Below are 115,343 nucleotides of genomic sequence, written 5' to 3'. Positions count from 1 at the left end.
GGAGTGATGGCGACTGGAAGGGAATCGCCAAACGAAACTTGGTGATCTACGAACTGCATGTTGGTGCGTTTACTGAGGAAGGGACCTTTCTCGCCGCCGGAGAGCGACTCGCCGAGCTCAAGGAGTTGGGCGTTAACGCGATCGAGATTATGCCGGTCGCGCAAGCGCCGGGTCGCTGGAACTGGGGGTATGATGGGGTTGATCTCTTTGCCGTTTGCAATACCTACGGCGGCGTCGACCAGTTCAAGGGCTTTGTCGACGCGTGTCATCGCGAGGGGTTCGCCGTCATTCTCGACGTGGTCTACAACCATGTCGGTCCCGAAGGAAACTACCTGTCTGAGTTCGGTCCCTACATCTCCGAGCGACATCACTCGCCATGGGGAGGTGCTCCCAACTTCGACGGTCCCCATTGCGAGACGGTGCGAGCGTTCGTGCTCGAGAACGTGCTCTATTGGCTCGACGCGTTTCACCTCGATGGGTTGCGACTTGACGCGGTTCACTACATCGAGGACGAACGGCAGCCCTCGATCCTCGACGAGATTAGCCGTGTCGTCGCCGACTACGCCGACACGGTCCCACGTCAGTTGCACCTGATTGCCGAGACCAACGTCTACGATCCCCACTTGGTGTCGTCGACGGAGCGGCGCCGCGCCTACGACGCTCTTTGGGGTGACTGCATGTTGCACGCGATCTACTCGTTGGCGCGTCCCGAAGTCCAGTTGACAAATCGCCGCTACCGTGGAGCTTCGGACGTGGTGGAGGCGCTTCGCTACGGCTACGTGTTTCGGGGAATCGACACCGTCCATCGCCCGTGGAGACACGATGATCCCTCTTTGGGCGTGGAGAAGGAAGTCGGTGACGTCAGCTCGCTGGTGATCTCGCTCCAAACTCACGACTCGGTCGGAAATCATCCGAGCGGCAGCCGACTCCATCAGTTGACCTCGACCGACTTTCAACGCGCCGCGGCGACGTTGACGCTACTCTATCCCAGCATTCCCATGCTCTTCATGGGGGAAGAGACCTCGGCCGAAGCGCCCTTCCCGTTCTTCGCCGACTTTGGCGACAAGTCGATTCGCGACGCTGTCGACGAGGGCCGCGCGAGGGAGTACCCGCCCCCACAGCGCGACGACTTTCTCGCTCCCTCCTCTCCGGAGGCGTTCGAGCGGGCCAAGTTGAGTCAGGCGGTCGACCGAGACGACACGACCAGGCGATGGTATCAGTCGCTGTTGACGCTTCGTCGTCTGGGAGTCGCTCAAGGTTGGTTGGCGGCGGACCGACTTGAGGTCCGGGGTGATCACTCGGACGGCCTCTTCGGCTTCGCGTATACCTGCGCGGAAGGTGGTTCCGTCGTGGTCGTGTCTCGGTTGACGGCTCCGTCGCAGTCGAGCGCGCCGGTGATCACCATCGATCGCGAGGGGGAGATCGTGCTGGCGACCGCCGGCGTCGATGCGGCCGGTGATGCTCGATTGTCACTAGGGCCCAACCAGGCGGTGGTGATGTCAACCTCTTCCGCGTTGGAACTCTGACGCCGAGACTCTCCAACGATGAGATCAACGGGCTGTTAAGCGAGGATGTCGCGAACGACCCGTCCGTGAACGTCGGTCAGCCGATAGTCGCGCCCGCTGTAGCGATAGGTCAACTGCTCGTGGTCGAGGCCCAAGAGGTGAAGCACGGTCGCGTGCAGGTCGTGAACGTGCACGCGTTTCTCGACGGCGCTCAGGCCGAACTCGTCGGTCGCCCCATAGCTGAAGCCTCCCTTGACGGCCCCGCCGGCGAGCCAGACCGTAAAGCCGTAGTGGTCGTGGTCGCGTCCGTTCTTTTGTTCGGAGGTGGGCGCTCGACCGAACTCGCCACCCCACATGACGAGCGTTTCGTCCCAGAGGCCGCGAGCCTTGAGGTCGACCAGCAACGCCGCGATGCCTTGGTCGCATGCCTGGGCGAGCTTGGTGTGCCCACCCTTGATGTCGTGGTGCCCCGTGTCCCAGGCGATGTCGTAACCATCGATCGAATGCGAAAGCTGGACCATTCGCACGCCTCGCTCAATCAAGCGCCTCGCGAGCAGGCACCCCTTGGCGTACTCGGTGTCGCCGTAGAGTTCGCGCGTCGCCTGCGACTCACGCGAGACGTCGAAGGCGTCCGGCACGGCGAACTGCATGCGAAACGCCATCTCCATCGTTTGAATGCTCGCTTCGAGCTGTTGGTCCTGTTCGAGTCGTTCGAGCTGCATCCGATTGAGCTTCGTGAGTAGATCGACCTGCCGTCGCTGCTCCGTCCGGCCGAGGTCCCGGTTGACGAGATTGGATAGGACGGCGTCGGGCTTCATCTCGTGGACGTTGACGTAGGTGCCGGCAAAGGCGCCGGGAAGGAACGAATTGCTCCAATTGGCGAGTTTCCCACGCGGCTGGGCTCGGGGGCTCATCGCGACGAAGCCCGGCAGGTTGTCGTTCTCCGTGCCCAGTCCATAGACGAGCCACGAACCGAGGCTCGGTCGCGTCGGCTGTAGATGCCCGGCGTTCATCATCAAGATGGCCCCGGCATGTTCGGGAATGTCCGTATGCATCGAGTGAATGAAGCAGATGTCGTCGACGCACTTGGCAACGTTGGGGAAGATCTCGCTGACCCACTTGCCACACTCGCCGTGGCGAATGAAGGCGAAGGGGGACGGCATCAAGCCGTTCTTCGTGTTTCGCAGCGACCGGCGATCGACAATCTTCGGCCGTTCACCGGCATGTTTGGCGATCATGGGCTTGTGGTCAAAGGTGTCGACGTGTGATGGGCCGCCCGGCATGAAGAGTTGAATAACGTGCTTCACCTTCGAGGGAAAGTGTGGCTTCTTCGGCGCCAGTGGCGATGCCGTCTCGGCTTGAGCGTGGCTGAGGAGTCCGGCATTCGCCAAGACGTTCGCGAGGCCGAGCGAGCCGAAGCCGGCGCCGAGCTGGTGCAGCATCTGCCGTCTGGTCGGACGCATGGTGGGTCGCCGGTGATTCATGACATTGGACCTTCACTTCATGGCGATCGTGTTACGTGAGAGTCGGATGGAGTGAGTCCGCCGCGAACCCACTCACGACGGCTCAGCGAACATGGAGAAACTCGTTCGCGCTCAACAGTACCTGTGCGTAGCGAACCCACCGCTGGTGTGTCGCGTCGTGGTCGGAAGAAGCAGCGTTATCCAAATAGCGTCGCGCCACCTCGATCTCCGTTGTCGTTGGCGGCCGTCCGTAGAGCAACGAGTAAGCACGCGCGATGCGTTCGTCGTCGCCGGAGATGCCTTCGTGTTGCAACCGGTCGACCAGAGCCGTTGCTCGCTCACGCATGAACGCGCTGTTGAGGAAGAAGAGGAACTGCTGCGGTACGGTGCTGCTTGGGCGTTCGGCGATCGTTTCCCGCGGCGCCGGTAGGTCGAAGAGGCGGAGAAAACGATCCGCTTCGAGACGATCCCCGTTTCGGCTGATCGACGAGTACAGGGTTCGTCGGCGACTCTTCGAAAACTTCGCGTCCGATGGTCCTCCAACGCTCGTGTCGAGTTCTCCCGTGACGTGAAGCAACGCGTCTCGGAGAGATTCCGCGTCGAGTCGTCGAGGGTTCATTCGCCAAACGAGTTCGTTTTCACCATCGGTCGCGAACGCACGACGATCGAAGGCGGCCGACTGACGGTAGGTCGACGAAAGGAGAATGGTTCGATGCAGATGCTTGATCGACCAGCCGTGATCCATGAAGTCCGCCGCCAACCAGTCGAGCAGTTCCGGGTGAGTGGGGGGACTGCCCAACGCGCCGAAGTTGCTCGGCGTGCGTACGAGCCCCTTGCCAAAATGCCACTGCCAGACGCGATTGACGAAGACGCGAGCGGTCAGCGGGTTGCCACGATCAACCAAGGCGTCGGCCAACTCGCGGCGTCCACTGCCGCTTTGGAAGGGAGGCGTTTCCGTTGGGGATAGAACCGTCAGGAATCGTCGCGCGACCGGCGCTCCGGGGCGGAGCAAGTTCCCTCGAATTGCTAGAGGCATGTCACGGCTGCCCGTGTCGGTCAAGATGTGAGCGAATGGATACTTTGCGGGAAGCGACGCTCGCAGCTTGTCGAGCTCCCCCCGCCAATTCGCTATCGCTTCCGATTCCTCCGCGTTTGGCTTTCGCTTCTCCTTGGCCAGCCGTTTCGTTTCTTCGCGAAGGCGCTGGTCAAGTTCGCGGATTCGCTTCTGGTGGTCGTTGTAGGCGTCCACCACGGAAGCCGGCACCAGCGGGAACTCCCGGACCGCCGTGTTCTCGAAAATGCCGGCCAAGGCGTAGTAGTCGGTCTGCGGGATAGGATCGAACTTGTGATCGTGACAGCGCGAACAAGCCACCGTCAATCCGAGGAGGCCGCGCGAGAGGGTGTCGACGCGGTCGTTGAGTGTCTCCGCCTTCGCCAGAGCGACACCGTCGGGGTCTCCTCCGTCGGAACGATAGGTCGGACCGAGCGCGAAGAACCCCGAGCCAAGAAAGGCCTCCGCCGCATCGAGGAGGTCGCCGGCGACCTGTTGCCTCAGAAACGCGTCATAGGGGAGATCGCGGTTCAATGAGCGAACCACCCAATCGCGATAGCGCCACGCGTTGGGAAGAGGCTGCGAGTCCTGAAACCCACCATAACCCTCGCTGTAGCGGGCGACATCCAGCCAGTGACGTCCCCATCGCTCCCCATAACGCGGAGAGTCGAGCAAGCGGCCGATCAGTCGCTCATAGGCGTCGGGATCGTTGTCGGCGAGAAACCGCTCAATCTCCTCGGGCGTGGGGGGAATGCCAAGAAGATCGAAGGAGAGCCGACGGAGGAGGGTTCGTCGATCGGCCTCTTTCGATGGCGTCAGCGTCGCCCCTTCAAGCCGCGCGAGGACGAAGGCGTCGATCGCGTTGCGGCACCAGGAGTGATCCTCGACCGTGGGAGGGACCGGCCGTTTGACCGGCTTGAACGCCCAATGCTCGCGAGCCTTCTGCCAGTCGTAGGCTGGTTTCCTCGTCGCCTTGCGGCTGGGCGTCTCTTCTCCTGGCCAGGGCGCCCCTATCTCCACCCAGCGTGTTAGGGCCGCGATCTCCTTGGGCTTGAGCTTGCCGTCGGGTGGCATCTCCCAAGACTCCCACCGGATGGCGTCGAGGAGAAGGGACTCTCCCGGTTTGCCGGGAACCACGCTCGGGCCGCTGTCGCCCCCTTCGAGCATCCCGGAGCGACTGTCGAGACGCAAGCTCGCTTGTAGCGTCTTCGATTGACCGCTGTGGCACTCGAAACAGTGCTTCGCCAAGAGTGGGCGAACACTCGTTTCGAAGAATTCCATCGCATTGGCCATTGGTTCCGATGCCGCGAACGCCGGGCGAGATGTTGGGGGAAGGAGAATCGTCAGGGCGAGGGACGCGATCGCGGCGAACGGAAGGGCGAATCCGTTGGGCGTCGCGATGGGTGGGCGAGAATCGAGGCGTGATGGGTTCATGACAGGAACTGATGCTCCGCTTTCGAGGCCGCCTGGTTGACCACTTCTCCCAGCCGTTCGAACGCCGACTCAGGCAGCCGTGACGACGGGCCCGCGATCGTCAAGCCGCCGACAGCGTAGCCATCGCGGCCGCGGATTGCCGCCGCGACGCAGTGAATCCCCTCCAGACCTTCCGCGCGATCGAGAGCGTAGCCCGTTTGGATGATCTGCTCGATCTCCTCGCGAAAAGCGCGACGCGAGGTGATGGTGTTGGGCGTGAATCGTTTGAAGGGAAGTCGCTCGATGAGCTCCTCGCGCTCGGCCGGGGGCAGATGGGCGATGATCGCTTTGCCGGGCGCACAACTGTAGCTCGGGACGCGTGCTCCCAGATCGACGGTGTACTTGAAGGGATGAAGGGCGACCAACTGCTCGAGGACCACGATGTCGGTTTCGACCAGGCAGCAAAGCTGGGTCGTCTCCCCGGTCGCCTTTCGCAGGCCGCGCATCGCGGGAAGGGCGCTCTCGACCAAGCCGCGATCCCTGCCCAAGGGTTGTCCCAGGAGCAGCAGCTTGTTCGTCAACGAGAACCTCTTCGAGGCCGGGTCACGCCGGAGATAACCCATTTCGGTCAACGCGCCGGTGATGCGGAACGCCGACGCCGTCGGAATGCCCAACCGTTCACTTAACTCGGCGATCGTCGCCGAACCCTCTTGCGAGGCGAGGAACTCGAGCACGGCCATTCCTCGCTGAAGATTCGGGACCGAGAATGTCTGCTTCGTGGTCAAGGAGGAGGGCTCCCAGGTATTTCGTATGGGAAATCAATTTCATATACGGATACCCGCTGGAGCGTGGGGGTGTCAAGTCGCTGGCCATAAAATCTCCGATCTCGCCTCAATCAGGCCGATCACCGTCCGATCGGACACCGAATGACGCGTCCATCGTCGTAGGCCGACAAATTGGTCGGATCGACCTTCGCTTCCCGGCGCGTATCGTGCATTTTATATTGCAGGTGATGGGTGCGATGTGAATAATGGGCTCAATTGTGCGCTGCTACATGCATTCGGCCGAGGTAGATCGCTTGCCGTCGGATAAGCCCGGAGTCACTCCCGATGACTGGGCGTTGTCCGACGACGTCGGCATCTGTGTCGGCTCGACTGCCGTGGAAAGGACCACGGACCAGGCGGCGTGAGGTGGGCTCGGTCTCCGCGGGCGCCATTGATCGCCATCTTCCCCCGATTCAGACGAAAGACTCACCGCCCATGCTGCCCCTGACTTCGCTCCTCGTTCGTCGTCCCCTCTCCCGGCTCAAGCGGTTCCTCGCGTCCCCTCGTTCTCTAGATCGGCAGTCGCCGCGTCATCTCGAACGGCTCGAGGAGCGCGCGGTGCCGGCGCACGTGACCGTGACGAACTTGACCGACCATGTCGATGGCAACACCGCCAACATCAACGAACTCCTCGCCAGCCCAGGGACGGATGGTTCCATCTCGCTCCGGGAAGCGGTCCTCGCCGCCAATGCCGATGACGCCGCCGACGTGATCGAGTTCGCCGACGGTCTCGAGGGAACGATTCCCTTGAGCAACGGGGAGATCAGGATCACTCGCGATCTCACCATCGCCGGTCCGGGTGCCGACAAACTGACGATTGATGCACAGGACAATTCGCGGATCTTTTCGGTGACTGACCATACCGGCGCCCATCGAATCGTGTCGCTCAGTGACATGACGTTGACGCGAGGCTACGCGGATGGTCCAGACCCGTCTCAGTCATCGGGTGGAGCGATCTACTCACGCGAAAGTCTGACGCTCGACGGCCTGACGATCACGAACAGCAAAGCGACCGGTAGTGGTGGCATCTACTTGTTCAGTGCGGGCACCGTCGAATCGTCGATCATCAGTGCGCGTTCACGGGGTTTGATCGGCGGGCGTGTTGGGTAGGATGTTAGTGCTCGCGTGATGGTACCAGCGAAGGCGGTTCGAGCTGATGCAGCTTGGCCGTGAGCGTTGCAACGGTGGCGTCTTGTGGGTTGCGGTAGGCTTGGGGTGGTTGGCCCTGGTTTGTCGCGAGGCGGAAGTTGCGAGTTCGTTGTGCGGAGAAGGAAGCGTATTGGCGGAAGGTCGTTCATCGGCAAGAGGAGAGCGGGCAGAGCGTTCGGAGATTCTGCCGGGAAGAGGGGATTTCGGAGGCGTCGTTCTACGGCTGGCGGCGTGAGCTACAGCGACGCGATCGACAAGAGAAACGTTCGCCTGCGGTCGGTGGCGGTGGGGCGTGTCCGTCGCCGTTCGTCGCGTTGCGGGTGGTCCCCGAAACGACGAGCGTGATTGAGATCGTTCATCCCCGAGGCTACATCGTGCGGGCGCCGGCCCAAGTCGACTGCGACGCCTTGCGTCAAGTGCTTGCCGCCCTCGATGGGGCCCGGGAGGGCTGAGCATGGGTCGATCTCCCATCAGGTGCGGATCTTCCTGGCTCGGGAACCGGTCGACATGCGCAAGAGCTTTCATGGGCTCGCTCGCCGCAGAAATCGCTGCCAAAGAAGCTCTCAACGCTTACATCTTGGCAGAGAATGATCGGGAACGTACCGCAGCTGCTGTCGCCTTGTGGCTGACCGGACTCGGGTGGGTCGCCGGAGCGGCTGCATATGTCCGAACCGTCGCAATCCAAAGGTCCATGTCTCTTCGCTCGACGATTCCGGATTCATACATTAACAGTAGAAACAATGTCGACATGAGGGGAGCCAACACATCCAATACGAACGCTGCAGGTTACCCAAGAGATCCACGTTACTACTTTCGTCAACTGTATGACAAACACGCTGAGATGTTCAGCAAGAAAACTATGAAGCCGTGTTTGTTGACGATATCGCCCCACGAATTGATGATGTCTGGGGTAACCGTTCACGGATTGGTGACAACGGATGGGCAGGGTTGCGATCGGAAATGAGCGTCGACGGCGTCGGTGAGGTAGGTGAAGAGGTCGCGGGATTGTTGTCGGCAGGTCTCGATGACGGTCAGTGTGGTTTCGACGAAGCGACTGCCGGCGTTGCTCTGAGTGCCGAACGAGAGCTTCCTCCAGATCACGGCGTGACGTAGCGAACGTTCGCTGAGGTTATTGGTCGGGTCGACGCCATCGTGATCGAGAAAGGTCCAGAGCCATTCGCGATGGTCGTAGAGTTCCCGACACATGCCGATCAGTTTCGGGTTTCCGCTAAAGAGACCGCGCAGCAGCAAGTGCTCGATCTCGCGACGAACGGGAGTCAGACGACGTTTGAGTGTTCGGCGTGTGATGGTTCCGTCTCGGCAGCGTGCCCATTCGCGAAAGAGTCTTTTGGTCGGTCGCATCAGATCATGCCCCAGGCGTTTGACTTGACAGTCGCTGCTGTCGATCAAGGCTTGGAAGTCACGCTTGAGATGAGCCCAACACCACTGCAGGCGGCCAAGCTGCCAGTACATCTTGGCTCGGTCACACATCACGACGCCCGAGAAGTTCTCGCCAAGCAGTTCGTTCAGCACGGTAGCCGCCCGCGAGCCACGCATCGTGAAGAGGGTGAAGGTGCTGGCCACGAAGGTCCACAACCATGCCTTCTGACCCGCTTGCTTGGTCGGCGTCTCGTCGGCCCCAAGGACAAGCGAGTCGGTGACGACGGTACTCCGTGATCATCGGCTTGATCTCGGGGAGTTCCCACACTTGATGCCGCAACGGATCGGAGTCCTCTCCCGTCAGCGGTGTGTCGCAACGCCGGCAGGTCTTCGGCAGCAGCGTCACGACTTCCTGGCATTCCTCGGTGGGAACCAAGGAACGTTCGTGTTTCTTATGACCTGGTTGGCCACCGCGCTTCCGCTTCGATCGCGGCGCCTTGCGTGGTGTTTTGGCATGTGGATGCTGACAGCCGGGAGGCAGCGACGAGTTCCGCGGGTTCTTGGGAGGGCCAAGTGCCTCTTCCAATTCCGCGATTCGCAGCAGCAACGACTCGACGAAGGCACGCACCTCCGGCGTCATCTGGGCCGCGAGTTCAGGAGGTATCTTCGACTTCCCTGTCATGAACGAATTCTCTCACGAACTCCCTTTCGTGAAAAGACCAACTCACAGGGTGTGAACGGTTACGATGGAATCTTCTGACGATAGCTCGGCGGACTCACGTTCGCGGGAGGGACGCGACGGCCACCGAGTCGATCGGGAGTCGTTTTGCCGAATTCGGCCCGACGGGAATGGCTCGGTGTGATACCATCGCGTGCGGATCGAATTCACTCCGTTTCGTCGTCCTCGATCACTCCCGGGAGATGCTCGCCGTGTTTCATCGTTCGCTACAGAACCGACTGTTTCTCTTCCTCGCCCTATCCGCGCTATTGTTCCCGTCGCCGCTAGTGAAGGCGGCGTCGCTGGTCGACCCTAGCAAGTCGTCGCTCGACACCAAGAAGAAGATCCGCTGGTACGACGCCCGAGCGCTGGATGTCGAGGGACAAGGATGGAGCGATCTCAAGTCGCCGTATGATCGGCTTCCGGCAAAGGCGGAGTCGAAAGTTCGAGGGTCCGTTTGGAGCTTGAGTCGCCATTCGTCGGGGATCGTGATTCGTTTCGAGACCGATGCGACAACGATCTTGGCCCGATGGAAGCTCACGTCCGACCGGCTCGAGATGCCGCACATGCCCGCGACCGGTGTGAGCGGTCTCGACCTCTACGTGATGACTCCGAAGGGTTGGCGATGGCTGGCGAACGGGAGACCGAAGGGCAAGGAAACGACGGCGACACTTGTCAGCAATCTCCCCAAGGAGAAACGCGCGTACATGCTCTATCTTCCGCTCTACAACGGTGTCGAGTCGTTGGAGATCGGCGTGCCGGAGAACGCTCAAGTCTTCGTCCCCGCTCCCCGTCCGCGGTCGCAGCGCAAACCGATGGTCTTCTACGGTACGTCGATCACCCATGGCGCGTGCGCCACTCGGCCCGGCATGACCCACCCCGCGATTCTCGGTCGTCGTCTCGAACGCCCCATAATCAACCTGGGGTTCTCGGGAAACGGTCGGCTCGAGCCGGAAGTGGCCGAGTTATTGACCGAGATCGATGCATCGGTCTACGTGATTGACTGCCTGCCGAACGTGGTCGCGAAGGATGTCGCGGCTCGGACGGAGCCGTTGGTGAAGATCATTCGGGAGAAGCGTCCCGACACGCCGATCGTTCTCGTCGAGGATCGTTCGTACGCCGACTCGTTTCTTGTTTCCTCGAAACGGACGCGCAATCTCGCGAGCCGAAAGGCGCTGAAAGCCGCCTACGAAGCCTTGAAGAAGGCCGGAGTGAAGAACCTCTATTACATCGAGGGCGAGAATCTGTTGGGCGACGATGGTGAAGGGACCGTGGACAGCTCCCATCCGAACGATCTCGGCTTTGTCCGTCAGGCGGACGCCTTCGAGGAGACGCTTCGACCGGTCTTGGCACCAAAGTCGTAGTTGGCCGCGGAGAATCATCAGCCCGCGAGCCTGAAACTGGGCTCGCGGCGTGTCACAGCGTTTCGCGCCGTCCCTCCTCAACTCCTCAACCATTCCACGTCGGTGATCGGGTGTCGCCGCAACGGCCGCGGCGAGTCGCCTTCGCGCGGAGCGGTGGTTTACGCCCAACCAGGCTGTCTTCTTTCTGTCCACTTGAACGAACGCGGCAATTGTGCTTTCGGGCGATTGGTGCCGAAAACACACTCTTTCGCCGCGCAGTGGCCATCTTTCTGCCCGATTGGCATCCGGGCTGCATTACATCTCAATGTCGAGAACGAGAGGCCACCTGGCGACACCCCCACGACCACAAGCGGTGGTGTTCGCCACGTTCACTGGGAACGCAGGGGAGTGCCTCTCAATGAGATAAGGAAAGGGAGAGAACATGTTGGGTTGGGCACTTACCTTCTTGTTGATCGCGTTGGTTGCCGGCGTTTTGGGTTTTGGAGGCGTCGCGGGCATCTCCGCGAATATCGCGCAAATCTTGTTTGTTGTCTTCCTCGTGCTGTTTGTGGCGTCGCTCATCTTCGGACGCACGCGACGAACGGTCTAATCGGGGTGGCGCGGGGGAGAGTTCTCGTTCTCTCTCGCGCCGGAACGCCGCCTTCGCGTGGCGTTGGAAGTCAACGTGGATTCCGAACGATCGACAACTGCTTGGCCGAAACTGCTCTCACTGGGAGTAGGAGACGCTAGCGCCCGTGGGCGAAGAGAAAGAACGTAGCTTGAACAACCCGTTGATCTATTCGCTGCCGGCTGTGAACGGCTCTTTTGACCAATCTCGGCGTTGAGAAAAGTCGACGAATCGAAGGATTCGCCTGCGCTTCTCCTTGATATTGGCCAACATGGCTCGTTCTCGCCTTGGCTCGCTTCAATCAACGGACTGTTAGTGGCAGCCTTAACGCTGATCAGAACACATTTGGGAGAAGTAAGATGAACTTAGGTAACTATTCGTTGCTGGCGGCGTGGATCGCGTTTGGGACGATGACGCTTGGTTGCGCGGACAACACGCCGACTCACGAGACGACTGCCGAGAACTCCGTCGACAAGGTTAGTGAATCGATCGAGACCGCGTCGGATAACGCGGAAGAGACGAAAGACAAGTTCGTCGCTCACACTCAAGAGAAGCTCGACGAGCTGGAGGAGAACATCGAGTCTCTGCAAGACAAAGCCGCGGACGCGTCCGACGACGCCAAAGATGAGCTGAACGAAGCCGTCAGCTCGTTGAAGGAACAGTACAACGAGAGCAAGGAGCAGCTCGCGAAGATCAAGGACTCGACCGGTGACGCTTGGGAAGAGATGAAGCAGGGTATGAGTTCCGCGTTGGACAAGCTTCACGACTCCTACGAGAACGCGGTCGCCGAACTCAACTAACAGCCGATTGAGCGGACTGTTAGATCTGACACGATTGCCTGAGCCGCACGCCATCAAGGGGTGCGGCTCTTCGCGTTTTTCAGCGGTCGGTCCGAGAGGGCGAGGCTTTCGCTTTGTTGGTCCACACTCTTCTCTCCAACTTGGACTCGTGATCGTGAGTCGGTCCTCGGCGCTTGCCCGCTGGGACCGCCATCTTGGTTTTCACGTCGCGCTTCTTATCAATGCTTCTCGCGACAGCCACGGCGACGACCTGGAGAAGCTTTGATGACGTCGTTCTCTCTCGGATGCCGTGCGATTCACGTCTGGCTGGTCGCTCTCGACCAGTCGTGGGATCGAGGGATCGCGGCACTGTCGGCGGACGAGGCGGTTCGGGCCGAGAAGTACCGATTCGACGCGCCGAGAGAATCGTTCACGAGATGTCGGGTTGCCCTCCGCCATCTCCTTGGCCAGTACTTGTCGGTGTCTCCCTCCGACGTTCGCTTCGAATACGCCGTTTCTCGGAAGCCAGGTCTGACGGGAAACAGTTCCTTGCACTTCAACCTCTCGCACAGTGGCGACTTCGCCTTGATTGCTGTCGCTCGGGTCGCACCGGTTGGTGTTGATATCGAGCGGGTGCGTGCGTTGACGGCGCAAGAGATGTTGGAGAACCGCATCTTCTCCGCGGCGGAACTGGACCAGCTTCGTCGCCTGCCAGAAACCCAGCGTCGCGATGGATTCTTCGCAGGCTGGACGCGTAAAGAGGCCTTGCTGAAGGCGCATGGCGACGGACTGCGGACGCCACTGACAAGCGTTGAAGTCTGTTTGGACCCCAGGCGCGACCCGAAGATCCTTCGGTCCAAGTCGGCGAGCATCCACCCGCGAGAGTGGACGCTTTGGACCCTTGCCGCGCCAGCGGGATACCACGCGTCCTTGGCCGTTCGTTCCAGCGAACCGCAGGTTGACGTGACGCAGGTTGGCGACGATTCCACCTATCGCCACTGCTTTCCCGACGGTCGCTGAGCGGCGATCAGTCAATCGAGCAGACCGTCAAGCGATGCCGGCCGCGCACCGTTGTTTCGACCGATCTCGATGTCGAAGTTGCTTGGCGAGCCCTCGGAGTCACCAACGTCTCTTCTCGTTGGTTCTGGCCGCGGCTCCTGGTTCTCGCCTGGTGGGCATCGATCGAGAAACGGCAAGGCCGGTGTCTGTTTGCTCAGCCGCCCGAGGGTTGAGTGAGAATGCATGTTCCGACGCGCTCGCTAGGTGATCAGGTCCACGTTCTCGTCTCGAACGGCTCCCCGCGAGGAGCGATCGAAGCCACCCTCGTGAGAAAGTCCCACGTTCTTTGCGAAGTCTTCAACATAGCTTCGCTGACCTGAAACATTCGAGGCTATCAAAGTGGGTACTATTGCGTGAGCGTCATCGCGAGCATCTAGAATTTGCTTGATTTCTGGACGAGTATATGCCTGTTCTCCCATCGGCAACGTGCACCTCATCGACGATCGACGAGGTGTTCGGAAGGACGTCGATTCTCACGGCGGTCGATCAGTTCAGACGGCCCGCCGGCATTTATCGGCAGCGAGAAACGGGGCTCATCGGAGCAACGGCGGTCGATGACCTGTCGACCGCATCCCTTCTCGCCAGTGCGGACGAAGGGATCGAGTCGGTCGGCATGCTGCCGGCGTTGTACCCCGAGTGGCTTGGCGATCGAAGCTTCCTCGAGTCCCACGGCGTGCGGTTCCCCTATGTCGCGGGAGCGATGGCCAATGGGATCGCCACCCCGGCGATGGTCATCGCGATGGCACGTGGTGGGATGTTGGGCTTCTATGGAGCCGCGGGGCTTGGCCCGCAACACGTGGAGAAGGGAATCGTCGAGATCAAGAAGGCGCTCGGTGACTCCGGTGGGGCATGGGGCGTCAACCTGATCCACTCTCCCAACGAACCGACACTTGAAGAAGCCAACGTGCGGCTCCTACTTCGGCATGAGGTCAGACGAGTCTCGGCGTCCGCGTTCATGAACTCATCGCCGAACGCGGTCTGGTACGCCTACAGCGGGCTCAGTCGCCGGGCGGACGGAACTATTGAGCGGCCAAACCATCTCTTCGCCAAAGTATCGCGTCCGGAGGTCGCGGAGCGGTTCCTTCGGCCGGCGGATGCGAAGATCGTCGCGGCGTTGGTCGCCGAAGGAAAGCTGACCCGAGAGGAAGCCGACCTGGGCTCGGGACTTCCCGTGGCGGAGGACATCACCGCCGAAGCCGATTCGGGAGGGCACACGGACAATCGTCCGCTGCCCGCCCTACTTTCGACAATCGTCGAGCTTCGCAACCAGATCGTCGAGGAGCTTGGAGACGAATGTCGCGCCCGTGTTGGGGCGGCTGGAGGGCTTGGGACTCCCGCGTCGATCGCGGCCGCATTCGCCCATGGGGCCGACTACGTGCTCACCGGTTCCGTGAACCAGGCGTGCCTCGAGGCAGGTGTCGCCGACGAGGCCAAGCAGATGCTCGCGACCGCGGGACTCGCGGATGTCGTCATGGCGCCCGCCGCGGACATGTTTGAACAAGGCATCAAGCTGCAAGTGCTCCGACGTGGGACGATGTTCGCCGGGCGTGCCCAGCAACTCTACGATTGTTACCGCCGCTATGGCGGAATCGACGCGATCCCCGACGCCGAACGTCGCCGCCTCGAACAACAAGTCTTCCGTCGGCCGATCGACGACGTATGGGCGGAGACGCGAGCCTTCTGGTCCAAACGCGATCCAAGCCAGGTGGAACTCGCCGACCGCGATCCCAAGCACCTTATGGCGCTTGTCTTCCGCTGGTATTTGGGCAAGGCGAGCCGCTGGGCGATTGAAGGCGAGACCGAACGAGCCGTCGACTACCAAGTCTGGTGTGGTCCCGCGATGGGCAGCTTCAATCAATGGGCGAAAGGTTCCTTCCTCGAAGAACCGGCCAACCGGACGGTCGTCCAGGTGGCTCTCAACTTGCTGGAAGGCGCCGCCGCGATCACCCGCGCGCAACAGCTTCGTTCTTACGGGGTCGACGTTCCATCCGTCGGCTTCCGCTACCGTCCCCGACCTCTCCGTCTCAAGTGATGTTCCCCTCCAACGGTGCCGCTCTTTCCGTCGCGATGCGGACCATGGACCCTAGTTCGACCGATGCCCCAGGAGACTGTTCACGATGGCCTTCGATCCGATCGCCGTTACCGGCGCGAGTGTCCTTTTCGCTGGTTCGAGCAACAGCGATGGTTTTTGGCGGGACATCCTCGCCGCGAAGGACTTGATCAGTGACGTTCCGCGCAGCCATTGGCTGATCGACGACCTCTATTCACCCGATCCATCGACGCCCGACCGGACGTACAGCAAGCGGGGAAGTTTTCTCTCACCCGTCGCGTTCGATCCCCTGACCTATGGCATGCCGCCGAAGATGCTCGCGACGACGGATACCTCGCAACTCTTGGCGATGATCGTCGCCGATCGTGTGGTCAACGACGCCCTCGGCGGACAGTTCCGCCACGTCGATCGCGAGCGGACGAGCGTCGTGCTTGGAAACACCGGCGCCACGCAACTGCTTGGCGACATGTGTGCTCGTCTTGGCGAGCCGCAGTGGCGCGAGGGACTCCGGCGACACGGGCTCGAGGAGAACGCGATCGACGAGGCGGTCGGAAAGATCAAAGAACTCTTTCCCGTGTGGAAGGAGAGTACCTTCCCGGGGCTCCTCGGCAACGTGGTCGCTGGGCGTGTCGCGAGCCGGCTCGATCTTGGTGGAACCAATTGCATTGTCGACGCCGCGTGCGCCAGTTCGCTGGCGGCCTTGACGATGGCGGTCGGGTTGTTGCAATCGGGCCAGAGCGATCTCGTCATCACGGGAGGGGTCGATGCGATCAACATTCCCTTGATGTACCTCTGTTTCTCCAAGACGCCCGCCATGTCCCGCAGCGGCGACTGCCGACCCTTCGCCGCGTCGGGGGACGGGACGTTGCTCGGCGAAGGGCTGGCGATGCTGGCGTTGCGCAAGCTCGAGGACGCCGAGCGTTCCGGTGATCGCATCTACGGCGTCATTCGCGGGGTGGGAAGTTCGTCCGATGGTCGCTCCAAGAGCATCTACGCTCCGCGCCCCGAAGGGCAAGCGCGAGCTCTTCGCCGCGCCTACGAGCAAGCCGGCTACTCGCCGACGACGGTGGAGCTCGTCGAAGGGCACGGCACCGCGACGAAAGCGGGCGACGCCGCGGAGTTCGCGAGTCTCAAGAGCGTGTTCGGCGATGCCGCCAAGGAAGCGGGTGTTGATGGCAAGACGTGGTGTGCCCTTGGCTCCGTGAAGTCGCAGATCGGTCATACGAAGTGCACGGCCGGGGTCGCGGGGCTCTTCAAGGCCGTCATGGCGCTGCGTCACAAGGTTCTACCTCCGACGATCAAAGTCGATGTCCCGAACCCCGAACTGGGGATCGAGGAGAGTCCCTTCTACCTCAACACCAAGACACGTCCTTGGATTCGCGGCGCCGATCATCCGCGCCGAGCGTCGGTCAGTTCCTTCGGTTTCGGGGGAACCAACTTCCATATCGCCCTGGAAGAGTACACGGGCGGTGCACCCAACGCACGCCGCTTGCGAACGGCCGAGAACGAGTTGCTCCTCTGGTCGGCGAATGATCCCAAGACACTCTTGGAGCAATGCCGCGCAACCCTTGAGGAGCTTGTATCGCATCGCTCCCACGCGGGCGCGATCGAGCATGTCGCCCGGCGCTTGCAACTCGGCGTCGACACGAGTCGGCCTTGTCGCCTGGCGATCATCGCCGGAGGTGCCGAAGAACTCGAGACTCGGATCGAAGCCTTTTCGGAGCATCTTCAGCGTGATCCCTCGCGACCGATCGTCGACCGCGGAGGATTGTGGTATGCCAACGGTTCCGAACCGGGACGGGTGGCGTACCTCTTTCCGGGACAAGGAAGCCAGTATCTCGGCATGACGCGCGACTTGCTGGTTCACTTTGACTGCGTACGCGACGTATGGGATCGCCACGCCGACATCATGGCGAACGAAGAGGTTCGGCTCTCTCAAGTTGTCTTTCCCCATCCGGTGTTCACTTCGGAGGACGAAGAGCGGCTCGTCGAGCACTTGCGCGATACTGCCGTGGCTCAGCCCGCTCTCGGCTTGACGAGCCTGGGCGTTCTGGCGCTGGTGAAGGAACTGGGGCTGGAGCCGGACTGCGCCGTGGGACACAGTTTCGGGGAGTTGACGGCGCTCTGTGCGGCGGGCGTCCTCGAGGAAGAGTCACTCTTGCGCGCGGCGCGAAAACGCGGCGAGCTGATGGCGCAGGCCGCGGGACAGGCGCCCGGCGCGATGATCGCGGTCCTCACGGACGCCAAGCGCGTGGAACAACTGGTGGCCAGTCGGTTCCCCGAACTGACGACCGCCAACTACAACTCTCCCACACAAGTGGTGGTCGCGGGGCCCGTCGAAGCCGTTGGTCGACTTGAGTCCCAGTTGCGAACAGAGAAGGTCCTTTGCCGACGGTTGCCAGTCGCCGCCGCCTTCCACTCGCACAACGTGTCCGCCGCCTCGAAGCCGTTCGGCGAGTTCCTTCGGACGCTTCCGCTCGGGAGTCCCAAGGTCCCCGTGTATGGCAATACCGACACGATGCCCTACCCCGCCGATCCTCAAGCGATTGGCGATCGTCTAGCCGCTCAACTCAGCCATCCGGTCCGCTTCCATCAAACGGTCGAACGCCTCTACCAAGATGGGGTACGAACCTTTGTCGAAGTGGGTCCGGGAAGTGTTCTCTCGCAACTCGTCGATGAGTGTCTCGGCGACCGCCCACACCTCGCGGTCTCGTTCGATGCCAAGAGACGGGATGGATGGACCACGCTTTGGCAGTCCCTGGGACCGCTCGCGGTCCATGGCGTCGACATCAACTGGACGTATCTTTGGAAGGACTACGACGACGTCGTGCTCCCCGATCCAAAGAAGCTCAAGCATGTGATCATGATCGATGGTGCCAACCACGATCGTCCCTATCCTTCCCGGAACCCCGATCCGGTTGAACAGAGGACTCGTCGAAACCCCAAGCCGTCAACATCCGAGCCCCCTTCCTCCGGAACGAGCCACCCGCCGGTTGGTGGTCCTTCTGTAGAGCCCGAAGCGCCCGCCCGTCCCCCAAAGACCGTTCCTCCACGTCTTGCCTCGACACACATCCAGACTCCATCGCCTCAGAAAGAGACCGAAATGACTGCGGGCAACGGATCGGAGAAGTCCGCGACCAAGGAGCCGGCTGGCTTTGGTGGCCGGCTGGGCATCCCTGGACTGGAGCCCGGCTCGGATTCGAAAGAGTCGTCAGCGACGCCAGCGAAGCGCGAATCACTACCCGCGAGGGATGACGTCGAGACAGCGAAGTCGTCGGGTTGCCAAGAGTCTGGTTGTCCGGAAGAGGAATCCTTGCGGTCGGAACTTCGGTATTTGATCGATGACACGACCAAGGCTCACTCGGCGTACCAGTCGGCACTCCAAGAGGCATTTCACGCCTACCTTCAAGCGGCGGAGTCGGGGCATTCGCTCGAACTCGCCGACTTGCCGCGACTGGAGTACCCGTCGAAAGAGGGTTTCGGGCGTGAAACAGAGCCGCGGAGCGAACAGCCTACTCCCGAGACGAGCGAATCTGTGGCGACATCCTCCATGAAGGCGGAGCCCGCTCCCGAACCGGTGGCGGCGAATGGCGAACTGCGGTCGACGCTCCTCGGCGTTGTTGCGGAAAAGACGGGCTATCCCCCCGAGCTGTTGGACCTCGATGCCGACATCGAGTCGGCGCTCGGTATCGACTCGATCAAGCGGGTGGAGATCCTAAGTGATCTCGAGAGCGAACTTCCGTCGCTCAATGGTCTCGATCCGCAAGCGATGTTCAAGATGGCGACGCTCGGGGAGATCCTCGCCTACGTCCAGCAGTCGGCTGGCAGTGCAGTAGGGACGACCTCGTCGGCCACCGCCGTCGCGGAACCCGCTCCCGAACCGGTGGCGGCGAATGGCGAACTGCGGTCGACGCTCCTCGGCGTTGTTGCGGAAAAGACGGGCTATCCCCCCGAGCTGTTGGACCTTGATGCCGACATCGAGTCGGCGCTCGGTATCGACTCGATCAAGCGGGTGGAGATCCTAAGTGATCTCGAGAACGAACTTCCGTCGCTCAATGGTCTCGATCCGCAAGCGATGTTCAAGATGGCGACGCTCGGGGAGATCCTCGCCTACGTCCAGCAGTCGGCTGGCGGTGCAGTAGGGACGACCTCGTCGGCCACCGCCGTCGCGGAACCCGCTCCCGAACCGGTGGCGGCGAATGGCGAACTGCGGTCGACGCTCCTCGGCGTTGTTGCGGAAAAGACGGGCTATCCCCCCGAGCTGTTGGACCTCGATGCCGACATCGAGTCGGCGCTCGGTATCGACTCGATCAAGCGGGTGGAGATCCTAAGTGATCTCGAGAGCGAACTTCCGTCGCTCAATGGTCTCGATCCGCAAGCGATGTTCAAGATGGCGACGCTCGGGGAGATCCTCGCCTACGTCCAGCAGTCGGCTGGCAGTGCAGTAGGGACGACCTCGTCGGCCACCGCCGTCGCGGAACCCGCTCCCGAACCGGTGGCGGCGAATGGCGAACTGCGGTCGACGCTCCTCGGCGTTGTTGCGGAAAAGACGGGCTATCCCCCCGAGCTGTTGGACCTCGATGCCGACATCGAGTCGGCGCTCGGTATCGACTCGATCAAGCGGGTGGAGATCCTAAGTGATCTCGAGAGCGAACTTCCGTCGCTCAACGGTCTCGATCCGCAAGCGATGTTCAAGATGGCGACGCTCGGGGAGATCCTCGCCTACGTCCAGCAGTCGGCTGGCGGTGCAGTAGGGACGACCTCGTCGGCCACCGCCGTCGCGGAACCCGCTCCCGAACCGGTGGCGGCGAATGGCGAACTGCGGTCGACGCTCCTCGGCGTTGTTGCGGAAAAGACGGGCTATCCCCCCGAGCTGTTGGACCTCGATGCCGACATCGAGTCGGCGCTCGGTATCGACTCGATCAAGCGGGTGGAGATCCTAAGTGATCTCGAGAGCGAACTTCCGTCGCTCAATGGTCTCGATCCGCAAGCGATGTTCAAGATGGCGACGCTCGGGGAGATTCTTGCCTACGTCCAGCAGTCGGCTGGGACGTCGACGGATTTGCAAGAACAAGCACCAAAATCGTCGAGTTCCACGTCGATTCTGTCGGAGTCGGACCACAATCTGCCCCGATTTGTCGTGGAAATGACGCCAAACGCTCCTTCCGGGTTCGCGTTGAGCAACTTGCTCGACGCGAGCCCCCTTGTGCTGATCGCCAGCGAGAAGGACGACCACCAATCGGAGGTCGAGATCGCCTTTGCTCTAGCCGAACGGCTCCGGCCATTGGGCCTCGAGGTCGAAGTGTCGCCGGAGTTGCCTCCCGATGCGCGAGGCGTGATCTTCCTTGGCGGTCTCCGGCGGATGGCCAGCGTTGCTGAGACCATCGACATTCAGCGACGGGCGTTCCATGTCGCGAAAGCCTTCGCACAGACGAATCCCAGCGGCGGCGTCTTCGTGAGTGTGCAGGACACCGGAGGAGCCTTCTGCTGCAACCCCGTCGAACCCCAGCAAGCGTGGCTCGGAGGATTGGCGGGCTTGGTAAAGACGGCGGCGCTGGAGTGGAACGACGTTGGAACGAAAGTGATCGACGTTGACTGCCGTGGCCGGTCCTTTGAAGAGGTTGCCGCGACCATCGCCCAGGAACTGTTGTTCGGAGGGCCGGAGCAGGAAGTGGGGTTTCCCTCTGACGGGGGACGCCACGTGGTAAAGAGCGTGGAACGTGCGGCGTCGGCGACGACTTCGTCCTCGGGCCTGGTGGTCGATCGGGAGACGGTCTTGCTGGTTTCGGGAGGAGCTCGTGGAGTCACGGCCAAGGCTCTCGAATCCTTGGCAAGTCGAGGTGTCCGACTGGCGCTCTTGGGGCGAACGGAGTTGGAACCGGAGCCCGCGGTCTTCGCCTCATCCCTTGACGAGGCTTCGCTCAAAAAGGCCGTGGTTCAAGAGAGAAAGCGTGCTGGCGAACCGCTGGTGCTCACGGAGATCGACCGCCAAGTCCGACAACTGTTGGCGTGCCGTGAGATTCGGACGAATGTCGAGCGACTGGAAGCCCTTGGGGCCACGGTCGAGTATTTCTCGGTCGATGTTCAGAGCGAGTCCGAACTTCAGAAGACACTCGCGAGTATCCGACGGAAGTGGGGAGCCATTCACGGGCTCGTCCATGCGGCCGGAGTACTCGCGGACAAGCGGATCGTCGACAAGACGCCCGAGCAATGGGAACGCGTCTTCGGCACTAAGGTCGATGGCTTGCGTTGTCTTCTCGAAGCCACCAGGCAGGATCCGTTGCGGCTGATCTGTCTCTTCTCGTCCATCGCCGCCCGAACCGGAAACCTCGGCCAGTGCGACTACGCGATGGCGAACGAGGTCTTGAACAAGGTGGCCCGCGTCGAGAAACAGCGCCGAGGCGCGGCCTGCGTCGTCAAGTCCATCGGTTGGGGGCCATGGGATGCCGGCATGGTGACGCCCGCCCTCAAGGCCCATTTCGAAGCCCTGGGCGTTCCCCTGATCTCACTCTCCGATGGTCCGAAGGCACTCGCCAGTGAGCTTGCCATCGCCGACGGTAGCGATGTCGAGGTGGTGGTCGGAGCTTCACCCAACATCGGTCTGGCGCCGGGCGTTTCGGGCGTCGTTGTCGACGTCATCGCCGATCCGAATAGCGATCGGTACCTTCTCGACCATGTCGTCGATGGTGTGCCCATCTTGCCGATGGTCTTGGCTCTCGAGTGGTTCGTACGAGTCGCGGACGGTGTTCATCCTGGACGGCCAGTCACCCGGGTTCGGGACCTGAAGGTGTTGAAGCCCGTGCTCTTGCCACCGAACGGGTCGCCCCATCGGCTACGGATCACGGCTCGTCAATACGGGGATGAGAGCGATTCCACCCTCCTCACCCAGATGGAGTGGGATGGACAGACGGCCTACGAAGCGGTGATCGAACAGGCGACGGTTCGACCGTTGGCACCCGCGGATACGGGGCCGCGAACGTACGCACGTTCGTGGGACATCGCCGATGACTCGATCTACCGAGACGTTCTCTTCCATGGTCCGGCCTTCCGGTTTGGTTGGGAGTTGGACCGGTTTGATGAGAAGGGAGGCACCGCGTGGGTTGATCTTGGGGAACGCCCGGGGGCATTTGACGAGACTTGGGCAACCTCCGCCCGCGCGACCGAAGCCGCTCTCCAATTCGCTCTCATTTGGTTCACGACCCGACTTGGGAAGAAAGGCCTACCGCTACGGTTCGACGAGTATGTCGCCTACGGGAGAGTCGGTCGCCGCATCCAGTGCGAGATGCGGACGCTGACGGTCAACTCCATATCCGGCAAGTTCGAGTTGCTGATTCGCGACGAACAGGGTCGGTTGGTTGCCCAATTGCACGGCGTCACCGCGACCGTGCGTGTCGAGAACGTGGAGCCCGTGCGTTGATGAAGAGTTTCTCTCCGATCGCGATCGTCGGCTGTGGCTGTGTTCTACCTGGGGCCCATACTCGGGAGGACCTGTGGCGAGCGGTCGTGGACAACCGTGACCTATTGACGGAGGTCTCGCCGTCCCGTTGGTGGGTACCTCCCGAGTTGATGTCGCCCAAGACGTACGTCGACCCCGAGTTGCCATCGATTCCGACGACTCGTGGCGGCTACGTTCGAGACTTCGATCAGCGCTTCGATCCGAACGGCTTCGTCCGGACCCCGGAGGAGATCCTCGCACTCGACAAGCACCTTCACTGGTTGCTGCACGCCAGTCGCGAAGCGATGATGCAGGCGAAGCTCCCGCCGACGTCCGGGAGCGTGAGGGCGGGGATGTTTCTCGGCTACCTTGGCTACCCTTCGACGTCGTTCATTCAGTACGCCGAACGGGTCAGCTTGCGGCGTGCGGGGACTCCCGCACCGTGGCTTCCGCGAGAGGTGCATCCGGGAAACATCTTCCATCCTGGGTTCGGCGCGCATTTCGTCGCAGACTGCCTCGGACTGACCGAAGGCGCCTACTCCCTCGATGCCGCGTGTGCCAGTTCGCTCTACGCGATCAAGTTGGCCTGCGACTGGCTTCATGACGGCCGTGCCGATCTGATGCTGGCTGGCGCGGTGAACGGCAGCGACCCCCTCTTGATTCACGGCGGGTTCAGTGCGTTGACGGCGCTTAGCCCGACGGGGGAAAGTCTGCCCTTCCAGCAAGGCGCCAACGGTCTTGTTCCCTCCGAGGGAGCCGGTATCGTCGCGCTGATGCGACTCGAGGACGCGGTGGCTCGGGACTGCGAGATCGTCGGCGTGGTACGTGGGGTCGGTGTCGGCAACACCGGACGGCATCGAACGTTCCTGGCGCCGAGTCCGCAGGGCCAGCTTCGCGCGATGAAGTCGGCGTACGAAAACTCAGGAGTGCCGCCGCGGCGTATCTCGCTCGTCGAGTGTCATGCGACCGGAACTCCCGTAGGCGACGGGGTCGAACTCACCGCGCTTGACGAACTGCTGCCGCGGGGCGGCGAAGTGCCGATCGGGTCGCTCAAGTCGAACCTGGGACACTCGATCACGACCGCCGGTGTCGCGGGGTTGTTCAAGGTGTTGTCGGCGTTTGAGTCGCGTACCCTTCCACCAACTCGAATCACCGGACCTCTGCGGGAGGAACTGTCCCAAAGTCGTCTACGCGTCCTCACCAAAGCGGAGAACTGGAACGCGGAGGGCCCACGCTGTGCGGCGGTGAGCGCGTTCGGTTTCGGCGGCACCAACGCGCACCTGATCGTCGAGGAGTATCAACCTCCACGGCGCCAGCATGCGCTTGGTGGGCTGCCGAGCTCCACGGCGTCCGATCATTCCTCGATGACTCGGGATGGGGATAGGCCAGCGATTGCCGTCGTTGGCGTGGCCGTTCGGGCCGGGAACGCGGAGGACTGGTCGACGTTTGCGAATTCGCTGCTCACGGGGGAACCGCCCACCAAGAGTTCGATCGACGAGATCGTGCTCGATGGACGAACAACTCCTTTCGCCCCTCGCGATCTCGAGCGTTGCTTGGCAAGCCACCTTCTTCCGGTCGGGCTCGTTCAACGCGCGATCAACAACCTCGACTTGCCAAGCGAATCGACCGGCGTGTTCCTCGGAACCGGCGGGTCTCCGGAGACGTGTCAGACGGCGTTGCGCACTCGGTTCCTCTACATGGAGAGGGAAACACCGGAGTTCAACGGGTCGCTGCGCGAAGCGGCGACTCAGATGAGTCCGGCCCTCAACGCGGCACGCACCCTGGGTTGCATGGCGAACATTCTCGCCAACCGGATCAACATGGTTCACGACTTTCAAGGGTCGAGCTTCACGCTCTTTGGGGAGGAACTTGCGGGGCTGCATGCCCTGGAGCTCGCTTCCCGGGCGCTGGCGATGCGCGAGTTGGACGCGGCCCTGGTGGGCGCGAGTCATTTCGCGGTCAATCCGATCCACGACGCCGCAATCTCCGAGTTGCGAGGACGAACCGTCGAGAGTGCCGACGCGGGCGTTGTCTTCTGTCTCAAACGGTTGGACGATGCCCGCGACGCCGGGGACGAAGTCTTGGCCATTCTCGAACGATCGAAACTGGTCGTGGGAGAGGAAGAGCCGGACAACCAACTCCACTGGACACAGAGCGATGGTCGCGGCCTCGTCAACGAGCTTTTCGGGGACTCCCATGCCGCGTCGGGATTGCTTGGCGTCGCGGCCGCTATCACCTCGATCGTCTCTCGTCGAAAACCGGTGGGCATCCATCGGCAGGCGGAGCCCTGGGTGGCGCGTCCGGGTCGACGATCCGTTCGCCTCGACGCGGAAGGACTTGGCGGATCAACGCAATCCTTGGTGATTCGCGAGTCACCCGCGATGAGGCGCGGCCCTCATCTCGCCTCCACCTTCTTTCCGCGAATCTATGGGTTCTCCGGTCAGGACCGCTCCGCACTCGTCGACGCACTCCGGCGAGGGCAGATCACGAGTGACAACCCAGGGACGGGACCCGCTCGCGCGGCGATCGTCGCGAGAAACGAGGAGGAGTGCCGAACGCGGGCGAGGACGCTGGCCGAGATGTTGGCGAGTGCCGATGGTCCGGTGGTGTCGGGAGATCGGCAGTCGTTCGCGTACGACCGTCCCATGGAGGGCAAGGTCGCGCTCTTGGGATCGTCGGCAGCCGCCGCCTACCCCTTGATGGGGATAGAGATCATCGAAACCTTCCGAGAGCTGGCCGACGACGCGACGCGCCGGGCTCCGTTTCCTCGGGCGATCAGCGACTGGTTTCGGCCCGAGGGGCCACCGGATCCCCAAGCCTACGAGAAGCTGGTTGGCAATAAGTGGTTGACCTATCTGCACAGCCGCGTGTCGCGCGAGATCCTCGGACTGGAGTTTCAGATCGCGTTCGGGTTGTCGTCGGGAGAGCTCGATGCGGCACTCGCGATGGGGATCACTCCGATCGAAGAGTACGTTGGCGTGCTCGAGCGGCTCAAGGACCGCCAGTACTTCGAGCGACATCTGGCCGGTGACTTCGAGACCGCCCGGCGGGCGTGGCGGCTTCCCAACGAGGAAGCGGTCGACTGGACGCTTTGGCGCGTCTTCGGGTCGGTGGACGACATCCGTCAAGCGATCGCCTCGGAACCGAGAGTTCATCTCGCCATCATCCATACCCAGCAAGATCTCGTGGTCGCCGGGCAGCGATCGGCTTGTGAGCGAGCGTTTGCTCGGCTTGGGCGGCCGACACGGTTTGAAGTGTCGGACTACCGACTCACGTTCCACGTCCCCGAGGCGTTTGGGGCGGAGGAGATTCTTCGTCACACCCACACGATGAAACTCAACGTTCCCGACAACTTGCGATTCTACTCCGGTGTATGGAGGAAGCCCTACCCATTGACGTCGGAGACATTCGCGGACGCCTACGTCGCGAACGCGACGGAGATGATCGACTATCCGAAGTTGGTCGAGGCGGTCTATGCCGATGGCGCCAGGATCTTCGTCGAGCATGGCGCTCGGGATCTCTGTACTCAGTGGCTAAGTGCGAATCTGGGGACTCGTCCTCACGTGGCCGTATCTCTCGACGCGGGAAAGAAGCGTGGGGCGCTGCTGCAAACAGCGCTCGCCGCGGCCCAGTTGTGGTCGGCGGGGGTGGCCGTCGACATTGCTCCATGGAATGAGCACCTCCACGAGATCGACTCGCGTCGGCCTCCCACCATGGCTCGACCCGACATTGCGTTCACCTTTGCCGGACATCTTCCTGAATTGGCGCCGGTAAGCCTTCAACCTCGAAAGGCCGAATCTGTGAAGAACGATCGTATTGAGCATGAGGTCGGTGATCGCGTCGACCCGGTTGCTGTCCCACGCCCAGAGCTTGTGGCACGGGAGACCTCGCAGTTGGTGCCGATGCCACCGATGGTGCCGCCCGTGAGACTAGGGGCGACTTCCATGGTCGCGAACCGGTTGGCTCCGATCACGGCGGTCGCGGAAAGCGGTCCGGAACATGCGATCCGGGACGATCGCACGCAAGCGGTCGCTCCGCTCACGGGTCTGCTCTCGTCCGAAGACGGTCAAGAGTTGGAGCGGCGGATTGAAGAGACAGTCGCGCAGGGGACGTCAACGCGAACGGTGTCGGCGAACAACCTGAAGCTCTTCGAGGACTATGTCGCGAAGTTGAAGTCAGGCCATGAGGAGTTCCTCGCCTATCGTGGTCAGATGCAGCGTCAGCTTTCGGATCGGATTGCCTCCCTTCGCGATCGAGCCCCCTCTTTCCCGCCGAAACGTGTCGGCGCATCGGCGAAGGCGACACCGATGTCCCCAGGCGTGGAGGGGGCTGGGACCGGGAGCAAGCCCTCGTCGGCGCCCGAGCGGAAGAAACCCTTCGTTCCCAAGACCGTGTGTACGGTGTGCCAGCCGAGAGGGCTGGCGTTCGCCTACGACGATGTGCTCAAGCTTGCCGGTGGCAAGATTTCGGAGGTCTTCGGCCCGCTCTTCGAGCAACAGGATCACTACGAGCGCCAAGTCCGGCTTCCACTACCCCCGGTCTTGCTCGTCGATCGCATCATCGGTCTGGAGGCCGAGCCGGGCGTCGCCAGCAGCGGCGTGATCTGGACCGAAACCGACGTGCATCCCGATGCTTGGTACATCCACCACGGACGGATCGCCCCCGGAGTGATGATTGAAGCCGGCCAAGCGGACCTCACGCTCATTTCGTACATGGGGGCGGATTTCGAGAACCGTGGCGAGCGTGTCTATCGTCTTCTCGGCTGTGACTTGACCTATCACCGTCACCCGGCGGTCGCGGGCGAAACCATTCGCTATGAGATCCACATCGACCGACACGTACGACACGGCGATATCCGAATCTTCTTCTTTCACTACGACGGCTACATCGGCGACGAGCGGGTGATGTCCGTTCGCAACGGGCATGCCGGCTTCTTCTCCGATCGTGAACTGGAAGAGTCGGGTGGGGTCGTGTGGAGCATCGAAACCGCGGAGGCTCCGCCGGAAGGTCGTGTCGACGAACCAGTGGTCGCCCACGTGCCTCGATCCCTCGGCCGCGCTCAGGTCGACGCTCTCTTCCGGGGAGATGTCGTTGGTTGTTTCGGCACCGACTACGCGATGGCGAAAACGCACTCGCGAACGCCGACGCCGACCACTCCACGCATGCAGCTCGTTCACGAGGTCGAGGTGATTGATCCGCACGGAGGTCCCTGGAAGAGGGGCTACATGCGGGCCATCCGAGACATCGCGCCGGACGACTGGTTCTTTGAAGGGCACTTCCTCAATGATCCGGTGATGCCGGGGACCCTCATCTGCGACTCTGTCCAACAATGCATGGCCATCTATCTCACCGCGTTCGGCTACACGCTCGAGCGAGACGGTTGGCAGTTCGAACCGCTGGCGGAGCAGGAGTTCGAACTTCGTTGCCGTGGCCAAGTGCTGCCGAACTCGAAGCGGATGGTGACGGAACTGTGGATCAGGGAAGTTCACGAAGGGCCGGAGCCGATCCTGATCGCCTCGGTGCTGTGTACGGTCGATGGGCTGAAAGCGCTCAATTGTCCTCGCATCGCGATCAAGCTGGCGCCCGACTCGCTGCTCGATCTGGAGTCGATTGTCCCGGATGCCTCGGCCGTGGACCGGGTCGTGACGCTGGACGGGTTGCCGTTGGACGAGCGGGCTCTTCAGAGCTGCGCGACGGGTCGACCGTCGGACGCCTTCGGGAAGCTTTACGAGCGGTTCGACGGACCGGATTCGTGTCCGCGTCTACCGAGTCCACCCCTTCACCAGATGACGAGGGTGACTGGTCTGGACGCCGAGCCGGGGGTGGTTCGGGTGGGAAGTTCGGTCGTCGTCGAATACGACGTACCGCCCGACGCTTGGTATTTCACGGAAAGTGGTAGCGGCACGATGCCGTTTGGACTGTTGCTCGAAACCAACTTGCAGCCTTGTGGATGGTTGGCCACCTTCGGTGGGACTCCCGTCCGTAGTGAGCAACGGCTCTATTTCAGAAACCTCGATGGCAAGGGGATCGTTCATCGCGACGTTGGCCCCGACACGGGAACTCTCGTCACAAGGACTGAACTCACCAAGCACAACCGCTTCGGTGGGACGACGATCGTCGCGTTTCGCACGGAGTGCCACGCCGGCGCCGAACGGGTGTCGGAATTTGAAACAAGCTTCGGCTTCTTCACCCGCGACGCGCTCGCGGGACAGGTCGGATTGCCACCGACGGAGGAGGAACAGAGCGCCCTCGCGGCTCCGTCCGACTACCAGGTGGACCTGACGCTGCCGGGTGCTCTTGGCGTGGGCACGGGACGGCTTTGCATGATCCATCGGGTGACTGGCTACTGGCCGAGGGGTGGATCGGCCGGCCTCGGACGATTCCGCGCGGAACGGGACATCGCGCCGGACGATTTCTACTTCAAGTCTCACTTCTTCCAGGACCCCGTGCAGCCGGGAAGTTTGGGTTTGGAGGCGATGGTCCAGCTCCAGCGCTACGCAATGGAGTCGCAAGGTCTCCTTCCGTCGGGTCACGACATCCGGTTCGAGGCGTTGGGAACGGAGGAGGAGGTCGCGTGGACCTATCGAGGACAAGTGTTGCCGCACAGCAAGCTTGTCACCCTCGAACTCGAGATTCTCGAGGTTAAGAGGCTGGAAGACGCGGTGACCACGATCGCTCGCGGGTACTTGTGGGTGGATGGCACCCGAATCTACGGGGTTCCCAGAATGGCTTTGTCGGCGATTCGGCGATCGCGTTGAGGTCGCGCGGTGATCTTCAACAGGCTGCGACGGCGGCGAAAGTGTTCACTCCTCTTCGAGAGGATCGCCGCTCTCCGACGACTCTTCCAAGTCGACTGCTTCGGCTATCGTCTCCGGCTCTTGCGGAATCGGCTCGGGAGGAATCAGTTTCGTCCCTTCCACATCGGTGTCGCGCGTTTCGGGGAAACTCTCCAGCGTCGAGAGAGAGCCGAGTTGCGACGCGTAGAGAGGACGCTGCGTCGCGTAGGCGACGATGAGTTTGCCGATGCACTCCAGCGAGTCGATGTTCGTTCGCTCGTAGCCGTGAGACCCGTCGACGCCGAAGGCGATGAGCGCCGTGCGGATGTCGTTGCCCGCCTCGAGCGCCGACGCGCTGTCGCAGCGGTAGTAGCGAAAGATGTCCCGCTGGTAAGGGATGCCGTTGTCGTCGCAGAGATGAATCAGGTGATGTGTTAGGTGAAAGTCGAAGGGACCGCTCGAGTCGGCCATCGCGATGGTGACGCCGAACTCGCTCGAACACTGTCCTGGGGCCGTCGTCCCGTTGTCGACCGTGATCATTTCGGCGACGTCGCCGTGCAGGACCGCCGAGGCCCCCGAGCCGACCTCCTCGGAGATGGTGAAGAGGAGGTGAAGATCGACCGGGAGCTCAATCCGGGATTCGATGATGAACTTCGCGGCGGCGAGCACCGCGGCGACCCCCGCCTTGTTGTCGAGATGACGGGCGCAGATGAAGCCGTTGGGGAACTCCTCGGTCGCGCTGTCGAAGGCGACGAAGTCGCCGACATTGATGCCGAGGTCGCGCAAGTCGCTCAAGGAAAACGCTTTCTCATCGACGCGAACTTCGATGTTCTCCCAGGCGATCGGTTGCGTGTCGACGTCCAGGTTAAACGTGTGTCCCGACGCCTTGAGTGGTAAGACCTGGCCACGATAGATCAGGTCGTCGGTGAAGATCGATACCCGTCCCCCCTCGGCGAAGCGAGCCGACCAAGTGCCAACCGGCACCAAGGAGAGTCGTCCGTTGTCCTTGAGCTCCTTGACCATCGCTCCGATCGTGTCGAGGTGAGTCACGACGGCCCGGTCGGGACTCTCGCTCTTCCCCTTGAGGGTCGCGCGAATCGCGCCGCGCCGAGTCAGTTCGAACTCGATCCCGAGCTCTTGAAGGACACTACAGACATAGCGAACGATCGGATCGGTATAACCGGAAGGACTATGGATGCCTAGAAGAGCGAGCAACATGGTGAGAAGATAGTCGGTATCGATCGAAATGTTCTTCATCACAGTGAGGGTTAGTCTCCGACCGTTCGTTCGGGATCGTTGTTCAGATAGGGGAACAACAAGTCAATGAATCGTTCGGCTGTCGGTTGGGGTTCGTGGTTCGCAAGACCGGGGCGTTCGTTCGCCTCGACGATATAGTATTCCTCCCCTTCGACGGAGGGGACGAGGAAATCGAGTCCAACGACCGGAATTTCCAACGTCTGGGCCGCATGAACGGCCGCTTTGCTCAAATCGTCGCTCAACTGCGCGGTGACGTCGTGGATGGTGCCCCCCGTGTGAAGGTTGGCTGTACGCCGAACGCGCAGCAATGTGCCTTCGGGCAGGCAGTCGTCGAGTTCGTATCCGCGGTCACGGATGCAGCGCAGCGTTTCGTCGTCCATCGGAATCTGACTCTCGCCACCGGTCGCGGCTTTGCGACGTCGGCTGACCTTCTCCAAGAGTTCGCGGATGGAGTGCTTCCCCGTTCCCATGATCTCCGCGGGTTTGCGAATGGCGGCCGCGACGACGACCATGTTGATCACGATGATCCGAAGATCGATCCCCTCGACGAACTGTTCCATGAGGACCGTGTCGCAGAACGCCTCGGCGGCGCGTACCGCCGCCAAACACTCCTCGGGAGACTGTAGGTCGACCGCGACTCCTTGGCCCTGCTCGCCCTCACGGGGTTTGACGACGATACCGCCATGCTTCTCAAGGAACGCGAGGGCCTCCTCGTCGTTCGAGTAGGCAAGCTGGTCGGGAACGCTCAGGCCCGCGTTGGCGAGCAATTCCGACGTCAGTTGCTTGTCGGCGCAGCGGCACATCGCGATCGAGGAGGTCAGCTCACTGAGCGATTCGCGACAAGTGACACGACGATTGCCAACGCCGAGACGGAAGTATCCTCGCGGGGGATCGATGGGTTCGACGCAAATGCCACGGCGCAGCGCCTCATCGATGATGATCTTCGCGTACGGGTTGTAGCCTTCCTTGACGTCTTGCGCCACGTAGAGATGTTCATTGATCTGGTTGCGACGTTTGATCGCGAAGACCGGGACTCGCTCGAAGCCGAGGCCTTCGTAGAGACGAATCGCCCCCTCGCTAGCCTGTAGCACGGAGAGATCGAGGATGTCACGTCCGCGCTCGGCGAAGTGGGTCGCGGCGTGACTGACGAGTTCCGTTCCGACGGCGGGGTATTGCGTTTGCGCGTCGACCGCCAGGGCCCAAAGGCTGCAACTGTTGAACAGATCCTCGAAGCAACGAACGTGATCGACCACCAAGGCGACGCCAAGGACTCTGTCCGAGTCGCTTGGTCGTGCGATGTAGTAGTCGAAGCGATCGTCGTCGAGGCTTTGCCAGGCGACTTCCGGGTCCAACGGAACCATGCCGTTGGAGCTGTAGATCCGGTTGATCTCCTCGATGTCCCCTTTGGATTCGATGTCCGTGATTCGAATAAGGGATTGGTGGTCCCCATCCCGGCGCCAGGTCTTCAGCTCCAGTCGGTAGGTCGTGGACGGATCGAGAAAGAGGTCCTGGGGAGCGATGCCGAGCACCAGTTGCGGATCGGTGGCATAGAACGCGATATCGCGTTTGTTGGGTTCCTCCTCCAGGAGGACATCGGCGAGGTCCTGGGGATCGGGAAACGTGTGGGCGAAGATCAGCCGTCCCCATCCGACATCGACGAACGAGCCACGTTTGGTAGACGTCTTATTCATGGGTCCAGTCGCTTGGAGTTGGTGGTGTATCGGACTCGGGAACGCTTACTCAACGAGGGAAAGGCGAAGCCGTTGACGGGCGAGGTCGGATCGTCCGTCAGCGGCCTCTGAAACAAACGGCGATCACGTCGTCACGTGTTCCTGCAACCAGAGTTCCAGCAGGGCGAGCTGCCATAGTTTGGATCCTCTTAGCGGGGTGATGTGCGTTTCGGGATCAGCGAGCATACGATCGACGTAGTCTTGCCGAAAGAGTCCTCGTTGCCGTGCCGCGGTCGCCGAGAGGGCGTCTCTTGCCATATCGAAGAACTGACCACGCAAGTACTTGAGGGCAGGCACCGGAAAGTACCCCTTGGGCCTGTCGATCACCTCGGCCGGGATCACTCGTCGGGCGGCTTCCTTGAGGACATACTTTCCACCATCTTTGACCTTGAACTCCGCCGGGACGGTGGCGGCGAACTCCACCACCTCATGGTCGAGGAAGGGAACGCGCGCTTCCAATCCCGCGGCCATCGTGTGGTTGTCGACCCGTTTGACGGGATCGTCGATCAACATGACCTGCGTGTCGATGCGCAATGCCTTGTCGATCGCCAAGGGACTTCCCGGCTTGTCGAAGTGGGCGCGCACGAACGCGGTGGCGGCATCCTCGCTCAAGTACCGCTCTTGAACGACCTCCCGATACTCGTCGAAGTCGCGATCAAAGAAGGACTCCTTGTAGGTGGCAAGCGCGTCGTCCGACGTGAGCATGGGGGGATACCAATGGTAGCCCGCGAAGATCTCGTCGGCCCCCTGCCCGCTTTGGACGACCTTCAGCGACTTGGAGACCTCTTGGGAGAGGAGGTAGAAACCGACGTTGTCGTGACTGACCATCGGTTCGGACATTTGTCCGATGCACTCGCGAAGGGCGGGCAACGTCCGCTCGGCGTCGATGAACAGCTTGTGGTGCTTCGTCTGAAAACGCTCGACGATCACGTCGGAGTATTTGAACTCGTCCCCTTGCTCGCCGGCAACCGAATCGAATCCGATCGAGAACGTTTCGAGATCGCCGCCGTTCTCACAGAGGAGTCCGACGACCAAGCTCGAATCGAGCCCTCCCGAAAGCAAAACGCCGACGGGAACATCCGCGACCATCCGCCGTTGCACCGCCCGACGCATGACCTCTAGCGTCTCGTCGCACCAGTCGTCGAAGCTGTATCCCTTCTGGTCATCGCGCTGGCCGAACTTGAGATCCCAATATCGCCGACTGGTGATCGTCCCGTCCGTCTCAACGACCGCGATCGTCGCGGGTGGGAGCTTCTTGACCCCGGTGAGGATCGTGTGCGGCGCCGGAACCACGGAATGGAAGGAGAGGTAGTAGTTCAGGGCGACGGGATCGATGGTCGTGTCGACCTCTCCGCCAGCCAGGAGCGCGGGCAACGCGGACGCGAAGCGAAGGCGGCCGGGGGCCTCGGTGTAGTAGAGAGGTTTGATGCCGAGACGGTCGCGACCCAGGATGACTCTTCCCGTATCGCGTTCCAGGATCGAGAAAGCGAACATCCCGTTGAAGTGGTCGACACAGTCGGTGCCCCACGCGTGGTAGGCCTTCAGGATGACTTCCGTGTCGCCGCCGCTGAAGAACTGGTAGCCTTTGGCCTCCAGCTCCTGACGCAGCTGGGGGTAATTGTAGATCGCTCCGTTGAAGGCGATCGTCATGCCGAGCTGCGAGTCGACCATCGGCTGTTGCGAACTCTCGGAGAGGTCGATGATCTTGAGACGCCGATGACCGAAGGCGACCCTTCCTCGGGAAACGACTCCGCTGGCATCCGGGCCGCGGCGGGTCATTCGATCCGCCATTCGGCCGACCGTGGCCACATCGGCCGACTCGTTGTCGAAGCGAATCTCTCCGCAGATTCCACACATGAATGATGAGTCCGTACTGAAACTCGTTCTTAAGAAACTCGCCGTGTCAACGAGTACGTGTTATGGCACTACGAGGCGCGCTCGGCAAGACTCGCCGCTACCTTGGCCCGCTCAAACCAACGGGCTGCTAGGGGTCGCCGGTTGGCCGATTGGCCGAGATCCATCGTTTCGCGATCTTGGCGACCATCGAGTAACTCGGATCGACCATGTTGCCGAGTCGCATCTCCCCGGCGAGACCGAGCAGATGATAGGCCTCAAGCGAGTCGAATCCGTGGTCGTCGACGAGCCAGCCAATTAACTCTTTCCATGCGATCCGCGCCGCATCCTCGAGCGGGCGGGCGCTTCCGACCGTCATGAGGTAGTCGCTCGTTTCGATGCGTGGCCAACGGATGCGGCGTTCCTTGAGCAAGGAAAAGGTCACGGTCACGCGCGCCGACATCTCGGCGGCGACGCCGGTGATCTCGCCATCCCCTTGCCGAGCATGGGCGTCACCCACGAAAAAGAGAGCTCCCTCATTGCACACCGGAAGCCAAAGCGTGCTGTTGGGTCGGGTCTCCACGCAGTCCATGTTGCCTCCCCAGTAGCCCGGGACCAGGCTCGAGATCGACTCCAGGTCCGGCGCGGTCCCGATCGTTCCCACAAAGGGGTCGAGCGGAAGCCGAATCGTTTCACTGAGCCGGATCTCTCCCTCCTCGATCGGTAGGATTCGAGTTTGCTCGGGGAGCGGCGCATCGAGGGTGGCGGTTTGGGTCGTTCCGGTAAGTCCACCAAACTCCGGAATGAGGGCGGTCACGGCGAACGGTTCGGCCGGTTCGATGTCCAGGATCGAAACGAGGAGTGAGTCACCCGGCACGGCCCCTTCGATATAGATCGGACCTGTCTGCGGGTTGGCTCGTGGTGGCCCCGGACACTTCTGTGAGTAAAGGTCGTCGTCGGTTCGCAGTCGACCCTCGAAGGCGTCGATCGTTTCGATTTGAACCGTCTCTCCGGGGGCGACCTTGGCGATCGGTGGATGGGATGGCCCCAGTGTGTAGACGTACGCGTCGTTCGGCTGCTTAATCGTGCGCATACGTCGGCCACCTTCCCCTGGTCCCAATCGGATCTCGCTCGAGGTCATTGTAGGCGCCCACCGCGCGACGTCACTTGGCGTCGCGCGAGGCGGCCTTCCAAGACCGATCCACCGGTGGAATGGTTGGAAGGTCCCGAAGTTGGTCTCCGGTGATTAGCCGCCGGTGAGCAACGAGGTCAAGGCACTGGCGACCCCGGCGAGACTCTCGCCCGCCACGAGACCCGCGGCGATCGGGAGAATGAAGCGTCGCGACCAGTTGGGGGCCCAGTGCGTGGCGAGGGCGGCGCAGCCGGCACCCAGAAATAGGGAGATGCTATTGAAAGCGGGAATCACGAAGGCCAACCCGAGGCTGACCGCGCTCGGGCACCATCGAGAGTACTTCGTTGGCAGCACTTGTTGAGCGATGGCTAGACCCACTCCCACACCCGCGCCGATAAGCATGGCGGCGAACGATCCGGCGGGAGCGGCGTCAATTCCCTCCCGAAACAGTTCCGCGACCGCTTTCCACGTCACCACCGCTGGTGCAGGCCACTCTTCGGTGAGGAGCATCGTCTTCGGATCGGGAATGAGGATGAGGTAGGCCGCGCTTCCCGCCAGCGAGCCGACGAAGACTCCCAGGAATTGGGCGACCGCTTGCGCTCTGACGGAAGCTCCCAAGAGAAGTCCCGCTTTCAGATCCTGCAGCAAGTCGGAGCACTGCCCCGCCGCGCCGCCGGTGACGTTGGCGGTCATCAGGTTCTCGGTGACGTTGGTGGGATGAATGAAGCCAAAGGTCAGTTGCGTCACCTTGCCCAGCGCGCCGATCGGTGGGATGCCCGTCTCTCCCGAGACCCTTGCGGCGACGACCGCGAGCACGAACGTCAGCGCGACCGCCAACGCGCCCATGTAGAACTCGATCCCGAAGATGATCGTCTGCGCGAGGATCGCCATAGTGGCCGCTAGCAGAAAGCCGGCGACCAGTAGCTTGCTGGAGATGGTGACTTGATGCTCGCTTGAGGTCTTGGAGAAGGCTTTGCTGACGCCGGCGACCGCGCTTCGCACCACGCCCGGCAAGGAGAACGAGAAGGAGACCAGGGCGGAGGTCGCCATCATGGCGACGCCGGGCCATAGCAGAAACTCGATCGCGTTGCCGTAGACGGTTTGCTTGCCGGTCGGCAGCGGCACCAATTCTTGCGCGAACAGCCAGGGGGTGAGCAGCCCCCAGGCGAGAATGGCGCCGATGAGGAGCGAGATGCCGATGCGCAGTCCGATGATCGCGCCGAATCCGATCATCAGGAAGGACGGATCGAGGAGAAACCCCAGGCCGCGGGTGGTGACGGTTGGCAAGCGAAACGCTCCCAAGCCGATGGCGGGGCCGACTTGCGGAAGCCTGTAGATGAAGTCGGAGAAGAGCTTCGTCGCCGCCGAGAGAACCGCGCCTCCCAAGAGATACCGGACACGCATTGCCGCCTCGCGGCCTTCGGCGTAGATGTCCCGAACCGTCTCGGCTGTCGCCATCCCCGATGGGAACGGGAGGTTCTGCACGACCAACATCTGGTGCCGCAGGGCGAGCCCCGCGAAGACGCCAATCAGGCTGACCGCGAACAGCCAGAGACTCATGACCGGCCAACTCATGGTTTGCCCGGTCAGGAGGGTCAACGCCGGAATCGGGGCGACCAATCCCGCGGAGATGATCGAGGCCGCCGACGAGGCGCAGGTTTGATTGATGTTGTTTTCCAGGAGTTCCCACTCGGGGACCTTGGTTTCCCCCAGTCCACGACGCGTGACGTTCCAGAACCCGAAGCTCAGCAGTGCCGCCGTGATCGACATGTTGAACGACCAGCCGATCTTCAGTCCCGAATAGACGTTGCAGGGGACGAGGAGCGTCCCCAAGACGGCACCCGTCGCCGCGGCGCGAATCGTGAGTTGGCGCTGGGTGGTGGTCGGCGAGCTGGCCGTGGAGCTTGTCATCTGAGCGTCCGAGTCGAGGGTTGTGCGAGTTGGGCAGCCTAGCATCTAAGCCGAGGCAGATCGAGGGGAGACTGTTCAGGAGAACGGTCGCAGCTCGCGCTTCTGGGCACGAAGGTCGAGAAAGAGGACTCGGGATTGGCAGCGATGACATGAGGTGGAGGACTGGTCTGGACTGACGAGGTTCACCGCGACTTGGGATCGTCCTTCTCATCCCGTTTCGGTGAGCCCTGCTTCCAGAGGTCCGGTTTCGTTTCGGTGAGAATCTCCAGGATGGCCTTCCGATCGTCTTGAGAAAGATGCGCGAACTCCGCGCGTTGGTCATTGCCGGCGAGGACCTCGTGGAGATGATCGACGACATGGCGTTTCACCGCCGACGGCAATTGGTCGAACGAGGCGGAGTAGATCATGTAACTGCACGGGAACTTGAACATCCGCGTCTTCAGGTCCATGTCGCGAAGTGAGCGTCCTTGTTCATCTCGTTTGCCCCGAGCTTGGAACCATTCCGCGAACCCGGAGGTCCCTTTCACTGGTGAGGTCAGCGGGAACTCGTCGACGAAGAGTAGGGAACGCAGCACCTTTTCGCCGACCGACGCGATGCGTCGCTTGGTGGAATCGCTCTGATGTTCTTTCGGCCGGTCGAGGGCTTCATTCATGACCTGATCGTGGTGCTGGGCCATTCGGCATTCGTAGTTGGCCAACGTCAAGTAGTTCTGCATCTGGGTTTGATGCTCGAGCACCATCAACGCCACGATGTCGCTATGCGGGGTGAGGTATGGTTCGACATCGAGCTTGGCGGAGAGGTCCGCGAGGTTGGCGCCAGGGTCGAGGTCAATCTCCTCCGGCTTCTCGTCGTCGGTCGCGACGATATTCCCCATGTGACGCATCTGGCCATGGGTTCCCGTCACGTACCAGCCGCCCCACCGCTCCGAGAACGGACTGGTGTGATCGGTCGTGAAGGTGCCCGCGGCGTAGTGTGGCTGACCGCGGTCGTCGACGAACATCGAGCGGACGAGCCCGCCGGGCACGCCTTGGGTCTTGGACGACGCGTGGCAGACGATGCAGCGCCCGTCGTCGCGAACGAAGCGCGGCTTCGCCATCCGCTTCTGCGGGAACGTGTAGAAGATCTCGCCTTGTTCGGGATCGGTCGCCATGACCTCGATGACGTCGCCCCCCCGCACCCAACCGACGTAGGAGTCCTCGTTGAAGTAGAGGGCCCTCGGCCGACTGGGGGTGATGCGCCGGAGTTGAAAGCTGGTCTTCGAGTAGACGAGGACCTGGGAGGACGAATCGATGGCGAGTTCGTCGAGGATCGCGGGCAGGTACCCAAGTTTTTCATCGTACGCGAGTGTCGTCTCGCCGGAGTCGAGAGACTTCTGGATGCGGGTCACGGCGTCGTTGACCGGGGCCGTCCCATAGCGGATCGGTTCCCGCCCGAACTGAATCTGAGCATGGGCCGGCGTGGAGAGACAACCGCAAACGATTAGGCCGAGAAGTAGGCGAGTTCGGTCTCGAAGCATGGGTGGGTTCCAACCAAGGGGTGGGGATCAACCAAGGGGTGGGGATCAACAGGAGAGTGCCCGGCGCTTGTCCTCAATGAAGCGGACATGGTGTGGAAGGTGGCCGGTGATCTGTTCGAGAAGCTTGGCCAATGTGACCGGCCCGGCCTCGGCATGAATTCCTCGTCTGTCAAAGGCGTCGCGATCGATGGAGCCAAGGATGCTTGTCATGTGCTGACGCATGGCCGCAATCATTTGGAGTTCCTCGTCCATCTCTCGGCGATCGTAGGCCAGGCGGGCCGCGAAGAGATCGGGATCGCCACCGAAGAACGTCGGTTCGCTCTCGGCGATGACCCGCTTCATGCGATCGAGGTAGACCAGTTCGAAGTCCGCGATATGACAGACGACCTGGCGCGTCGACCACTGCCCCGGAATCGGAACGGCATCGAGAGCGCCGTCGCTCATGTCGGCGATCGCCTGCCTCACGTACTGAGGGCCCTCGGCATACTTCGCAATCAATTCGTTGTAGTCCATCATATCCGATCGCCTCACGACTCGTGGAGTTTTGGAGGAACCGTTTTCAACTCGCCCCGGGGGCGCCGCGGTCGCACGCTCAAGACAACGGACGGCTACAGCAACCCCTGGTTCGTTAGCTCTGTTTGGATTTCGGCTCGTCGCTCGGCGTGCCTCGATTGTTGGGACTCCGTCCGTGGTAGGCGTCCGCGACCCATCGCGAACCCGAGCAGGTCGACCGCGGCACGAAAGCCGTCCGGGAACTCGGCGTTCGCCAGCATCAGGTCGAACAGTTTCGTCACGGAGTCCTGGATCGGTCGGGCCTCGTCGAGATTGCCGGCCTTGCTCTGTCGGAAGAGGTTCGTCATCGTCCGCGGCGCGATGCCCGCCAGGGCGTTCACGCCACCATCGGCCCCGGCGAGCAACATCGCCATTAGGCACGGATCCCAGCCCGTGAGGAAGGAGAATTCGGGGCGGCCGGAGCGAACTGCCGCGATCATTCGCATCATGTGGGGCAGGTCACCGGAACTGTCTTTGATGCCGATCACCCGGTCTTGCTGGCTAAGCCGAGCGACCGTGGCGACATCGATGGGCGAGGCGAACATCGGGATGTTGTAGAGCATGACGTCGACCGGCGAGTGGGCCACGATCTCCGCGAAGTAGGCGTAGACGCTCTCCGCCGACAATCGGTAGTAGAACGGCGCCACGATCGCGACCGCGCGGACACCCAACTCGCCGTAATGCTCGCAGGCGCTCAACGTCTCCTTGACGTTCGCCTCGGCCGCGCCGGCGAGGATCGGCACGCGTCCATCGGCTTGGTCGGTGATGATCGCGACGATGCGCCGACGCTCCTCGACGGTGAATCGGGTGAACTCACCCATCGAGCCGTTGACGTACAGGCCGTTGACCCCTTGTTCGATCAACCAGTCGATGTAGCGCCGTGTCTCCGCCTCGTTGATCTCACCATTCGCGTCGTGGGCGATCATGTTGGGAACGAAGATTCCGCTGAGCTTGCTCGATGCCATGTGTTTTACCTGAATTTGTGAGGTCATTGGATGGAACAATGGAGGAATTCCCGCCGCTTTCGCATTCCTGATAGGAGCCTCGGGTAGAGTCTATCTCCGACGCCTTGTCGGCCAGTCGCGATCGGATTGGATTCGTCCCTGAACATTGAGAATGGGAAGTGTTCGGTCCAAGGCAAGTGCGAACGATGGGGGCAACCGATGAACGGGTACACCCTACCTTCGTGGGAGGGAGCGTTGGCACGGAACGTTGTCTGGGGGGCGAGGAGGTCGAAACAGGCGAATCCGTTGGATTCGTCGATGCAGACCGACAAAGTCCCGCGGCAACGTAGCCAGCCAAAGCCAGAGCCGACTTCTGAGACGGAGCCTAGTAGTCCTCGACGATGTTGCCGTCGTTTCGAATCGCGAGGTTTTGGTAGGTGTTGCGATCGATGGCTTCGCTGATGAACTGGACCGAGCCATCGGCGAACGCGAAGAAGGCGCCTCCTTCGTGAGCGCTGCTGAACGAGCGACCCTGTAGGTTGTAAGTCGCTTGTGTTCCGTTGACGGTGCCCCGAAAGCTTGGATCGTTCAATGTCGATCCGCTTGTGAAGACGGTGTCGGCGGTGTTTCCATCACCTCGATAGGCGTTGATCGGGACGTCAGTGACGGCGGCGATGACGCTCGGGGTCGCGTTCACGCAGGCGCGAGCCGTGGACGACCAGTAGATTCGGATATGATCGCTGCGGCCGTTGGGCCCAAGTTGGTACTTTGTTTCACCGAACGCGAAGGTCTTGCTCGTCCCGTCGGAGACGTCGCGCACCCTGGTGTTGGAGTTGGCGTAGAGGACGCCGTTGTTCCAAAACGCTCGGCCGATCCAACTGCCGTGCGCCCAGGAGGGCTGATCCGATCCTCCCCCCATCACGCCGAAATAGTTCGTGTGCAACTCGTCGGGAGCCGGGAATGAAGGGCAATGGTACGTCGCGACGCCTCTCTGGGAAGCGTTGTAGTTGGCGCCCGAGGTCGGTGCTTCGCTCGAGATGGCGGGAAACTGTCCGTTGAAATCGAACGATTGATAGAGCGGCTCTTGCCCGAGCAAGGGGAGAATGAGGACCGTCCAGGGAGCACGCCGCAACCCCGCGCTGCAACTCGGGCCAGTGCCGATGGCGGCGGTGTCGGTTCCTTCGCCGATCGGGAAGGCCGAGTGAGAGTCGTGGTAGTTCTGTATAGCCACACCGATCTGCTTTAGATTGTTTTGGCACTGACTGCGTCGTGCCGCCGCGCGAGCCTGCTGGACCGCGGGAAGCAGCAGGGAGATCAGGACGCCGATAATGGCGATGACCACCAGCAGTTCGACCAGTGTGAACCCTCGAGACGAGCGACTGTGTGAAGCGGGCATCAAGCACCTCCCCGTGGTTGCCATGCGATGCGGATGATGGGATTCGGTCGTCGCGCCAAGGCCCAGTTGGCGAAACGATCGTCTAGCAAACCGTTGAATGATTCGATGCGGGCACCGAATGCTCACAGCGACGGAGAGCTAGAGAGCCGTTCAAGATTCGTGAGTTGCCCGTAACCCTTGACGATCCAGCCGGGCAATACTCGACATCAATTCTGAGAAAAAACTCCAAACTGTTTCGGAAAGGCCCGGCCACGGCTCGCGATCAAGTTGGAGCGCGCTCAATTTCACGGCGCGACGATGAGGGCGGAGATGATTTTGGTCGTCCAAAAATGTCGAGACTCCGTTGGGGTGATCGTAGTAGGAGTGGGCGGCGACAGGAAAGGGGCACTCGTTGCTGAGCCAAGACGAAACCACGGCCATCTTGCTTGAGGAGCGTCTGTCGCTCACGGCGTTCATCGTCACGATCGTGCGGAGCTTCCACTTGGCGGAAGACATCTTTCAGGATGTCTGCGTGAAATCGTTGCTTCGCGATGAGGCGTTCGAATCGCGGCAGCACTTGTTGCGCTGGGCGAGGGTTCTCTGTAAGAACCGAGCGATCGACGTGATTCGTTCTCGGGACGGGAAGTACGACGGTCTCTCCGAGGAGATCCTCGGGATTCTCGCGGATGACTGGACCGTCAGCACCGACGATGGGGGCAGTGACGCTCGCGACGCTCTGGCGGAATGCCTCGCCAAGCTGACGTCCTACAGCCGAAGGGTCTTGCAGTTGCGGTACTTTGAAGGTCGATCTGGGATCGATGTGGCCAGGATCCTTGGGCGAAAACCGCCGACCATCTACCAGGCGTTGGCGCGCATTCATCGCTCCCTGGAGACGTGCATCCAGTCGCGGTTGGCCGTTCATGATGGGGGAGAACGATGAACGTTCCCGTCGATAGTGACCGTGATGATCAAATGGATGATGAGCAGTTCATCGAGTGGATCGTGCGCTACCAAGACGGAGCACTGGATCCCGAGGAACTCGAGCAGTTGGCGGACGCGATTCGCCACGATCCGGACAAGAGACGGCTCTTCCAGCGTGTGCAGATGCGGACGGCCGATCTTCACGACCTACTTCGAGTCGATGTTTTTCGGCGTTCCGGTGCGATGAACGAGGAACAGGAAGAACTGGCGATCCCCGCGGCCCGATGCCAGCCATCGCGCACGGACCGGAAACGGTCGGCGGTCTCCTCGCGGGCCGTCTGGGGCGGGGCGGTGGCTGTCGCCTTGCTCATTGTGGTGGTGTTGCTGGTCGCCCGTAATGGGGAGCGCTCCGAGGAGGAGATCGCGGCCGACGATCGGGCGACGGACGCCGGTTGGCGGGTGACGCTTGCCGAGGAAGTGCGGGCGAAGTTCTTCGGAAGTTCGGAGATGAGCGCGGGGGCGAGTGTCGAGCCCCGGCGCGACTACATGTTGCAGAGCGGGCTGGTGAAGCTAGCGTTTCCCTCGGGAGCCACGGCCATTGTCGAAGCGCCCGCCGTCTTTCAGGTGGCGTCGGCGAACCGACTGCTGCTGAGTTCCGGGTCGTGCTCGGTTCATGCTCCACCGGGAGCGGAAGGGTTCGAGGTGTTGACGCCGGTGGCCAAGGTGGTCGATCGGGGGACGCGGTTCTTTGTCAACGTCCAGAACAACAACGACACCGAGATCCACGTGGTCGAGGGAGCGACGGACCTTTACTCCACCCCCGATCCCTCCACGGAGCTTGGCGAAGGTGACTCCCAGGACGTTCACGTGGGAGAAGGCGAGGAGAAGCCCGTTCGACTTACGAATGGAGAAGCGGTTCGGATCGGAGGCTTTGTTAGCCATTTTGGAGAGAAGACCGAATTCAGTCCCGAGGCCTACCGATCGCGAATGCCCGACCGCTTGGTCGAGTACCAGGCGACATCGACCGCGAAGGGCGGAGCGGAGGATCTCGTCTCGCTCACGGTGCAGCGTGACGGTCGCTTCTATCGCTATGGGGCCGACGAGTTGATTCCGATTACGGTCGACTGGTTCCGTGGCGACTCGGTAACGGAAGTGAATGGGCACATGGCGAGTGATCGGCCCTCCCCGAGTCGTCCGAGCGATCTGATGGAGGACCTGCGCCTCTCGACGGGAATCATCAATTTTGGTGGTCGGCCGCAGCCATTGCGGAAGGTGTCGCCCGGCGACTTGAGTGCCGACGCCGACTCGGGAGGAGTCCCTGGTCTCGGAGTCCGATTCAGTCGACCGGTCGTCAATCATCCCGGTCCGGATGTCGTGCTCTTTGAAGTGCAATCGTTTTCCAACCCACAGGATGGAGACCCCTTTCACGTGTACGCAGTGACCGATCGGGAGGATCTGAAACCGCTCACCGTCACCCGGTTCGACCTGCCGGTCGATTCGCCAGGGGTGCGTGAAGTGAAACCACTCTGGTCGCACCGATTCCCGACACCGATCGAGTCGCTCACGGAGCTTGGGGCCACTGAAGCGCCGGTCAAGACCAACGTCAGTCATCAGCACTTTCGCGTCATCGGGGTGGGCATCGATCTGTCCGATTTGGGGTTTGCCCACCAAGAGTCCGTGGACGCGTTGTTTTTCCAACACGCAGCCGAAGGGGAGGCTTCGAAAGTTGATCCGGTGTTTATCGCCGGCCTGCCACCGCTAGGACCGACCGAATCTTCCAACTCGCGAGAGTAGTGTCTTCGTCGAAGGTGGCGACTGGGGCTGGCTCATGCTCGGTCCTCGCCGTCATCCCGACGTGAATCCTTGCCAGAGGACCGGACGTCGTGCCGCGTCTCTTGGCCGCAGGGACTGGTGCCACGCGCCCGCCGATGGCGGCGAGTTGATGCGCTGCGCCCACCGCTTTGTCCGTTGAATTGCTCGGAGGACCCCATGTTCCTGGAGTCGCTGATGCCACGTTCGTTCGACGCCCCGCCCATTCACGCGGCGTGGGGAAGACTGTTTCTCCTATTGCTGCTGGTTGGTGCCTGGCCGGCTCCGCTCGTTGCCGATGACAAGCCGGTCGCCTACTGGGGATTTGGGACGGAGGAGTCGTCGCCTCTCGAACCACATGGAAGTGTTCACCGGGACGTTCCAGGTCCTCGTCCGGATCTCTACCCCGACTTCGCGCCGGACAACACCGCGGTCCGCTTGGACGGAAGAGGCGCTCGCTTCGTCTTCGCCGACCCCGGCCCCGACAGCCCTTACGACTTCACCAACGGAGACGAGATCACGCTCGAGGCGTGGGTGAAGATCGACAAGATCAATGAAGGCGAGAACGTCTATGTGGTGGGGAAAGGGCGAACGGGGAATCGACGCTTCGCCGCCGACAACCAGAACTGGGCGCTTCGCATTCGGCGGTTGAGTGGAAAGGTCTGCATCAGCTTTCTCTTCTCCTCGGTCCTCAAGGTTCCCGCCGGTGGACCGAGCGACGCGAACTGGCATCGCTGGACTTCCGACCACGGTTTTGCCCCTGGAGACGAGTGGCATCACATCGCGATCGCCTATCGGTTCGGCGATCCGGACAGCATCGTCGGCGTGATCGACGGCAAGGCGGTCAAGGGGCGTTGGGACGCCGGGGGCCCCACGCGTCACGCTCCGACCGTTGACGACGACGAGATTTGGATCGGCTCCTCGTTGGGAGGATCGCCGTCGACGAGTCTGCGAGGCGACCTCGATGAGTTGTCGATTTACCGCAAGGCTCTGCCGGTCGCCACGCTACAGTCCCGTTATCGTGGGCCGAACGCGTCGTTGGCTTCCGTTCGCATCCGCGAGGACATGCCGGAACTCGGAGATCTCGACGCGGACGCCGTTCAGTTGACCTTTCATGAGGGCATGCCCTCTCACTCCCGTTGGTTGACCACGGACGAGAAGACTCCCGCCGAGTCGTTGCGATGGCGGACCGAATCGTTCCTCTTGGACCGGCTCCCGCAACAGTACGAGTCGTGGGGCATTCGCCAGAACTGGAACGGTCCGGTGTTGGTGCGCATGGCGGCCGATGTTTCCCTCTCCCCAGGGCAGCACCGAGTTCTCATTCGTGTTCGCGGGCTGAGTCGGCTCTGGGTGGACGGGAAACTCGTCGCCCGCAGCAAACCGACGGGATCCTCGCAGAATGGTTTCGAGAAGATGACGCCACCCGCGGCCCCTCCCAAGCCGGGATTGCGAATCGCGGAGCACCGGCAGCAAGAGGTCTTTGGCAGCTTCTACGTTCAAGGGGGGGCGAAGACCCGCGTGGTCCTCGAGACGTTGGTGGGTGGGAAGAAGCACCGCACCGATCCTGGGGAAACGTGTGTTGCAATTGAGACCGACGACGGTAAATCGTTCGTCCTGCTGCAACCTGGGGAGAAGCGAAGAATTCATCTGACCGATCGGGAGGTGAGGGCCGCGTTGGCTCGGCAACGTACGCGATTGCAAGTCCTCGACGATCAGCGACGCCGGGCCGCCGCGCGCAGCCAGGATTCCTTCTGGACGAAGAGGCACGCTCAGGCCGACGCGTGGGCGAAGGAGCATCCCGCTCCGAACGTTCCGAGCGACGAGGAGGGCCTTCACCCCATCGATGCGTTTCTGGAGGACAAGATTCGCTCCGCCTTGGCGGCATCCTCTCGCGTGCCCCTCCAGCAGTCGCGGCACTTTCACCAGAAGGTCATGCCGATTCTGCGAGATCACTGCTTCCGCTGTCACGGCAAGACGTCGAAGGGTGGACTGTTACTGACGTCGCTCGATGCCGCTCGAGAAGGAGGCGATACGGGCATGCCGGCCGTGGAGCCGGGAGACCCGGGCAATAGTGAGTTGATGAGACGGATTCGCTCGCATTCGCCCGACGAGCAGATGCCACCCGGTGACAAGCCGCTCACCGCCGATCAGGTCGCGATGCTTGAGGACTGGATCCAAGACGGGGCTCGCTGGCCCGATCCGCCCATTGCCCTCGAGGATACCGAGCAAACCCCGCTGGTCTCCGACGAATCCTTCCTGAGACGGGCATTTCTCGACACCGTTGGCGTCATTCCCAACGAAAATGAGGCAAAAACGTTCCTAAATGATCCAAATCCCGACAAAAGAGACCGCCTCGTCGACCGGCTCTTGGCCGATGACCGCTGGGCCGATCATTGGACCAGTTACTGGCAGGACGTGCTCGCGGAGAACCCCACGCTTCTGAACGCAAGCTTGAACACCACGGGGCCCTTCCGGTGGTTCATCTACGATTCGTTTCGCGACAATAAGCCGATCGATCGGTTCGTGACCGAACTCATTCTCCTGCGGGGCAGCCCCTACGAAGGAGGCAGCGCGGGTTTCGGGATCGCGGCCAATAACCCCGCCCCCTTCGCCGCGAAAGGCCAGATCGTCTCGCGGGCGTTTCTGGGCATCGAGCTGCAATGTGCCCGATGCCATGACTCGCCCTACCACAGCACGACTCAGCAAGACTTGTACTCGCTCGCGGCGATGTTCCGGCGCAAGCCCGTCACGGTCCCGGCCGGGAGTCGCGTGCCCGCGAGTTTCTTCGAGTCGCAGCAGCGCACGCCGTTGATCGAAGTCACGCTTGCGCCAGGGAAGCCGGTGCCGCCCGTGTGGCCCTTCGGCGCCGTCACGGGGAGTCACGATGATCCGTCGCTTCGGACTCTCATGCGCAAGCCCGACGATTCGCGGGAGAAGTTGGCGGCCCTGATTACCGATCCCCGCAACGAGCGATTCGCGCAAGTCGTCGTCAACCGCGTGTGGCGACGGCTGATCGGTACCGGCATCGTCGAGTCACCCGACGACTGGGAAGGCTCCAAGCCGAGTCATCCGGAGTTGCTCGAGTGGCTGGCCCAAGAGTTGGTCACGCACCAGTACGATCTCAAGCACGTGGCGCGACTCATTCTCACGTCCGATCTCTACCAACGCGAGGGGGTGCGCTATTCCCAGTCGGTCGACCCGGAGGTGCAGTTCTTCGTCGCCCCCAATCGACGTCGGATGTCGGCTGAACAACTCATCGATTCGTTGCATGCCGCAGTCGGAAAGCCGTTGGACGTCGAGGAGCTGACCTTCGCTCCAGAGGCCGGGACGAAGTCGGCCTATCGCCTCAATCTCGGCGTTCCGAGGAGAGCTTGGCAGTTCTCCAGTTTGGGGAATGAGCGCGATCGGCCAAGTTTGAGCCTGCCCCGTGCTCGGGCAATAGCCGACCTGATGGAAGCGTTCGGATGGCAGGGGGCTCGCCAGAACCCTCGCACCGACCGCGAGGTCGACCCGAATGTCCTACAGCCGGGGGTTGTTCAGAACAGCGATGCTTCCGTGTTGTTGACTCGAGCGTCTGAAGGGAGCGGGCTGGCGGAAGCCGCCGTCCGGGCGCGGACTCCGGAGGAGTTGGTCGATACGCTCTTTCTCACGCTGCTGAGTCGGTTTCCGCGGGCTGACGAACGCGAGATGTTAACGCCTCTGCTGGCGAGTGGGTTCGAGCAACGGTTGTTGGACGAAGCGGAACAGACGTCCGTCGAGCCCCTCGCTCCGCTGCCGGTCGTCACGTGGTCCAACCATGTCCAGCCGGAGGCGAATTCCATCGCGGTCGAGATGGAACAACGCGCGAAAGCGGGGCCTGCGCCCGATCCTCGGTTGCGGCCGGAGTGGCGACAGATCTACGAGGATCTGGTCTGGAGCATACTGAACACCAGTGACTTTGTCTGGATCCCCTAACAGTCCGTTGATTTCGGCGCAGCCGGCTGCGAAAGGATCCCGCCGCCCAGAGAGTTTGGTTTCGATTGATTTGGGAGATTGACATGGACCGACGCAAGTTTCTTCAGACCGCCGCCCTGACGACCGCGGCCTATCCCCTGGCACGATCGGCGAGCGCCGAGGAGCGCGTGAGGGGAAAAGCCGAACACGTCATTTCGATCTGGCTTGGCGGAGGGATGGGGGCCGGCGACACCTTCGATCCGAAGCGCGTCGGCGATCCCACGAAAAAGAGAGCTGGCTCCTACTATCCCAGCATCGAGACCAGTGTCTCAGGAGTCCGGCTCTGCGAACACTTTCCCAAGTTGGCCCCGCTGATGGATCGGGTGACCGCCGTGCGGACGGTCCACCATCACGTGATCGACGAGCACGCGGCCGCGACCAACTTCATGCACACGGGACGGCCGGTCAGTGGGACGGTCACCTACCCCTCGCTGGGGTCGATTATTTCCCACGAGAAGGGGCCGCTTTCCGACGATGCTCCGCCTTACGTGCTCATCGGGTACCCCAACGTGACCCGTGGCCCCGGTTTTCTCGGCGCCCGCTACGGCTACTTGTATCTCACGGACACGAACCAAGGACCGGTCGGCCTGTCGCGGCCGGACGCGATCGCGGGAGATCGGCAGTCGAGACGTCAGAGCATACTCGCGAACCTTCGGCAACTGCAGGAGTCTCGGAGCGACCAGTCGCTGCAGGACTACGAAGACGCGATCGACATGTCGCTACGCCTGAGCGGACCGGCGTTCAACCGGAGCTTCCATCTCGATGAAGAGCCGAGCGATTTGCGCAACCGCTATGGGGGTGAGTTTGGTCAGCGGTGCCTGCTGTCGCGACGACTGGTCCAGCAAGGCGTCCGCTTCATCGAGGTCTCTCACAACCTCAACTTCCTCAACGGGACGGGGTGGGACGTTCACAATGCGGGCATTCTGCAGCAGCATACGTTGATTCGAGAACTCGACTCGGCGGTCAGCACGCTGATCAGCGATCTGGAAGAGAAGAACCTGCTCGACAAGACACTCATCGTGATCACGACGGAGTTTGGGCGTCCGCCGGAGTTCGATTCTGGCGGAGGACGGGGCCATCAAGGAACCGCGTTCGCTTGCGTGCTCGCCGGAGGTGGTCTCCGTCACCAAGGAGCGTACGGCGTGACCGACGAACTCGGCAAGAAGATCGTGAGCGATCCGGTGAGTGTCCCTGACTTCTTCGCCACCATTCACGCGTCGTTGGGAATCGACTACGCGAAGTATCTCTACGATGGGGATCGCCCCGTGCCGGTGACCGACATGGGGCGTCCAATCAACGCGCTATTCCCCAAGGCGTCGTGATCGGTCCCGCGCCACCTTACGGGTGTGACTCCCCCTGAAGCCTCGTGTCTCGATTGGTTGGTTCATTGCCAAGAGACTTTTGGGGGCCATGCCCACGCTGATTCGTCGAGGTTTCTCAACGCCGAGATGGGTAAGAATCGCCGTTCGGAGTCGGCAGTGAATAAATCAACGGACTGCTAGTGACGATTCCAGGAGGAGGACCGAGCGATCATTTCTCAGTACGCGTACGCGGGAACGCCGACATCTGGTCCCAGCGGGCCGGGTGTCGTTTTGGCGGAAGTGCCACTGGTGACCTTTTGCGGGTTGCCCATCGCGACGGCCGACGCGGCCCAGGACGTCACGCCTCTGGGGCCGGGTGTCTACACCGCGGCGGATCCGATGACGTCGGTGATGAGGTTGGGACTCGTTGTCACCGGAGACGCCAGTAGCATGGGCAACGTGGCCGGGCCGAGCGGAGCGAGTTACTCCATGATGTGAGCCTGGCCCGTGGTCGCCACGACTTCGTGCGGAAGGTTGATCTTCAATGGCTGACGAGGAAGAGCTCGAACCAGCGATCGACGACTTGCGGACCGCGGATCATGTCTTGGAGCGAGAGTTCACGAAGCTGTGCGATGCCGCCCGCGAGTTGTTGCGCCCGGAGATGTCCTACGGCGCGTATCTCAAAGCTCTCCTCCACGCGGAGTTCCTGGAGGATGGACTCGACTTCGTCGGGCATGCTCTCCCACTGCGGCACGCGGTCTGGTGGGGGTGTTGCTGCATCGGCAAGGTGATGCCACCCGATGAGCCTGGGGAGAAGGACCGACAGGTCTTCGGCGCGACCTTTCGCTGGGTCGTGGAACCGACCGAGGAGCACCGGGCGGCGATTCAGCGGTTGACCCGTGTGGTCACCAAGCTCACCGCGCCGATCTTGCTTGGGCGTGCGACCGGCTTCGCGGAGTTGAAACTGCCGGAACCCTTGGCGGCGTTGAAACGCGACTTCCGCAAGGAGGGCGTGATTGCCGCCGGAAGCGCTCCAGCAGCTTGAAGGCGACGAGCAGGGCCGCGAGGCGTCGGCAGCGGAGCGTCATCCGGAATGGATTCGCGACGACTTGGCTGCTTCATCGGCCGTTCCGAGTGAGCCTGGGACACCGCCGGTTTCAGGCAATGAGAATCGCTCGCCCAGCGCTCCGGACACCATGTCCCAATGGGGCAGCGACGACGAAGAGCCGACGTCGGGTTCGCGGTCGCTCATGGATTGGATGTCGTCGCTTTTCTCGCGCAAGCCCTGACCGCTCGTTGGTTGTTTCCGGGAGCCTTCCCTGGGCGCTCGCGTTCGTCGGTCCTTGGGACGATGCGTTGCCTACAAGATGATCGCCGTCGCGATCACGAGGATGATGAAGACGCCGACGAGCGACGCCACCGCGATCCCGTAGAGGGCGATCGCCTGTTTTAGGTCGTCTTCCCTTTGCTCCACCGTCAGCAGCATACCGATCGTGGCGAGATTTACTTGAGCGACGAGGGCCCCGCGTGGCGCCTCGGGAGCCGTTTCGCTGTCGATGGCTTGTCGCATTTGTTCCATGTCGGGATAGCCGAACATCGCATGGGGTCGCAGTGATCGCATCGAGTAGTAGCCGCCCGCGATCGCGATGAAGATGGGGGCGAGCAGCAGGACGCCGACCCATTCCGAGTAGCGCATCGACCCGAGGCCCGCCGTGATCGTGATAAAGAGAAGTCCGACCCCGAAGTGCCTCAGCATCGCGAGGGCCTTCAGGTTCAGTTGGTTGAGCCGTTCGACCTGATTCCGATAGGCGATGTGGGCGCAGTCAAGCACCCAAGCGTAATCGTCGTCCGACTTTTGGGGACGGGTGTCTTCACACTGAACTAGGGCATGTTGATAGCGCTCGTCGTCGCGCACATCCTCGACCAAGAAGAGATAGTTCTCCAGGCGAGAGAACCACCGAGCGATCCCACCACCCTTGGCGCTTTGACTCATGATCCGCGTCCTCGATCCTGTTCGTTGCCGGCATCGGGTCCGAAGGCATGATCGTGACGCTCGCTCCAATGTCAATCACGAGGAGAGATTGGCCGACGCTGTCCTCCCGTGGGGAAATGCCCTGTCAGTCGATCTCGCTTCCCCACCAATCGGCGTTCGGTTTGTAGTTCGCCTCGAGGTAGCGGGCGTGCCGCCGTTCGAGTTGCTCCATGCCCTTGGTGCTCAGTTGTTTCCAGCGTGCGTCACGCTTGGCGGGATCGAATTGGAGATCCTTGGTGGGGAACTTGGCTTCGGTCGACGCGAGCCATCCCGCGAGTTGCCGTTTCATCCGTTCGGCTCGCTGGGGATGGCTGGCCAGGACGTCGTTCCGCTCGCCGACGTCGTTGCCGAGATGGTAGAGTTCGTGACGTCCATCCTCGTGGTAGAAGATGAGCTTCCAATCGCCCTCCATCAATATCGACGAGGGCTCTCCCCCTTGGTTGCCGTAGTGAGGGTAGTGCCAGTAGAGCGGGCGTTGCTCGAGGGGCTCGCCTTTGAGCAGAGGCACCAGACTCACACCGTCGACCTGCTGTCCCTTCGGGATGGCGACACTCGCGAGTTCCAGAAGAGTCGGATACCAATCGATACCACTGACGGGGACGTCGCTGACCGAACCGGCTTTGGTCGTTCCGGGAGCGTGGAGGTAGTAGGGTTCGCGAATGCCGCCCTCCCATTGCCGCCCCTTGCCGCCCCGCAGGGGAAGGTTGGAAGTGGAAAACGCATCCCCCGAGGAGACGCCGCCATTGTCGGACGTGAAGCAGATGATGGTCTTGTCGAGCAGATTGTTCTTCTCGAGCGAGGCCAGGACGATGCCGACCGCTTCGTCCATCGCCTCGACCATGCCGCCATAGATCGGGCAGTCTTGCACTTGGCGAACCGCGAGCCGGCGATCGAAGCGGAACCGCTCCTCGGGGAGTCCCGCCGCCACGGCCTTGTCGCGGTACTTTTTCCACAGGTTGGAGGTCGTTTGGATTGGCGCGTGGACGGTGTAGAAGGAGAGGTAGGCGAGGAAAGGATCGTCCTTGTTCGCATCGATGAAGTCGGCCGTTTCCCGCCCCAACCGGAGCGTGAGCGACTCGCCGTCGGGCCCATCGCCGAGGTTGGGGTTGCCGTAGGGTGAGAAGTAGCCGCCCCCGTAGGGCCCGCCGACATGGTAGCCCCCCTTGTTGATGCTGAAACCGTGATCTTGGGGCCATGAGCCCTTGTCGCCCAGATGCCACTTCCCGGCGAAGAAGGTCTTGTAGCCGGCGTCGCGGAGGACTTCCGCGAGAGTTTGCTCCGAGGCGGCGAGTTGTCGTTGGTACTCGGCGGGGAAATGGCTGTCGAAGCGTTTCCTCGATCGCCAGCTCTCCCCCGAGGCGTCGCCGATATAGGTCGTGATCCCGTGATTGACGGGATACTTGCCGGTCAGAATCGAGGCTCGCGACGGACTGCATACTTGGCAGGCCGCGTAGCCGCGCGTGAACTTCATGCCCATGCGGGCGATGCGATCGACGTTGGGCGTCTCGTGGAAGCGCGATCCCTCGTTGCTTAAGTCACGCACCCCGAGATCGTCGACGAGGAAGAAGACGATGTTGGGTTTCTCGGCCGCCATACCGGGATGGTCGCTTGCCAACAGGCAGGCGAGAGACAGGAGGAATCGGCTCACGTTGGACTCCCTTTGTAGAGACGTTCACGCTGTCGAGACATCGCTAGAGCTCTGCTCCAACTTGAAGTTGGCGCTAGCCCTTTCGCACTGGCTGACAAGCAGCCAGTGGCACCCCAAGAGTTTGATGGACCAGCGCACTAGTGAAGAGACTTCAAGTAGGCGACAAGGTCGGCCAGTTGCTCCGGTGTCAGGTTATCGACCATTCCCTTCGGCATCGTCGAGGTCTTCTGACGAACGCGCTCGTCGATGTAAGCGAGCGGTAGGACACGGCCTTTGCCGTTGCCCTGACGGATCTCAACGGTGTCGGAGGACTCCCTCACAATGAAGCCGTTGATCACTTCACCATCCTGAAGGACGAACGCGTAGGTGTCAAAACCTTGGGCGATGCGCTCGCTTGGCTTGAGGATCGACTCGAGCAGTTCGGGTGTCTTGGAGCGTTTGCCGATGTCGACCAGATGAGGGCCGATCGCCTTCTGGCCGTTGACGACCGAGTGACATGCCCGGCAGGTCTGTGACTTGAAGAGGGCCGCTCCGCGGTTCACGTCCCCCTTCGCTTGGCCGAAGCGTTTGACGATCGCCGCGTACTCGAGGTTGCCGATCTGGTTCGGATTCGACGGGTCGGCCTTGGGAACGGTCACCGTCATCACCTCTTCGGTCTCTTTCGGCTGAGTCGCTTTCGCGGCGAGTCCTTCGATGGCGACGCGATGCCGCGCGAGTTCGGTCTCGGCCTTGCCGGCAAGACGCTCGTCGGCTTGAAGCGCCTCCTTGATCGCGGCGGCGATCGGCTCGCTCCCTTCCCAAGTCACCGCCTGAAAGTACGGGCCACGGGTGTCCGGCCGAGTCCCCCACCAACCTTCCTTGTAGGGGGCCTCGCGATGGTAGAGCCGAATCAACGTGACGAGTAGAGCCTCGCGTTGGGCGGGATCGGTCGTCGTTGGTAGCCGTTTGATCAATCCCTCCACCGCTTCGGTGGTGTGCATCTTCCGCAAGGCCTGGAGCGCTCCGTCCGCGTAGGGACCGTCCAGGGCGGCGAGGCACTCGGTCACGCCGCCGGTCGCGATGATTGCCTGCACCGCCAGGTGGGGCAGCGTTCGGCCCGGATCGGGTTGGGCATGAAGCGGCTCTCCCGTCGGCGCGGGCAGATCCTCGCGACGCTGGGTCAGGGGAAGGAGATCCGGCACGGCTTTCGGGTCGCCGATCCGTCCCAGGCCGATGATCGCTTGAGCCTGCACCCGAGGGTCGGAGTCGGAGAGTCCCGCGAGGAAGGGCTCGAGCGGCACCTCTCCGAGTTGGCTCTTGCGATCGGCGAGCGCCTTGAGGGCGAATTCCCGAACCTTGTCGTCCTCGATGAGTTGGAGGAGGTAGGGATGAGCGTCGCGGCCTCGCCACTGCTTCAGCGTGAAGATCGCCGCGACCCGACCGGCCAGGGGCGCATGCGAGTCCGCCGCTAGCTTCTCGATGGCGCGGATCGACGCAGTCGTGGGGTTGCGGCGAAGGATTTCCTGCTGAGCGTGGAGCCGGGCGACGCCGCTCGGGTCGGCCAGCAGCTCAACGAGTTGCTTGTCGGAAAGCTCCTTCAGGTTCGGGAAGGGACGGGGCTGGTGACCCTTCGGAACGACGCGGGCGACGAAGCCGACTTCGGGGCCCTGGTAGACGAACATGCCGTTCTTCCAGCTCGCCAAGTAGAGTCGGCCACTGCCATCGACATCGAGGTCGGTCGGACGGGGAATCTTGACGAAGGTCTCCTGATCGGCATCGAACGTCGCTTGGTTCTTGGGAAAGCGATGACGAAAGATCTGCTGGCGGCCCCAGTCGCAGGTGTACGTCGCCTGCCCGTACTCGCTCGGCCAGCTCGGCTCATCGAGATGCAGCACGCCACAGCCCGATCCACCGCCGAACATTCCCAGAGGCGGCATCGTCTCCTCGGGAAAGTTGAGGTAGAGCGATGGGTAGCCGTAGTTCGCGGAGGGGAGTAGATGACTCACCCGAATGTCCCAACCGCCGCCGTCGTTGGTGTTGTCTCTCGTGAAGAGGTTCAAGTAGGGGTCGATCGCGACGTCCATGATGTTGCGAAGCCCGATGCAGACGAACTCCATCTCCCTCCCGTCGGGACGGACGCGCAGGACGCCACCGCCGCGATGGGAGATGGTCTCCCCATCGACCCCTTTGGCATCGATCATGCCGAAGTCGCCAACGGCGATGTAGATCCAGCCGTCAATTCCCATGCGGATGCCATTGGTGGTGTGGTCGGCGCCGCGTTTCTTGACGTAGTCGGTCGAGATGTTCTCAAGGAGGACTTCCTGGCGATCGGCGACTCCGTCGAGATCGTCGTCGTGAAAGAGGGTGAGCATCGGCGGATGCAGGACCCAAAGCCGCCCGGCGTCATAGATCAACCCACGCGGGTGATCGGCTTTGCAGAACTCGTTGATCGCGTCCGCTTTGCCGTCCCCATCAGTGTCGAGGCAACGAAGAACCTTCCCTTGGTTGGATTCCTTCCCGATCGACCCCTGGGGATCGACGCCGACGAAGAGCTCCCCGGTCGGGGCGGCGCTAAGACAGGTCGGGTAATTCACCTTCGGTGGCACGGCGAAGAGAGTCACCTCGAAATCTTCCGGTGCTTTGACATCCGAGAGCTTCGGGGGCACGGGGGGAGCCTTCTTCTTTTTCTTCGGAGCGGGCTTCTTGGCCGCATTCGCGGGCGCCTTCTCGGCGGCGAGCGAACGCCGGCCGATGCTCACGTTCACCACGGCCAACGCCATCAGAAGACATCCCAAGCCAACCGCCCAACGGCGCGGCGTCTCAAGGTCGAGAAGTCGTCTCATTCGAATCATCGATCGGTTCCTATCGTCGACGCCGAGGCGTCATCTCCCGGTTTTTGCCGATGCATCGACTGGGGATCGTCGTCGCCACGGAGGTTCAATTGGTTTCGGCCGCGTGGGCCGAAGAAGGTCTGACGGTAGCCTTGCTCCTCGCGAGACGAACCTGAGGCAGGTATCCCGGCGCCACGAGTTCCCGGTCATGAGCTGGAGCGAAAGGCGGGAAAGGGCGATCATGGTCGCGCCGCGACGGCGTTTCAACGACTATTTGTCATTTCCGATCGCGGGAGATCCTATCGGGAGGGGCAGATGGTGGAGGTTGGGGCCGAATGGATCGGTTGTCGGGGATGTCGTTGGGGGGTGGAGGTGAGATGGGCGCAAGCGACAAGGGCGACCGAAGCCGCCCTTGTGAGGTTGATCGAGTTGGCGAGGGGCCCTACTGGCCGATGCCGTACTTGACGTCGAACATGAAGTGATCGCGGGGGCTGCGAATGAGCTGGTACGGCGGGTTGTACTGGAAGCCCTCGACGAAGCGGACGGCGTCCTCGCGGTTCATGCCGGGATAGGGCGAGACCGCGGGGGGAGCGTAGGCACCCTTGTGCTGCTTGTGTTTCTTGAGGCAGCCGAGCAGTCCTCCCTTGCTGCCGCAGCAGCCGCTACCGCAAGACGAGCCCGCGGAGCAGCCCTCGCACGAGCTGCATCCCTCGTAGCCACCGTCGCACATGCCGCAGGAGCTAGCGCCGCAGCTAGGCGTGCCACACTTCTTGTGCTTGTGCTTCTTGAAGAAGCTCAGGAAGCCGGTGCACTTCTTGCCGCGCGGTTCGCAAGTGTCGCAGGACGAGCAGGTGTCGCAAGAGCCACACGAACCGGCGTCGAGGTATTCGCCTTCGCAACCGCACGATCCGGAGACGTCGCAGCCGGCGACGCCACAGCTTGAGCATCCGCCCTTGCCGCGGAGTCCCTGGCGGGCGCGAGCCGGCCAAGGCTTCTTGTGCCAGGGGAACTTGGAGGCCGAGTAGGGGTTGGCGTCGCAGCTATCGCCGTTGCACGAGCAGGTGTTGCACCCGCCGTCACAGCCGTTGTTGTAGTGCTTCCAGCAGAGGCGATTCATTCGAGCGATGGATCGGGCCTGCTCGATCGAATAGCGTCGGAGGAAGTGTTGGTACTTGTCCTCGCACGTCTTGCAGCAAGGGATGCCGCAGATGGTGACGTTCCAGGGGTTGCGAGCACGGACCGTGCTGACGGAGCTCGGTCCGGTCGCGGGGTTGCCGAAATAGGTTCGTGACTGGCACTTTCCGGCGTTGCAACTATTGGCGGCGGCGGGCAACGCGCCCGCGAGGACCGCGATAGGAGCCAAAAGGAGAGCTGCCAAGCGCGTTCGGTTCATAAGGCCATTCTCCGCAAGCAGAACAATCGTGTGATTCGGCCCACCGACGCGACCGAGTGCCACAGGGCCTCGAGGTCGATCCCATACTCCCGGGATCGGAACCCATCGGCGCGGTAGGGGTCTGCTCTGTTCATCGAACGTCGGAGGGGGGCGGCTTCGCCGATTGTGGGCTCAAGCGGGCGGTCTTGTGAGGAAGGGCGCGGCGCATTCGCGGAAGCGAGAAGAGACGGCAAGAATGGCAGAATCCGGGGGGAAATTGGAAAAACGCGGGGCCGGCGACTTGACAATCGGCCAGGGCGCGGGCGCATCAAAAACGTCTGCCTCCCGCAAGCGGGGAGCAGACGTTTTTGCTCGTTGTGGCACGGATCTATGGGAAGGCTTTGATAGCCGAACGAACTGGTTACCGCTTCTTCTTGACCGTCTTCTTTTTGACGACCTTCTTCTTGACGGCAGCCTTCTTCTTGACGGCGGCCTTCTTCTTCGGGGCGGCGGCCTTCGGCGCGACCTTCTTCTTAACGGCAGCCTTCTTTTTGACGGCAGCCTTCTTCTTCGGCGCAGCCTTCTTCTTGACGGCGGCCTTCTTCTTGACTGCCTTCTTCTTTACTGCCACTCTGTGGATCCTCCCATAAGGTCCTGCCCGACGATTCAACCGCGCTGGGGTACCGCCTACTGGCGGTGGGCTGTCGGCGGACAACTCCTTTCACACCTTAAGCCGGAGTCCCATAAACGCGCTGGGTGCCCGGCACCGGAGTCGACTGACCACGATCGAAACTCGATCGCGTCCAAGCGGTCACCGGGTCGCTTCACAGCCTGTGCTCGCGACCCGATGGCTGTCTGAATGATTCACCATTCATGAAACGATCAACGCTCCAAGATTGTTGAATCACCCAGTCGACGCCAACGCTGACATGCTACCCAGAGTTCAACATTTGTAAACATCAATTCACATCCACGTCGCCAACGGTGCGAAGCGATCATCATCTCCCTTCTCGCAACGATTTAAGGCAAATTACGGGGAATTCGTGAGTGACAATAATGTGTCACCACGAGTGGCTTGAAGGGCGACGTTCAAAAAAACTCGTCATTCAGAATGAAGGAGCACGGTTTTCCACATCGAGAACTCGTGGGAGGTCGCGGTGGTTCGAGGGCGTGGAACGTCACGTGGAGAGTGGAGGCTCGCGCCCTCCGCGACACTCCGTGCTTGGGGAGCCGGTGAACTCCATGGCGAACGCTCTCGCGTGGCCGCTAGCCGCGCATTGGGTTCGAGCGCCAAGGGAGGACGCGGCGCTACGAGGAGGAACGGTCCTTCGCAATGTCGGCGCGGAACATCATGTCGGTGAACTTGATGCCCTCGAGCGCCTCGTAGGCGCGCTTGCGGGCTTCCTCCAGGCCGTCGCCCAGCGCCGTGACGCCGAGCACGCGCCCGCCCGAAGTGACCACGCGGCCCTCGTCGAGCGTCGTGCCCGCGTGAAAGACCTTCAGGTCCTCATCGGAGCCGTAGCGATGCAGTCCCCGGATCGGCAGGCCCTTGCGATAGCTCCCCGGATACCCGCCCGAGGCGACCACGACACAGACCGCGTCGCGCTCGTCCCATTGCATGTCGATCTGGTCAAGTCCGCCGAAGACCGCGGCATGAAGCAACTCGGCCAAGTCGGTGCGCAGTCGCATCAGGAGGGGTTGGCACTCCGGGTCGCCGAAGCGGACGTTGAACTCAAGAACCTTGGGCCCCGCCGAGGTGATCATCAGTCCCGCGTACAGCACGCCGAGGAAGGGGCGTCGATCGACCCGCAACGCATGGACGATCGGAATGAAGACTTCCTGTTCGATGCGGCTCATCATCGCGTCGTCGACCAACGGGGCCGGCGAATAGGCCCCCATGCCTCCGGTGTTGGGGCCTTGATCGTCGTCGTAGGCGCGCTTGAAGTCCTGACTGGTCTCGAGGGGAACGATCGTCTTGCCGTCGGTGATGGCGAGGATGCTCGCCTCCTGGCCCACGAGACGTTCCTCGATGAGGATCCGGCTGCCCGCCTTGCCGAACTGGTCCTCGACCAGCATGCTCTTGCATGCCGCCAGCGCCTCTTCGGCATTGTCGCAGATGATCACCCCCTTGCCGGCGGCCAGACCATCGGCCTTGACGACGCAGGGAGCTTGATGGGCCTCGAGATAGGCCTCGGCGCTTTCGAGGTCGTCGAAGACGTGAAAATCGGCGGTCGGGACATTCGCTTTGCGCATCAACTGCTTGCAGAAGACCTTGCTCCCCTCGAGCTCCGCGGCCTTGGCCGAAGGCCCGAAGACACCGATGCCCGCCTCGCGCAAGTCATCGGCGAGACCGGCGACCAGGGGAGCTTCGGGACCGATGATGACGAAGGTGATCCGTTCGCGTTGGCAGAAGCGGATGATCTCGGCGTGGTTGTCCTGAGGAATCGCGACGTTGGTCCCATCGTTGGCCGTGCCCGCGTTTCCCGGCAAGCAGAAGACCTTCTCCACCTTCGGTGAGGTCGAGAGTTTCCAGACGAGGGCATGTTCTCGTCCCCCTTGGCCGATCACAAGTAGGCGCACGCTCTTTGTCACCTCCGATGGACACATCTGTCAGGGAGCCTCGAGTTTCCGTCACGTCGCGGTCGGTAGACAACCGGTCGCTGTCGGACCAATCGGGCTCCATGTCGGGTCGCGCGAAGCATCCCGACGCAAGGGAAATAAGTATCGAAGCGATCGGGGTCTGTCCTGGTTCCGTTTTGGAACTCGCGCTGGCGAGCCTTCGGGAGTCCTTCGCCTTGGAGCAAGCGGTCCCGTTCGCGTCAAGAAATGGACAACGCCCCAGGGAGTTGGGGCGTCGTCGTGACTCACTCGCTCGCGGAGAGTCGCTCAGTTCTCGACTTCCTCCGTGCCGACATTCAGGATGTCGAACTCCGACTCCGTCGAGAGCGACTCCTCGACCAGTGTCTCCTCGGCGAGAGGAGTCTCGTCGAGCGGCTCCTCGGGGAGGAGTTCGATCGACTGCGGGCGCGGCGGCATCGGCACCGCGTTGGGCTTGGCGACGGCGTCCTTGCCATTGACGACCGCCGGAGGAAGGGGCGTGATGTCGTTGACCTTCGCCGAGGGCGGAGCGGGTGCCTGGACCAGCTTCCGTTCGCGGGCCTGGGCCCCGTCGATCTGTCCGGTCTTCGGGTCGTAGATCGTCGTGCTCTCCTCGAGGATGATCGGGGAGGAGAGGTGGTCCGCCTCGATCTTCGCCTTGAAGCGTTCGTCGCCAGGACGATCGGCCCGCACTTGGATCTGGTAGATCAGCCGCTTGCGGGGCAGCATGTTGTTGAAGGCCGGGAAGGTGACGGTCCGTGTCCGGTCATCGTACTTGCCCTTCTGGACCCCCTCGGAGTCGACATAGGTCATCTTCTCGGGAATGACGCACGAGAGGACGAGGTTGTCGGCGGGCATCGAGCCCTGGTTGGTGATCTGGATCGCGTAGACCGTTTCCCCGCCGACGGGGACCGGATCGAGGCGGTCGATCAGCTCGGTCAGCAGAGCCGGGATGCCCTTGATGTTCAGGCATGCCGAGGGCGACTGCTGTTCGGGCACGCCGACCGCGGAGACCGACGCGACGTTGCAGACATTCTGACCGATGTCGGTCGCCACGCCGATGAACGAGACGCTTCGCTGTTGGCCCGGGGCGAGCGTGCCGAGATTCCAGATCACGGTATTGCCCTGGAGCTGGCCGCCGTCGGAGGCCTGACGCAAGCCGATCTGGGCGGGCAGATTGTCCCGAACGATCACGTTGTTCGCGGGAACGTTGCCGGTGTTCTGAACCGTAATGCGGAACTCGACCTCCGCTCCGACGAAGGCGAAGCCGGGGCCCTCCTTCTTGATTGAGAGCTGCGGTTGGCTGACCTCGACGCAGTGGCCCCCTTCGGCCTGCAAGCCCCCGTCGGCGGTGACGCGGACGTTGTTGCAGAGCCGGCCCTGGGAGCGAGGCGTTAGCACGATCGAGACCGCCCGCGACTGGTGGGCCGGGAGGTTGCCGAGTCGCAACTGGACCGGTCCGGCGCCCGACTCGTGGACGAATCCTTGGTCGAAGGTGTCGGTCACGACGACGTTGTTGGCCGGGCCGCTGCCGTTGTTGGTCACCGTGATCTGGAACGTGATCGGCTGACCGACGACGCCGGTGTCGGGAGCGGTCTTGGTCACCGCGAGGCTACCGACGACGACTTGGGTCGTGGCACACGAACGCCCGGTGAGTCCTTCGGCCATCACCGCCTCGGCACAGTTGGTCACCGTACCGGCCGCGGTCGCCAGGCAGTTGAGCTGGATCTGGACCGATTGCTGCGGTTCGAGCGGGCCAAAGGTCCAGAGCCGGTTGGCTCCCTGCTCCGTCGGCGGCGGATTGGCGCTGACGACTTGCAGGCTTTCGGGAATCGTATCGCGAACCGTCAGTCCCTCCGACCGGATCGAGCCCGAGTTGGTCACGACGATCTGGTAGGGGATCGTCTGGCCGACCGAGACCACCGGGGGCGCGGTCTTCTGGATCGACAACTGCGGCGAGAGCCACGTCTTGGTCATCTGCGAACGGGCCAGAACGAACGGCTTGCCCGTCGGCTTGTCGCTCGGGCGAACGACCTCAATGCCGACCACGTTGGCGCCGACGACCGGCTGGACCTGATTGAGGACCACCGTCGCTTTGCCGTCCTGGTCGGTGGTGACTTCAACGCTCTGCGATCCACCCGGATCGAGGGTGGCGGCGGGCCCGCTTTGGATGCGATAGCGCACTTTGTAGCCCTGGGCGGGCGAGCCGTCGCTGGTGCGCACGACTTGGGTGCAGATCGGGTGAGGCGTGCCGACCGGATTGACCGCCGACGGCGGGAAGATCGGCTGGGCGTCGACCCAGTGCTTGACCGCGAAAACCTTGTGCTTTTGCCAGTTGTAGATCCCCGGCGCGTAGGTGGTCACGTAGGACTCACCCTCTTGCGGTGAGGTGATCACGCACCAGGTCTGCCCCGGCTTGAGGTGAATGTCGTCGCTGGGGTCCTCGGTGCCGCGCGTGAGGGTGTGCGAGCGGTAGTTGGTGTAGCTCACCGCGTAGGTGTCATCGACGAGGTAGCCGCGCCCGGGCATCAGGCCACTTTCGTCCACCTCGACGATGTGCCCGACGCCTTGCAGGTGCCACTCGACTCGCCGGTTTCGCAAGCTGTTTCCCTCGGCGTCGCACACCGTCGCGATCAGGATGTGCTGCGTGGCGACCTGATTGACCGCTTCGGCGGGGGTGACGGTGATCGTGCACGCCTTGGGGTCGAAGTCACGGTAGAAGCCGCGAAAGGCGGGCTTGGCGTGTGTCCTGACCACGTTGTCGGGAAAGGGATTGCCCAACTTGAAAGGGTTGCCGCTCACGCCCAGGCAACCGGGCAATAGCGACAACAAGAGGACAGCACAAGCCAGTGGACGCAGCGTTCGGACGTAGTGGGTGCGCGGCTGTCGGCTCATGAGAACTCAACCCCCAGGCACGACCGAAGGCCAAGACCCGCGGTCGTCAAAGTCGTTTGAAGAATCGCAAATGATCACGAGGCGACCCCCACCATGGGTGGTGGTCACGAACTCTACGGAGACCCTATCACCCCCGAGAGGGGCAAGCGGGCGATGCGGACGTGGCGGCGCGAATTCGCTTCCGATTGACGACGTGTAACCCGCAAAGTTTGACATTGGCCGGTCACAGGCGATCGATTCTCCGAATTGTGGCTCAAGCCGTCGTGGAGAAATGGCGGGGGGAAGGCCTTCCGATGCGGGCATCGGCTGATAAAATCGGCCCTACGGGTTAGGAAACGTCCTCTCTTTCCCGCACGGGCGATTCCGGTTAACGCGGCGACGGCTCCTCGGTCTTCGGGACGATGATGGAACTGGTCGATCGACTTCAGGATTTCGTGGGTGCGGAGGTCGTCATCGACTGCGCGAGTCCCTACGCCATCGTGGGAACACTCGTCGCGGCCACGTCGCACTACGTCGAACTGCGCGACGCGGACATGCACGATCTTCGCGATAGCGCGACATCGCGAGAAAACTATGTGGTCAAGGCCGCCCGGCATGGAGTGGCGGCCAACCGAAAGCAACTCATCTTTCGAATTGAGGAACTGGTCGGCGTGTCACGGCTCAAAGACGTGATCGTCGGATGACCGCTCCGGGACCTCGAGGAGCACGCGATTCATGAGCGATGTTGCGGAGCGGCGACGGATTCAGTACTCCGGCTTCGTCCAGGGTGTCGGCTTTCGTTTTACCACCAGCGAGGTCGCGCGACGCTTCGACGTGACCGGCTACGTCAAGAATCTGGCGAACGGCGACGTCGAAGTTGTCGTAGAAGGCTACGGCCCCGAGATCGATCGCTTTGTGAGGGCCGTCGACGAGAGAATGAAGGGGAATATCGGCGACATTCGTTCCGAATCGGAGTCGCCGACCGGGGAATTTGATGGCTTTGCCATCATGTGACCATGGTAGCTCGCCAACTTGGTATCCTAGAGTGGCCTGGGCACGGACTTGAGGTCGAGACTCAAGTCCTCTACCCTAGCAAAATGGAAATCGGACGCCGCGGGTCGGAAACGGGCTCCGCGGATCGAAAGCCGTCTTGGGAACCGCCGGGGAACGTCTCTCGGCTCGATGGCCCACGGCGGTACACTGACCCAAGGATTCGTTCGCTCAAAGGGGGAAGATTCGGCGCATGAAGACTTTCGTGATCGCGCTCACGACCTACCGCGAGATTGTTCGCCGGCCCCTCTTTTGGATCGTCATCGGCATCGCATCGGTCATGCTTCTCGTCTTCTTCCCACTCATCCCGTACTACACGATGGGTGAGGACATCAAGATGGTCAAGGACCAAGGGCTCGCCCTGATCATGGTCTGCGGTCTGATCGTCGCGATCTTCTCCGCGAGCGTCTCGATCGCCGATGAGATCGAAGGCAAGACCGCCATCACCCTGCTCTCTAAGCCGATCAACCGCAGGAATTTCATCCTCGGCAAGTATTTCGGCATCATGGGGGCGATCTTCCTTCTCTTTCTGCTGCTGACCGTCGCCTTCTACATCTCGCTCTTCTTCAAGGCCGGCTACGACGCGAGGGAAAACTCGACCGACGCGCCGACCTATTTTTCGCGACTGAAGATGTTCACCGAAATGGCGCCCGGCATCGTGCTCGCCTATTGCCGAGTCGCGATTCTCGCCGCCCTCAGCGTCGCCTTCTCCACGCGGCTTCCGGTCTTCTTGAACATCACCGCGTGTATCCTGATCTTCCTGCTCGGGCACTTGGCCCCACAGATGGTTCAAGCCAGTAGTCAGGGCCAGTTCGAGGCGGTCGCGTTCCTCGCTCGCTTTTTCGCGACGATCCTACCTGGGCTCGAGTACTTCAACATCGGTCCGGCCATTTCCACCGACAAAGTCGTGCCCTGGATCGGGTACGTCTTGCCGTGTGCGATTTACACCGTCTTTTACGTCGCCGTCGCGCTGTTGCTCGCACTGCTCATGTTCGAGGATCGCGACTTGGCCTAGTAGCCCGGTCCCACCAATTCGTGGGGGACGACTGGCTGCTTGTCAGCCAGTGCCAAAGGGTCGGGGCTACACCAACGCACACTTCCAGTCTTGACGGTCCACGGGTCTGCTGATCGGTTCGCCCACTACCCGAGAGATCTTGGATGCCCACGCTTCAAGCATGTGTGGGCATGCGGTTAGTGCCTGCGTGCGAGAATCGACGCCCCACGTCCGCCCGCGTTCACCATTCCAGCCCTTCTCCAATCCTAGACCACCTTCCCCCTATGCCGACTCCGCCCTTCGCATTCCGGCGGTTTCGTACGATAATGAGTGGTGGAAGGCGTGCGTCAGGCGAAATACCAAGCCAAGGGGGGATGCCATGACGACCGCAACGCGATGGTGGCGCCCGGATGCCGATCGCATCGTTTGCGACCTCTGTCCTCGGGAATGTCGTCTCGCCCCGGGCCAGCGCGGGTTCTGTTTCGTCCGCCGCAACTCCGGCGGGGAGATGGAACTCACCACCTACGGCCGCAGCACCGGTTTCTGCATCGACCCGATCGAGAAGAAACCGCTCAACCACTTTCTGCCCGGCACCCCCGTCCTCTCATTCGGCACCGCCGGCTGCAACCTCGGTTGCAAGTTCTGCCAGAACTGGTCGATCAGCAAGTCACGCCAGATCGAGCAGCTCAGCGAACAGGCCAGCCCCCAAGCGATCGCCCAAGCCGCCGCCGAGTCGGGATGTCGTAGTGTCGCCTTCACCTACAACGACCCAGTCATTTGGGCCGAATACGCGATCGACACCGCCAAAGCGTGTCACGACCTCGGGCTGAAGACCATCGCGGTCACCGCCGGCTATATCACCCCCTCGGCCCGTGGCGAGTTCTTCGAACACATCGATGCCGCCAACGTCGACCTCAAGGCCTTTTCCGAGGTCTTCTACGAGAAGCTAACCCTCTCCCACTTGGAGCCGGTCCTCGACACCCTTCGTTGGCTCAAGCATGAGTCGGACGTCTGGTTCGAGATCACCAACCTGATCATCCCGGGCGCCAATGACACCCCCGACGAGTACCGCCGGATGGCCGACTGGGTCGTGGAGGAACTCGGCCCCGACGTCCCCGTCCATTTCACCGCGTTCCATCCCGACTTTCGCATGACCGATCGACCGCCGACGCCGCCGGAGGCGCTCGTCGAGGCGCGGGAGATCGCCCGTGACGCCGGGATCCATCACGCCTACGTCGGCAACGTCCACGATGTCGCCCGTCAGAGCACCTATTGCGCCTCGTGTGGCCAACTGCTCATCGAACGCGACTGGTACGAGTTGGGCAAGTACGAACTCGAAGGCGACCGTTGTCGCTACTGCCAGGAACCGTTGCCCGGTCTCTATGAGCCGACGCGCGGCGACTGGGGAGCCAAACGCCAGCCCATCAAGATCACCGAGCCCAAGGAGAGCGATATCGTTTCGATCCAACACGAGGGGGCGGGCGGCAGCCAGCCGGCGACACCGGCCCAACCAAAGATCAACCTCGACCCGGACCAGGCCCGACAACTTCTCGAGTTCGCTCGAGCGACGGTCGCCCACGCCATCCGACATGGAGAGACGGCCGAGATCCCCGCGTCCGGTCTACCGCGAGAGATCGCCGACGCGCCCGCCTTTGGCGTCTTCGTCACCCTGACCCGCAGCGGTGCCCTTCGAGCTTGTCGTGGCTATTGGGGGAAAGTCGGCCGACTCGAAGAGGTTGTCGGTTCCGCCGCCCGCGACAGCGCCACTCTCGATCCACGGTTCCCGGGCATTGTGCTCGAGGAAGTGCCGCTGCTTGAGCTCGACGTTTCGCTGCTTCATCGTCCGCGCGTGCTTGATCGGTCGGCTGCCGATTGGCCGAAGCAGATCGTCGTCGGCCGTGACGGCTTGGTGCTCAACCATCCCAAGGGGCGAGGGCTGTTGCTGCCGCAAGTGGCGTCGGAACGGGGCTGGGATGTCCCGACCTTTCTGAAGCATCTCTCGATGAAGGCCGGTCTCCCGGAGGAGGCGTGGCGCGATCCGGAGACCAAGCTGCTCGCCTTCTCCGCCCGAGTCTATCGCGATCCCCCTCGCTACCAAGAGTGCGATGTGGCCTCGCTTGGCAAGGAGGCGATGGAGCACCTTGGCGAGATCGCGCGCGCCATCCTCGTTGGATGCGCGCCCCCGAGTCTCGCGCTCCGGCCGGAGTTGACCGAGACGGCTCCCGTGCGCCGGGGAATCCTGCTGAACCTGTCGACGGGCGGGCGGGAAGCCTACTTCGGCATCAACGAGTCATTGGCCCAAATGACGGCGCAAGCGGCCCAGCGCGTCCTCGCCCGCGCTCGCAAGCATCAACGGCACCCCGGCGAACTCGCTTCGATCATCACCCTGTTTCGGCCGTTGGCCCTTCGGGCCGGCGAGGATCCGAGTCGACATCGCGGGCTGGCTCAATCGGCGATCCTCGCGCAGGGCGGCGAGTCGTACGCCTTGTCGATCCCCGCGCCCGATCGTGGAAGAAACGTTGTCGAACACACGCTCAAGGCCGCGGGCAAGTCGCTCGAGGAGTGGCGCGCGAAGCCGAACGAAACTTCCGTGACGGCATTCTCCGTCTTTGGCTACCGGCCAGCCGCCCGGACCGAGCGTCGACCCGTTCGGGCGCCGGCCCGAGCTGGGCAGTTCTACCCGGCGGACGAAGCGACCATGCTCCAGCGTATCGATCACTTTCTTTCGCAAGGGGAGCCCGATAACGAGGCGTCGTGCCGCGCGGTCATGTTGCCGCACGCCGGTTGGTCCTTCTGTGGAAGCATCATCGGCAAGACGCTCGCGCGGACCCGCGTCCCCAAGACGGCGATCGTCCTTTCGCCCAAGCACACGCCCCTTGGATCGCGCTGGTCGATTTCCGCCGCCGATGCCTGGGAGTTTCCTGGTCGCCGCGTTCCGGTGGCCACCGATCTTCGCGACCGTCTCGTGGCCCGCTGCGCCGCGATCGACATCGAGGACGAAGCCCACCGCCTCGAGCACGGGATCGAAGTTCTCGTTCCGTTTCTCGCCAAGAAGCAACCGGAGCTGCGGATCTTGCCGTTGGTCGTTGGGCAAGCGTCATTTGAGGAGACGGCCACGTTGGCCGAGGCGCTCGTCGAGGTACTCGGCGAGGTCGATGACCAGCCGCTGCTCGTCATTTCCAGCGACATGAACCACTTCGCCACCGAGGAGGAAAACCGCCGTCTCGACCATCTCGCGATCGATGCCATGGTCACCGGAGATGCCCGCACGCTGCACGACACGGTGCGTGGTCATTCGATCAGCATGTGCGGCGTGCTCCCGGCGGTCACCGTCCTTCAGGTCCTCGAGCGCCGGGCGGGCGAGAAGTCAGCCCCGGAACTCGTCGACTACACCAACAGCGGCCAAGTCGCCGGGGACAACGCCCGCGTCGTCGGCTACGCCGGCGTCGTCATCGCGTGATTGGGTGGACACTCGACCCCCCCCTACCCCAACAGCAACGCCCCATCGAGCTTGCAGGCGACCACCGCGTAGAGCCGGCCGAACTCGAAGCCGCCGACGAAGGATGGATCGCCCTCGAGATGCCCCGCGACATCGTCGACCTGACGCCCGAGGACCTCGCGGAGATCGGGGCAGTCGAGCAGGCTCAGTTTTCGCCGGCAACCCTCGATGTACCAGCCGATGTCGTGATGGACGTCGGGCACTTCGTGGTGACGCTCCGGTGGCATGCCGAGGTCGACAAGACGGTCCTCGACCCAGCGACGCGGGTGCTCGCGAAAGGGCTCGATCCCGGCCAGCAAGTTGATCGCTTCCCGAAGGCGAAAAAGCTCCCGAAAGTGGGCCTCGGCACGGCTACGGCGCAGCGGCGAGACCTCCCAGCCGGTGACGACCAGTCGTCCCCCCGGCCGGAGCACTCGCTTGAGTTCCTTCAGGCAGTCGATCTCCCGATAGGGCGAGTAGGCCGCGACCGCCGCGATCAGGTAGTCGGCGCCGACCACGTCGAAACTCGCGTCGGGGATCTGTGTCATCGCCGTGACATCGGCTAGGGTGAACTCGACGCGATCGGCCAACTCGGCCACGCGGGCCCGCGCCGGCGGAACTTCCTCCTCGAGACAGGTGACCGAGACGAGTCGGCCCGGCGCGGACTCGGCGAGATAGCGCGTGAAGTGCCCTTCCCCGGTCCCCGCGTCGAGGACCGACTTCCCCTCGAGCGAGAGTCCCGTCAATGCCTCGTCCCAGAGCCGGCGGCGGGCGGCGAATCGGCGGTCGACTTCATTCATGGCTTCTGCTTCGCTTGCTGCTCGTTCCTGACCTTCGAATCCCTTAGTCTAGAGAGTAGCCGAGGCGTCGGCTTGTCCACGAAGAGACGAGGGAACCCTTGAGCCGTTCACGACCGCGACCGCGTTTCGATTTGAGCCGCTGCCAAGCCTCCGGGTGGTGCGTGAGTGTCTGTCCCACTGCCTGCCTCGATCTATGGAACGACCGGCCGGGGCTCCTCTACCCGGAGCGTTGTTCGTCGTGCGGGGCGTGCGAACTCCTCTGTCCCACCGACGCGATCACCCTCGAGGCCCCCGCCCCATCAGTCTCCCATGACAAGGACCACGGATCGTGAAAGACCCGACGAGACGGATCTCGCGCCGGCTCGAGCCCTCGCGCGAACGCGTCGAGGACCTTCTCGAGGAGGTCGAAGCCTTCGCGAACGAGCCGGTCGTGACCTGTCGGCGGCAAGCGATGGCGTGCGCCTTCGACTTGCAGTTCGCCAAGTCCGCCAACCACCGCGTCGCGTTGACTTCGCTCGAGATGATCGACGATCTCGAGGCTCAGATGACGGTCTACCAAGACGACAGCGAGCTCTCCGAGATCAACGCCAAGGCGGCCGAAACGCCAGTCGTCGTCGAGGAGCGGCTCTTCGAGTTGCTCGCGCGCTGCCGGGCGCTGAGTCTGCAAACCGGTGGGGCCTTTGACATCACCTCCGGACCGCTGATCAAGGCGTGGGGGTTCTATCGCCGCGAGGGGCATCTTCCGACCCCGGATGAACTCCGCGAGGCCCGTGCTCGCGTCGGGATCGACAAGGTCCGCTTCGACCCCCGGGCGAAGACCGTTCGGTTCACCAAGCCCGGCATCGAGCTGAATCTCGGCGCCATCGGCAAGGGCTACGCCCTCGACCGCGTCGGGGAGTACCTTCGCGAGCAAGAATTCGGCGCCGCCCTGCTCAGCGCGGGGCATAGCAGTCTGCTGGCTCTCGGCCGACCGAGCTGGGACGTCGCGTGGCACGTCGACCTTCGCGATCCGCGCGACCTGCATCGCCAACTCGCGATGGTCCGGCTGCGCGATCAGGCCCTCTCCACCAGCAGCGCCTCGCAGCAATACTTCGACGTCGACGGCAAACGCTACGGCCACCTAATCGACCCTCGCACCGGGTGGCCGACCGAGGGCGTCTTGCAAGTCACCGTCGCCGCCCCCGATGCCACGCTCGCCGAGGGTCTCTCGACCGCCTTCTTCATCCATGGTTGGGAGTGGACCGCGTCGTACGTGAAGCGTCATCCGGAGCTGGGTGTCCTGATGGTCCTCCAGGAGGATCCGGCCAAGCCCGCCCGCGTCGAAGTCACCGGGACGATCGACGTCGACATGGCCGACGCGTAGACCCGCTTCCCACCCGTGCGTCGTTGGGATACGATGGGCCTTCCTCGAAGACCCGGTGACGTCACCCTCCCTCCAACGAGACCGCCACGATGACCACCGTTCGCCGCTCGTTCGCCCTGCTCGTCCTTGCTTCCTCGATGCCGTTCTCGGCGATCGGTGCCGAATTGCCGTCGAAACCGAACGTCATCGTGATCGTGGCCGACGATCTGGGCTACGCCGACGTCAGCTACCAGGGCTGTCGCGATTTCGACACGCCCCATCTCGACGCGCTCGCCGCGTCGGGCGTCGACTTCACCAATGGCTACGTGACCCATCCCTATTGCAGCCCCTCGCGCGCCGGCATCCTCACCGGCCGCTACCAGCAGCGATTCGGGCACGAGCACAATCCCCCCTTCGCGCCCGAGGACGACTCAATCGGCACGCCGACCGACGAGGTCTTTCTCGGTCAGCTCCTCAAGCGGTCGGGCTACGCCACCGCCGCCATCGGGAAGTGGCATCTCGGTGACGCCCCGAAGTTCCTCCCGCATCATCGCGGCTTCGACGAGTTCTTCGGCTTCTCCGCCGGCGGACACGACTACTACGGTCGCACCCGTGGGCCCCATCGCCGGATCCAGCGCAACGACAAGACGGTCACCGCCGAGGAGATCACCTACCTCACCGACGACTTCACCGACGAGGCGGTCTCGTTCGTCGAACGCCACCAGTCGGAGCCCTTCTTCCTCTATCTCGCCTACAACGCCCCGCATAGCCCCAACCACGCGACGCAACACTACCTCGACCGGACCTGGCACATTGAGGATGGCTTTCGCACCGTCTACGCCGCGATGATCCTTGGCGTCGACGACGGTGTCGGCCGCTTGATGACGACCCTCGACCAACTCGACCTGCGTGAGCGGACGCTCGTCTTTTTCATCAGCGACAATGGCGGCAGACTCGGTTCCGACAACCGGCCGCTACGAGGCCACAAGGGGATGCTCTTCGAAGGAGGGATTCGCGTGCCGTTCCTCGCGAGCTGGCCCGGCCATCTTCCCAAGGGAGTCGACTACGACGAGCCGGTCAGCGCTCTGGATATCTTCGCCACCGCCGCCGCGATCGCGGGCGCCGACACCTCCGCGATCAAGCCGCTCGATGGCGTCGACTTGATGCCTTACCTCACGGGGGAAAAGAAGGGTTCTCCGCACGACGCTCTCTACTGGCGCGTCATCGGTGGCCAGGGCTGGGCGATTCGCGAGGGGGACTACAAACTCGTCAATGCCGCCGCCCTCGACAAGAGGCAACTCTTCGACCTCGCGCACGATCCCCGCGAAACCCACGATCTCTCGAAGGAGCATCCCGAGATCGTCTCGCAACTCAAGAATCGCTACGATACTTGGAACAGCCAGCTCACCGCCCCGCGCTGGACCGACCCTCACGAGGTGAACGTCGCCAAGGAGCACAAGGCTGTCATGGATGCCCGCGACAAAGCCCTGCCGAAGTAAGTCCGCGCTCTGCCCCTCGCCCTGCCTGACGCAACGAAGGGTTGACGTGCCGTTCCTTCACGTCGCCGAACTCCCGCCCGGCGTCAATTGAGCCAGCGATAGCTCGTGTTCTTCCTTGATCGTGCCGTGCTGATCGATCAGACGAAACGTGACCGTCGGTTTCTCCTTGGAGGTGTCGAAGGTGAACTCGCCGAAGGCGACGAGATCGTTGCCTTGACGATCGCGGCCGCTGTAGCCGAAGAGCTGTTCGGGACAGTTCTTGACCAGGCCCGCTGGGCCGGAGACGCCGCCGAGCGTAGCCGGCTCGAACTCGTAGAAGTTGTAACCGGACGGCTGAGGGATGCGGAAACCGCGGGCGCCGTGCCGATCGCCGCTGATGAGCAACACGCCGCCAATGCCTTCCTCCTCGATCAGGCTGAAGAGCTCCTCGCGTGCCTCGGTGTCCCAGCTCCCCCACGAGTCCTTCGCCTTGCTGACGTAGTCGCTCCACATCGTGCCGCTGCTGATCACCTTGAAGGGAGCGGTTGAGTTCCTCAGCGTCTCCTTGAGCCACTCTTGTTGCCGCTCGCCCAGGTAGGAGCCGTACTTTCCGCGTCGCTTGCCGTCCCGGCACGAGCGCGTGTCGAGCATGATCACTTCCACCGGTCCCATGCGGGTGCTGAAGTAGATGCCCTCGCGCACCGAGTCCGCCGGCGGGTTGTTCCAGTTCTCGTGCCAAACCTCGCGGACATTGCCGACGTCCTTCGCGGTGAACTTCTTCGGGATGCCACTGAGGTCGTTGTCAAAGTAGTCGTGGTCATCCCAGGCCGCGAAAAGGGGGATGTTCCCCGCCAGCTCGCGCCACGGTCCGGAGACATCCCGCAGCTGGTAGTCGGCGCGATGCATGTTGACTTCGTTGTTGCGGTCGTCCGCCGCGATGTCTCCCAAGAGCAGCATCGCGTGCGGTTGGCGCTTGCGGATCTCACGGAAGAGATTCGGATTGTGAACGCCGATCTTGTGGCAACACGAGCCGAACGCCAGGCGAAAGCTTCCCCGGTCGCCTTCGGAGGGAGCCGTGGTGAACTCGCCCTGCCCGACGGTCTTTCCATCCGCGTGGAGCGCGTAGTCATAGCGCGTCTTTGGGGAGAGACCGTCGACCTGCACCCTCACCACGGAGCCGGGACGTGCCGAGGGCACCGCGTACGACTTGTCGCCGACGGCAATCGACATCGGCGTCTCGGTGGCCGGACGCAGCCAAAGGGTCACGCCATCGTCGCGCAGATCCCCGAGCATGGGGCCACCCATGAGGGTCAATCCGTGTCTCTTCGCGGCGTCGACGATTGCCGAATCGGTGAAGGTCGACTGCGCATTGGCGGCGAATGCTCTTCGGGCATCGAGGTAGAACTGCCGGAGATGCTCGGGCGGTTTGCCGTAGCTATCGAGCAAGCGGGTATCGATCTCGAGCGTACCTCGATGCGCTTCGCCGAGCGTGACCTTGTCCGAGGGCGCGACGGCCATGGCCCATAGTTGCCTCACCGAGGTGAGGGCGGTTCCCAGGGCGAGGAGGAAAGGTCGGCGTTTCATGGGTCATCCTGTGTTGGGTGAGGACGATTCTTCACCATAACCCCACGGGTATGGAAATGGAACGTTGTGTTGGGTCAAACGCTTTCAGCGTTTGGGCTCCTTGCGATTCCCAACCCAAGGTGCGCTGCGCGACCTTGGGCTGTGATGTCTAATGCCTTCGGCATATCGGAGAGGAGTTGTCATCGGTTCATCGGTTCATCGGTCATCGGTTCATCGGTTCATCGGTTCATCGGTTCATCGGTTCATCGGTTCATCGGTTCATCGGTTCATCGGTTCATCGGTTCATCGGTTCATCGGTTCATCGGTTCATCGGTTCATCGGTTCATCGGTTCATCGGTTCTTCGGTTCATCGGTTCTTCGGTTCATCGGTTCTTCGGTTCATCGGTTCTTCGGTTCATCGGTTCTTCGGTTCATCGGCTAAGTGCGGAAAGTGTCCATCTCTCTGATACAACGGCAACGCCGTTGGACAACACAGCCCAGCGTCGCGCAGCGCACGCTGGGTCACCGAACAACCAATATCCCAAACCCTGCAAGGGTTTGACAAGGACGAGGCAATGGCGCAATCGCTCGCGAAGGTGTATCTTCATCTCGTCTTCTCGACCAAAGGTCGCGTTCCTTTCCTGAAGGAGCGCGATGTCCAGTTGAGGCTGCACGCTTACCTTGCCGGCGCGAGTGGCAACCTTGATTCACCGTCGGTGACGGTCGGAGGCGTCGAAGACCATGTCCATATGCTTTGCCGATTTGGTAGGAACCTCGCGATTGCGGATCTTATTCGTGAGTTGAAGCGACAATCGAGCAGGTGGATCAAGGAGGAACATCCACGCCTCCACGATTTTCAATGGCAACAGGGATACGGAGCCTTCTCCATCAGTCCCTCCCACGTCGGCGCGCTATCGACCTACATCGCCGAGCAAGAGGAACACCATCGCCACAAGTCCTTTCAGGAGGAGTTTCGGACGTTGTGCGCCAAGTACGGGGTGGAGCTTGATGAGCGGTACGTTTGGGACTGACGGGAAGATGTCAAACCCTTTCAGGGTTTGGATTCACTTCGATCCCCAACCCAAGGTGCGCTGCGCGACCTTGGGCTGTGATGTTCAATGCCTACGGCATATCGGAGCGGAGGGTGTAGACATCGGTCGCGGATCACGGCTGTGATGTCCAAAGCCTTCGGCATATCGGAGCGGAGGGTGTAGACATCGGCCGCGGTTCACGGCTGTGATGTCCAATGCCTTCGGCATATCGCAGCGGAGGGTGTAGACATCGGTCGCGGATCACGGCTGTGATGTTCAATGCCTTCGGCATATCACAGAGTTTCGTCAGCCGATCAACGGATCAACGGATCAACGGGTCAACGGGTCAACGGTCGAAGAATGAGGGGGGGAGATGTCGGCGTCATTGAGATCGACGGCAACGTCTGTCACCGGTGCCCGACGCCTCGGATACCGCGGCGATCCCAACAACGGCAACGCCGTTGGACAACACAGCCCAGCGTCGCGCAGCGCACGCTGGGTCACCGAACAACCAATATCCCAAACCCTGTAAGGGTTTGACCGTTGTCACCAACGATGCCATCCCCATGACACTGGAGATGGCATCGCGATGATCGTGTGGTGCTCGTCGACGGCACGGACTACTTGCCGGGCTTCGGAAGAAGGGCCTCGAACATCGTGCCGGTGCGGTGACGCCAACTTGGCCAATCGGAGGTGTCGTTGACTTGGCCACCGAGCACCTTGATGCCGTGCTCCTTGAAGATCGTGGCGAACTTCGCGGCGACCTCGCCGAGATCCCAGTTCTCATCGGGGTTGGTAAAATCGTAGCGGCCCCACTCGAGATAGACCGTCAGCGGCTCGCGATTGTCCTTCTTCAGCAAGCCGAAGATGACCGGCTGTAGCATGTCGAAGAGATAGAGCGACTGGCAACCGATCTTGCCGACCTTCTCCCGCGCCGCGAGGCCTCCCCAGAGGGAGAGGAAGCCGCCGTTGCCGGCTCCGACGGAGAGCCGAGCGTCGCGGTCGTCGATTGTTCGGTAGTCGCCGTCGATCAGCGGGATCAGTTCGTTGGCGAACATTCGTTCATAGCCCGCCGCTCCCATCAAGGGTTGAAACCCTCGTTGGATCGAAACGAGGATGAAGGGCGGCAGCTTCTTCTCGGCGATGAGCAGGTCGGCCAGCCCGATGATCTGCCCGTACCGTTCGGCCACGATGCCGTCGTGGAAGTAGGCGACGGGGTAGCGATCCTTCGCGCCCTCGTAGCCGGGCGGAAGGTAGATGCGGAGCGGAATCGTCTCCTTCATCGCCTCGCTTTCGAGGCTTCGCTCGACGACCGAACCGAGCAGCTTGCGGCCCTGTTCCTTGGTGTCGTCGCGGCCCTTCCATTTCGGCATCGCGAACCACGACATGGTGTGTGGCTCGCCCATCTGGAAGAAGTTCATCTCCATCTCGGGGCGGAGGTTCCAGTTGGAGGCGGTTCGCTTGTTGAGCGGGTCGAGCTTCTCCTGAAAATTCTCGACGAAGATGTAGTTGGCCCGTTGGTCGGGGGGGAGTTCGGTCGCGTAGTAGAAGAGGTCGGTGCCCGGCACGCGGATCATCTTGCGTTCCTGCCGCGAGCCGAAGAGGTCGCTGCCGACCGCGACGTCCTCGCTGGGACTGCGGTAGACGAAGTGGGCGATGTTGCCGTCGACAATCGGGAAGTCGGCCTGCGATTCGAGGAACGCGGTCACGACCGCTTCTTTGTCCTCGGCCTTGGCGAGCCGCTTGAGGAAGGCGTCGAACTTGGGGCCGACCGATTGCTCCTCGGCAATCCGGTAGGGCTTCGATCGCTCGGCGGGGACGATGTCGACGCGGGCGACCTCGCCGTTGCCGCGAAGGTAGATCGCGTCACCGGCGACACTGGGGTGGCACCAAACAAGGTCGTCGAAGACCTGGGTGCCGGCCAACTCCTCGTAGCCCTCGGGGGAGGCCTTGGCGAGATGGAGGCTGCCCCGTTTGGTGGCGATCACGAGATGGCCGTCGGCGAGTGACAGGAAGCCGTCACCGGGTTCGCGTGATTTCCAGAGCGCCTTGCCCGTCTCGGCGTCGACGCAGGTGAGGAATCGCGAGCTGAAGGCATAGAGCTTGCCATCCAGGGCGACGGGGACGTTGTAGCTGTTGCGGATGTTGCGGTTTTCCCACAGGGTGGCGGGCTCGCTGTCGGGGTGTCGCGAGGAGATCGAGACCAACTTCGACTTGTTGTCGTCGTGGGCGAGGAAGATCTTGGCGTCGCCGGTCGGGACGGGAATCAGGCTGAAGGCGCCACGGGCGCCCATGCCGCCGTGCGCGGTTTCCCAGAGGATCTTGCCGTTGGTGGGGTCGATGCCGAGGAGCTTGGTGTTGCCGGCGACGAGCAGTTGTCGCTTGCCGTCGATGGTGACCTCGACGGGGGATTGGTAGGTGCCGGCGTCATCGCCCGCTTTCCAGCGGAGTTTGCCCGTCGTCAGGTCGAAGGCATGCAGGAGTTTCGCGGGAGGGCCGAGTTCCACCAGGACCAAGTCGTCGACGAGGATCGGCGAGGTGCCGAAGCCGTAGAAGGGCAGGGGGGCTTCGTAGTCCTTCTGCAAGTCGTGCTCCCATGCGACCGAGCCGTCGTCGAGCTTGAGGGCGACGAGCCGGCCGTACGGGCCGAGGCAGATCGCCAGGCCGTCGGCCAGGAGGGGCGTCGCGATGGGGCCGTCGAAGGAACCGTCGTGGCCCGGGTACATCTTGCCGAGCCGGTGGCGCCAGAGTTCCTTGCCGGTCTTGGTATCGAGGCAGATGGCGACATCGGACTCGCCGTCGGCGAAGCAGGTGACTGCCTTGTTCCCGGCGACTGCGACGCCGGAGCAACCGCTGCCGAGTTCTTTCTTCCAGCGGGGGGCGAGCTTGACCGAGCCGGTGCGGGAGAGAAGGCCCAGCCCGGAGGCGTGCCCATCGACGTTGGGGCCGCGGAACCCGGGCCAGTCCCCTTCAGGGGCGGCGGCGGCCGCGGTGCCTAGGAACGGTCCGACCAAAAGGACGGCGAGCAGAGCGAGCGATCGACCCATGAGTCTTTCCTCCAAATGGGGATGCCGGCGGCGCGCTTTGGGGCGGAAAGCGACGAAAACGCGCCGAAATGACTCGATTCCGAACCAAAAGGAACCAAAAAGCGTCCGATCCGACGCGAAAGGGAACAGAAAAGGCGCCGAATCGGTCATCGAGCCGAGCGAGTGCCGCCATCGTCATATGGAGGCGGGGGGATTTTGGAATGCCAATTCCGAAAATAGCCCATGCGAGTCCCGAACGAGCGCCGGGTCGCTTGCCGGGGCGGCAAGATCGCGTCCCCGCCCATGCCGTGGGAGCTACTTGTCGTTGCCGAGGTGCGCGTTGAGTCGCTCTTCGAACTCGTGGTAGCGAAGTACCTGATAAAGCTCCGCCCGCGCCTGCATCGACTCGAGCACCGACTCCTGGGAGCCCTCCTGGCGAATCGCCTCGAAGACCCGTTGAGCGGCGAGGCTCGCGGCCCGAAACGCGGAGAGCGGGTAGAGCAAGAGCTTGACGCCGACCTCGCGCATCGCGTCGACGGAGGTGATCGGAGTCTTGCCGAATTCGGTGAGGTTTGCCAGCACCGGCACGGGGACCGCCTGGGTGAAGGCGCGAAAATCCTCGGGGCTGGTGAGTGCCTCGGCGAAGATCATGTCGGCGCCCGCGTCGATGTAGGCCAGACTTCGCTCGATCGCGGCGGGGAGCCCTTCCACCGCCACCGCGTCGGTCCGCGCCATGATCGCGAATTCCTTCCGCCTTCTTCCCGCCTGGGCGGCGCGGAGCCGTTCGAGCATCTCGGCGGTTTCGACCAGGACCTTGCCGGGACGATGCCCGCACCGCTTCTCGGCGACTTGATCCTCCATGTGGATTGCTGCCACTCCGGTGTCATCGAGGAGGCCGATGGCTCGTTCGATCATCAACGGTCCGCCGAAGCCGGTGTCGACATCGACCAGCAGGGGCAGCGTGACCGCCCCGAGAATCCGCCGGGCATCCTCGAGGACGTTGTCGAGCGTCGTCATCGCGAGATCGGGTAAGCCGAAGGAGGCGTTGGCGACGCCGGCCCCCGAGAGGTAGATCGCGCGGAACCCGGCCTGTTGGGCCAAAAGCGCGTGGTAGGCGTTGGTCGCCCCGACGATCTGAAGCGGGGTCTCCTCGCGGAGGGCATCCCAGATGCTGGGATTCCCGGAGGCTTTCGATGCGGGACTCATTCGTCTGTTTCCTTGTAGTTGCCTCTTATAAGCCGTCTCATTGGTTCCAGTAGGTGACCACTTCTTTGCAGCCTCGCTCTCGATTGTGACGGGAGCAACTCAAAACTGTGTTGTCTATCGTGTAAACACCGCCACGCTTTCCCGGCATTATCCGGTCGAGGTCAACTTCGCAGGTGCATTCGCCTGCAACCTTGCCTTTGTAGAAGCATTGGGGTGATCGTGCCTTACTCGCGTGATCGAGGATGATGAGGCGTTTCTGGCGATGCTCTGCGTTGAGCTTTCGGAACTGGTTCACGGAAAGCAGAATGTGTTCGAAACGATACTGGCCGATTCGGTCCGTGGGCAGCAATGAAATCACCTTCTGAAGGACCCACTCTCGGCCAACATCCGATATGAGTAGCGATTCACTGCGTAAAAACTCCGGATCTTCGTAGACCGTTCGTATTGCTTCTTGTAGAGGTAGGTCCTCGAATGTAACAAATAGTCTTGGGATGATTGGAGTCTTCATGTGCCGCTATACTAGTGTACTGTTTGCGAGTTGAGCGAACTTATGTCGCCCGCGATATCGCTTGTTGGGAATCGCAGATCTCGGAGTTCACCCTGTGTTCACCGTGACCCTGCGTTACCGAATAGATACGTGTCTGAATGAAACACTACACTAGGCTCTGTGTTGTCTCTTGCTGTTGTAGGAGACGTAGGTCACTAATTGGTTCAGCTTGAAGTCCGGCTCCTCATCACATCGTTTCTGAGCAGCGTCGAGTTCAGCTTTGAGTTTCTCTTTTGTGCAAATGAAGCCTGCAGCCCGTGCATGGGACCAATGTCGCGGAACTTTTCTTCTGGGACGTAGCTCAATGACTTTGGAGAATGTCGTTCCCAAAATGGTTGATCCACGATTGAGCGGACTCTCCTTTGGATGTCTAGTGTTTCCCCGACATAGATGCACTCTGAGTCGCTTGTCACAATGTACACGCCGGGGATAGGGGGTACCGAGTCAATATTATTCAAATCGATTGGTTGCGAAAGCCGACGGGAAGTTACCGTCTTGAATCCCTCATTGGCGAACTCTCGAGATCTCTGTGATCTCTTCCTTATCGCGAGCGCTGCCCAGCGATATTCGAAAGGTGTCTTCCCTGGAAATATGGACTTGGCCCATTTGTCAAAGTCAGCAGCGAGCGATGGATTACAAAGTATCTCGTCAAGAGTAGTGTCGTACTCTGTGCAGATAATATGCATCGCGATCTCACTTGCGAAACTGTATCTGTCCATGTCCGCAAAAGTGAGCCGACGTATCTTGTTGTTTGCTTTCGGTAGTTTCCCTGACTTTCGGATGCGTAGGAGGAGTCGGTTCCAAACAACAGCCGCTCCCCGAAGTCCTCTTCCTCGGCAGGCGGCGACAAACTTCTTGTTCAAAGCGGGGTCGCAGAGCAGAAAGTCAGTCGACTTTCCGTCGCACGTCTCCTGGTACGCTTCGATGATTGCTCGCTCTGTCGGTTCGTCAACGAATACTTTTTGAGGCTTTGCGCGGCCGCTCTTGGTGGTCGGGGCGCTGGCGATGGGATCCTCGGGACCGTCGAGGGGATCGCCCGGCTTGGTCTTCGCGAGTCGTTCCACGATGCGGGTCGCGTATTCTTTCGAGAGTTCGCTGCCAATCCATTGACGACCCAGCTTCTTGGCGACGGCGAGAGTCGTGCCGCTGCCGCCGAAGGGATCGAGCACCAGTTCGGTCGGGTTGCTGGAGACGCGGATGATTCGTCCGAGAAGCTGCTCGGGCATCTGGCAGCCGTGAAAGCCCTCGCGCTCCTTGAAGGTGCCGGCGACACGCGCGTAGTACCACGTGTCGTGCCTCGGGGCGAAGCCGCCTGGAGGGGCGTCCTGCGGGCGGAGGATCCAGGTGTTGTCGGGGAGTCGTCCCTTCGGATTGGCGCGGTTGTCGGCGTAGACGAGTTGCCGGGCCGAGGGCACGCGAACGTCGGGATGCTCGGCGTTGAAGGTGAAGTCTTCGGGATCCTTGACGAAATGGAACAAGTGCGTGTGCGAACGGCTAAAGCCCCGCACGCAATTGACGCCGAACGTGTAGTACCAGATCACCCAACTGCGGCAGTGAAAGCCGACGTCCTCCTGGGCGATCAGCTTGAGTTCGGCGGCGTACTCGTCCCCGATCGCGAGCCAGAAGGTGCCGTTGTCCTTGAGGGCGCGATAGACACCCGCGATCCAATCCTTTGACCACGCCAGGTACTCGCGGCGGCCCTTGCGGTCATCGTACTCGTCGTACTCGTAGCCGATGTTGAAGGGGGGATCGGCGAAGACCAGGTCGACGCAACCGGCGGGCAGGGCTCGCAGCGTCTGGACACAATCGCCCTGAATGAGCGTGTTGCGGGGAATCTCCAACCTGGTCGCCTCCTGTGCGTTCAAGGGGGTGTTCCGCGTGGGAAACCGCGGCCGGGCCATCGCGGGCGAACCTGCCTCAACGAGGGCTCGCGCCTGGCCGTCGAGCCGTGCGCGAGACGATCTTCCGTCCGTGAACCTGAAGTTGACAATTGTACATTTGTCGCGCGGGGCGACAAGGAATCGGGCGGCGTGTCGAAATCGCCAGAGGATCCATCAAACCACGTCAGGCGTACGTATCAAGAGGTAGCCGAACATATTTCTCCTCGCGACGCGAACTTCTCCGCGACTGGTCGGACGGCCCGTCGATTTCCGCGGGTTTAGCCGCCGTGACGCGAACGCTCCGAAGTGAGGGGACCACACGACAACAACCTGTTGAAAGGGATGGAACCATGGGCATGTACGATCGCGACTGGTACCGCGACGAGTACGCATCGCGGCAGCAAGACGGCTTCTCGGGGCTCTGGAATCGCTTCCGCCGATGGTGTCGCCAACTGTCCCAGTGAACCGTGACTTCACTCGGGACGGCGACCCTCGGCGCTCATTCCCCTCGCGTGGGTATGCCGAGAGGACAAACGCTCGCACGGCGGGATCGCGCCCGCCGCTTGGCGAGACCTTGGTTGGACTTGCGGATGATACAATAGCGGACGGGTGGTTTCGGGAGGCGAATCCGGCTTCGTGCCGTCTGATGATCGCGTCTTGAAACCACCCGTCGGCGTTGGTCATCCCAAGCAACCAAGGGAATCCGAGTCATGCACTCCATCACGTTCCCCCTTGTGGTCGCGGCTATCCTTCCCCTCGGCGCCGACTTTTCCGTAAACGATGCCAAGCCGGCCGCGTTTCACTCTTCCTATTCCGGTCTGGCGTACGATTCGGTCCGCCGGCTCTACGGAGTCGAGCAGACCAGGCATCGCGTGATCCAGTTTGATGGGGTGATGAAGCTCGTCATCGCGGGAACCGGCGATCCCGGCTACTCGGGCGACGGCGGGCCGGCAAAAGAGGCCCAACTGCGCGATCCGACCGGCATTGGCTTCGATCGCGACGGTAACCTCTACATTTCCGACACCGGCAATCACGTCGTGCGTCGCGTCGATGCTTCGACGGGAGTGATCACGACGGTCGTCGGCAACGGGGCGGAAGGCAACTCGGGGGACAAGGGACTTGCGGTCGAGGCCGAGCTGACCCAACCAACCGGGCTGGCGTTTGACCAGCATGGGCGCCTCTACATCGCCGATTCCGGAGCGGACTGCGTCCGCCGAGTCGACCTCACGACGGGCGTGATCGCAACGGTGGCGTCGGCCGATGGGACGAAGGGTTTCCTGGGCCCCTACGGTCTTGCGAGCAACGGCGAAGTACTTTGGATCACGCTCCAGCGAGGCAGCGCGTTGGCTCGCTTGCGACTCGGTTCGGAGCCACGGATCGTCCTTCCGCGGGGGCTGGGGAGTGAGGAGTCGCTTTCCAAGCCGGAGGGGGTGGCGGTCGGGCTCGACAACAATCTCTATGTCGCGGACACGGACAACAATCGCGTCTGCGTGCTCAGCCCGTTGACGTTCACCTTTGTTCGGCCTCCAATCGAGACGCAACGCCCTCGAGCCTTGGTGGTCATTCCGCCGCTGGGGCCGACGATCGCCTCGGCGCTCGATGCCTCCCTAATCAATGTTGGCGGCGAGGTCTACGGCGGGCTCGGCTACACCCGTTCGCGCGGCGGCTTTCGTCCCAACGTCGGGTCTCCCGTTCGCGGAGCCCGCTTGCCCCCAATCCAACGCATCGACTACTCACGCATCCAACCGAGCGGAAGCTTCTTTCCCAGGACCGCCCCACGAAATCCGTCGCCGTGAGAGAGGAGGGGGAGTAGAGAGGAGATCGGAGAAAGTAGAGAGGAGAGCTGTGTGCGAGGGAGATAAGAAGACCCCCTCTGACTCCCCCTTGGACAAGGGGGAGCATGAGAGAGGAGAGGGAGCCGCGCCGCGGCGGCCGATTTACTCGGGAGCGGGCTCTTCTCCGGGGACCATGACCATCCAGCCGACGCCGAACTTGTCGGTGAGCATCCCGTAACAGGGCGAAAAGAAGGTCGGTCCGATTGGCATGTCGATGGTCCCGCCGTCGGCCAACGCGTTGAAACAGCGCGTCGCATCCTCCGGAGAGCCGATGGTCAGCGCAAGCCGGAAGCCGTCGAAGTTGGCGCTCTTGTCGTCGCACCCGTCCGAGGCCAGGACCAGGGTCTCGCCAACCCGGAAGTCGCTGTGCATGATCTTGTTCTCGAACCCCGACTGGAGCATGCACTCGGGAGCCTGGTCGGGGCTCTCGCTGAACCGCAAGACCATGCCGACTTGGGCGCCGATCGTCTTCTTGTAGAACTTGAGCGCTTCCTCGCAGCGACCACCGAAGAAGAGATAGGGGTTCACGACCGAGCCCCGCATCGCGATGGTGTCGCGCAGTTGTTGTTCGTGGGCTGAGAACTTACCGCTCGGATCCCACTCGGCGAAATCCTCCATCTCGTAGAGGGGCCGAATGTCGATGTCCGAGTCTTCCAGCATCGGATTCGGACAACGTTTGACCCACTCGATCGCCTCGTCCATCGACTTGACGTTCCAGAGCCAGTAGCCGGCGACCAGTTCCTTGGTTTCGATGAAGGGACCATCCGTGACGGTACGGTTTGTCCCCGAAAAATGAACCCGGACCCCTTCGGAACTCGGTTTGAGCCCGTCGCCCGCTTGCATGATGCCGGCGTTGACGAGTTCCTCATTGAACTTGCCCATCTCGGTCATGAGTTGCTCGCTCGGCATCTCGCCTGCTTCGGAGCTCTTCGTGGCTTTGACCATCACCATGACTCTCATGCGTTCGTCTCCCTTGAAACGCTTGTGCTGTTCGACCTCTTTTCGGCCTTCCGCGGAGTAGTCGTTCGGGCGTGGACGAATTCGACACGAACGTTTCGGATTATGCGGGAAGTTTTTTCGCGGTTCACGTTGGGAGGGCGATTGTCCGAGATGGGGAGTCGGGCGACAGGTCTACCCGAAGTGGAAATGCGAAAGTCAGTCGTTGCACTCGGGGCGCATATCGAAGGCGCGACTGGCGACCCGTTTGGCAATATGGAGCTGTTGGCCGGTAGAGAGCCGGCTGAGGTATTGTCCCTTCGCGGCCTTGATCCAGCGGACCGGTCGGTCGCCGTAGTCGACCCTGATGCGAGTCAGCACGGGGCCCTCCAAACAGAGGGCGGTGTCGATCCCCTCGTCGAGGCCTCCCGGCGTGTCGATCTCGACGTACTGGATGCCGAGGGCTTGCGAGAGGCTCGCGTAGTCGATGGGGGCTAGGACGGTCGCGGTGGTTCGTCCGAACGCCGCATCCTGCAGTTTGGCCATGTACTGATAGCCCTGGTCGTCGAGGACGAAGAACTTCACCGCGAGCCCTTCGCGGGCGGCGGTCGCGAGCTCGAATCCGTTCATCATCAGGCAGCCATCGCCGGTGATCGTCACCGTTTGCCGTCCGGGGAACGCTCGTTGAGCTCCCATCGCGGCGGGGATCGACCAACCCATCGCCTGGTTGTCGACCGGGTTGAAGTAGGTTCGCGGGCCGCGGGCCTTGAAGACCTCGGCCGACCAGTGCTCGGTTAGTGTCACGTCGACAAAGACCATCGCGTCGTCTGTCGTCCGGGCGCGCAAGCACTGGACGAAGCGCATCGGGTCGACGCAGCAGGTCTTGTAGGACTTGCTGTTGAGACGCTCTTCGGCTCGGCGGTGCTTCGCGATTCTCTTGGTGAGCTTGTGGTTGCAAGGCCGCACCAGGCATTTCTTCTCGGCGAGCGCCGAAGAAAGGAAGAGGCCGGCGTCGGCGTGGACGCAGACGTTGGGGTGGATGATTTTGCCGAGATTGTCGGCGCAGGAGTCGACTTGGATGGCGTAGCGATGCTTTGGTATGGCGTACGACGCGGTCGAGACCTCGCTGTACTTGACGCCAATCGCGAGAACGAGGTCGACGTCCTTGAAGGTCTTCTGGGCGGTTCGCGTTCCCTGCGGTCCATAGCCCCAACCGACCGCGAGCGGATGATGCTCCGGAATGACGCCCTTGCCCGAGACGCTGGTCGCGACCGGCGCCTGGAGGACCTCGGCGAGCTCGACCAGCAGCGGGGCCGACTCCATGCAGCCAAGGCCGGCGTAGATGCCGACGGAGCGATCATGACAGCGCAGCATCCGCATCGCGCGCTGAAACGCGACCTCGTCGAAGGGCAGCATGGGGGCGGCCGGCGGTGGGCTGTTGTACTTCTCGATCTCCGCGAAGAGTTGATAGGGGATCACCACGCCGACCGGACCGGGTTCTCCGCCGCGTGCCAAACCGAAGGCGTGCCGCGTCGCGATGGGAATGTCGGCGGCGCGATCGACCTGGAGCACTTCCTTGGTCACGGGCCGCAGGAGTTCGGCTTGCGGGAAGGCGTGGACTTGGAAGGGCTTGTAGTCGCGGCCGCGATCGACGTCTCCGGCGATGCAGACGATCGGGGTGCTATCGAGGAGCGCCTCGCCGAGCCAGGTCTGGGCGTTGGTGATGCCGGGACCGGGAATGATCGCCATGACGCCGACGTCGCCGGTGCTGCGGGCGTAGCCATCGGCCATCGCGCCGGCCCCTCCCTCATTGGAGGTGAGCAGGTAGGGGAGTCCCTTCTGCTTCATCGCGTCCCAGAGGTCGTTCTCTTGGGCGCCGGGGATGCCGAAGACGCATCCGGCCCCTTCGAGGATGAGGGCGTCGACGAGGGCTTCGGCGCCGGTCATCTTGCCGCGGATCCAGCCGTCGGAGATCACGGTCGCGGTGCTGGTGGAAGCCGCCGTCGCCGTTGCCGCCGAAACTACCGAGGCCGAGGGAGCGACCAGGGCGTTGGCGGAGACGCGTTGCAGAAAGCCTCGTCGGGTGAGGGGTTTCCCCATGGGTGAATCGTCCTTGATGCTGGGCACGCCCTCGTGGCGCGCGACGGTCCTCACCCCTAGTCATCGGATGGTGGCTGCGTCCGCTTTTCGTCAATCGAGTTCGATTTGATCTCTGGGGAGAGGGGGGGCGACGGTTATGCGGGTGATCGCGACGACGTGCCAATCGCTCAGGGGATGCGGAAGCCGCGATCGCGAAGCATTGTCGTCAGCGCGATCAGCGGCAGTCCGACGATCGCGGTCTGGTCCGTCGAGCGAATGTTCTCGAAGAGGGTGATGCCGGCGGCTTCGAGCTTGTAGGAGCCGGCGCAGTCGAAGGGCTGGTCGCGTTCGACGTAGCGTTCGATCTCCGATCGCGAGAGGGAGCGCATCCGGAGGGTCGTGAGGTCGGTGTGCTCGGTGAGTCCCTTGGAGGAGAGGACCACCATCGCGGTGATAAGGCGATGTTCCTCCCCGGCGAGCCGCAGGAGCTGCTTGATGGCGGATGGGGCGTCGCCCGGTTTGCCGAGGGCCTTGCCGCGATGCTCGACGAGTTGGTCGCCGCCGATGATGGTGGCGTCGGGATGGCTCTCCAGGACATTCTCGGCTTTGGCTCGGGCGAGATCCTCGGCCAGTTCGTTGGGAAGGCCGGTGTGCGCCTCGGCGAAGGCGACTTCATCGACGACGGGCTTGGCGGTGCGAAAAGGGACGCCGAGCCGCTCGATGAGCTGACGTCGGTAGACGGAGGTACTGGCGAGGATGAGTTCGCGCGGATGGTGCCCTGATGGCGACATACGTTGGGGCCCGTTAGAAGTTCAGGAGAATCAGGATCGAAAACGCCAGCGGGTCGCGAATCAACGTGCTTCGACCTGGATCGTGAATGTACGTCAAGTTGGGCTGGAGCTGAACGACCTCGTTGAGGTGAATGTTATAGAAGGTTTGCCATTCCCATTCGTTGGCGGCGAGGCGTCCGTTGGCGAATTCGGCGGGCAGATCGGGATAGAGTTGGGCCTGGGTCGTATTGCCGGGCTGTCCCAGCTCGGAGGTCTGCTGGCCCCAGACCACGCCGAGCCCGAAGACATCCTGATCACGCCGATAGATCGGGCCGGTCCACTGGAACCCGGCCGTCGCCCCTTTCACGAACTGATTGACGCGTCCGTCGCCGGTCGACCAGGTGAGGAAGGCGGCGATGTCTTGATTGTCGTCGCACGGATCCTGCCAAAGCGTCTGCTGATGAATGAGGTAGAAGCCGGCGGTTCCATCCTGTGTGCCGCCGTCCCAACGAGGGAGTTCGCCACTCTGGCCCCAGCCACCGACGGAGAACTGTCCTGGGAGCTTCCGCTTGCCGAGGGAGTATTTGATTCCCGTCTCGCCCACGTAGAAGAGGTAGCCGTTGAACTGAGGGCCGAGCTCCCCGGTATTGATGCCTTCTCCGCCAAAGCGTCCGTCGTAGACGCCGAAGCCGGCGTAAAAGTGCTCGTTTGGATTGGCGAAGAGTTGAACGCCCGTGGCGGAATTGGGGTATTGCGGCATGTATTGAACCATGCCCGGAAGCGTCTCGAAGTCGTTACCAAGAAAGAGCTCGGCGTTGGTCACGTGCCCGAAGTAGTCGTTGGTCACGACCTTTCCCGCCAAGAGACTCAGTTTCCCGTCGAAGAACTCTTGTTCGATCCAGAGCTCGTAGAGTTCGCCCAGCGCCTCGGGAAAGTTGTCGTAGCCGTTGTAGTCGAGGACGTCGCCCGCAAGGTCGGTCGCATTGGAACCTCGGCGGTGCAGGAAAGTGATGTCGCCCTTGGCACCCTTCCATCCGAACATCTTCTCGAAGTCGGTGTCGAGTTCGACGGTCCCGATGTTCTGGTCCGCCCAGTGACCGGGTAGCAATCCGCCGAAGAAGACGGTGTTCCAGCCAAGAACCCAATCGACACTGAGGTTGAGTCCGTACTTGTCGATCCCTGTCATCCGGGTAATCAGGCCGGCACTTTGACCGGAGTCGGGATCGATGTCCTCGTTCTGCTCCGCCTGGTCGACCTGATCGTTGGAACCGCTACTATCGGAGCCATCCGCGGAGCCATCCGCGGAGCCACCGTCACTCGTCGGAGTCGGGAAAGGGGGTTCGTCCACCGATTGGATCGGAATGATCGAATCGCTCGGTAGGCGCAACTCCTCCGCGAACCCGTGTCGCGACAGCACGGCCAACAGCGAGAGGGCAAGGGCCCACGGGACGGCCGAGCGTTGGATGGTGCGAGTGCACATGACGTAAGTTCCGTTTTACCTTGTGAGACTCCGCCAGAAATTGTGTCGGACAGCGAAACCTGCGCAAAACAGACAAAATCACCAAGGGTGGTTCGTTGACGCCCTTGGCCATTCGCACAACCCGCCCCCCGTTCTTTCTTCCTTCCGGCGCCACGCCCTGTAGGATCATGTCCATGGGCCTGGCGAGTCGACGCGTGGGGACGTGGACTCGAGCGGTCGGATCTTCCGCCCTCCTGACCACCAACGCCGCCACCGAACGCTTGGGATGCTCACCTGACCGCCTACGTGGAAATAAACTGAGGAGTTGTCGATGCGACGTCGGACTTGGCTACTGTGCGTGTGGTCACTCGGGCTGGTGCTCACCCTAACGGGGATGGGCGAAGGAGCGGAAAAGCTCAAGGCGCTCATCGTCGATGGGCAGAACAATCACAAGTGGCAACAGACGACTCCCATTATCAAGAAGTCGCTTGAGGATAGTGGCCGCTTCACCGTCGACGTGGTCACCGCGCCGCCGAAGGGGTCGGATCTCTCGTCGTTCAAGCCGACGTTCGCCGACTACGATGTCGTCGTCTCCAACTACAATGGGGCGCCTTGGCCCGAGGAGACACAAGAGGCGTTCGAGGACTACGTCAAGGGCGGGGGCGGCTTCGTCTCGGTTCACGCCGCGAACAACTCCTTCCCCAAGTGGCCCGAATACAACGAGATGATCGCCCTCGGCGGATGGGGCGGACGGACCGAGAAGGACGGGCCTTACATTCGCTATCGCGAGGGGAAGGTCGTTCGCGACAACTCCGCGGGGCGTGGGGGAAGCCACGGCGCGCGTCACGAGTTCGTCGTCGAAACCCGCGACGCCGACCACCCGATCATGAAGGGATTGCCGACCGCGTGGCGACACACGCCCGATGAACTCTACGATCGTCTGCGCGGTCCCGCGAAGAACCTCAGCGTCTTGGCGACGGCCTATTCCGATCCCAAGACGGGTGGTACCGGCGAGCACGAACCGATCCTGATGACGATCGACTACGGCAAGGGGCGTGTCTTTCACACGACGCTCGGTCACGACACCAAGTCGATGAACTGCGCCGGTTTCCAATCGACGCTCAACCGTGGCACGGAGTGGGCGGCCACCGGCAAGGTCACGCAGAAGGTCCCGAAGGACTTTCCCGGTTCCGAGAAGACGAGCCCGCGTTCGTAGTGGTCTGTCCAAAGCCTAAACGTCATGTTCTAGGGTTCCCCTCACCCCGTGGGAGAGCGAGCCTCTTGTTCCCCTCTCCCTGTGGGAGAGGGGTTAGGGGTGAGGGGGTTCGTCTTCACGAATCACTCTTGATTGTCCGAGCCGGAATCTCCCCCACCCGGCTCGTTGCGTTCGCCGACCTCTCGAAAGCCAAGCCGAAACGAGAGCCGACTCTTGAGTCGGAGCCGCGATGGGCCAGTACGACCCGTTTCGCTGCGTGCTGGCCATCCAGGCCAAGTCACTGTCACCCCGGTGGCGCCCGAGAACTTGGATGATCGGTGTGCTGGGGATACGGGCTCGACGACCTTCTTTTCCTTCAAACCGTTTTGAGATCGGACCGACAGCATGAGCACGATCCTCGTCCTCGGTGCCTTCGATACCAAGGGAGCCGAGCACGCGTTCCTGCGGGAGTGCTTATTGGAGGCGGGCGTCGAGGTCCTCTCCGTCAACCTCGGCGTCATGGGCACCACCGACCGCTTCCCCGTCGACATCGAAGCCGACGAGATCGCCCGTCATGGCGGCGAGTCGGTCTACGCCCTGCGCGAAGCGGGCGATCGAGGCGAGGCGGTTCGGCTGATGGGCGAAGGAGCGGCGTCGGTTGTCCGCGAACTCTTCGACGAAGGACGCTTCGACGCGATCGTCGGCATGGGCGGGTCGGGCGGCACGAGCATGATCGCCGCGGCGATGCGCTCGCTCCCGGTCGGCGTCCCGAAGCTATGCGTCTCGACGGTCGCGGCCGGAGACATCGCTCCCTACGTGGGCACCAAGGACATCGTCATGATGCCATCGGTGGTCGACGTCGCCGGCGTCAATCGTGTCAGCCGGGTTCTCATCCGCCAGGCGGCCGCGGCGATCGTCGGGATGGCGGGCCAATCGGACGCGCGACAGCCGGAGAGCGAGAATCCTGTCGTGGCGGCGACGATGTTCGGAAACACGACCGAATGCGTCGATGCCTGTCGTCGCTATCTCGAAGAGAGTGACTTCGAGGTGCTCGTCTTCCACGCGACCGGGGTTGGCGGCCGAGCGATGGAGGAACTCATCGACGAGGGGTGGGTCGACGCGGTGCTCGATGTCACGACGACCGAATGGGCCGACGAGATCGCCGGCGGCATCATGAGCGCTGGGCCGACGCGACTCGAGGCCGCGGGGCGTCGCGGTTTGCCTCAGCTCATCGTGCCGGGGTGTCTCGACATGGTGAACTTCGGTCCGATCGAGACCGTGCCCGAGCATCTGCGGCGGGGCGATCGGCACTTCTACGAATGGGCCCCCGCCGTCACGCTCATGCGTACGACTGCCGAGGAAAACAGGCGGCTGGGAACGATCTTCGCCGAAAAGGCCAATGGTGCCCAGGGACCGATCGCGTTCCTCGTCCCCACGTGCGGGTTTTCGGTTCTCGGGGAAGAGGGCGATCTCTTTCATGACCCCGAGGCCGACGGTGCCTTTTCAGAGGGTTTAAGGGAAACGCTCGATCCGTCCATCCGCGTCGAGACGATCGACGTTCCCATCAACGATGCCGCCTTTTCGAAGCGAGCGGTCGCGATGTTGTTGGAACTGATCGAACAAGGTCGGGCATCGGGATAGGGCCTTGGAGGCTCCAGAGTCGAGGATCGGGTGGCACTGGCTGCTTGTCAGCCAGTGAGGATCGCTGGCGAATCCCCGACGTCGAGAGTCTTCGAGGATGCCTACGTGGAGCGAATATGTTCTCTGCATGCCCACGCAAGCGTGAGTCCTCTCTGCATGCCCACGCAAGCGTGAGCATGGCACCCAGAACGGACCGGATGGTTGTTATTGAGGGCCGATGACTGGGCGGAGCAAGCTCGCGGGGGTGGTGAGGATCTGCCTTAGGACCGAACCCGGCTCCGGCGTGAAGACCGGGTCGGAGAGCTGGCCGGTCACCCGCACCGTCAAGAGCTGATCGCTGGCGGTGTTGAGCGTCTCAGTGAAGACGGGAATGCGAAGCCGTCCCCGCGCCCAGCGGGCGCCGAGCCTCATGTCGATGTCGCTCGTTTCGAGATTCATACGTCCCTGCTTCTCGACGAGAAAGAGGCTCACCGAGGGGCTGATCAGTTCGAACTTGTCGACGAGTAGCAGGCGGTCGCGGAACTTGAACGTCGCCGAGGCGGTTTCGAAGGCCTGCCCGTCGGGCATCTGAAGGCTCAAGAAGTCGAAGAGATCGAAGAGCAACGGCAGCCGATAGATGTCGGCGTTGTGCATGTTGATGGTGCCGTCGCCATTGAGTTGGTGAATCGTGGCTCCCTCGCCCTGGAAGACGAGGCTCGCGTTGACCAGGCCGTCGACCGCCGGTCCGTTGGGCCAGGTTTCACGAACGTACTGACCAAAGCTGGCCCCGAAGACGTCGAGTCGACACTTATAGGCCGGGACGTCGCCGCACGACGCCCAGACCCGTCCGTGCAGTTGGCCGCTGTAGAGATTTCCCTTGATGTTCTCGACCCAGATCTCGTCCCCCTTGCCTTCGACGCGGCAAGAGACGTCGGTCGCGCGGAATCCGGTCTCGGTCACTTCTTGAAGGTAGATGTTCCCTTGGACCTGGTGGTCGTCGCCGATCGAGCTGCCGACGATCGTTGCGGTGCCGGTGACATTGGTGAGGCCCACGGAGGGAATCAAGTTGGCACGTTCGAACCCGAGGCTCATGTCGACGGAGCTTTCGAGTGGTTGGTTCGGATTGTCGTACCAGCGAATGCTCTCGTGCTTGATCTTCAGGGACCCCGGCTTGTCCGGCTTGAGGAAGTCGAAAACGACGCGGTCGTCGACGGGAAGCGCCTGGCGGAGGTCGTCGTCGAAGACGAGTGCCGGGCAGATGACGCCGTCGAGGAGCAGCCGTCCTCCATCGGGGAGGATGTTGATCTGGCCCGCGGTGCACGACCAGGGAGCGTCGCCGTGCCGGGCGGTCATCTTTTCCCAGCGGACGGTATGGTCGGCGTAGCGAACAACGCCACTGAGGTCCTCGAATCGATAGGGGAACGAGGCTGGGGTAACGGCCGCCTTGACCGGATCGAGCTCGAACTCGACGCGTGCCTCCTCGCCGGGTGGCTTGGCGAAGTCGTACTGGAGGTTGGCCGTTCCTTCCGGCTGAACCTGGTCCCAGGCGGCGTGCCAATCGAGGGGGAGGGCCCGCTTGAGCTTGGCGTCGAACGGAACTTGGTAGCCCTTCACGTGGACTTCGACGTGGACGCCGTCGGTCGTCTTGATCGTCTGGCCATCGATGCGCACGGAGGCCTCGCCGCTACGACCGACGAACTGGCGAAAGACGGTCCGTTCGGGAGAGATCGAAAGGTGTCCGCTAACGTCGTCGAGCGGGTAGGGGAACCAGTCGCACAGGCAACGCGGATCCTCGACATCGGCTTCGATCTGGAAGGTCGCTTTCTCGGCTCCCTTGGGACGCGTGATCCGCGCTTGATAATCGGCGTGGGCTGTTCCATGGAAACGTTCGGCGATCGCTTGCACATTGGGCGGCAACGCGCGCCGGAGTCGTTCGTCCAACGGGAGGTCGGTTCCCGAGATCGTCACGTCGATCGCCGCGCCCGGTTTGACATCGGAGAGAGACCCGTGCAGTTCGACGGGAGCCTTGCCGGTGAGCCCGCGGGCATCAAGGGAGACGGTGCCGTCCGTATTGAAGGTCGCTCGTCCGTCGACGTTGGTGGCGGTGAAGGGGAGCCGATCGTAGGTCATCGTCAGGTTGCGGCCGCTGACGCTACCGTGGAAGACGTGGGTCCCGCCTTCAGGAAGGATCTTGCCGACGACGCTGACCGATCCGGTCGGGTTGTACTCGTCGAGAAGCTTCTGTTTCGACTCCGGAAGCATCCGGTAGATCTCGTGAGAGATGGGGAGATGCTCGACGCGGACTTCGGCTTGCCAGTTGCTCGTGTCCCAGTTGGGAACCGAGCCGGTGAGCTTGGCCGTCATTGGGCCCATCTTGCATTCGAAGTCGGTGACGCGTGCGCCGGTCGCGTCGACGCGGAACGAGGCGCTCGCGCCCGAGATAGGGTAGGGGAGCCGGGGATCGTCGATCGCCCCCTCGGTCAGTTTTCCCGCGAGGGCCAACGATCCGCCCGGGCCGTTATCGGGGCCGCCGACATGCTTGGCGGCGGAGAACTTCGCTTGGAGTTCGATCTTTCCCGACAGCGTTTCGGGTCGGCTCAGGAGCGCTTCGATGAGGGCCGGTTGGGCCTTGCGAAGCCCGGCGAGGTCGAGAGGGCCATCGCTGGCGATCGTCCCTTTCGCGGATTTCTTCGCGCCGTCGGCGGTTCCACTTAGTTGCAGCGGAAAGATGGAGTCGATTAGGCATTGGGCCGACCAGACGATATCGCTTGGTGGCTTGCAATCGAGGTGCAAGTCGACCCCGGTCAGTTCGATCGGTTTGATCGCGTGGGAGGAGAACTCGACCGAGATCCGGGCGTCGCGGACGTCGACCGCCATCTCCGTCGGAAAGATGATCGGTTTGTCGGAAAGCCAAGGCGTGACGTTCCAGCTTCCATCGTCGAGTTCCCGGAGCCGGAGCGTCGGTTTCTCGATGACAATGCGGCGGACGCGGAATTCCCCGTCGAGGAGCAGGTCGCGGCGAATGCGGACGTAAAGAGCGCTAAAGTCGAGGAAGTCTTGCTGTTTCCCGTCGTCATCGGGGAGCTTGACGACCAGATCGCGCAACACGACGCTCGAGAGGGGATGGCCCTCGACGCGATCGAGGGTGACTTCGGCCCCCGGGAGGGTCTTGCGGATCGCCCCCAGCGTCAGACGCTGTAGCGTTTCGGGATCGGTGTAGTGGAGGTAGACGTACCACGCCAAAACCCCCGCCCCGAAGACGACAAGGCAAAAGAGCATCACGACCGTACGGCGGAATCGTGCCAACACGGTGCACCTACCCTTCCTGGACCGGCGTCGTTCGTGGTCCCGCGGCCTGAAACCAAGCGGCGTACAAGACCACCGCTCCCGCTCCGGCGAGGATGTCCACCAGGGGCATCGCCGGAACTCGGTAGCGGATCGAACTGACGAAAACCATGTGTAACAGTGAAAAGTAGACCGCCGGCAACAGACACAGCGCCATCAACCGCCAGCGACGGCGTTGACTCCAGATCCCCACCAGCGCGAGCCCGTAGATCGGGACCGACGCCAGCGTCCCCACCACTATCGGCAACGGTCGCTGGTACTGCGCGGCGTTCGGCCACGGAGACCAGAACCGCCACAGTTTGATCGCCGAAAGTGAGACGACCCGAAGCGGCTCGGCGCGCATCGCCTCGATTGACTCGTCGCGCCAGTAGCGATCTTGTTCCAACTCGTTCATGCCGGCGAGGTCCGCTTCGACTTTGAACCGCATGTCGCTAGCACCCGTGGCCTGGGGGCCGACGCCGTCGTAGAGGCTTTCCCCCACGTTGGTCGTCGTCGGCACCCATGCCCCGAGAACCAACGCGTTGCGCACGATCCAAGGAGCCATCGTCAGGAGGAGCCCAACGAGGGATCCCACGAGGGTCGTCAGCGACGCCCGACGATGATGCGTCGCTCCCAGGAACCAACTGGCCGAGAGTGGGGTCAGCAACAAGACGCTCGGACGTACCAACGTGGCCAATCCCGCCAGGACCCCCATCGCCGCTCCCGCGAGGAACGAGGGGCGATCCAAGTGACGTATCGCCAGCCAAGCCGTCGCCATCAGCAGCATCGTGAAGGCCGTTTCCGAGAGTTCGACCGCACCGAGCAAGGCCGCGTACGGATCGAGCGCCGCCACGAGCAGCGCGAGCAGCGCGGTGCCGCGCGGGAAGCCCATGCGCTCGCATTCCCTGCCGATCGCGAGGACGAACCAACACGTCACTGTCCCGAGAAGGGCCTGCGCCCACAGCACGGCTCGAAGGTGTTGTCCACCCGCGATCCACCAGCAGCCCGCGATCAGCGCGGGGTAGCCGGGCGTTCGGATCGCGGCGGTCTCACCGAGCCGGTAGGGCTCTCCCTCGTAGATCCGACGGGCGTAGGCTTCGTAGAGCTCGCTGTCGGCAAAGGGAGCGGGAGCCCATCGAAGGGCGGCCTCAGCCAGCGCCAAGCGAAAGAGCAAGCCGGCAAGAAGGATCGCCCAGCATGCCCATCTCCATCGTCGCTCGTCGGTCCGCTCCAGACTCTTGCTCCGGCGATACGTTCCGTCGTGATCCGGTCCCCGAGTCCCCCCAGCGGGGACGCGAAGAGACTACGGGCCACGCATAGGCGCGGTCGCTCTTCGGGTCAATCTCAATGGCACGAGGCGAAGAGCGCGAAGAAGGCGACGCGGAGAACTTGGCGAAGGGGCGCGTCCGCGTCGCGTTGGGATGGGTCGAGAAGATGCCCAGCATGCGTTCGCTGGGTAGTCGGTCAGATCGGAGCGTGCTGGCGTTCGTTGATCGCGCTGAGGTATAGAAACGCCGACTTGGCTTCCGGGGCGTCGTGGATCAGTTCCCGCGCCGCCTTGACGACATCGCGACGACTGACCTGGCCGACGAGTTTCTCCCCGCGAAGGACGGGGAGCCGTCGGGCGTGCGTCTTGATGAAGATCTGGGCGATCGTCAGGAGGTGGGTCTCCTCGGTGATCGTTTCGACGTCGTCGCGCGGCTGCATGAAGGCCTCGACCTCGGCCGAGGGGAGGACGTCGACGGCGCCGCGAATCATGACCGCCATGCATCCGCGCTCGGAGAACGCGCCGAGCAGGTGGTTCTTCTCGTCGACGACAGGGGCGCCGGAGATCTTGTGACGCAGCAGGACATCGATCGCCTCGTACACATCCATCTTCGGAGAAAGCGTGACGAGGGAGGTGACCATGATGTCTTTCGCGAGGAAGGGTTTGGACATGACGTGATTCCTTGACGACAGCAGGTCGGACATCGCGGCGTCGCGAAGAGGTCGCGGTCGCGAGAACGAACGTCTCGCAGTTCCCAGTCGCTCCTTGCCCCTGGGGAGGCTTGCGAGCGACGACGCCGAGATCAAACCGCTCCTATTCTACCCCCAGCTACGCGATTCCGGCCAACTTTTGTCGGTCACCGGCGCTTGCCCGCGTCGTCAATTGGCTGCACGTCACCCGCCCGGTTGGTAGCATGAATGGGGTCAAGCTCGAGAAGGAAGCCCGCATGCACCCCACTCAACGCCCCCGGCGCAATCGTAAATCGGCCACCATTCGCGGCTATTGCCGGGAAACCCACTTGGGTCGGGAACACCTGGTCTACCCGCTCTTCATTCACGAAGGGAGTGACGATCAACCGATCGCGTCGATGCCGGGGTGCCACCGCTGGAGCCCCGATGGACTGCTGAAGGAGGTCGAGGCGGCGCACCACGTGGGTGTCGGCTCGATCATCCTCTTCCCCGCGATCGACGAGTCTCTAAAGACATCGCGCGGCGAAGAGTCGAGCAATCCGGAGGGACTCGTTCCCAACACGATTCGGCGGCTCAAGTCGCAATGGCCCGACCTGACGATCCTGACCGACGTCGCCCTCGACCCCTACTCAAGCGATGGGCACGACGGCATCGTCTCGCCCGAGGGAACGATCCTCAACGATGAGACGGTCGCGGTATTGACCGAGCAGGCGCTCTGCCATGCCCGGGCCGGAGCGGACATCGTCGCTCCCAGCGACATGATGGATGGTCGTGTCTCCGCGATCCGCGCCGCCCTCGATAGCGAGGGATTTCAGGATGTCTCGATCCTCTCGTACACCGCGAAGTATGCATCAGCCTTTTACGGTCCGTTCCGCGACGCTCTCGACTCGGCCCCTCGCTTCGGCGACAAGAAGACCTACCAGATGGATCCCGCGAATGCGCGCGAAGCCCTTCGCGAGCTGCGTCTCGACGAGGCCGAAGGGGCCGACATGGTCATGGTCAAACCCGCGGGCCCCTACCTCGACGTGATCCGAAGGATTCGCGAAGCGACCACGTTGCCGGTCTTCGCCTACCAAGTCAGCGGCGAGTACGCGATGCTCAAAGGGGCTTGCGAGCGCGGCTGGCTCGATGAGTCACGCGCGGTGATGGAGAGTCTTCTTAGTATTCGCCGGGCCGGCGCCGACGTGATCTTGACCTACTTCGCGCGCCAGATCGCCGAGAGCTTGTAGGGAGAGACGCATCGTCGCTGAGTCATTTGGAGTCATCGACGAGCGTCCATCGACTGGGCACGCGAGCCCGAGCGACATACAATTTCCTTAGCTCCGAACGAACGTCGTTCTCATTCCCCACCAGGGATCGCCCTCTTGTTCCAGCGCCGGTCGAGAATCGTTGTCGTCATTGCCAGCGTGGCGGGGTTGCTCGCGAGCGTGATCGGCTTGCCGCTGCCCGACCTTCGCGGCGACGGCGAACGGATCGCGTCGCAGCCCTATCCGTGTGAGTTCCGCCCGTGCGGCTGCCTGACCGCGCATCAGTGCTGGTCGGGTGACTGTTGCTGTTTCAGTCTAGAGCAGAAGATTCGCTGGGCTCACGAGAAGCAGATTCCCCTCCCCGCGGTCGCGATCGAGGCGGCTCGTCGCATGGGACTGCCGACGGCGCCGAGGCCCAATGCGAGCGGTTCGTGCTGTTCGGTCGAGACCGCGTCCTGCTGTTCCGCCACCGAGGCGCCGCGGGTGCGCGAGTCCGCGCCGTGCTGTGCGACGAACTCCTCAGACGCCGCAAGTTGCCAGGACTCACATCGCCAACGAGTTACCCATCGGCGCACCGCGGACGATCGCTCGCGGATGGTGATCGGTCTGTTCGCCAATAGTTGCCGTGGCAAGTCGAGCGTCATGATCGTCACCGGGCTACTCGATCTTCCGCCGATGACGCCGATGGTGGTGACGCTCCCACGCGCCGAGGATCGGCTTCGTGCCGTTCCGTCATCGAGTTCGCTCCGGCGGACACGTCCTCCCACTCCTCCCCCTCGGGCTTGTTAGGTTTCTCGACAATTCGCACGCCGCCATGGGTCGCACCGTCGTTCGCGAAGTCACTGGACTTCCGCCGCGGCAGGTCGTTCGGCCGTCGCCATGGTCTCACGCCGGGTGTTTTCCCGTTGGTCGGCGTTCCCACGAAACGCGAAGAGCTTTCCTTCGGACGGCTCGCTACGGTCTCGAGACCAACGCCCAACACCTGAGAAATGGAGGATGGATGCGATGCGCATCAAACGCGGATTTACCCTCATTGAACTGCTTGTCGTGATCGCGATTATCGGTGTGCTGGTGGCGATGCTGCTGCCGGCGGTCCAACAGGCTCGCGAAGCGGCACGCCGTGCGCAGTGTAAGAACAATCTCAAGCAGCTCGGAATCGCTCTTCACAACTACCACGAGTCGCACTTGGTCTTCCCGCCGGGATACATCGCTCGCGGAGTCTCCTCGGCGGACAACTCGGGCGCGGAGACCGGGCCGGGCTTCGCGTGGGGCTCGATGCTGTTGCCCTATACCGACCAAGAGGCGATCTACAACCAGATCGACTTCGAGGCCGATGCCACCAGCGCCGTCAACACGACGTCGTCGGCCCAAGCCTTCAATAGCTTTCTGTGTCCCTCCGACGGGGCCGAGAAGACGTTTACCGTCAACGACGGCAGCAACGACCACACGCTGGGCAGCGCCAACTACGTCGGGGTCATCGGATACGGCAGCGCGACGATGAATCCGGGCAATCCCAATGGCGCCGGCATGTTCTACCGCAACAGCAGCGTTCGCTTGAACGACATCAGTGACGGAACGACGCGGACGCTGGCTCTGGGCGAACGCTCCCACGAACGGCGATCCGGCACCGGTGGTACCGTCGTCGAGTCCGATTCGACCTGGTATGCGGCCGTGCCCGGCGTCGATCGTTCGGCGGGCATGATGATGATGCCCTCGATGACCGAGGGACCGGCCTCGCTGGTCCTTGGCCACGTCGGGCAGCCCGCGATGATGAGCATGATGGCGATGCATCACACGCCGAGTCAGACGACACATATCGTCAATTTCTCGTCGAAGCATCCCGGTGGCGTTCACTTCCTGATGGGCGACGGTTCGGTCTTCTTCCTCAACGAGAACGTCGACTACTCGACCTTCCGGTGGTTGGGGGAGCGAAACGACGGCAACATCACCGAAGGGCTGTAAGGCCGATTCCCTGGATGACGGCTCGGACGAACCTTTTCCCTGACACCCCTCTTGGTGGTTCGAGGATGGTGCAGTTGAACGAGGCCTTCCCTTACATGCCCACGCGAGCGTGATCCTGGTGGTCACGCAAGCGTGGGGGCACCTGGGGAGGAGTCTCTGCTCCGGTTGGCCGAACCGGGGGAGACGGGCGGACGAGAGCTGGTGAAGATCGTCGGTTAGCCAAGGAGGGGGGAATCTAACGACGGGCCGAGTGACGCGGGAGGGCGTGGTTCGCTACAATTGGTTTGGAACGTCGTGACCATCGTGGTACGATTTCCCAATTGGAACAATCGGCGCCTCGGGGGTTGGCCTTCGCCGCGCAGCTTCTCTCATCTTCGTCGATGAGTGGGGCGCGAGGGGATGAATGAGGTCAACGGACAAGTAGAGGCGTCACGTCTGGACGCGCTCGAAGGCGAGGGTCGCTCGCGATCCCGCCTGGTTCGTTGCGGTTCTAAAGGAATTTTACGTCGTCATCTTGGAGTGGCCGTGATCCTTCTCTCGATCGTTCTTGGCTTGCTGACGGCTTTCGCTGGTATCATGCTGACCGCCCGGTTGACCGATCTTGGTCAGCGGCCTCGCGAAACGTCGCGGTACACCTGGACACTCAAGCCCATCGCGATTCCCGTCGCGCGAGGCTCGGTCGATGGGATGGGTGGCCGAACAAGTGGGCAGACCTGGGGAACGCGTGGGAGTCGCCGTGCCGAGCACGGATGGCGCCGGCAGCGATCCGTCCGGTCAAGACTTTGCGAATAGGTCGGAAGCTCTTTCGATCCTCCCAACGTCGACGTTCTTCCTCGCCGCGATGATCGAGCCTGCGTCCCGCCTTGATGGGGTGGAAAAAGGTGGAGCTCGATATCGTCTCGCTCTTGTCCGCCGTCGCGACGGCGTGCGTGGGCGCAATTTTTGTCCTCGGGTTATTGATCTACAATGACCGATTTCGCGTTTCGGCGGCGACGCGCGAAGCCGACATGATCGTCGAGGAATCCCGCCGCGAGGCAGAAAGTACCCGCAAACAGTCGCAGCTTGATGCCCGCGAATTGGCGCTGCGCGAACGAGAAGCCCTCCTGGGGGAACTCGACGAAATGCGCAAGGAGCTGCGCGCCGTCGAGCGGGACGTCGAGAATCGCGAATTGGAGATCGAACGCAAGCTCGAGGCGATCACCAAGCGGGAACGCACCCTCGAAGCGGCCCAGCGAAAGGCCGCCGACTCGGTTGAGCAGTGCGAAAAGCGCAAGCAACGTCTCGATGTTCTGCTCGCCGAGCAGCGCGATGTCCTCCAGAAAATCACCGGGATGACCAAGCCGCAGGCGGAGAAGCTCCTGCTTGAGCGGCTCGAGAACGACTTCAGCGAGGAGATCGGCGAACGGGTCATGCGGTTCGAGGAGCAGCTTCGCCGCGACTGCGAGCAGAAGTCGAAGGAGATCCTCGCCAACGCGATTCAGCGCTACGCGCCGGAGTATACCGCCGAGACGACCGTCGCAACGATCGATATTCCCAGCGACGACATGAAGGGTCGAATCATTGGCCGCGAAGGACGGAACATCCGGGCCTTCGAGAAGGCCAGCGGCGTTGACGTGATTGTCGACGACACCCCCGGCATCGTCGTGGTCAGCACCTTCGACAGCGTCCGACGCGAGATCGGCAAGCTGGCGCTCCAGCGTCTGATCGCCGACGGTCGTATCCATCCCACCCGCATCGAGGAGGTGGTGACGGAGGTCAAGGACGACATGGAGAATCACATCCTCGACCTCGGCAAAAAGGCCGCCCAAGAGGCGGAAGTGCCCAACCTCCACGAGAAGCTCATTCGGCTCTTGGGCAAGCTGAAGTTTCGCACCAGCTACAGCCAGAACGTCCTCAATCACTCCGTCGAGGTCGCGTTGCTTTGCGGCCTGATCGCCGACGAGTTGGGGCTCGACGCCGACTTGGCGCGGCGTTGCGGCCTCCTGCACGACGTCGGCAAGGCGGTCGATCACGAGATGGAGGGCGGCCACCCCCAGATCGGCGCCGACATCGCCCGACGCTGCGGCGAGAACGAAATCGTCCTGCACGCGATCGGCGGTCATCACGACGATGTTCGGGTCGACATGATCTACACCGTGCTCGTGGCCGCGGCGGACGCCATCAGCGCCTCTCGTCCCGGGGCTCGTCGCGAAACGCTTGAGAAGTACGTCAAACGCTTGGAGGAGCTCGAAGCGGTCGCGACGGAGCAGAATGGGGTTGAAGCCGCGTACGCCATTCAGGCGGGCCGCGAGATTCGCGTCATCGTCAATTCGCAGAAGCTAAGTGACAAGCACGCCGCCAAGGCCTGCCGCGATATCGCCCAGGCCATCGAGAAGCGACTCACTTACCCAGGCGAGATCAAGGTCACCGTGGTGCGGGAAACTCGCGCCGTCGAGTACGCCCGCTAGCAAGGAGGACCGCGTTGAGAGTCTTGATGGTGGGGGACGTCGTCGGCAAGCCGGGGCGACGCATGGCAGCCCGGGCGATTCCCCTCCTCCGTGCCAAGTACGATCTCGATCTGGTGGTGGTCAACGCCGAGAACGCCTGTGGCGGGTCGGGGATCAATCTCAGCGGCTACAAGGAGATCGCTCAAGCGGGTGCCGACGCCTTTACGATGGGCGATCACATCTACAAGAACCGCGACATTCACACGCTCTTTCGCGACGAGAAGCCGATCTGCCGCCCCGCGAACTATCCTGAGGAGGCGCCGGGGCCCGACCATCTCGTCGTCAAGAGTCGCGACGGCGTTCGCGTGGCGGTGATCAGCTTGACGGGGCGGCTCTTCATGAAGGCGTGCGATTGCCCATTGCACGCGGCCGATCGGGTTCTCGCTCAGCTTTCCGATGACGTTCGGGTCGTGCTCGTCGACATCCACGCCGAGGCGACCAGCGAGAAGCAGACGGTGGGCCGTCACCTCGCCGGGCGCGTCAGCGCCGTTGTCGGAACCCATACGCATGTCCCCACGGCCGACGCCACGGTCTTTCCTCCAGGAACGGCTTACTTGACCGACTTGGGAATGACGGGGCCTTACGAGAGCATCATCGGTCGCCGGCACGACCGCGTCGTCAAGACCTCGTTTACCTTCGAACCCTCCTACTTCGATGTCGCCAACGGCGATCCTCGTCTCAGCGGCGCCCTGATCGACATCAATGGCGATTCCGGCCGGGCCCGTTCGATCGAGTTGATTCACTTGAGCGAAGTGGCGGTGGCCGAACTCGAAGCCTCCGCGGAGGGTGCGGGTTCATGAGCGGAGAGGTGCCGCCTCTCGCGCCGGGCGCTTCGTCCTCACCTGTCCCGGCCGAGGTCCTGACGGTCAGCGAGCTCACCTACGTCATTCGCCAGCAACTCCAAGCGACCTTCGCGGAGTTGTGGATCGAGGGCGAAGTCTCCAACTTCCACCGAGCCGGTTCGGGGCATCTCTACATGACGCTCAAGGATGAGCAGGCTCAGCTTCGGGCCGTCATGTGGCGAGGAGAGTCGTCCAAGTTGCAGTTCGACCTCGCCGACGGGATGGCGGTCCTCGCCTTTGGCTCGATCGACGTCTACGCGGCTCGCGGACAGTACCAACTGCGGATCCATCGGTTGCTTCCGAAGGGAATCGGCCCGCTGGAGCTCGCTTTTCGTCAACTTCGCGACCGTTTAGCGTCCGAAGGGCTCTTCGATCCAACCAAAAAGCGTCCAATTCCGACATTTCCGAAGCGAATCGCGCTCGTGACGAGTTCGCGTGGGGCCGCGATCCGCGACTTTCTGGAGGTCACCGGTCGACGGTGGCAGGGGGCGGAAATCGTCGTCCTTCCCGTCGCGGTCCAAGGAGAGCGGGCGCCCGAGGAGATCATCCGGGCGCTGGCCGACGTGGCCCGACTCGACGTCGATCTCGTCATCTTGATTCGAGGTGGGGGGAGTTTGGAGGATCTTTGGGCCTTCAACACCGAGTCGGTTGTCCGTGCGATCGCGGCTTCGCCGGTCCCGACGGTGACCGGGATCGGGCATGAGATCGACGTCACCATCGCGGACATGGTGGCGGATCTGCGGGCATTGACCCCGAGCGAGGCGGCCGAAAGGGTCTTTCCCGACGCGGCGGCGTTTCGCGTCGGGCTCGCGGCGCAGCAAGATCGCCTACTCGGAGCCCTGCGGCGACGACTCGAACTCAGCCGCGAGCGCGTCGCCCGACTGGGAGCCTCGGCGGCGTTGTCACGACCGCTCAGCATCCTCGAATCGCGGGCTCGGGACGTCGACGATGCGGAGGCCGCTCTCGCACGCGGCATCTTGTATCGCTGTGAGGATGCCAAGCAACAGCTCGCTCGGTGGGGGCAAGCCCTCGACGCCCTCAGCCCGCTCGGCGTCCTCGCCCGAGGTTACTCGCTGGCCAGTCGAACGACGGACGGCACCCTGATCAAGAGCGTCAAGGAGGTGGCCGTGGGAGAGGAGATCGACGTCCGCGTCGCCGATGGCGTTCTCAAGAGCACCGTGAAACAGGTAGAGACCGATCATGAGCACGAATGAATCGACGCCCCCCGCGAACTTCGAAGAGGCCCTACGGTCGCTCGAAGGGATCGTCCAACGTCTGGAGCGGGGCGAGGGGAGTCTGGACGAGAGCCTCGAAGGGTTCGAGGAAGGGGTGCGGCTGCTTCGCTATTGTCGGGCGTCGCTCGATACCGCCGAGGGCCGGATTCGCGAGTTGGTCGATATCGACGAGCATGGAACCGCGCGGCTCCGAGACTTCGAGCACGAAGCGACTTTCGAGGGCCAGGCGAAAGCCAAGCCGAAACGGGCGCGGAAAAAGAAGCCTGCTGTGGAGAAAAGCCCCGAAGATGACGACGCTGTCGACGAGTCGGAGAGGCTCTTCTGACGGGGCGCCCCGTCGAATGCCCATACATCCCTCGCCGTCGTTCGCGGGACGATTGCCTAGGCCGGGCTAGGCCGCGATCGCGCCCGGCTCGCGGATCTCGGCGAGAGCCTGCTCGATGCGTTCAAAGGGTTCGAGCCAGTCGAAACCCTCCGCGGCCAGCTTTTGGATCTTGTCGAAAGCCGCGCGATCGTAAGGGTATTCGTCGTGGACTTCGATCCGAAAGGGCCGCGAATCGGGCTCCTCGGGTTTCGCTTGGGTCTCGAGCAGGCAGGAGACGGGAGCGGGGATGTGTCGTCGCAAGTCGAGTAATGGCATGCGGTTGACGACGATGATGCGAGGCGCGGTCGACTGCCGGTTGGTCATCGGTTTGGCGATCACTTCCGCTTGGATGTAAGAGTCGAACGAGGGGCCGTAGAGCAGCCGTTGTTGATGGCTGACGCGCAGTTCCGAGGTATAGTGGAACTCCAGGGGCCGGCCGAATTCCGTCGTGAGCAAGTAACCTCCTCGCAGGGCCGTTTCGTCGACGGGTCGCACCGTCAAGAAGCCGATCACGATCGATTTGGAACTTGGACTGCCCATGTGGTGGCTCCCGCACTAGTCGATTTCATCCACACCCGGTGTCATTGGTCGGGCGGAATATGTACACTTTTTCGGCGAAGCGGATGAACCAATTTAGCGTTTTGCGTTCCGGGCGATCTTCTCAATGTCCGAACGATTCCTTCAGCGATCCTTGATTTTGGGGACCTGGAGGGATATTCAGCATCGCGTCCAAACGCGTTGGTCAGGTTTTCTCAAGGGGTATGCCCCAGCATGGATCGCATCGCCATTGTCCTCGGTTTGACGTTGCTCGTCACCGGTTGGGGAATCGCCGAAGCCCTCTTGCATCTACGCTCGCTCTTGCGAATTCCCTTCCGGATCCACGTCAACGGAACACGGGGCAAGTCGAGCGTGACGCGGCTGATCGCGGCGGGGCTGCGGGCGGGTGGGATTCGCACCTGCGCCAAGACGACAGGTACGCTGCCGCGGATGATCATGCCCGACGGAAAAGAATACCCAATCTACCGGCCTTCTCGGGCCAACGTGATCGAACAAGTCCGCATCATCGACAACGCCCGCGAGATCAAGGCCGAGGCGATGGTCATCGAGTGCATGGCGCTGATTCCTTTTCTGCAGTGGCTCAGTGAGTTGCACTTGGTACGTGGGACGCATGGAGTGATCACCAACGCCCGCGCCGACCACCTCGATGTCATGGGCCCGGACGAGACCGACGTCGCCAAGGCGCTCGCGGGCATGGTCCCCCGACGCGGCAAGCTCTTTACCGCTGAGCGGCGTCATCTCGACATCTTCCAAATGGCCTCGGATGATCGGGGCACGCAGTTGATTCCGATTACCGCCGAGGAGGTCGCGGGCATCACCGAGGAGGATCTTGGCGGGTTTGTCTACACCGAGCATGCCGAGAACGTCGCGCTCGCGCTTCGCGTCTGCGAGGACTTGGGCGTCGACCGCGCGACCGCGCTGCGGGGCATGTGGGAGGCATCGCCCGATCCGGGAGCGATGACGACGCACCAGCTCGATTTCTTCGGCCGCTCGGTCATCTTCGTCAACGGCTTCGCGGCCAATGATCCGGAATCGACCGAACGCATCTGGGACATGGCCCTCCAGAAGCATCCAGGAGTCTCCAAACGCGTGGCCGTGTTCAACTGCCGAGCCGATCGTCCCGACCGTTCGCTGCAGTTGGCACGGGCGTGTGTGACGTGGACGCCCGCGGACCACTACGTCCTGATCGGGACGGGAACGTACATCTTCGCCAAGTTCGCGACCGAAGCGGGACTCGATCCCCTGCGGGTCATCTTCGCCGAGGATCGGCGCGTCGAGGAGATCTTTGAGTCGATCCTCGATCTTGGCGGCAAGTCGTGTTTGGTGATGGGGATGGGAAACATCGGGGGGCCGGGCCTTCCCTTGGTCCGCTTCTTCCGCAATCGCAGCACTTATCAGGAGGCGAGTGCCTCGACATGATCGACATGTTGGCGTTGTCCATCGGCGTTGGGCTGGTGGTCAGTCTACTCTTCTCGGAGCTGTTCGGTCTCGCGGCCGGCGGCATGGTCGTCCCCGGCTACTTCGCGCTCTTCCTGACGCGACCGGGGGACATCCTGCTGACGATCCTCGCCTCGGTCGCGACGTATGTCATCGTCCACGCCCTGTCGTCGACGATGATCATCTACGGCAGACGCCGCACGGTGTTGATGATCCTCTTCGGCTACGTGATCGGCATCCTGGTGAGCATGATTCCGACAGTGTCGTTCTCCCCGCCGGGCGAACCGGCCTACGAGGCGATCGGGTTCATCATTCCGGGGCTCATCGCGATCTGGATCGACCGCCAGGGGCTGGTCGAAACGCTCAGCACGCTCTTGATCGCGGCGGTCGTCGTCCACTTGATCCTCATCATTTGCCTCGGGCCGGAGTTCACGGGATGAGAAGGCTCTACTGGCGTCCGCGGGCCGTCTCGCAGTCGGTCCTCGTCTTGATCTGCATCTTCTCGCTGGGCGGACTCCTCGCGGTCCGTTCGTTCGAGACCACCGTCAAGACGCCGTACTTCGACAAAAAGATCGCCGCCGCCGAACTGGCGCGCGACGCGATGGACGCGATCAAGCAGGAGCGACTGCGGCGCGGATTCTCCATCGACCCGTCGATCGACCCCTCGCGCAGCGGCATGATCGGCGAAGCGATGAGCGACGTCACCTCCGTGCCCGGGCATCTCCCCTCGAAACAGACGAGCATCAATCCGAACTTCGCCGCGGTGGTCGTCGACATGCTCACCCGGGCGGGTGTTCGCGAAGGGGACTTCGTCGCAGTCGGCTTCTCGGGGTCCTTCCCGGCATTGAACACCTGTGTCTTGGCGGCGCTGAAGACGCTGAACCTCCAGCCGGTGATCATCTCGAGCGCTTCCGCGTCGCAGTTCGGCGCCAACATGAACGACTTCATTTGGCTCGAGATGGAACGCGTCCTCTACGAACGCGAGATCATGCCCTTCCGCTCGGCGGCCGCGTCGCTGGGTGGGATGGATGACGAGGGGGGCGGACTTTCCGAGGGGGGCGCGAAGATCCTTAAGAACCACATCCTCGAGAACCAGATCCCCCTCATCGAGCCGAACTCGTTTACCGAGAGTCTCGACTCGCGGATGAACATCTACCGCGAGCGAAGCGGCGAGGACAACATCGCGGCCTACATCAACGTCGGTGGCGGCACGGTGTCAGTCGGTCGTTCGGCCGGAAAGAAGGCGTTTCGCCCCGGCCTCAACATGGGGGCGAGCCATCACGCCCTCTCGATTGACTCGGTGATGAGCCGGTTCGCCCGCAACGGGATACCGATCGTCCACATGTCGAGCGTGATGGACATCGCCGAGGACTATGGGCTTCCTCCCATTCCGACGCAACTTCCCGAGCCGGGCGAGGGCGGCGTTTACGTGCGCCGCGAGCCGAGCAAGCTCTTCGCGTTGGCGGTGCTGGCCGCGATCTTCTTTAGCCTCTACGTCTTCGTGCTGTCGGATCTCGGCTTCCGCATCCTCACGACCTCGTCACGCAAGAAGGAGATGTCTTCTCCCGAACCGATGATCTGATCGGGGGCAGGCCTCGTAGGGCAGGTCTTGACCCACCATGGGTGCCGACAGTCATTTGTGTCAGGCAATGGCCTTACCTACGGTCTTCCGAGTAGGGTGGGTCTTGACCCACCACTGGCAAGGATTGGATCGTAGGGTGAGCCTTGGTCCGCCAAGAGGGCTCGCCTACACGCCGACGAAGATCCATCCGTCGCGAATCTCGACGGGAAACGTATGGGCGGACTGGCCGCGAATCGTGACGCAGCGGCCGGTCGTCACTTTAAATCGCCAGCCATGCTCGGGACAGACGAGCAAATCCTCCTCGAGGGTTCCCTCTCCCAAATTGCCGGTCAAATGTGGGCAAAAGTTTGAGAGTGCGTGGATCGTTCCGTCATAATTGCAAAGGGCAACCTTTGTTCGGTCCGCTTCGGCCATCCGGACTTCGCCCAGGGGCAATTCTTCCACCCGCATGACACGAACAAACTCAGGCATGGCGTTGCTTCCCGCGATTTTCGCTTCCCGTCGGCCGGCCACCTCGCCGGACTCGATAGGTCTATCCTATCAACGGCTTCGCCTCCTCGCCGTCGGCATCGTCATCGCGTGGACGGGTTGTTCGGACGCCCAGAACGCCGGTCGGCTCGAGCAGGTCTGGGGGGAGCGCGGACTCATTCCCGGCACGTTCGCCAAGCCGAGGGCGATCGCGATCAACGACGAGGATGAACTCCACATCGTCGACATGCGAGCCATGATCCAAGTCTTCACGCCCGAGGGAGAACTCCTGCAACATTGGACGACGCCGACCCACGAACTCGGACGGCCCAGCGGTCTGGCGTTCAATCGCGACGGCCATCTTCTCGTCGCCGACTCGCACTATCATCGGATTCTCGAATACGACCCTAAAGGGGAACTCGTGAGCGTCCTCGCGGGCGAGGAAGGGGAGGGGCCGCTGGTCGGGCGATTCGGCTACATCGGCGACATCGCCACCGATTCCCAGGGCAACCTCTACGTCGCCGAGGCGATCCAGCAGGAACGCATCACCAAGCTTTCGCCGGAAGGGGAGATTCTCGGTGAGTGGGGCGGTCGGGGAGCCGCGGAGGGGCAGTTCCAACGCGTTCGGGCGCTGGACGTCGACGAGCAGGACCGGATTTACGTCGCCGATGCCTGCAACCACCGCATTCAGGTGTTCACTCCCGAGGGCGAACTCTTGCGTGTGATTGGCGAGCAGGGGTCGGACTTGGGGCAACTCTACTACCCCTACGACGTCTCGGTCGCGCCGGACGGCACGATCTACGTCTGCGAGTACGGCAACCATCGCGTTCAGCGGTTTTCGCCCGAAGGGGAGTCGCTCGGCACCTGGGGCAAAGCGGGACGGCAACCCGGCGAGCTTTGGAACCCTTGGGCGCTCGCCGTCGATCATCAAGGACGGGTTCACGTCGTCGACAGCAACAACAACAGAGTGCAGCGGGTCGTCTTCTGATGATGGATGGCACCCCAAGATCGTTGCCACCCGACCTCCGTCTGTTTGCTCCGCCACCATCTGATGGTTACCCCCGGTTGCTTCGCTACCGGGGCGGCGCAGCCGCAAGAGGCCTCGGCCGAGGTGGTCGAACTGTGGTCGAGGATGTGTTCTCGGTGACGAAGTCGTCGAGCGATCGTTCGACTGCCATGACTTCCCCCTATGCCCACGCAAGCGCGGGCATCCAGGGTTTGATGGGCATCCAGGGTTTGATGGGCATCCAGGGTTTGATGGGCATCCAAGGTTTGATGGGCATCCAAGGTTTGATGGTTACCCCCGGTTGCTTCGCTACCGGGGCGGCGCAGCCGCAAGAGGCCTCGGCCGAGGTGGTCGAACTGTGGTCGAGGATGTGTTCTCGGTGACGAAGTCGTCGAGCGATCGTCCGACTGCCATGACTTCCCCGCATGCCCACGCAAGCGCGGGCATCCAAGGTTTGATGGGCATCCAAGGTTTGATGGGCATCCAGGGTTTGATGGGCATCCAGGATTTGATGGTTACCCCCGGTTGCTTCGCTACCGGGGCGGCGCAGCCGCAAGAGGCCTCGGCCGAGGTGGTCGAACTGTGGTCGAGGATGTGTTCTCGATGACGAAGTCGTCGAGCGATCGTCCGACTGCCATGACTTCCCCGTATGCCCGCGCAAGCGTGTAGGTCTCTCTGGATGCCCACGCAAGCGCGGGCATCCAGGGTTTGATGGGCATCCAAGGTTTGATGGTTACCCCCCGGTTGCTTCGCTACCGGGGCGGCGCAGCCGCAAGAGGCCTCGGATGAGGTGGTCGAACTGTGGTGGAGGATGTGTTCTCGGTGACGAAGTCGTCGAGCGATCGTCCGACTGCCATGACTTCCCCGTATGCCCACGCAAGCGCGGGCATCCAGGATTTGATGGTTACCCCCGGTTGCTTCGCTACCGGGGCGGCGCAGCCGCAAGAGGCCTCGGCCGAGGTGGTCGAACTGAGGTCGTGGATGTTTTCTCGGTGACGAAGTCGTCGAGCGATCGTCCGACTGCCATGACTTTCCCGTATACCCACGCAAGCGTGTAGGTCTCCCCGCATGCCCACGCAAGCGTGTAGGTCTCTCTGCATGCCCACGCAAGCCTGGGCATGACACCCATGGCACGAAACAACCCTGATCCAACGGTGGGACTACTCGGTGCCGAGTTGGCGATTGTACTTCACGCGTTCGCGGTCGTACTTGATGAGCTGGTAGCGAATCTTTCGGTGCATGCGTTCGATGGAGAGTTGAACGCGGACGAAGAAGCGGCGGATGCCTCCGCCGGCGATGGGGGTCTCTTGTTCGCTGTAGCGGTCGGTGAGACGGCGCGAGGCACCGGGACGAAAGCGGCGGATAAGCGGGTCTTCGATCGACACGAAGAACTGGGCACTCCCCGGATCGCCTTGCCGGCCGGCGCGGCCGACGAGCTGATTGTCGACACGGCGGCTCTCGTGGCGTTCGGTGCCGATGACGTGAAGTCCCCCAGCGGCGGCGACGTCGGGGTGGAGCTTGATGTCGGTCCCGCGGCCGGCCATGTTCGTCGCGACGGTGACGCGTTTGGGCTGACCGGCTTGGGAGACGATCGCCGCTTCCTGCTCCTCGAACCGGGCATTGAGGATGACGTGCTCGATGCCGGCATCGTGGAAGAAGCGGCTGAGCAATTCGCTCTTTTCGATGGAGCGCGTACCGATGAGCACGGCGCGTCCCTTTTCGACCATCTCCTTGGTCGACTGGGTGATCGCCGCGAACTTCGCCTTCTCGCTGCCGAAGACCATGTCGGGCAGTTGGGCGCGGATACAGGGCTTGTTGGTCGGTACCTTGAGCGCGGGCAAGTCGTAGACTTGGGCTACTTCAAGAGCGTCGGTCATGACGGTGCCGCTCATCCCCGCGAGCTTCTCGTAGCGGTTGAAGAAGATCTGGTAGGTCGTGCGGGCGAGGGTCTCGGTTTCGCCCTTGATCTCGAGTTTCTCCTTGGCGGAGACGGCTTGGTGGAGGCCTTCCTCCCACTGGCGCCCCGGCATCTTGCGGCCGGTGTTTTCGTCGACGATGACGACCTCGCCGTTCTCGACGACGTAGTCGACATCGCGGTGGAAGATGACGCGAGCCTTGAGGGCCCGCAAGGTCGACTCGTGCCAGTCGATGCGGTGTCCACTCTTGCTTCGTTTACCGCCGAGCAGTCGGGTGAGTCGTTGCTCCCCGGCGCGGAGCCATTCGATCTTCTTTTCCTTGCGATCGAACGTGTAGTCGATGTCCTCGACCAACTCGGCGGCGACCGCGTCGGCGGCCATAAACTCCTCGGCGGTTTCCTCGTCGACCGGCGGCGCGTTGGCGATGATCAGCGGGGTGCGGGCTTCATCGATGAGGATACTGTCGGCTTCGTCGATGATACAGTAGTGGAAGTCAGGGCGCTGGACCTTCTGGACGCGGAGGTCGTCGAGTCGCTTGCCGAATGAGAACCAGTTGTTCGACTTGCCGCGCAACTGGTCGCGGAGGAAGTCGAAGCCGAGGTCCTTATTGGTCGCGTAGGTGATCGACGCGCGGTAGGCGAGTTGCCGTTCCTGGGGCTTGGTGTCGGTGATGATGCAGCCGACGGTGAGCCCGAGGAAGCGGTGGATGCGTCCCATCTCCTCGGCATCACGTTTGGCGAGGTAGTCGTTGACGGTGACGACATGGACCCCGCGATCGGTCAGCGCGTTGAGAAACGAGGGAAGGGTGGCCAGGAGCGTCTTACCCTCTCCCGTGGAAGCTTCGATCACATGGCCGTGGTGCAGCGCGATGCCTCCTAGGACCTGGACCGGGAAGTGCTTCATGCGAAGCAGACGCCAGGAGGTCTCGCGAACCAACGCGTAGACGGGCACGAGTAGGGAATCGAGGGCGCGACCGTTGACCGCCTCTTGATGGTAGCCAGCGGCCAGACGCTGGAGTTCGGCATCGGAGACGTTGGCCAGATTCTCGGTCGCGTCAAGGACTTCCGCGACTTGCCGGCGGTACTGCGCCATCTTGACCGATTGCCACGCGGAGACGTTGCGAAAGGTCGAGAGATAGGACCGGTAGACGTATTCATCGTCCAGGTCGAGTGGCATAAGATTGGTTCCATTGCTCTGCGCCACGGACAAGCCGAGCGTTGCCGCTGTCTCAAGATCCGTTGTACGACCTTGCCCTTATCGGTGCATTCCTTAAATCGGGCAGAGGGCTTCGGCGACGATTCTAGCGCCGTTTATCATCCGGAGAACGCGACCATGCGTGTACTACTGGCCGACTATCAGTGGTCCGATCTTGACATCGAAAACGAACTGCTCGCCAAGGCCGGCCACGAATTGGTTGTCGCTCCCGATCAGCGTGAAGAGACCTTCAAGTCGCTCGCCGCCACCGTCGACGCCATCATGACCTGTTGGGCGCAGATCCCCGCGAGCGTGATCGACGCGGTCCCCGACTGCAAGGTGGTCGCCCGTCTCGGCATTGGTCTCGACAACATCGACGTCGCTCACTGCACGGCGAAGAAGATCCCCGTCACCAATGTCCCCACCTACTGCGTCGAGGAAGTGGCCGAGCACGCGTTGGCCCTGTTGCTCTCCTTTGCCCGCAACGTCGCGTTCTTCGACCGCGAAGCCAAGCAGGGCATCTACTCCCTCTCCAACGGTCCCAGCATGCGTCGGATCAAGGGTCGGGTGCTGGGTATCGTCGGATTCGGCCGCATCGGTCAATCGTTGGCCGAACGTGCATTGGGAATCGGGATGAAGGTGCTCGTTCACACCCGTTCCCCCTACAAGGGTAACCTCCCGGTCAAGGGAGTGCCGTTCGATCAACTACTGGCGACGTCTGATTTTGTGTCAATTCACGCTCCATTGACGGAGCAGACGCACCATCTCTTCGCCGCCGAGACACTCGGGAAGATGAAGCAAGGCTCGTTTTTGATCAATACCTCACGCGGCGGGCTGGTCGATCACGCGGCGCTCTTGGACGCGATCGAATCGGGCCATGTGGGTGGGGCGGGGCTCGACGTACACGATCCCGAACCACCGACGATGGAGGAACCGCACCTCAAGCATCCTCGGGTGATCGTCACTCCTCATGCCGCATTCACGTCCGAGGAGTCGTTGGCGGACTTGCGCAACACGTCGACGTGCCAAGTCATCGATGCCCTGGCTGGGCGTCGTCCGCTGAACGTCGTCAATGATGTGATCTACGATTAAAGGGATGAGAGAACCTCATCCCTTGAAGAGAGTCATCGCTCCGATCGCTCCGAGGAACGATCGGGAAGCTGGCTTGACGCTGATTACGCGCCCATTTTCGTTTGAGCGAGGGCGTTGACCCGCTTGGTCAGGCGCGACTTGTAGCGGCACGCCGTGTTCGGGTGCAGGTAGCGACGCACCGCGCACTTGTCGAGCTTCTTGTAGACCAAGCGAAGATTCGTCCGGGCCTCGTCAAGGTTTTCTTCCTTGATGGCCTTGAGGAAGTGCTTGATCTGCGTGCGCAAGTCGCTCTTGACGTGGCGGTTGCGTTCACGACGGGCGAAACTCTGGACGAGTCGCTTTTTGGCCGATTTCGTGTGCGGCATAGTCTGCTGTCTTTCCCGGTTCCTTCATGGTGGACCGACTCGATGGTCCAACCCGTATCAGTGTTTGTGGTTGGCGTAGCAAACAGGCATTATAGATCCGCTCTTGCCGATGACCAGCCCTTCCTTGTCCTTCCTGTGGAGAACTTACTCCCGTGGCCACTGCTCCTTCCCGTCTTGCCGTGGTTACCAGGTCCAACCTGGTTGAGTCGGAACATTGGGGCCATCTGGTCGTCGCCGATGCCGCTGGAACGCGGCTCTTCGAACTCGGCGATTCCCGCGCGCCGACCATTCTCCGGTCGACCGCGAAACCGATCCAGGCGATGACCTGTGTACGCTTGGGATGCCCGTCCGCGTTCGATTGGACGTCGCGAGAGTTGGCAATCGTCGCCGCTTCGCACGCGGGCGAACCGGATCATTTGGCGGCGGTCCGCTCGCTTCTCGCGAAGGCCCATCTCTCGTCGGACGACCTTCGCTGTGGGACGCATGCACCATTCAGCCACCATCAAGCCAACGAGTTACGTCGCTGGAGGCGGCCGCCGTCGATCTTGCACCACAACTGCTCCGGCAAGCATGTCGGCATGTTGAGCGCCGCGCGGCTCCGGTCTTGGCCCATCGCCACCTACTTCGATCCCGGTCATCCCTTGCAGAGAGAGCACGTCGCGACACTCGAACAACTGACCGGACTCGCCGGCGACGAGATCGGAATCGCGATCGATGGTTGCGGGGTGCCGACCTTTCGGATTCCCCTCGTTTCGTTGGCCCAGGCGTTCGCTCGGCTCGCCAGCGGTGACGTCGGGGGCAGAGAAGATGTCGCCACCGCTGCTTGCCAGGTGCGGGA

79 protein-coding genes and 2 pseudogenes (2 of these 81 running past the window's edge) are annotated in these 115,343 nt (G+C 62.4%); 44 read left to right on the top strand and 37 right to left on the bottom strand.

Annotated features, from left to right (window positions below):
- Positions 1 to 1,526, top strand: partial view of an HAD-IIB family hydrolase gene (locus tag Pan216_RS01010; protein WP_145253553.1) — the 3' portion only. 1,120 nt of this gene lie to the left of the window's left edge; the window shows 1,526 of its 2,646 coding nt (coding positions 1,121-2,646); its start codon lies off the left edge, out of view; it ends in the stop codon at positions 1,524 to 1,526.
- A gap of 35 nt (positions 1,527 to 1,561) precedes the next feature.
- Here the strand turns inward: Pan216_RS01010 and Pan216_RS01005 are convergent, their stop codons facing one another.
- From Pan216_RS01005 to Pan216_RS00995, 3 genes are all read right to left on the bottom strand, one after another.
- Positions 1,562 to 2,968, bottom strand: a complete 1,407-nt coding sequence (locus tag Pan216_RS01005) for a DUF1501 domain-containing protein (protein ID WP_419193127.1) — start codon at positions 2,966 to 2,968, stop codon at positions 1,562 to 1,564.
- A 103-nt stretch (positions 2,969 to 3,071) separates the two neighbouring features.
- The gene (locus tag Pan216_RS01000) at positions 3,072 to 5,453 is read right to left on the bottom strand and encodes a PSD1 and planctomycete cytochrome C domain-containing protein (protein ID WP_145253551.1); all 2,382 of its coding nucleotides are present in this window, start codon (positions 5,451 to 5,453) and stop codon (positions 3,072 to 3,074) included.
- Positions 5,450 to 6,217, bottom strand: coding sequence for an IclR family transcriptional regulator (locus tag Pan216_RS00995; protein ID WP_419193126.1), 768 nt, complete (start codon positions 6,215 to 6,217; stop codon positions 5,450 to 5,452). Before Pan216_RS00995 ends, Pan216_RS01000 begins: the two co-directional genes overlap by 4 nt.
- A gap of 474 nt (positions 6,218 to 6,691) precedes the next feature.
- Here Pan216_RS00995 and Pan216_RS00990 point away from each other — a divergent pair, with 474 nt between their 5' ends.
- The 3 genes from Pan216_RS00990 (at position 6,692) to Pan216_RS27930 (ending at position 8,369) form a co-directional block, all read left to right on the top strand.
- The gene (locus Pan216_RS00990) at positions 6,692 to 7,366 is read left to right on the top strand and encodes a hypothetical protein (protein WP_145253549.1); all 675 of its coding nucleotides are present in this window, start codon (positions 6,692 to 6,694) and stop codon (positions 7,364 to 7,366) included.
- Positions 7,367 to 7,503: 137 nt separating this feature from the next.
- Positions 7,504 to 7,857, top strand: coding sequence for an IS66 family insertion sequence element accessory protein TnpA (gene tnpA, locus Pan216_RS00985; RefSeq protein WP_145253546.1), 354 nt, complete (start codon positions 7,504 to 7,506; stop codon positions 7,855 to 7,857).
- A 2-nt stretch (positions 7,858 to 7,859) separates the two neighbouring features.
- On the top strand, positions 7,860 to 8,369 hold the full coding sequence (locus Pan216_RS27930; RefSeq protein WP_419193125.1) for a hypothetical protein: 510 nt from the start codon (positions 7,860 to 7,862) through the stop codon (positions 8,367 to 8,369).
- On the opposite strand, the pseudogene Pan216_RS00980 reads toward Pan216_RS27930, so the two are convergent.
- Positions 8,324 to 9,007, bottom strand: a pseudogene (locus tag Pan216_RS00980) (IS66 family transposase); the annotation flags it as partial. The gene Pan216_RS27930 and the pseudogene Pan216_RS00980 sit on opposite strands and share 46 nt — an antisense overlap.
- The gene (locus Pan216_RS00975; RefSeq protein ID WP_419193706.1) at positions 8,889 to 9,425 is read right to left on the bottom strand and encodes a DUF6444 domain-containing protein; all 537 of its coding nucleotides are present in this window, start codon (positions 9,423 to 9,425) and stop codon (positions 8,889 to 8,891) included. The pseudogene Pan216_RS00980 and the gene Pan216_RS00975, both read right to left, overlap by 119 nt.
- Before the next feature lie 290 nt (positions 9,426 to 9,715).
- Between Pan216_RS00975 and Pan216_RS00970 the strand changes: the two genes are divergently transcribed.
- The 7 genes from Pan216_RS00970 to Pan216_RS00940 all read left to right on the top strand — a co-directional run bounded on the left by Pan216_RS00970 (position 9,716) and on the right by Pan216_RS00940 (position 29,555).
- A complete protein-coding gene (locus Pan216_RS00970; RefSeq protein ID WP_419193124.1) occupies positions 9,716 to 10,867 on the top strand; it encodes an SGNH/GDSL hydrolase family protein in 1,152 nt (383 codons plus the stop codon).
- A gap of 421 nt (positions 10,868 to 11,288) precedes the next feature.
- The gene (locus Pan216_RS00965) at positions 11,289 to 11,456 is read left to right on the top strand and encodes a DUF1328 domain-containing protein (protein ID WP_145253534.1); all 168 of its coding nucleotides are present in this window, start codon (positions 11,289 to 11,291) and stop codon (positions 11,454 to 11,456) included.
- Positions 11,457 to 11,833: 377 nt separating this feature from the next.
- A complete protein-coding gene (locus Pan216_RS00960; protein WP_145253531.1) occupies positions 11,834 to 12,274 on the top strand; it encodes a sll1863 family stress response protein in 441 nt (146 codons plus the stop codon).
- Between the two features lie 264 nt (positions 12,275 to 12,538).
- Positions 12,539 to 13,273 (top strand): 4'-phosphopantetheinyl transferase family protein, encoded by a 735-nt coding sequence (locus Pan216_RS00955; protein WP_145253528.1) that lies wholly within the window; start codon positions 12,539 to 12,541, stop codon positions 13,271 to 13,273.
- Positions 13,274 to 13,763: 490 nt separating this feature from the next.
- A complete protein-coding gene (locus tag Pan216_RS00950; RefSeq protein WP_419193123.1) occupies positions 13,764 to 15,344 on the top strand; it encodes a PfaD family polyunsaturated fatty acid/polyketide biosynthesis protein in 1,581 nt (526 codons plus the stop codon).
- A gap of 85 nt (positions 15,345 to 15,429) precedes the next feature.
- Positions 15,430 to 22,779 (top strand): type I polyketide synthase, encoded by a 7,350-nt coding sequence (locus tag Pan216_RS00945; RefSeq protein ID WP_145253523.1) that lies wholly within the window; start codon positions 15,430 to 15,432, stop codon positions 22,777 to 22,779.
- A complete protein-coding gene (locus Pan216_RS00940; RefSeq protein WP_145253520.1) occupies positions 22,779 to 29,555 on the top strand; it encodes a beta-ketoacyl synthase N-terminal-like domain-containing protein in 6,777 nt (2,258 codons plus the stop codon). The genes Pan216_RS00945 and Pan216_RS00940 overlap by 1 nt, the downstream gene beginning before the upstream one ends.
- A gap of 45 nt (positions 29,556 to 29,600) precedes the next feature.
- Here the strand turns inward: Pan216_RS00940 and Pan216_RS00935 are convergent, their stop codons facing one another.
- From Pan216_RS00935 to Pan216_RS00895, 9 genes are all read right to left on the bottom strand, one after another.
- Complete coding sequence (locus Pan216_RS00935) at positions 29,601 to 30,830, bottom strand: osmoprotectant NAGGN system M42 family peptidase (RefSeq protein ID WP_145253517.1); 1,230 nt, start codon at positions 30,828 to 30,830, stop codon at positions 29,601 to 29,603.
- Positions 30,831 to 30,841: 11 nt separating this feature from the next.
- Positions 30,842 to 32,521 (bottom strand): N-acetylglutaminylglutamine synthetase, encoded by a 1,680-nt coding sequence (gene ngg / locus Pan216_RS00930; protein ID WP_145253514.1) that lies wholly within the window; start codon positions 32,519 to 32,521, stop codon positions 30,842 to 30,844.
- A 123-nt stretch (positions 32,522 to 32,644) separates the two neighbouring features.
- A complete protein-coding gene (locus Pan216_RS00925; protein ID WP_145253512.1) occupies positions 32,645 to 34,417 on the bottom strand; it encodes an N-acetylglutaminylglutamine amidotransferase in 1,773 nt (590 codons plus the stop codon).
- Positions 34,418 to 34,544: 127 nt separating this feature from the next.
- Positions 34,545 to 35,486, bottom strand: a complete 942-nt coding sequence (locus Pan216_RS00920) for an acetamidase/formamidase family protein (RefSeq protein ID WP_145253509.1) — start codon at positions 35,484 to 35,486, stop codon at positions 34,545 to 34,547.
- A gap of 153 nt (positions 35,487 to 35,639) precedes the next feature.
- A complete protein-coding gene (locus Pan216_RS00915; protein ID WP_145253506.1) occupies positions 35,640 to 37,436 on the bottom strand; it encodes an OPT family oligopeptide transporter in 1,797 nt (598 codons plus the stop codon).
- 182 nt (positions 37,437 to 37,618) lie between these two features.
- Entirely contained in the window at positions 37,619 to 38,953 is a 1,335-nt protein-coding gene (locus Pan216_RS00910) for a hypothetical protein (protein WP_145253504.1), read from the bottom strand.
- Between the two features lie 45 nt (positions 38,954 to 38,998).
- Entirely contained in the window at positions 38,999 to 39,469 is a 471-nt protein-coding gene (locus tag Pan216_RS00905) for a DinB family protein (protein WP_145253501.1), read from the bottom strand.
- Positions 39,470 to 39,561: 92 nt separating this feature from the next.
- Positions 39,562 to 40,470 carry a dihydrodipicolinate synthase family protein gene (locus Pan216_RS00900; protein WP_145253498.1) on the bottom strand — a complete coding sequence of 303 codons (909 nt, stop codon included), beginning with the start codon at positions 40,468 to 40,470 and terminating at the stop codon, positions 39,562 to 39,564.
- 364 nt (positions 40,471 to 40,834) lie between these two features.
- The gene (locus Pan216_RS00895; protein WP_145253497.1) at positions 40,835 to 41,845 is read right to left on the bottom strand and encodes a DUF1559 domain-containing protein; all 1,011 of its coding nucleotides are present in this window, start codon (positions 41,843 to 41,845) and stop codon (positions 40,835 to 40,837) included.
- Positions 41,846 to 42,236: 391 nt separating this feature from the next.
- On the opposite strand from Pan216_RS00895, the gene Pan216_RS00890 reads away from it, so the two are divergent.
- From Pan216_RS00890 to Pan216_RS00860, 7 genes are all read left to right on the top strand, one after another.
- Positions 42,237 to 42,764 carry a sigma-70 family RNA polymerase sigma factor gene (locus Pan216_RS00890; protein WP_145253479.1) on the top strand — a complete coding sequence of 176 codons (528 nt, stop codon included), beginning with the start codon at positions 42,237 to 42,239 and terminating at the stop codon, positions 42,762 to 42,764.
- Entirely contained in the window at positions 42,761 to 44,539 is a 1,779-nt protein-coding gene (locus Pan216_RS00885) for a FecR domain-containing protein (RefSeq protein WP_145253477.1), read from the top strand. The genes Pan216_RS00890 and Pan216_RS00885 overlap by 4 nt, the downstream gene beginning before the upstream one ends.
- Before the next feature lie 213 nt (positions 44,540 to 44,752).
- Positions 44,753 to 48,508, top strand: a complete 3,756-nt coding sequence (locus tag Pan216_RS00880) for a DUF1553 domain-containing protein (RefSeq protein WP_145253475.1) — start codon at positions 44,753 to 44,755, stop codon at positions 48,506 to 48,508.
- Between the two features lie 83 nt (positions 48,509 to 48,591).
- The gene (locus Pan216_RS00875; RefSeq protein ID WP_145253473.1) at positions 48,592 to 49,869 is read left to right on the top strand and encodes a DUF1501 domain-containing protein; all 1,278 of its coding nucleotides are present in this window, start codon (positions 48,592 to 48,594) and stop codon (positions 49,867 to 49,869) included.
- Between the two features lie 288 nt (positions 49,870 to 50,157).
- Complete coding sequence (locus tag Pan216_RS00870) at positions 50,158 to 50,346, top strand: hypothetical protein (RefSeq protein WP_145253471.1); 189 nt, start codon at positions 50,158 to 50,160, stop codon at positions 50,344 to 50,346.
- 46 nt (positions 50,347 to 50,392) lie between these two features.
- Complete coding sequence (locus Pan216_RS00865) at positions 50,393 to 50,893, top strand: DUF6931 family protein (protein ID WP_145253469.1); 501 nt, start codon at positions 50,393 to 50,395, stop codon at positions 50,891 to 50,893.
- Complete coding sequence (locus Pan216_RS00860; RefSeq protein ID WP_145253467.1) at positions 50,865 to 51,137, top strand: hypothetical protein; 273 nt, start codon at positions 50,865 to 50,867, stop codon at positions 51,135 to 51,137. Before Pan216_RS00865 ends, Pan216_RS00860 begins: the two co-directional genes overlap by 29 nt.
- Before the next feature lie 71 nt (positions 51,138 to 51,208).
- Here Pan216_RS00860 and Pan216_RS00855 read toward each other — a convergent pair whose 3' ends face one another.
- The 7 genes from Pan216_RS00855 to Pan216_RS00825 form a co-directional block, all read right to left on the bottom strand.
- Positions 51,209 to 51,841, bottom strand: coding sequence for a hypothetical protein (locus tag Pan216_RS00855; protein ID WP_145253465.1), 633 nt, complete (start codon positions 51,839 to 51,841; stop codon positions 51,209 to 51,211).
- Positions 51,842 to 51,965: 124 nt separating this feature from the next.
- Positions 51,966 to 53,528, bottom strand: coding sequence for a sulfatase (locus Pan216_RS00850; protein WP_419193122.1), 1,563 nt, complete (start codon positions 53,526 to 53,528; stop codon positions 51,966 to 51,968).
- Between the two features lie 137 nt (positions 53,529 to 53,665).
- Complete coding sequence (locus Pan216_RS00845) at positions 53,666 to 56,359, bottom strand: DUF7133 domain-containing protein (RefSeq protein WP_145253463.1); 2,694 nt, start codon at positions 56,357 to 56,359, stop codon at positions 53,666 to 53,668.
- A 421-nt stretch (positions 56,360 to 56,780) separates the two neighbouring features.
- Entirely contained in the window at positions 56,781 to 57,731 is a 951-nt protein-coding gene (locus Pan216_RS00840; RefSeq protein ID WP_145253461.1) for a hypothetical protein, read from the bottom strand.
- Between the two features lie 400 nt (positions 57,732 to 58,131).
- Complete coding sequence (locus Pan216_RS00835; protein WP_419193121.1) at positions 58,132 to 58,341, bottom strand: hypothetical protein; 210 nt, start codon at positions 58,339 to 58,341, stop codon at positions 58,132 to 58,134.
- Between the two features lie 677 nt (positions 58,342 to 59,018).
- The gene (gene purD, locus Pan216_RS00830) at positions 59,019 to 60,317 is read right to left on the bottom strand and encodes a phosphoribosylamine--glycine ligase (RefSeq protein WP_419193120.1); all 1,299 of its coding nucleotides are present in this window, start codon (positions 60,315 to 60,317) and stop codon (positions 59,019 to 59,021) included.
- 279 nt (positions 60,318 to 60,596) lie between these two features.
- Positions 60,597 to 63,203, bottom strand: coding sequence for a DUF7507 domain-containing protein (locus Pan216_RS00825; protein ID WP_145253457.1), 2,607 nt, complete (start codon positions 63,201 to 63,203; stop codon positions 60,597 to 60,599).
- Positions 63,204 to 63,604: 401 nt separating this feature from the next.
- On the opposite strand from Pan216_RS00825, the gene Pan216_RS00820 reads away from it, so the two are divergent.
- The 5 genes and pseudogenes from Pan216_RS00820 (at position 63,605) to amrB (ending at position 68,686) form a co-directional block, all read left to right on the top strand.
- Positions 63,605 to 63,886, top strand: a complete 282-nt coding sequence (locus Pan216_RS00820) for a hypothetical protein (protein WP_145253455.1) — start codon at positions 63,605 to 63,607, stop codon at positions 63,884 to 63,886.
- Positions 63,887 to 63,917: 31 nt separating this feature from the next.
- On the top strand, positions 63,918 to 64,196 hold the full coding sequence (locus tag Pan216_RS00815; protein ID WP_145253453.1) for an acylphosphatase: 279 nt from the start codon (positions 63,918 to 63,920) through the stop codon (positions 64,194 to 64,196).
- Between the two features lie 229 nt (positions 64,197 to 64,425).
- Entirely contained in the window at positions 64,426 to 65,247 is an 822-nt protein-coding gene (locus tag Pan216_RS00810) for an ABC transporter permease (RefSeq protein ID WP_145253451.1), read from the top strand.
- Positions 65,248 to 65,605: 358 nt separating this feature from the next.
- A pseudogene (gene amrS, locus Pan216_RS27925) lies at positions 65,606 to 66,664 on the top strand (AmmeMemoRadiSam system radical SAM enzyme); the annotation flags it as partial.
- Positions 66,650 to 68,686: an AmmeMemoRadiSam system protein B gene (gene amrB / locus Pan216_RS00805; protein ID WP_419193705.1), complete on the top strand. Its 2,037-nt coding sequence runs from the start codon at positions 66,650 to 66,652 to the stop codon at positions 68,684 to 68,686. The pseudogene amrS and the gene amrB, both read left to right, overlap by 15 nt.
- A 23-nt stretch (positions 68,687 to 68,709) precedes the next feature.
- Here amrB and Pan216_RS00800 read toward each other — a convergent pair whose 3' ends face one another.
- The gene (locus Pan216_RS00800) at positions 68,710 to 69,504 is read right to left on the bottom strand and encodes a class I SAM-dependent methyltransferase (RefSeq protein ID WP_145253447.1); all 795 of its coding nucleotides are present in this window, start codon (positions 69,502 to 69,504) and stop codon (positions 68,710 to 68,712) included.
- 161 nt (positions 69,505 to 69,665) lie between these two features.
- Between Pan216_RS00800 and Pan216_RS00795 the strand changes: the two genes are divergently transcribed.
- From Pan216_RS00795 to Pan216_RS00785, 3 genes are all read left to right on the top strand, one after another.
- Entirely contained in the window at positions 69,666 to 69,836 is a 171-nt protein-coding gene (locus Pan216_RS00795; protein ID WP_419193704.1) for an ATP-binding protein, read from the top strand.
- Entirely contained in the window at positions 69,833 to 70,867 is a 1,035-nt protein-coding gene (locus Pan216_RS00790) for an FAD:protein FMN transferase (RefSeq protein ID WP_145253443.1), read from the top strand. Before Pan216_RS00795 ends, Pan216_RS00790 begins: the two co-directional genes overlap by 4 nt.
- An 89-nt stretch (positions 70,868 to 70,956) precedes the next feature.
- Positions 70,957 to 72,345 carry a sulfatase-like hydrolase/transferase gene (locus Pan216_RS00785; protein ID WP_419193119.1) on the top strand — a complete coding sequence of 463 codons (1,389 nt, stop codon included), beginning with the start codon at positions 70,957 to 70,959 and terminating at the stop codon, positions 72,343 to 72,345.
- Between the two features lie 57 nt (positions 72,346 to 72,402).
- On the opposite strand, the gene Pan216_RS00780 is transcribed toward Pan216_RS00785, so the two are convergent.
- Complete coding sequence (locus tag Pan216_RS00780; protein ID WP_419193118.1) at positions 72,403 to 73,908, bottom strand: alkaline phosphatase D family protein; 1,506 nt, start codon at positions 73,906 to 73,908, stop codon at positions 72,403 to 72,405.
- 554 nt (positions 73,909 to 74,462) lie between these two features.
- On the opposite strand from Pan216_RS00780, the gene tnpA (Pan216_RS00770) reads away from it, so the two are divergent.
- On the top strand, positions 74,463 to 74,918 hold the full coding sequence (tnpA, locus tag Pan216_RS00770; protein ID WP_145253439.1) for an IS200/IS605 family transposase: 456 nt from the start codon (positions 74,463 to 74,465) through the stop codon (positions 74,916 to 74,918).
- 620 nt (positions 74,919 to 75,538) lie between these two features.
- On the opposite strand, the gene Pan216_RS00765 is transcribed toward tnpA (Pan216_RS00770), so the two are convergent.
- From Pan216_RS00765 to Pan216_RS00755, 3 genes are all read right to left on the bottom strand, one after another.
- Positions 75,539 to 77,965 carry an outer membrane protein assembly factor BamB family protein gene (locus Pan216_RS00765; protein ID WP_419193117.1) on the bottom strand — a complete coding sequence of 809 codons (2,427 nt, stop codon included), beginning with the start codon at positions 77,963 to 77,965 and terminating at the stop codon, positions 75,539 to 75,541.
- Between the two features lie 294 nt (positions 77,966 to 78,259).
- A complete protein-coding gene (gene prpB / locus Pan216_RS00760) occupies positions 78,260 to 79,150 on the bottom strand; it encodes a methylisocitrate lyase (protein WP_145253435.1) in 891 nt (296 codons plus the stop codon).
- A gap of 711 nt (positions 79,151 to 79,861) precedes the next feature.
- The gene (locus Pan216_RS00755) at positions 79,862 to 81,562 is read right to left on the bottom strand and encodes a DNA methyltransferase (protein WP_419193116.1); all 1,701 of its coding nucleotides are present in this window, start codon (positions 81,560 to 81,562) and stop codon (positions 79,862 to 79,864) included.
- Between the two features lie 725 nt (positions 81,563 to 82,287).
- Here Pan216_RS00755 and Pan216_RS00750 point away from each other — a divergent pair.
- Positions 82,288 to 83,373 (top strand): NHL domain-containing protein, encoded by a 1,086-nt coding sequence (locus tag Pan216_RS00750; RefSeq protein WP_145253431.1) that lies wholly within the window; start codon positions 82,288 to 82,290, stop codon positions 83,371 to 83,373.
- A 141-nt stretch (positions 83,374 to 83,514) separates the two neighbouring features.
- Here Pan216_RS00750 and Pan216_RS00745 read toward each other — a convergent pair whose 3' ends face one another.
- The 4 genes from Pan216_RS00745 to Pan216_RS00730 form a co-directional block, all read right to left on the bottom strand.
- On the bottom strand, positions 83,515 to 84,372 hold the full coding sequence (locus tag Pan216_RS00745) for a YciI family protein (protein ID WP_145253429.1): 858 nt from the start codon (positions 84,370 to 84,372) through the stop codon (positions 83,515 to 83,517).
- Between the two features lie 195 nt (positions 84,373 to 84,567).
- Positions 84,568 to 86,448: a thiamine pyrophosphate-binding protein gene (locus Pan216_RS00740; protein WP_145253427.1), complete on the bottom strand. Its 1,881-nt coding sequence runs from the start codon at positions 86,446 to 86,448 to the stop codon at positions 84,568 to 84,570.
- 167 nt (positions 86,449 to 86,615) lie between these two features.
- Entirely contained in the window at positions 86,616 to 87,218 is a 603-nt protein-coding gene (locus tag Pan216_RS00735) for a Maf family protein (RefSeq protein ID WP_145253426.1), read from the bottom strand.
- A 13-nt stretch (positions 87,219 to 87,231) separates the two neighbouring features.
- A complete protein-coding gene (locus tag Pan216_RS00730; protein ID WP_145253424.1) occupies positions 87,232 to 88,677 on the bottom strand; it encodes a carbohydrate porin in 1,446 nt (481 codons plus the stop codon).
- Between the two features lie 310 nt (positions 88,678 to 88,987).
- On the opposite strand from Pan216_RS00730, the gene Pan216_RS00725 reads away from it, so the two are divergent.
- Positions 88,988 to 89,872 (top strand): ThuA domain-containing protein, encoded by an 885-nt coding sequence (locus Pan216_RS00725; protein WP_145253422.1) that lies wholly within the window; start codon positions 88,988 to 88,990, stop codon positions 89,870 to 89,872.
- Positions 89,873 to 90,256: 384 nt separating this feature from the next.
- A complete protein-coding gene (locus tag Pan216_RS00720; RefSeq protein ID WP_145253420.1) occupies positions 90,257 to 91,492 on the top strand; it encodes a Tm-1-like ATP-binding domain-containing protein in 1,236 nt (411 codons plus the stop codon).
- Positions 91,493 to 91,696: 204 nt separating this feature from the next.
- On the opposite strand, the gene Pan216_RS00715 is transcribed toward Pan216_RS00720, so the two are convergent.
- From Pan216_RS00715 to Pan216_RS00705, 3 genes are all read right to left on the bottom strand, one after another.
- Positions 91,697 to 94,780, bottom strand: a complete 3,084-nt coding sequence (locus Pan216_RS00715) for an AsmA-like C-terminal region-containing protein (RefSeq protein ID WP_145253418.1) — start codon at positions 94,778 to 94,780, stop codon at positions 91,697 to 91,699.
- Between the two features lie 7 nt (positions 94,781 to 94,787).
- Positions 94,788 to 95,969 carry a glycosyltransferase family 39 protein gene (locus Pan216_RS00710; RefSeq protein WP_419193115.1) on the bottom strand — a complete coding sequence of 394 codons (1,182 nt, stop codon included), beginning with the start codon at positions 95,967 to 95,969 and terminating at the stop codon, positions 94,788 to 94,790.
- 290 nt (positions 95,970 to 96,259) lie between these two features.
- Positions 96,260 to 96,733, bottom strand: a complete 474-nt coding sequence (locus Pan216_RS00705; RefSeq protein ID WP_145253414.1) for a CBS domain-containing protein — start codon at positions 96,731 to 96,733, stop codon at positions 96,260 to 96,262.
- Positions 96,734 to 97,008: 275 nt separating this feature from the next.
- Between Pan216_RS00705 and hemB the strand changes: the two genes are divergently transcribed.
- The 7 genes from hemB to Pan216_RS00670 all read left to right on the top strand — a co-directional run bounded on the left by hemB (position 97,009) and on the right by Pan216_RS00670 (position 104,848).
- On the top strand, positions 97,009 to 97,980 hold the full coding sequence (hemB, locus tag Pan216_RS00700; RefSeq protein WP_145253412.1) for a porphobilinogen synthase: 972 nt from the start codon (positions 97,009 to 97,011) through the stop codon (positions 97,978 to 97,980).
- 135 nt (positions 97,981 to 98,115) lie between these two features.
- Positions 98,116 to 98,787: a hypothetical protein gene (locus Pan216_RS00695; RefSeq protein WP_145253411.1), complete on the top strand. Its 672-nt coding sequence runs from the start codon at positions 98,116 to 98,118 to the stop codon at positions 98,785 to 98,787.
- Between the two features lie 216 nt (positions 98,788 to 99,003).
- On the top strand, positions 99,004 to 99,960 hold the full coding sequence (locus Pan216_RS00690; protein WP_419193114.1) for a DUF1559 domain-containing protein: 957 nt from the start codon (positions 99,004 to 99,006) through the stop codon (positions 99,958 to 99,960).
- A gap of 881 nt (positions 99,961 to 100,841) precedes the next feature.
- Positions 100,842 to 102,407, top strand: coding sequence for a ribonuclease Y (gene rny / locus Pan216_RS00685; RefSeq protein ID WP_419193113.1), 1,566 nt, complete (start codon positions 100,842 to 100,844; stop codon positions 102,405 to 102,407).
- A gap of 14 nt (positions 102,408 to 102,421) precedes the next feature.
- Complete coding sequence (locus Pan216_RS00680; RefSeq protein ID WP_419193112.1) at positions 102,422 to 103,246, top strand: TIGR00282 family metallophosphoesterase; 825 nt, start codon at positions 102,422 to 102,424, stop codon at positions 103,244 to 103,246.
- A complete protein-coding gene (xseA, locus tag Pan216_RS00675) occupies positions 103,243 to 104,502 on the top strand; it encodes an exodeoxyribonuclease VII large subunit (protein WP_145253405.1) in 1,260 nt (419 codons plus the stop codon). The genes Pan216_RS00680 and xseA overlap by 4 nt, the downstream gene beginning before the upstream one ends.
- Entirely contained in the window at positions 104,489 to 104,848 is a 360-nt protein-coding gene (locus Pan216_RS00670; protein ID WP_145253403.1) for an exodeoxyribonuclease VII small subunit, read from the top strand. Before xseA ends, Pan216_RS00670 begins: the two co-directional genes overlap by 14 nt.
- A gap of 66 nt (positions 104,849 to 104,914) precedes the next feature.
- On the opposite strand, the gene Pan216_RS00665 is transcribed toward Pan216_RS00670, so the two are convergent.
- Positions 104,915 to 105,427 carry a hypothetical protein gene (locus Pan216_RS00665; protein WP_145253401.1) on the bottom strand — a complete coding sequence of 171 codons (513 nt, stop codon included), beginning with the start codon at positions 105,425 to 105,427 and terminating at the stop codon, positions 104,915 to 104,917.
- Between the two features lie 231 nt (positions 105,428 to 105,658).
- Between Pan216_RS00665 and pgsB the strand changes: the two genes are divergently transcribed.
- From pgsB to pgsW, 3 genes are read left to right on the top strand one after another with little or no spacing between them, the layout of a single operon-like run.
- Entirely contained in the window at positions 105,659 to 106,864 is a 1,206-nt protein-coding gene (pgsB, locus tag Pan216_RS00660; RefSeq protein WP_145253399.1) for a poly-gamma-glutamate synthase PgsB, read from the top strand.
- Positions 106,861 to 107,322 carry a poly-gamma-glutamate biosynthesis protein PgsC gene (pgsC, locus tag Pan216_RS00655; RefSeq protein ID WP_419193111.1) on the top strand — a complete coding sequence of 154 codons (462 nt, stop codon included), beginning with the start codon at positions 106,861 to 106,863 and terminating at the stop codon, positions 107,320 to 107,322. The genes pgsB and pgsC overlap by 4 nt, the downstream gene beginning before the upstream one ends.
- Entirely contained in the window at positions 107,319 to 108,464 is a 1,146-nt protein-coding gene (pgsW, locus tag Pan216_RS00650; RefSeq protein WP_145253397.1) for a poly-gamma-glutamate system protein, read from the top strand. Before pgsC ends, pgsW begins: the two co-directional genes overlap by 4 nt.
- A gap of 165 nt (positions 108,465 to 108,629) precedes the next feature.
- On the opposite strand, the gene Pan216_RS00645 is transcribed toward pgsW, so the two are convergent.
- Complete coding sequence (locus tag Pan216_RS00645) at positions 108,630 to 108,935, bottom strand: Rieske (2Fe-2S) protein (RefSeq protein ID WP_145253395.1); 306 nt, start codon at positions 108,933 to 108,935, stop codon at positions 108,630 to 108,632.
- Here Pan216_RS00645 and Pan216_RS00640 point away from each other — a divergent pair.
- Positions 108,934 to 109,920 carry an NHL repeat-containing protein gene (locus tag Pan216_RS00640; RefSeq protein WP_145253393.1) on the top strand — a complete coding sequence of 329 codons (987 nt, stop codon included), beginning with the start codon at positions 108,934 to 108,936 and terminating at the stop codon, positions 109,918 to 109,920. The two genes, Pan216_RS00645 and Pan216_RS00640, sit on opposite strands and share 2 nt — an antisense overlap.
- A gap of 155 nt (positions 109,921 to 110,075) precedes the next feature.
- The gene (locus Pan216_RS00635) at positions 110,076 to 110,321 is read left to right on the top strand and encodes a hypothetical protein (protein ID WP_145253392.1); all 246 of its coding nucleotides are present in this window, start codon (positions 110,076 to 110,078) and stop codon (positions 110,319 to 110,321) included.
- Between the two features lie 777 nt (positions 110,322 to 111,098).
- On the opposite strand, the gene Pan216_RS00630 is transcribed toward Pan216_RS00635, so the two are convergent.
- Positions 111,099 to 113,030, bottom strand: a complete 1,932-nt coding sequence (locus Pan216_RS00630) for a preprotein translocase subunit SecA (protein ID WP_145253390.1) — start codon at positions 113,028 to 113,030, stop codon at positions 111,099 to 111,101.
- Positions 113,031 to 113,186: 156 nt separating this feature from the next.
- Between Pan216_RS00630 and Pan216_RS00625 the strand changes: the two genes are divergently transcribed.
- Positions 113,187 to 114,140, top strand: coding sequence for a C-terminal binding protein (locus Pan216_RS00625; RefSeq protein WP_145253388.1), 954 nt, complete (start codon positions 113,187 to 113,189; stop codon positions 114,138 to 114,140).
- A gap of 83 nt (positions 114,141 to 114,223) precedes the next feature.
- Here the strand turns inward: Pan216_RS00625 and rpsT are convergent, their stop codons facing one another.
- Positions 114,224 to 114,505 (bottom strand): 30S ribosomal protein S20, encoded by a 282-nt coding sequence (gene rpsT / locus Pan216_RS00620; RefSeq protein ID WP_145253386.1) that lies wholly within the window; start codon positions 114,503 to 114,505, stop codon positions 114,224 to 114,226.
- Positions 114,506 to 114,657: 152 nt separating this feature from the next.
- Here rpsT and Pan216_RS00615 point away from each other — a divergent pair, with 152 nt between their 5' ends.
- Positions 114,658 to 115,343: the 5' portion of an asparaginase gene (locus tag Pan216_RS00615; protein ID WP_145253384.1), read on the top strand. The gene runs 313 nt beyond the window's last position; only the first 686 of its 999 coding nucleotides appear in the window; the start codon lies at positions 114,658 to 114,660; its stop codon lies beyond the right edge, outside the window.

Origin of the sequence: Kolteria novifilia (assembly GCA_007748055.1) — a bacterium.
Classification (GTDB): Bacteria; Planctomycetota; Planctomycetia; order Kolteriales; family Kolteriaceae; genus Kolteria; species Kolteria novifilia.
This window is presented reverse-complemented; position numbering and strand designations above follow the sequence as displayed.

What these genes read in the sequence shown, in the direction of transcription:
- Pan216_RS01005 (WP_419193127.1), bottom strand. Translation starts at nt 2,968, where the DNA reads ATGCGTCCGACCAGACGGCAGATGCTGCACCAGCTCGGCGCCGGCTTC.
- Pan216_RS01000 (WP_145253551.1), bottom strand. Translation starts at nt 5,453, where the DNA reads ATGAACCCATCACGCCTCGATTCTCGCCCACCCATCGCGACGCCCAAC.
- Pan216_RS00990 (WP_145253549.1), top strand. Translation starts at nt 6,692, where the DNA reads ATGCTGCCCCTGACTTCGCTCCTCGTTCGTCGTCCCCTCTCCCGGCTC.
- Pan216_RS27930 (WP_419193125.1), top strand. Translation starts at nt 7,860, where the DNA reads ATGGGTCGATCTCCCATCAGGTGCGGATCTTCCTGGCTCGGGAACCGG.
- Pan216_RS00975 (WP_419193706.1), bottom strand. Translation starts at nt 9,425, where the DNA reads ATGACGCCGGAGGTGCGTGCCTTCGTCGAGTCGTTGCTGCTGCGAATC.
- Pan216_RS00965 (WP_145253534.1), top strand. Translation starts at nt 11,289, where the DNA reads ATGTTGGGTTGGGCACTTACCTTCTTGTTGATCGCGTTGGTTGCCGGC.
- Pan216_RS00960 (WP_145253531.1), top strand. Translation starts at nt 11,834, where the DNA reads ATGAACTTAGGTAACTATTCGTTGCTGGCGGCGTGGATCGCGTTTGGG.
- Pan216_RS00955 (WP_145253528.1), top strand. Translation starts at nt 12,539, where the DNA reads ATGACGTCGTTCTCTCTCGGATGCCGTGCGATTCACGTCTGGCTGGTC.
- Pan216_RS00945 (WP_145253523.1), top strand. Translation starts at nt 15,430, where the DNA reads ATGGCCTTCGATCCGATCGCCGTTACCGGCGCGAGTGTCCTTTTCGCT.
- Pan216_RS00940 (WP_145253520.1), top strand. Translation starts at nt 22,779, where the DNA reads ATGAAGAGTTTCTCTCCGATCGCGATCGTCGGCTGTGGCTGTGTTCTA.
- Pan216_RS00935 (WP_145253517.1), bottom strand. Translation starts at nt 30,830, where the DNA reads ATGAAGAACATTTCGATCGATACCGACTATCTTCTCACCATGTTGCTC.
- ngg (WP_145253514.1), bottom strand. Translation starts at nt 32,521, where the DNA reads ATGAATAAGACGTCTACCAAACGTGGCTCGTTCGTCGATGTCGGATGG.
- Pan216_RS00925 (WP_145253512.1), bottom strand. Translation starts at nt 34,417, where the DNA reads ATGTGTGGAATCTGCGGAGAGATTCGCTTCGACAACGAGTCGGCCGAT.
- Pan216_RS00920 (WP_145253509.1), bottom strand. Translation starts at nt 35,486, where the DNA reads ATGCGCACGATTAAGCAGCCGAACGACGCGTACGTCTACACACTGGGG.
- Pan216_RS00915 (WP_145253506.1), bottom strand. Translation starts at nt 37,436, where the DNA reads ATGACAAGCTCCACGGCCAGCTCGCCGACCACCACCCAGCGCCAACTC.
- Pan216_RS00910 (WP_145253504.1), bottom strand. Translation starts at nt 38,953, where the DNA reads ATGCTTCGAGACCGAACTCGCCTACTTCTCGGCCTAATCGTTTGCGGT.
- Pan216_RS00905 (WP_145253501.1), bottom strand. Translation starts at nt 39,469, where the DNA reads ATGATGGACTACAACGAATTGATTGCGAAGTATGCCGAGGGCCCTCAG.
- Pan216_RS00900 (WP_145253498.1), bottom strand. Translation starts at nt 40,470, where the DNA reads ATGGCATCGAGCAAGCTCAGCGGAATCTTCGTTCCCAACATGATCGCC.
- Pan216_RS00895 (WP_145253497.1), bottom strand. Translation starts at nt 41,845, where the DNA reads ATGCCCGCTTCACACAGTCGCTCGTCTCGAGGGTTCACACTGGTCGAA.
- Pan216_RS00885 (WP_145253477.1), top strand. Translation starts at nt 42,761, where the DNA reads ATGAACGTTCCCGTCGATAGTGACCGTGATGATCAAATGGATGATGAG.
- Pan216_RS00880 (WP_145253475.1), top strand. Translation starts at nt 44,753, where the DNA reads ATGCCACGTTCGTTCGACGCCCCGCCCATTCACGCGGCGTGGGGAAGA.
- Pan216_RS00875 (WP_145253473.1), top strand. Translation starts at nt 48,592, where the DNA reads ATGGACCGACGCAAGTTTCTTCAGACCGCCGCCCTGACGACCGCGGCC.
- Pan216_RS00865 (WP_145253469.1), top strand. Translation starts at nt 50,393, where the DNA reads ATGGCTGACGAGGAAGAGCTCGAACCAGCGATCGACGACTTGCGGACC.
- Pan216_RS00855 (WP_145253465.1), bottom strand. Translation starts at nt 51,841, where the DNA reads ATGAGTCAAAGCGCCAAGGGTGGTGGGATCGCTCGGTGGTTCTCTCGC.
- Pan216_RS00845 (WP_145253463.1), bottom strand. Translation starts at nt 56,359, where the DNA reads ATGATTCGAATGAGACGACTTCTCGACCTTGAGACGCCGCGCCGTTGG.
- Pan216_RS00840 (WP_145253461.1), bottom strand. Translation starts at nt 57,731, where the DNA reads ATGAACCGAACGCGCTTGGCAGCTCTCCTTTTGGCTCCTATCGCGGTC.
- purD (WP_419193120.1), bottom strand. Translation starts at nt 60,317, where the DNA reads ATGTGTCCATCGGAGGTGACAAAGAGCGTGCGCCTACTTGTGATCGGC.
- Pan216_RS00825 (WP_145253457.1), bottom strand. Translation starts at nt 63,203, where the DNA reads ATGAGCCGACAGCCGCGCACCCACTACGTCCGAACGCTGCGTCCACTG.
- Pan216_RS00820 (WP_145253455.1), top strand. Translation starts at nt 63,605, where the DNA reads ATGATGGAACTGGTCGATCGACTTCAGGATTTCGTGGGTGCGGAGGTC.
- Pan216_RS00815 (WP_145253453.1), top strand. Translation starts at nt 63,918, where the DNA reads ATGAGCGATGTTGCGGAGCGGCGACGGATTCAGTACTCCGGCTTCGTC.
- Pan216_RS00810 (WP_145253451.1), top strand. Translation starts at nt 64,426, where the DNA reads ATGAAGACTTTCGTGATCGCGCTCACGACCTACCGCGAGATTGTTCGC.
- Pan216_RS00800 (WP_145253447.1), bottom strand. Translation starts at nt 69,504, where the DNA reads ATGAATGAAGTCGACCGCCGATTCGCCGCCCGCCGCCGGCTCTGGGAC.
- Pan216_RS00785 (WP_419193119.1), top strand. Translation starts at nt 70,957, where the DNA reads ATGACCACCGTTCGCCGCTCGTTCGCCCTGCTCGTCCTTGCTTCCTCG.
- Pan216_RS00780 (WP_419193118.1), bottom strand. Translation starts at nt 73,908, where the DNA reads ATGAAACGCCGACCTTTCCTCCTCGCCCTGGGAACCGCCCTCACCTCG.
- tnpA (WP_145253439.1), top strand. Translation starts at nt 74,463, where the DNA reads ATGGCGCAATCGCTCGCGAAGGTGTATCTTCATCTCGTCTTCTCGACC.
- Pan216_RS00765 (WP_419193117.1), bottom strand. Translation starts at nt 77,965, where the DNA reads ATGGGTCGATCGCTCGCTCTGCTCGCCGTCCTTTTGGTCGGACCGTTC.
- prpB (WP_145253435.1), bottom strand. Translation starts at nt 79,150, where the DNA reads ATGAGTCCCGCATCGAAAGCCTCCGGGAATCCCAGCATCTGGGATGCC.
- Pan216_RS00750 (WP_145253431.1), top strand. Translation starts at nt 82,288, where the DNA reads ATGCACTCCATCACGTTCCCCCTTGTGGTCGCGGCTATCCTTCCCCTC.
- Pan216_RS00745 (WP_145253429.1), bottom strand. Translation starts at nt 84,372, where the DNA reads ATGAGAGTCATGGTGATGGTCAAAGCCACGAAGAGCTCCGAAGCAGGC.
- Pan216_RS00740 (WP_145253427.1), bottom strand. Translation starts at nt 86,448, where the DNA reads ATGGGGAAACCCCTCACCCGACGAGGCTTTCTGCAACGCGTCTCCGCC.
- Pan216_RS00735 (WP_145253426.1), bottom strand. Translation starts at nt 87,218, where the DNA reads ATGTCGCCATCAGGGCACCATCCGCGCGAACTCATCCTCGCCAGTACC.
- Pan216_RS00730 (WP_145253424.1), bottom strand. Translation starts at nt 88,677, where the DNA reads ATGTGCACTCGCACCATCCAACGCTCGGCCGTCCCGTGGGCCCTTGCC.
- Pan216_RS00725 (WP_145253422.1), top strand. Translation starts at nt 88,988, where the DNA reads ATGCGACGTCGGACTTGGCTACTGTGCGTGTGGTCACTCGGGCTGGTG.
- Pan216_RS00720 (WP_145253420.1), top strand. Translation starts at nt 90,257, where the DNA reads ATGAGCACGATCCTCGTCCTCGGTGCCTTCGATACCAAGGGAGCCGAG.
- Pan216_RS00705 (WP_145253414.1), bottom strand. Translation starts at nt 96,733, where the DNA reads ATGTCCAAACCCTTCCTCGCGAAAGACATCATGGTCACCTCCCTCGTC.
- hemB (WP_145253412.1), top strand. Translation starts at nt 97,009, where the DNA reads ATGCACCCCACTCAACGCCCCCGGCGCAATCGTAAATCGGCCACCATT.
- Pan216_RS00690 (WP_419193114.1), top strand. Translation starts at nt 99,004, where the DNA reads ATGCGCATCAAACGCGGATTTACCCTCATTGAACTGCTTGTCGTGATC.
- xseA (WP_145253405.1), top strand. Translation starts at nt 103,243, where the DNA reads ATGAGCGGAGAGGTGCCGCCTCTCGCGCCGGGCGCTTCGTCCTCACCT.
- Pan216_RS00670 (WP_145253403.1), top strand. Translation starts at nt 104,489, where the DNA reads ATGAGCACGAATGAATCGACGCCCCCCGCGAACTTCGAAGAGGCCCTA.
- Pan216_RS00665 (WP_145253401.1), bottom strand. Translation starts at nt 105,427, where the DNA reads ATGGGCAGTCCAAGTTCCAAATCGATCGTGATCGGCTTCTTGACGGTG.
- pgsB (WP_145253399.1), top strand. Translation starts at nt 105,659, where the DNA reads ATGGATCGCATCGCCATTGTCCTCGGTTTGACGTTGCTCGTCACCGGT.
- pgsC (WP_419193111.1), top strand. Translation starts at nt 106,861, where the DNA reads ATGATCGACATGTTGGCGTTGTCCATCGGCGTTGGGCTGGTGGTCAGT.
- pgsW (WP_145253397.1), top strand. Translation starts at nt 107,319, where the DNA reads ATGAGAAGGCTCTACTGGCGTCCGCGGGCCGTCTCGCAGTCGGTCCTC.
- Pan216_RS00640 (WP_145253393.1), top strand. Translation starts at nt 108,934, where the DNA reads ATGGCGTTGCTTCCCGCGATTTTCGCTTCCCGTCGGCCGGCCACCTCG.
- Pan216_RS00645 (WP_145253395.1), bottom strand. Translation starts at nt 108,935, where the DNA reads ATGCCTGAGTTTGTTCGTGTCATGCGGGTGGAAGAATTGCCCCTGGGC.
- Pan216_RS00630 (WP_145253390.1), bottom strand. Translation starts at nt 113,030, where the DNA reads ATGCCACTCGACCTGGACGATGAATACGTCTACCGGTCCTATCTCTCG.
- Pan216_RS00625 (WP_145253388.1), top strand. Translation starts at nt 113,187, where the DNA reads ATGCGTGTACTACTGGCCGACTATCAGTGGTCCGATCTTGACATCGAA.
- rpsT (WP_145253386.1), bottom strand. Translation starts at nt 114,505, where the DNA reads ATGCCGCACACGAAATCGGCCAAAAAGCGACTCGTCCAGAGTTTCGCC.